This window comes from Roseburia sp. MSJ-14, from assembly GCF_018918225.1.
GTDB lineage: Bacteria > Bacillota > Clostridia > Lachnospirales > Lachnospiraceae > Petralouisia.
In genome coordinates this window covers 115343-230685 of the sequence record NZ_JAHLQD010000050.1, presented here as the reverse complement: position 1 = coordinate 230685, position 115343 = coordinate 115343, and the positions used below count along the sequence as shown (strand labels likewise).

General features: G+C 38.3%; 106 protein-coding genes, 2 tRNA genes, 1 pseudogene and 1 riboswitch (2 of these 110 running past the window's edge). Of the genes and pseudogenes, 95 read left to right on the top strand and 14 right to left on the bottom strand.

The features are described from left to right. Positions 1-930, top strand: the 3' end of a protein-coding gene (locus tag KQI83_RS14505) for a hypothetical protein (protein ID WP_216559551.1). 1209 nt of this gene lie to the left of the window's left edge; only the last 930 of its 2139 coding nucleotides appear in the window; its start codon lies beyond the left edge, outside the window; it ends in the stop codon at positions 928-930. Positions 931-953: 23 nt separating this feature from the next. Next, positions 954-1535: a manganese efflux pump MntP gene (locus KQI83_RS14500; protein WP_216559549.1), complete on the top strand. Its 582-nt coding sequence runs from the start codon at positions 954-956 to the stop codon at positions 1533-1535. Positions 1536-1620: 85 nt separating this feature from the next. Here KQI83_RS14500 and KQI83_RS14495 read toward each other — a convergent pair whose 3' ends face one another. Then, positions 1621-2991 carry an NCS2 family permease gene (locus tag KQI83_RS14495; protein ID WP_216559547.1) on the bottom strand — a complete coding sequence of 457 codons (1371 nt, stop codon included), beginning with the start codon at positions 2989-2991 and terminating at the stop codon, positions 1621-1623. A gap of 90 nt (positions 2992-3081) precedes the next feature. Then, complete coding sequence (locus KQI83_RS14490) at positions 3082-4947, bottom strand: OPT family oligopeptide transporter (protein ID WP_216559545.1); 1866 nt, start codon at positions 4945-4947, stop codon at positions 3082-3084. Between the two features lie 69 nt (positions 4948-5016). Between KQI83_RS14490 and KQI83_RS14485 the strand changes: the two genes are divergently transcribed. The 10 genes from KQI83_RS14485 (at position 5017) to KQI83_RS14440 (ending at position 14090) form a co-directional block, all read left to right on the top strand. Beyond that, on the top strand, positions 5017-6144 hold the full coding sequence (locus KQI83_RS14485; protein ID WP_216559543.1) for an SLC13 family permease: 1128 nt from the start codon (positions 5017-5019) through the stop codon (positions 6142-6144). Between the two features lie 208 nt (positions 6145-6352). Next, positions 6353-7531 carry a cation diffusion facilitator family transporter gene (locus KQI83_RS14480; RefSeq protein ID WP_216559541.1) on the top strand — a complete coding sequence of 393 codons (1179 nt, stop codon included), beginning with the start codon at positions 6353-6355 and terminating at the stop codon, positions 7529-7531. Between the two features lie 167 nt (positions 7532-7698). Then, positions 7699-7953 (top strand): HPr family phosphocarrier protein, encoded by a 255-nt coding sequence (locus KQI83_RS14475; protein WP_216559539.1) that lies wholly within the window; start codon positions 7699-7701, stop codon positions 7951-7953. 23 nt (positions 7954-7976) lie between these two features. Next, positions 7977-8414: a DUF6465 family protein gene (locus tag KQI83_RS14470; protein WP_216559537.1), complete on the top strand. Its 438-nt coding sequence runs from the start codon at positions 7977-7979 to the stop codon at positions 8412-8414. A gap of 85 nt (positions 8415-8499) precedes the next feature. Beyond that, the gene (locus tag KQI83_RS14465; RefSeq protein WP_216559535.1) at positions 8500-8847 is read left to right on the top strand and encodes a hypothetical protein; all 348 of its coding nucleotides are present in this window, start codon (positions 8500-8502) and stop codon (positions 8845-8847) included. Between the two features lie 9 nt (positions 8848-8856). After that, the gene (locus KQI83_RS14460) at positions 8857-9486 is read left to right on the top strand and encodes a hypothetical protein (protein ID WP_216559533.1); all 630 of its coding nucleotides are present in this window, start codon (positions 8857-8859) and stop codon (positions 9484-9486) included. An 87-nt stretch (positions 9487-9573) separates the two neighbouring features. Then, entirely contained in the window at positions 9574-10245 is a 672-nt protein-coding gene (locus KQI83_RS14455; protein WP_216559531.1) for a response regulator transcription factor, read from the top strand. Next, positions 10232-11212: a sensor histidine kinase gene (locus KQI83_RS14450; RefSeq protein ID WP_216559529.1), complete on the top strand. Its 981-nt coding sequence runs from the start codon at positions 10232-10234 to the stop codon at positions 11210-11212. Before KQI83_RS14455 ends, KQI83_RS14450 begins: the two co-directional genes overlap by 14 nt. Positions 11213-11326: 114 nt before the next feature. Then, positions 11327-12094, top strand: coding sequence for an ABC transporter ATP-binding protein (locus KQI83_RS14445; protein WP_216559527.1), 768 nt, complete (start codon positions 11327-11329; stop codon positions 12092-12094). Next, entirely contained in the window at positions 12087-14090 is a 2004-nt protein-coding gene (locus tag KQI83_RS14440; protein WP_216559525.1) for an ABC transporter permease, read from the top strand. The genes KQI83_RS14445 and KQI83_RS14440 overlap by 8 nt, the downstream gene beginning before the upstream one ends. A 130-nt stretch (positions 14091-14220) precedes the next feature. Here the strand turns inward: KQI83_RS14440 and KQI83_RS14435 are convergent, their stop codons facing one another. The 4 genes from KQI83_RS14435 to murC form a co-directional block, all read right to left on the bottom strand. Continuing rightward, the gene (locus KQI83_RS14435; RefSeq protein WP_216559523.1) at positions 14221-15402 is read right to left on the bottom strand and encodes a ribose-phosphate pyrophosphokinase; all 1182 of its coding nucleotides are present in this window, start codon (positions 15400-15402) and stop codon (positions 14221-14223) included. Positions 15403-15502: 100 nt separating this feature from the next. After that, positions 15503-16492 (bottom strand): ATP-binding protein, encoded by a 990-nt coding sequence (locus KQI83_RS14430; protein ID WP_216559522.1) that lies wholly within the window; start codon positions 16490-16492, stop codon positions 15503-15505. Positions 16493-16507: 15 nt separating this feature from the next. After that, complete coding sequence (locus KQI83_RS14425) at positions 16508-17602, bottom strand: DnaD domain protein (RefSeq protein WP_216559519.1); 1095 nt, start codon at positions 17600-17602, stop codon at positions 16508-16510. A gap of 298 nt (positions 17603-17900) precedes the next feature. Next, the gene (gene murC, locus KQI83_RS14420; RefSeq protein ID WP_216559517.1) at positions 17901-19280 is read right to left on the bottom strand and encodes a UDP-N-acetylmuramate--L-alanine ligase; all 1380 of its coding nucleotides are present in this window, start codon (positions 19278-19280) and stop codon (positions 17901-17903) included. Between the two features lie 256 nt (positions 19281-19536). Here murC and KQI83_RS14415 point away from each other — a divergent pair, with 256 nt between their 5' ends. The 3 genes from KQI83_RS14415 to spoVG are packed head-to-tail and all read left to right on the top strand — an operon-like array spanning position 19537 to position 22248. Further along, positions 19537-20811 (top strand): glucose-1-phosphate adenylyltransferase, encoded by a 1275-nt coding sequence (locus tag KQI83_RS14415; protein ID WP_216559515.1) that lies wholly within the window; start codon positions 19537-19539, stop codon positions 20809-20811. Continuing rightward, on the top strand, positions 20808-21923 hold the full coding sequence (gene glgD, locus KQI83_RS14410; protein ID WP_216559513.1) for a glucose-1-phosphate adenylyltransferase subunit GlgD: 1116 nt from the start codon (positions 20808-20810) through the stop codon (positions 21921-21923). The genes KQI83_RS14415 and glgD overlap by 4 nt, the downstream gene beginning before the upstream one ends. A 52-nt stretch (positions 21924-21975) precedes the next feature. Further along, the gene (gene spoVG / locus KQI83_RS14405; protein ID WP_216559511.1) at positions 21976-22248 is read left to right on the top strand and encodes a septation regulator SpoVG; all 273 of its coding nucleotides are present in this window, start codon (positions 21976-21978) and stop codon (positions 22246-22248) included. 144 nt (positions 22249-22392) lie between these two features. On the opposite strand, the gene KQI83_RS17320 is transcribed toward spoVG, so the two are convergent. Beyond that, entirely contained in the window at positions 22393-22725 is a 333-nt protein-coding gene (locus KQI83_RS17320; protein ID WP_442969786.1) for a helix-turn-helix transcriptional regulator, read from the bottom strand. A 31-nt stretch (positions 22726-22756) separates the two neighbouring features. On the opposite strand from KQI83_RS17320, the gene KQI83_RS16985 reads away from it, so the two are divergent. From KQI83_RS16985 to KQI83_RS14355, 9 genes and pseudogenes are all read left to right on the top strand, one after another. Further along, positions 22757-22879: a hypothetical protein gene (locus KQI83_RS16985; protein ID WP_256447819.1), complete on the top strand. Its 123-nt coding sequence runs from the start codon at positions 22757-22759 to the stop codon at positions 22877-22879. Beyond that, positions 22876-24024: an SGNH/GDSL hydrolase family protein gene (locus KQI83_RS14395; RefSeq protein ID WP_216559800.1), complete on the top strand. Its 1149-nt coding sequence runs from the start codon at positions 22876-22878 to the stop codon at positions 24022-24024. The genes KQI83_RS16985 and KQI83_RS14395 overlap by 4 nt, the downstream gene beginning before the upstream one ends. 142 nt (positions 24025-24166) lie before the next feature. Next, on the top strand, positions 24167-24988 hold the full coding sequence (locus tag KQI83_RS14390; RefSeq protein WP_216559507.1) for an undecaprenyl-diphosphate phosphatase: 822 nt from the start codon (positions 24167-24169) through the stop codon (positions 24986-24988). A 100-nt stretch (positions 24989-25088) separates the two neighbouring features. Further along, positions 25089-25649: an aminoacyl-tRNA hydrolase gene (gene pth / locus KQI83_RS14385; protein ID WP_216559798.1), complete on the top strand. Its 561-nt coding sequence runs from the start codon at positions 25089-25091 to the stop codon at positions 25647-25649. A gap of 28 nt (positions 25650-25677) precedes the next feature. Next, a complete protein-coding gene (gene mfd / locus KQI83_RS14380; RefSeq protein WP_216559505.1) occupies positions 25678-29208 on the top strand; it encodes a transcription-repair coupling factor in 3531 nt (1176 codons plus the stop codon). 108 nt (positions 29209-29316) lie between these two features. Next, the gene (locus KQI83_RS14375) at positions 29317-30390 is read left to right on the top strand and encodes a peptidyl-prolyl cis-trans isomerase (RefSeq protein WP_216559503.1); all 1074 of its coding nucleotides are present in this window, start codon (positions 29317-29319) and stop codon (positions 30388-30390) included. A 57-nt stretch (positions 30391-30447) separates the two neighbouring features. Further along, positions 30448-30812: pseudogene (locus KQI83_RS14370) on the top strand (methylated-DNA--[protein]-cysteine S-methyltransferase). A 450-nt stretch (positions 30813-31262) separates the two neighbouring features. Then, a complete protein-coding gene (locus KQI83_RS14360; protein WP_216559500.1) occupies positions 31263-31634 on the top strand; it encodes an acyltransferase in 372 nt (123 codons plus the stop codon). Positions 31635-31674: 40 nt separating this feature from the next. Continuing rightward, positions 31675-33021, top strand: a complete 1347-nt coding sequence (locus tag KQI83_RS14355; RefSeq protein ID WP_216559498.1) for an MATE family efflux transporter — start codon at positions 31675-31677, stop codon at positions 33019-33021. A gap of 34 nt (positions 33022-33055) precedes the next feature. Here the strand turns inward: KQI83_RS14355 and KQI83_RS14350 are convergent, their stop codons facing one another. Further along, positions 33056-34018, bottom strand: coding sequence for an RluA family pseudouridine synthase (locus tag KQI83_RS14350; RefSeq protein WP_216559496.1), 963 nt, complete (start codon positions 34016-34018; stop codon positions 33056-33058). A 129-nt stretch (positions 34019-34147) separates the two neighbouring features. Between KQI83_RS14350 and KQI83_RS14345 the strand changes: the two genes are divergently transcribed. The 11 genes from KQI83_RS14345 to KQI83_RS14300 all read left to right on the top strand — a co-directional run bounded on the left by KQI83_RS14345 (position 34148) and on the right by KQI83_RS14300 (position 45490). Further along, positions 34148-35206, top strand: a complete 1059-nt coding sequence (locus KQI83_RS14345; RefSeq protein WP_216559494.1) for an FAD:protein FMN transferase — start codon at positions 34148-34150, stop codon at positions 35204-35206. Between the two features lie 12 nt (positions 35207-35218). Further along, entirely contained in the window at positions 35219-35593 is a 375-nt protein-coding gene (locus tag KQI83_RS14340) for a NusG domain II-containing protein (RefSeq protein ID WP_216559492.1), read from the top strand. A 34-nt stretch (positions 35594-35627) separates the two neighbouring features. Continuing rightward, positions 35628-36134, top strand: a complete 507-nt coding sequence (locus KQI83_RS14335; protein ID WP_216559490.1) for a Gx transporter family protein — start codon at positions 35628-35630, stop codon at positions 36132-36134. Positions 36135-36346: 212 nt separating this feature from the next. Then, positions 36347-37981 carry a Na/Pi cotransporter family protein gene (locus tag KQI83_RS14330; protein WP_216559488.1) on the top strand — a complete coding sequence of 545 codons (1635 nt, stop codon included), beginning with the start codon at positions 36347-36349 and terminating at the stop codon, positions 37979-37981. Between the two features lie 82 nt (positions 37982-38063). Then, entirely contained in the window at positions 38064-39146 is a 1083-nt protein-coding gene (locus tag KQI83_RS14325) for a lysozyme inhibitor LprI family protein (RefSeq protein WP_216559486.1), read from the top strand. A 359-nt stretch (positions 39147-39505) separates the two neighbouring features. Continuing rightward, positions 39506-40150, top strand: coding sequence for a trimeric intracellular cation channel family protein (locus KQI83_RS14320; protein ID WP_216559484.1), 645 nt, complete (start codon positions 39506-39508; stop codon positions 40148-40150). A 119-nt stretch (positions 40151-40269) separates the two neighbouring features. Then, entirely contained in the window at positions 40270-40401 is a 132-nt protein-coding gene (locus KQI83_RS16980) for a hypothetical protein (RefSeq protein ID WP_256447818.1), read from the top strand. Between the two features lie 16 nt (positions 40402-40417). Beyond that, positions 40418-41206: a helix-turn-helix domain-containing protein gene (locus KQI83_RS14315; RefSeq protein ID WP_216559482.1), complete on the top strand. Its 789-nt coding sequence runs from the start codon at positions 40418-40420 to the stop codon at positions 41204-41206. Between the two features lie 94 nt (positions 41207-41300). Beyond that, positions 41301-41828: a hypothetical protein gene (locus KQI83_RS14310; protein WP_216559480.1), complete on the top strand. Its 528-nt coding sequence runs from the start codon at positions 41301-41303 to the stop codon at positions 41826-41828. 146 nt (positions 41829-41974) lie between these two features. Then, positions 41975-43717 (top strand): ABC transporter ATP-binding protein, encoded by a 1743-nt coding sequence (locus tag KQI83_RS14305; protein ID WP_216559478.1) that lies wholly within the window; start codon positions 41975-41977, stop codon positions 43715-43717. An 18-nt stretch (positions 43718-43735) separates the two neighbouring features. Then, positions 43736-45490 carry an ABC transporter ATP-binding protein gene (locus KQI83_RS14300; protein WP_216559476.1) on the top strand — a complete coding sequence of 585 codons (1755 nt, stop codon included), beginning with the start codon at positions 43736-43738 and terminating at the stop codon, positions 45488-45490. Between the two features lie 102 nt (positions 45491-45592). On the opposite strand, the gene KQI83_RS14295 is transcribed toward KQI83_RS14300, so the two are convergent. Beyond that, the gene (locus KQI83_RS14295) at positions 45593-46768 is read right to left on the bottom strand and encodes a DNA polymerase Y family protein (protein WP_216559474.1); all 1176 of its coding nucleotides are present in this window, start codon (positions 46766-46768) and stop codon (positions 45593-45595) included. A 235-nt stretch (positions 46769-47003) separates the two neighbouring features. On the opposite strand from KQI83_RS14295, the gene KQI83_RS14290 reads away from it, so the two are divergent. From KQI83_RS14290 to KQI83_RS14085, 42 genes are all read left to right on the top strand, one after another. Then, a complete protein-coding gene (locus KQI83_RS14290; protein ID WP_216559473.1) occupies positions 47004-47246 on the top strand; it encodes a Veg family protein in 243 nt (80 codons plus the stop codon). A 63-nt stretch (positions 47247-47309) separates the two neighbouring features. Then, entirely contained in the window at positions 47310-48869 is a 1560-nt protein-coding gene (locus KQI83_RS14285) for a DUF3794 and LysM peptidoglycan-binding domain-containing protein (protein WP_216559472.1), read from the top strand. 558 nt (positions 48870-49427) lie between these two features. Beyond that, positions 49428-50417, top strand: coding sequence for an ABC transporter substrate-binding protein (locus KQI83_RS14280; RefSeq protein ID WP_216559470.1), 990 nt, complete (start codon positions 49428-49430; stop codon positions 50415-50417). 12 nt (positions 50418-50429) lie between these two features. Continuing rightward, entirely contained in the window at positions 50430-51365 is a 936-nt protein-coding gene (locus tag KQI83_RS14275) for an ABC transporter permease (RefSeq protein ID WP_216559468.1), read from the top strand. Further along, positions 51365-52174, top strand: coding sequence for an ABC transporter ATP-binding protein (locus KQI83_RS14270; RefSeq protein WP_216559466.1), 810 nt, complete (start codon positions 51365-51367; stop codon positions 52172-52174). Before KQI83_RS14275 ends, KQI83_RS14270 begins: the two co-directional genes overlap by 1 nt. A gap of 29 nt (positions 52175-52203) precedes the next feature. Next, positions 52204-53289: an iron-containing alcohol dehydrogenase family protein gene (locus KQI83_RS14265; RefSeq protein WP_216559464.1), complete on the top strand. Its 1086-nt coding sequence runs from the start codon at positions 52204-52206 to the stop codon at positions 53287-53289. A 108-nt stretch (positions 53290-53397) separates the two neighbouring features. Next, positions 53398-54630, top strand: a complete 1233-nt coding sequence (locus KQI83_RS14260) for a C40 family peptidase (RefSeq protein WP_216559462.1) — start codon at positions 53398-53400, stop codon at positions 54628-54630. 34 nt (positions 54631-54664) lie between these two features. Further along, positions 54665-55102, top strand: coding sequence for a GatB/YqeY domain-containing protein (locus tag KQI83_RS14255; protein ID WP_216559460.1), 438 nt, complete (start codon positions 54665-54667; stop codon positions 55100-55102). A 10-nt stretch (positions 55103-55112) separates the two neighbouring features. Further along, positions 55113-56435 (top strand): CCA tRNA nucleotidyltransferase, encoded by a 1323-nt coding sequence (locus KQI83_RS14250; RefSeq protein ID WP_216559458.1) that lies wholly within the window; start codon positions 55113-55115, stop codon positions 56433-56435. A 76-nt stretch (positions 56436-56511) separates the two neighbouring features. Beyond that, the gene (locus KQI83_RS14245) at positions 56512-57498 is read left to right on the top strand and encodes a CotS family spore coat protein (RefSeq protein WP_330622441.1); all 987 of its coding nucleotides are present in this window, start codon (positions 56512-56514) and stop codon (positions 57496-57498) included. Between the two features lie 88 nt (positions 57499-57586). Beyond that, positions 57587-58792, top strand: coding sequence for a hypothetical protein (locus tag KQI83_RS14240; protein ID WP_216559456.1), 1206 nt, complete (start codon positions 57587-57589; stop codon positions 58790-58792). Between the two features lie 107 nt (positions 58793-58899). Next, entirely contained in the window at positions 58900-60633 is a 1734-nt protein-coding gene (locus KQI83_RS14235) for a phospho-sugar mutase (protein WP_216559454.1), read from the top strand. A gap of 251 nt (positions 60634-60884) precedes the next feature. Then, positions 60885-61160, top strand: coding sequence for an HU family DNA-binding protein (locus KQI83_RS14230; RefSeq protein ID WP_216559452.1), 276 nt, complete (start codon positions 60885-60887; stop codon positions 61158-61160). A 229-nt stretch (positions 61161-61389) separates the two neighbouring features. Beyond that, complete coding sequence (locus KQI83_RS14225; RefSeq protein ID WP_216559450.1) at positions 61390-61629, top strand: RNA-binding S4 domain-containing protein; 240 nt, start codon at positions 61390-61392, stop codon at positions 61627-61629. An 83-nt stretch (positions 61630-61712) separates the two neighbouring features. Continuing rightward, positions 61713-62000 carry a sporulation protein YabP gene (gene yabP / locus KQI83_RS14220; RefSeq protein WP_216559448.1) on the top strand — a complete coding sequence of 96 codons (288 nt, stop codon included), beginning with the start codon at positions 61713-61715 and terminating at the stop codon, positions 61998-62000. Next, positions 62000-62473 (top strand): spore cortex biosynthesis protein YabQ, encoded by a 474-nt coding sequence (gene yabQ / locus KQI83_RS14215; protein WP_216559446.1) that lies wholly within the window; start codon positions 62000-62002, stop codon positions 62471-62473. Before yabP ends, yabQ begins: the two co-directional genes overlap by 1 nt. A gap of 19 nt (positions 62474-62492) precedes the next feature. Beyond that, positions 62493-62843, top strand: coding sequence for a septum formation initiator family protein (locus tag KQI83_RS14210; protein WP_216559444.1), 351 nt, complete (start codon positions 62493-62495; stop codon positions 62841-62843). A 171-nt stretch (positions 62844-63014) separates the two neighbouring features. Then, on the top strand, positions 63015-64868 hold the full coding sequence (locus tag KQI83_RS14205) for a SpoIIE family protein phosphatase (RefSeq protein WP_216559442.1): 1854 nt from the start codon (positions 63015-63017) through the stop codon (positions 64866-64868). After that, positions 64869-66263 carry a tRNA lysidine(34) synthetase TilS gene (gene tilS / locus KQI83_RS14200; RefSeq protein ID WP_216559440.1) on the top strand — a complete coding sequence of 465 codons (1395 nt, stop codon included), beginning with the start codon at positions 64869-64871 and terminating at the stop codon, positions 66261-66263. Continuing rightward, positions 66256-66783, top strand: coding sequence for a hypoxanthine phosphoribosyltransferase (gene hpt / locus KQI83_RS14195; protein ID WP_216559438.1), 528 nt, complete (start codon positions 66256-66258; stop codon positions 66781-66783). The genes tilS and hpt overlap by 8 nt, the downstream gene beginning before the upstream one ends. A 29-nt stretch (positions 66784-66812) precedes the next feature. After that, the gene (ftsH, locus tag KQI83_RS14190) at positions 66813-68654 is read left to right on the top strand and encodes an ATP-dependent zinc metalloprotease FtsH (RefSeq protein WP_216559436.1); all 1842 of its coding nucleotides are present in this window, start codon (positions 66813-66815) and stop codon (positions 68652-68654) included. Between the two features lie 374 nt (positions 68655-69028). Next, entirely contained in the window at positions 69029-71128 is a 2100-nt protein-coding gene (locus tag KQI83_RS14185) for a glycoside hydrolase family 13 protein (RefSeq protein WP_216559434.1), read from the top strand. 81 nt (positions 71129-71209) lie between these two features. Further along, positions 71210-71291: transfer RNA gene (locus KQI83_RS14180), tRNA-Tyr, on the top strand. A gap of 70 nt (positions 71292-71361) precedes the next feature. Beyond that, positions 71362-71445, top strand: a tRNA-Leu gene (locus tag KQI83_RS14175). Between the two features lie 190 nt (positions 71446-71635). After that, positions 71636-71932, top strand: coding sequence for a TIGR04197 family type VII secretion effector (locus KQI83_RS14170; RefSeq protein ID WP_216559432.1), 297 nt, complete (start codon positions 71636-71638; stop codon positions 71930-71932). Positions 71933-71950: 18 nt separating this feature from the next. Continuing rightward, positions 71951-72352, top strand: a complete 402-nt coding sequence (locus KQI83_RS14165; RefSeq protein ID WP_216559430.1) for a hypothetical protein — start codon at positions 71951-71953, stop codon at positions 72350-72352. Continuing rightward, positions 72349-74181: a hypothetical protein gene (locus tag KQI83_RS14160; protein WP_216559428.1), complete on the top strand. Its 1833-nt coding sequence runs from the start codon at positions 72349-72351 to the stop codon at positions 74179-74181. Before KQI83_RS14165 ends, KQI83_RS14160 begins: the two co-directional genes overlap by 4 nt. A 10-nt stretch (positions 74182-74191) precedes the next feature. After that, a complete protein-coding gene (locus tag KQI83_RS14155; protein ID WP_216559426.1) occupies positions 74192-74980 on the top strand; it encodes a leucine-rich repeat domain-containing protein in 789 nt (262 codons plus the stop codon). Positions 74981-75123: 143 nt separating this feature from the next. After that, positions 75124-75672: a hypothetical protein gene (locus KQI83_RS14150; RefSeq protein WP_216559424.1), complete on the top strand. Its 549-nt coding sequence runs from the start codon at positions 75124-75126 to the stop codon at positions 75670-75672. After that, positions 75636-76958, top strand: coding sequence for a hypothetical protein (locus KQI83_RS14145; protein ID WP_216559422.1), 1323 nt, complete (start codon positions 75636-75638; stop codon positions 76956-76958). Before KQI83_RS14150 ends, KQI83_RS14145 begins: the two co-directional genes overlap by 37 nt. Positions 76959-76968: 10 nt before the next feature. Beyond that, positions 76969-78111 (top strand): leucine-rich repeat domain-containing protein, encoded by a 1143-nt coding sequence (locus tag KQI83_RS14140; RefSeq protein ID WP_216559420.1) that lies wholly within the window; start codon positions 76969-76971, stop codon positions 78109-78111. A gap of 144 nt (positions 78112-78255) precedes the next feature. Beyond that, on the top strand, positions 78256-78495 hold the full coding sequence (locus KQI83_RS14135; protein WP_216559418.1) for a hypothetical protein: 240 nt from the start codon (positions 78256-78258) through the stop codon (positions 78493-78495). 10 nt (positions 78496-78505) lie between these two features. After that, on the top strand, positions 78506-79645 hold the full coding sequence (locus KQI83_RS14130; RefSeq protein WP_216559416.1) for a leucine-rich repeat domain-containing protein: 1140 nt from the start codon (positions 78506-78508) through the stop codon (positions 79643-79645). A 202-nt stretch (positions 79646-79847) separates the two neighbouring features. Beyond that, positions 79848-80513, top strand: coding sequence for a heme ABC exporter ATP-binding protein CcmA (ccmA, locus tag KQI83_RS14125; protein ID WP_216559414.1), 666 nt, complete (start codon positions 79848-79850; stop codon positions 80511-80513). A 28-nt stretch (positions 80514-80541) separates the two neighbouring features. Next, positions 80542-82191 carry a hypothetical protein gene (locus KQI83_RS14120; RefSeq protein ID WP_216559412.1) on the top strand — a complete coding sequence of 550 codons (1650 nt, stop codon included), beginning with the start codon at positions 80542-80544 and terminating at the stop codon, positions 82189-82191. A 2-nt stretch (positions 82192-82193) separates the two neighbouring features. Continuing rightward, positions 82194-83399, top strand: coding sequence for an ABC transporter permease (locus tag KQI83_RS14115; RefSeq protein ID WP_216559410.1), 1206 nt, complete (start codon positions 82194-82196; stop codon positions 83397-83399). After that, a complete protein-coding gene (locus tag KQI83_RS14110) occupies positions 83384-84421 on the top strand; it encodes a hypothetical protein (RefSeq protein ID WP_216559408.1) in 1038 nt (345 codons plus the stop codon). The genes KQI83_RS14115 and KQI83_RS14110 overlap by 16 nt, the downstream gene beginning before the upstream one ends. Positions 84422-84584: 163 nt before the next feature. Continuing rightward, positions 84585-85274: a hypothetical protein gene (locus KQI83_RS14105; RefSeq protein WP_216559406.1), complete on the top strand. Its 690-nt coding sequence runs from the start codon at positions 84585-84587 to the stop codon at positions 85272-85274. A gap of 4 nt (positions 85275-85278) precedes the next feature. Beyond that, positions 85279-86025 (top strand): hypothetical protein, encoded by a 747-nt coding sequence (locus tag KQI83_RS14100; protein ID WP_216559404.1) that lies wholly within the window; start codon positions 85279-85281, stop codon positions 86023-86025. A gap of 131 nt (positions 86026-86156) precedes the next feature. Continuing rightward, on the top strand, positions 86157-86927 hold the full coding sequence (locus tag KQI83_RS14095) for a hypothetical protein (protein ID WP_216559402.1): 771 nt from the start codon (positions 86157-86159) through the stop codon (positions 86925-86927). A 9-nt stretch (positions 86928-86936) separates the two neighbouring features. Beyond that, entirely contained in the window at positions 86937-88691 is a 1755-nt protein-coding gene (locus tag KQI83_RS14090; protein ID WP_216559400.1) for an ABC transporter ATP-binding protein, read from the top strand. After that, complete coding sequence (locus tag KQI83_RS14085; protein WP_216559398.1) at positions 88688-90658, top strand: ABC transporter ATP-binding protein; 1971 nt, start codon at positions 88688-88690, stop codon at positions 90656-90658. The genes KQI83_RS14090 and KQI83_RS14085 overlap by 4 nt, the downstream gene beginning before the upstream one ends. Positions 90659-90661: 3 nt before the next feature. On the opposite strand, the gene KQI83_RS14080 is transcribed toward KQI83_RS14085, so the two are convergent. Together KQI83_RS14080 and KQI83_RS14075 are read right to left on the bottom strand one after the other, a co-directional pair. Then, positions 90662-91261 (bottom strand): dipicolinate synthase subunit B, encoded by a 600-nt coding sequence (locus KQI83_RS14080; protein ID WP_216559395.1) that lies wholly within the window; start codon positions 91259-91261, stop codon positions 90662-90664. Beyond that, positions 91251-92120, bottom strand: coding sequence for a dipicolinate synthase subunit DpsA (locus KQI83_RS14075; RefSeq protein ID WP_216559393.1), 870 nt, complete (start codon positions 92118-92120; stop codon positions 91251-91253). Before KQI83_RS14075 ends, KQI83_RS14080 begins: the two co-directional genes overlap by 11 nt. A gap of 169 nt (positions 92121-92289) precedes the next feature. Here KQI83_RS14075 and KQI83_RS14070 point away from each other — a divergent pair, with 169 nt between their 5' ends. The 4 genes from KQI83_RS14070 to KQI83_RS14055 are packed head-to-tail and all read left to right on the top strand — an operon-like array spanning position 92290 to position 95298. Further along, positions 92290-92751 (top strand): LytR/AlgR family response regulator transcription factor, encoded by a 462-nt coding sequence (locus KQI83_RS14070; RefSeq protein ID WP_216559391.1) that lies wholly within the window; start codon positions 92290-92292, stop codon positions 92749-92751. Further along, positions 92748-93458, top strand: a complete 711-nt coding sequence (locus KQI83_RS14065; protein ID WP_216559389.1) for a LiaF transmembrane domain-containing protein — start codon at positions 92748-92750, stop codon at positions 93456-93458. Before KQI83_RS14070 ends, KQI83_RS14065 begins: the two co-directional genes overlap by 4 nt. Before the next feature lie 14 nt (positions 93459-93472). Then, the gene (locus KQI83_RS14060) at positions 93473-93853 is read left to right on the top strand and encodes a DUF3783 domain-containing protein (RefSeq protein WP_216559387.1); all 381 of its coding nucleotides are present in this window, start codon (positions 93473-93475) and stop codon (positions 93851-93853) included. Between the two features lie 2 nt (positions 93854-93855). Next, entirely contained in the window at positions 93856-95298 is a 1443-nt protein-coding gene (locus tag KQI83_RS14055) for a deoxyguanosinetriphosphate triphosphohydrolase (RefSeq protein ID WP_216559385.1), read from the top strand. Here the strand turns inward: KQI83_RS14055 and KQI83_RS14050 are convergent. Beyond that, a complete protein-coding gene (locus KQI83_RS14050; protein ID WP_216559383.1) occupies positions 95295-98045 on the bottom strand; it encodes a glycoside hydrolase family 3 protein in 2751 nt (916 codons plus the stop codon). The two genes, KQI83_RS14055 and KQI83_RS14050, sit on opposite strands and share 4 nt — an antisense overlap. Positions 98046-98179: 134 nt before the next feature. On the opposite strand from KQI83_RS14050, the gene KQI83_RS14045 reads away from it, so the two are divergent. The 8 genes from KQI83_RS14045 to KQI83_RS14010 all read left to right on the top strand — a co-directional run bounded on the left by KQI83_RS14045 (position 98180) and on the right by KQI83_RS14010 (position 106943). Continuing rightward, positions 98180-99082: a helix-turn-helix transcriptional regulator gene (locus tag KQI83_RS14045; protein ID WP_216559381.1), complete on the top strand. Its 903-nt coding sequence runs from the start codon at positions 98180-98182 to the stop codon at positions 99080-99082. A 125-nt stretch (positions 99083-99207) separates the two neighbouring features. Further along, a complete protein-coding gene (locus KQI83_RS14040) occupies positions 99208-99972 on the top strand; it encodes a DeoR/GlpR family DNA-binding transcription regulator (RefSeq protein WP_216559379.1) in 765 nt (254 codons plus the stop codon). 3 nt (positions 99973-99975) lie between these two features. Continuing rightward, positions 99976-100878, top strand: coding sequence for a 1-phosphofructokinase (gene pfkB / locus KQI83_RS14035; RefSeq protein WP_216559377.1), 903 nt, complete (start codon positions 99976-99978; stop codon positions 100876-100878). A gap of 21 nt (positions 100879-100899) precedes the next feature. Further along, positions 100900-102798 carry a PTS fructose transporter subunit IIABC gene (locus KQI83_RS14030; protein ID WP_216559375.1) on the top strand — a complete coding sequence of 633 codons (1899 nt, stop codon included), beginning with the start codon at positions 100900-100902 and terminating at the stop codon, positions 102796-102798. Between the two features lie 6 nt (positions 102799-102804). Continuing rightward, a complete protein-coding gene (locus tag KQI83_RS14025) occupies positions 102805-103062 on the top strand; it encodes an HPr family phosphocarrier protein (protein ID WP_216559373.1) in 258 nt (85 codons plus the stop codon). A 25-nt stretch (positions 103063-103087) separates the two neighbouring features. Next, on the top strand, positions 103088-104716 hold the full coding sequence (gene ptsP, locus KQI83_RS14020) for a phosphoenolpyruvate--protein phosphotransferase (RefSeq protein ID WP_216559371.1): 1629 nt from the start codon (positions 103088-103090) through the stop codon (positions 104714-104716). A gap of 162 nt (positions 104717-104878) precedes the next feature. Next, a complete protein-coding gene (locus KQI83_RS14015; protein WP_216559369.1) occupies positions 104879-105382 on the top strand; it encodes a shikimate kinase in 504 nt (167 codons plus the stop codon). Positions 105383-105650: 268 nt separating this feature from the next. Next, the gene (locus tag KQI83_RS14010; RefSeq protein WP_216559367.1) at positions 105651-106943 is read left to right on the top strand and encodes a UDP-N-acetylglucosamine 1-carboxyvinyltransferase; all 1293 of its coding nucleotides are present in this window, start codon (positions 105651-105653) and stop codon (positions 106941-106943) included. Between the two features lie 132 nt (positions 106944-107075). Here the strand turns inward: KQI83_RS14010 and metK are convergent, their stop codons facing one another. Beyond that, positions 107076-108263: a methionine adenosyltransferase gene (metK, locus tag KQI83_RS14005; protein WP_216559365.1), complete on the bottom strand. Its 1188-nt coding sequence runs from the start codon at positions 108261-108263 to the stop codon at positions 107076-107078. Positions 108264-108361: 98 nt separating this feature from the next. After that, positions 108362-108458, bottom strand: a riboswitch (SAM riboswitch). A gap of 184 nt (positions 108459-108642) precedes the next feature. Here metK and KQI83_RS14000 point away from each other — a divergent pair. Beyond that, positions 108643-109731 (top strand): HD-GYP domain-containing protein, encoded by a 1089-nt coding sequence (locus KQI83_RS14000; protein ID WP_216559363.1) that lies wholly within the window; start codon positions 108643-108645, stop codon positions 109729-109731. 77 nt (positions 109732-109808) lie between these two features. On the opposite strand, the gene KQI83_RS13995 is transcribed toward KQI83_RS14000, so the two are convergent. Beyond that, positions 109809-110282, bottom strand: a complete 474-nt coding sequence (locus tag KQI83_RS13995; protein WP_216559361.1) for a hypothetical protein — start codon at positions 110280-110282, stop codon at positions 109809-109811. Positions 110283-110485: 203 nt separating this feature from the next. Here KQI83_RS13995 and KQI83_RS13990 point away from each other — a divergent pair, with 203 nt between their 5' ends. The 5 genes in view from KQI83_RS13990 to KQI83_RS17130 are tightly spaced (at most 50 nt apart) and all read left to right on the top strand, a layout consistent with a single transcriptional unit that may run on beyond the window. Next, positions 110486-111967 carry a sensor histidine kinase gene (locus KQI83_RS13990; RefSeq protein ID WP_216559359.1) on the top strand — a complete coding sequence of 494 codons (1482 nt, stop codon included), beginning with the start codon at positions 110486-110488 and terminating at the stop codon, positions 111965-111967. Then, the gene (locus KQI83_RS13985; protein WP_216559357.1) at positions 111964-112653 is read left to right on the top strand and encodes a response regulator transcription factor; all 690 of its coding nucleotides are present in this window, start codon (positions 111964-111966) and stop codon (positions 112651-112653) included. The genes KQI83_RS13990 and KQI83_RS13985 overlap by 4 nt, the downstream gene beginning before the upstream one ends. Before the next feature lie 14 nt (positions 112654-112667). After that, a complete protein-coding gene (locus KQI83_RS13980; protein ID WP_216559355.1) occupies positions 112668-113339 on the top strand; it encodes an RluA family pseudouridine synthase in 672 nt (223 codons plus the stop codon). A 30-nt stretch (positions 113340-113369) separates the two neighbouring features. Further along, positions 113370-114407, top strand: a complete 1038-nt coding sequence (ytvI, locus tag KQI83_RS13975; protein WP_216559354.1) for a sporulation integral membrane protein YtvI — start codon at positions 113370-113372, stop codon at positions 114405-114407. A gap of 50 nt (positions 114408-114457) precedes the next feature. Then, on the top strand, positions 114458-115343 hold the 5' portion of the coding sequence (locus tag KQI83_RS17130) for a GGDEF domain-containing protein (RefSeq protein WP_216559352.1). The gene runs 287 nt beyond the window's last position; 886 of the gene's 1173 nt are visible here — the first part of the coding sequence; its start codon is at positions 114458-114460; its stop codon lies beyond the right edge, outside the window.

Genomic DNA, 115343 nt, shown 5'->3' with positions numbered 1-115343 from the left:
GCAGTAGCAGCACAGGCAGATGCAGCAGTAGAAAGTAATTTTGCAGGCGGTACGTCTGATGCAATCGCAGCACAGGCAGCAAGCCGGTTTGAGCAGACCATGAAGGGAAGCAAGAGCGCAGTAGAGCAACAGATTAGCAGTCAGCTTGCAGGAAGTGAATTATATACAACCATGGTAGATGCGGTATATAATCAGAAGATTTTTGAAGCATATCAGGCACAGAAAGATACAGTAGATGCTGCAATTGCAGCATATGCAGCACAGGGTGTAAACCTTTCTATTACAGATGTAGTAGAGCAGGGATATCAGGCGCAGAAGGGACACACAATCAGAAGTGAAGTGGAAACTGGAGTCGCACAGCAGCTTTCAGGAGCAGCAGGAACAATTGCAGATGGTGTTACAAGTGGAATTGCAGAACTTGGAAAACAGCAGATGGGAGCAAGTGTGGCAGATGCGTGCAAGACAGCAGCCAAGACAGCAGCAGAAGCAGCAGCAGTAAGTGGTGCAGAAGGAGCAAAATCCCAAATCGCAGCACAACTTCAGCAGTCTGGTTTGATGGAAGGTGTTGCAAAGTTAAAGAGTGGTGCAAGCCAGCTTTCAAAGGGAACTTCAACATTAGTATCTAATAACAATGCATTAGTAGACGGTGCCAAGGCATTAGCAGAAGCAACTTCTAAGTTAGCAGAAGGGGTAGACAAGTTAGAGAGTGGTTCTAATGAGTTAACCGAAGGTATGGCAAAGTTTGATGAAGAAGGAATTCAGAAACTGGTAGATGCTTACAACGGAGATGCAAAGGAATTATTAAATAAATTGACAGCAGTAGTAGATGCCGGAAAAGAATATCAGACATTTACAAAGGTTGCAGATGGTACAAAAGGAAATGTGAAATTTATCATCCGTACAGAAGCCGTAAAAGCTGATGAGAAATAATTATCAGACTGGAGTGCAGAGATATGAGTGTCTTAGAAGAACTGATTGTTTTAGCGGGAATATCGTTGGATATATTCGCAGTTATGGAGTGTCAAGGTTCCTTGATTGCTAAGGTTCAAAAGAAACATCTTGCAATTATATGCAGTATATTAGTAATCGGTCAGGTATTGGCACTTGGAATTGGAAATTTTCTTTCTGTACTTCTGCGCCGTTATCAAACTTACGATTATGAGGTTTTTCTAGAGGAAGTGCTGGCGGTGGTTATTTTCCTTGGTATGGGAGTTAGATTATTACTGAAAGCATGGAAAAATGAGCGCATTATAGAACGAAGAGAAGAAAAACTAAATATTAAAGAGTTTGTGTATCTCTATATACGAAGTAGTGTATTTACACTATTAGTAGGAGTTGCATTCGGATTCTTAGGATGTGGCATGTTAAGAGTATTGGTTATGGCAGTAGTGATGACAGTGGCAGTAACCATACTTGGAATGTACACCGGATATCGATTAGGGTTTGAACACAAAGTGAAAGCGTATATAGCTGGAGGAATACTTCTAATAGCAGCTGGAATCGATGTAATCGTTAGATATATTTTCTATATGTAGATTAGTGTTAAAGTAAAAAATATGACAACCAAAAAGCTCCCCTGCAATTTGCAGGAGGAGCTTTTTGGTTGTCCGTATTGTAATTTTATAAGAAAATATATTTCAATATGAAAAGAACGGTCAGTACATACATAAGAGCACTGATTTTCTTTTCCTTAGCCTTTCCTGTAAGAAGGTTAATTAATGTCCAGGAGATAACTCCGATAGCGATACCTTCTGAAATGCTGTAAGCTAAAGGCATTGCAATAATGCATAAGAAAGCAGGGATTGCATCGGACATATCGTCAAAGTTAATCTTCACAACAGAACCCATCATATAGAATCCAACGATGATCAAAGCCGGAGCAATGGCAAAAGAAGGAATACTTAAGAATAATGGGGAGAAGAAAACGGATAACAGGAACAGAAGTCCGGTTACTACAGAAGTAAGTCCGGTACGTCCGCCGGCTGTTACACCAGATGCACTTTCTACATAAGTAGTAGTAGTAGAGGTACCGAAGATAGCACCAATACAGGTAGCGATTGCATCAGAAAGTAAAGCAGGTTTGATTCTTTCCAATTTTCCTTCTTCGTCAAGCATATCTGCTTTAGAAGAAACTCCGATTAAAGTTCCAATGGTATCGAACATGTCTACAAATAAGAAAGAGAACATGATGATTAAGAAGTCTCCCAGTGGAAAGTTCTTGAAGTCTAAGGTAAATACTGCACCAAAGGTTTCCTTGAAAGAGGAAAAGTCAAAGCTTACGATAGCGGCAGGAATTGTAGAAGCCATACCGGCATCAGCATCTGGAACATAGATACCGGTGAGTTCACAGACAATACCTAATACCCAGGTTACTAAAATACCAACAAGGATACCGCCCTTGACATTTTTAATTAATAAGATAGCAGTCACTAAAACACCAATCAGTGCAAGGATAGCACCAATACCAACGGAATGGAAGGTATCACCTTTAAAAGTCTGATAGGTAAGTAAAGTAGAATCGCTGTTTACGATTAACTTAGCATCCTGTAAACCGATAAATGCAATAAACAAACCGATTCCCACACTTACTGCGGACTTTAAAGTAGTAGGAATGGCATTAAAGATTGCTTCACGAACATTTGTTAATGATAAGATAATAAATACGATACCTTCAACAAATACGGCAAATAAAGCCAATTTCCAAGAATATCCCATACCAAGGACAACAGTGAAGGCAAAGTAGGCATTTAAGCCCATACCCGGAGCTAAAGCAAATGGGTAATTAGCAAGTAATGCCATTAATAAAGTACCCACAAAAGAAGCTAATGCAGTTGCAATTAATACTGCGTTAGAGTCCATGCCCGCTGCCGATAAAAGATTTGGGTTTACGGCAAGAATATATGCCATAGTCATAAAAGTAGTAAACCCTGCAACAACTTCTGTTTTTGCGGAAGTGTTGTTTTCTTTGAGTTTGAAAAACTTTTCAAGCATAAAATTACTCTCCTTTGTATAATATGTGTTTACAATACAGTGCCCTTATTATAGCACAGGATGTGGAAGGAGACAATGAAAAGCCGAAGGTTAGTGGGGCTGTTTTTTCCATAAGGAGAATTTTAATACACTTAATATAATGAGAAGAAACAGAATAAGGCTTCCAAATTCTCCACCATTGACAGGAAGTGCAAGGTCAATCCCAAAAACTGCTAAAATAGCAAGCAGAATGCCTGCAAGTCCTTCCCCTGCAATCATTCCGGAGCAGTAGAGAATTCCGCTGTTAATTTTGAAATCTCCCTTTTTATCCAAAAGAAGACGCAGCAGGCCACCTACCATAATACAAGCATTTAACTGTACCGGAAGATAAACACCAATGGCAAAAGGAAGTACCGGAATCCCAAGAATTTCCACTGCAATTGCTAAAAATACACCGATAAATACCAATGCCCAGGGAAGATTATTTTCCATAACACCTTCCACAATCATTTTCATTAGTGTTGCCTGTGGTGCTCCCAGTTGTTCGGAACCAAATCCCCAAGCAGCATTTAAAAGATAAAGTACGCCACCAATCACAAGAGAGGCAGAGGTAACTCCTATCAACTCCCCGATTTGTTGCTTTTTTGGGGTTGCTCCCAATAAAAATCCTGTTTTTAAGTCCTGGGATGTGTCTCCGGCAATGGCGGCAACGATACAAATAATAGAACCAATTGCAATGGCTGCCTGCATACTGCCAATTCCGGTATCTTTAAGGGTTTTTAGGATAATGGTAGAAAAGAGCAGAGTTGCAATTGCCATACCAGAAACAGGGTTGTTGCTGCTGCCTACCAGGCCCACCATACGGGCGGAAACGGCAGAAAAAAAGAAACCGAATATAATGACTAAAAAAGCACTGGGTAAAGAAAGAGGAATGGAGGGTACGAGCCATAAGAACAGGGCAATTAACCCAATGCAAGGGAGAATAATTCGCATATCTAAGTTTTGGTCGGTTCGTTTGGCAGTGGAGTCGTTTGTAAGGTGCATCCCCTTAACCGAGTCACGAAAAGTTTGAAAAATAAGAGGAAGGGAACGGACTAAACTGATGATACCACCTGTTGCTAATGCGCCTGCACCGATATAGCGGATATAGCTGCTCCAAATAGCACTTGCTCCGCCGACTTCATATAGTTGTCCGATAGGTTCCATTCCCGGATAGAGTGTGAGCTGGGAGCCGAATAAAACAATGGCAGGAATGAGAACCATCCAACTGATAATACCACCTGCAAACATGTAAGAAGCAATTCTGGGACCGCAGATATAACCCACACTTAAAACAGCAGGATATATCTGAGTACCAATTTCTCCTGCAAAGTGTTTAAAACGCAAAGAAATTTCTCCCGGAAATAATTTTAGACCATCTACTATAAATTTAAAAACAGCAGAGATACCCATTCCGGCAAAAACAGTAGAAGCGTTAGAAGCCCCTTCTTCTCCGGCGAGAAGTACTTCTGCACAGGCAGAGCCTTCCGGGTAAGGGAGAGTATGATGTTCCTTTACAATCAGGGAATTTCGCAGTGGAATCATAAAAAATACCCCCAGCAATCCACCAGCTAAAGTAATGAGTGTGATTTCTAAAATACTTGGTGTGGACATTTTTCCCTCACCGGCCCAGAGAAAAAGCGCGGGAAGAGTAAAAATAGCACCGGCAGCTACAGATTCACCGGCAGAGCCGATGGTCTGTACGATATTACTTTCCAAAATAGAATTTTTGCGCAACAGTACCCGAATAACGCCCATAGCAACCACTGCGGCAGGAATAGAAGCAGAAATAGTAAGTCCTACGCGCAATCCCAGATAAGCATTGGCTGCGCCGAAGATAACAGCCAGAAGAATTCCGGTAATTACAGAAGCCGGAGTAAATTCGGAAAGAGACTGTTTCGCCGAAATATAAGGTTTGAAGTCTTTTTGTTGGTTCATAGTATAAGTTCTCCTTGAATTATGATATGATAATAAAATGAGTAAAAAATTACAGAGAAGGAAAAACAAATGAAAAAAATAATAGCATTTATAAAGAAAGAGACCATATTGTGTGTTGCTGTACTCCTTGCAGTTATTTCCTCCTGTTTTGTATTGCCAGATAAAAAATATATCTCTTATATTGATGTCCGTACCATGGTGATTTTATTCTGCTTAATGGCGGTTGTTGCAGGATTTCAGAAAATCGGTGTATTTCATATCATAGCAAGAAAGCTTTTAGAAAGGGTAAACGGAGGATGTCAGCTAGTACTGATTCTGGTAATGTTGTGTTTCTTTTTCAGTATGCTCATTACCAATGATGTAGCACTAATCACCTTTGTTCCTTTAGGAATTCAGGTATTAGGCATGCTGGGAGAAGAGAGGAAGAAAAAGCTATTGATTCCTGTTGTGGTATTACAGACAATTGCAGCCAATCTGGGAAGTATGCTGACACCTATTGGAAATCCACAAAACCTCTATTTGTATGCAAGAGCCGATATGAAAGGAATGGAATTTTTTAAACTAATGATTCCTTATTCAACACTGGCACTTGTAATGTTATCAATCTGGTGCATTATAATAGGAAGAAAAGACGGAGCAAAACAGATGGCATTTGAACGAAAAGGAACACTGATTGATAGAAAAAAATTAGTAGGGTGGAGCATTTTATTTTTCTTATGTATTGCAACAGTAGCAGGAAAAATTCCTTATACATGGACATTTGGTGGAGTAGTAGCTGGGGGTTTTTTCTTGGATAAAAAGATATTTTGTAAGGTAGATTATGCGCTTCTAGGGACATTTCTTGGATTTTTTGTCTTTATTGGAAATATGGGGAGAATGGAGGTATTTCGAAATGGATTAGAAAGCGTGATAAACGGAAATGAAGTAATAACATCCATAGTCGCCAGTCAGGTTATCAGTAATGTACCAACAGCATTATTACTGTCAGGGTTTACACAAGATATAAAAAGTCTTATCATAGGAACTAATTTAGGAGGACTTGGAACCTTAATAGCATCTATGGCAAGTTTGATTTCTTTTCGCTATATAGGAGCAGACGATAAAGGGAAAAGACTTTCCTATTTAAGATATTTTACTATAGCAAACATTTTCTTTTTGGCAATATTATTTTTCTTTTATATGATGAATATAATGTGATATAATAATGCCGGCAATAGGAAAAATATGTGACTGCTTGCAGTCAAAGTATTTTTTCTATTAGCTGGTTAAACAGACATGAGCAAGTAGGGCGAATGCCCGAATTGCGAATGGGTGTTGGCAGTGTTCTGAGCTTGAAAAGCGAAGAAACTGCATTATTATAAAGTTGGAGAGGCAAAATTTTATTATATAGGTAGGAGGGAGAAGTGTGATTTCGGTATTGGCAGGCGTTTTTATTAAAAATAAGGAAGATGTGAAAAATCCACAGGTACGGCAAAAGTATGGCATGCTTTGTGGAATAGTTGGAATTTTTTTCAATATATTTTTGTTTGTGGGGAAGTTTTTGGCAGGAACCATAAGCAAATCTATTTCCATTACGGCAGATGCATTTAATAACTTATCAGATGCAGGTTCTTCCTTAATTACATTAATTGGATTTCGTATGTCAGGGGCAGAACCGGATGTGGATCATCCATTTGGACACGGACGGATTGAGTATGTTTCAGGGTTAATTGTATCCGGGGCAATTCTCATAATGGCATTTGAATTGATAAAGTCGTCAGTTGAGAAAATTATTCATCCGGAACCGGTAGAATTTAGTATACTTGCGGTTGCGATTTTGGTGGTATCCATTTGCGTAAAATTATATATGGCATACTACAATCGCAGCATCAGTAAAAAAATTGAATCCGCAGCAATGGGAGCAACGGCAATAGACAGTTTGAGCGATAGTTGCGCTACGACGGTGGTATTGATTGCAACTATTGTAGGAAAAATAACCGGACTTCAAATTGATGGATGGTGCGGTGTGTTAGTAGGTATTTTTATTTTTTATGCAGGAATCAGTGCAGCAAAAGATACTTTAAATCCATTGTTAGGGCAACCACCGGAAGAAGAATTTGTTGCGCAGATAGAAGAGTTAGTGCTAAGACATCCGGAAATTATCGGGGTGCATGACTTGCTTGTGCACGATTATGGACCTGGACGCATGATGATATCATTGCATGCAGAAGTTCCGGCGGAAGGAGACATTCTAAAATTACATGATGTGGTAGATAATATTGAACATGAATTGCGCAGAGAATTAAAATGTGAAGCAGTGATACATATGGACCCTGTTGTGACAGGAGACGAACAGGTGGATTATTTAAAGAAAGAAATGCAGAATTTGTTATCTGATATAGACGAAAAAATTTCTATGCATGATTTTCGAGTAGTTATGGGACCGTCCCATACAAATCTCATTTTTGATATTGTAATTCCTTTTGGATATAAAATGCGGGATGAAGAACTAACACAATATATTCAGGAGAAAACAAAGGAAAAATTTGGGAACAATTACTTTACGGTAATTGAGGTAGATAAGGCTTACTACAAGGAAAAGTAAGAAAAAATGTCTATTTTTTATGAGAGAAAAATAATTCTTTCGTGTGAAATTACTAGTTTTTCCAAAACAGGCTTGAAAAAGAAAATTAGTTGGTGTATATTCGAATATGATAATAAGACACTTGATAACAACTTGTATTATATTATTACATGAGAGAGAGAGATAAGATGAGTGAAAAGAAAGTAATTGTATCTAATGTAGCAAAAGAGTATAGTAATCCAATCGCTGAGTTGGTACAGGTTGCTTGTCAGTTTGACAGTGATATTCGTTTGGAGAGTGGAGATGCTAAGATTAATGCAAAGAGCATTATGGGAATTATGGCATTTAATCCATGCAAAGGAATGTCTGTTAATATTGTAGCAACAGGAACCGATGAACAAGAAGCATTGAATGCTATGGAAAGATTCTTAGCTTGCCAGTAGGCACTTATATTGGGAGGGATAACATGCAAAAGAATGGTAGTAAGGTAGTAACAGCAAAAACAGTAACAGCAAAGACAGCAGAACCTGTAAAGCAGGAGAAGATTGCGAAAGTGGTTGAAAAGCCAGTAGAAGCAAAGCAGGAAACTGTAGTAGTTGCAGATAAGAAAGAAACTGCAGAAAAGAAGACAGCAGAGAAGAAACCCGCAGCAAAAAAGACTACTGCAAAGAAAACAGGCAGAAAGCCAAAGGCTAAGCCGGTAGAAAAGGTAGAAGAAATTTATGTACAGTTTGCCGGACAGGAACTTCTTACAAAGGAAGTACTTGAGAGAGCAAAACAGGCATACATAGCAGAAGGACACAGAGAATCTTCTATTAAGTCTATTCGTTTATACATTAAGCCAGAAGAGCATATGGCATATTATGTAATTAACGAGAAGATTGCTGGTGGAGTTCCGGTATAATAGGAACGTAGTATAGAAATAAGAAATAGGAAAAGGATTCTGTTCATACGGAATCCTTTTTTTTAAAAGAGGATGGGAATGGTTAATGAGAAAAAAGGTAAGTATGAGTATTGTATTAATAATTTTTTTGAGTTTTATAGGCGTAGTTGTTATAAACGCAAATAATAATGTTGGAACAATACATAGTGAAGAAAAGATAAATGAAATAGAACCTTATAAAAAGGAGTTGAAAAAACTTAATAAAAAGTGGGGGACAAGTTATAAAATAGAATGTGAGGAAGGAGATACAGAGCAAGAGATAATAGATTATTTTACATCGATGTCAATAGAAGAATTTAGAGAATATATGCAAAATGTACATATAAGGGATATGAACACACATGAAAGTAGTAAGGGTAATAATATAAAGATTGAGGAAAATAATATACCATAGGGGGAAAAAATGAAATTAAAGAAAATTTTTGTGGCAGTAACTGTATGTATATTGTTTTTAAACAATGCAATTTGCGTTCAGGCAGAAGAAGAGAAAAGTGTAGATACATTGTTTCCGTATAAAGAAGAATTAAAGAATTTGAACAAAGCCTGGGGAACAAATTATAAAATAGGAATTGAGGAAGGAGATACAGAGCAAGAGATAATAGATTATTTTACGTCTATGTCGATGGAAGAATTTCAAGAATATATGAAAAATATCCATGCAGCAGATGTTGCAGGAATAAAAAGTGTGTCAGAGAATGGAAAGAAAAATAATTCAGATAAAGCACGCAGTTTGACATATAGTCAATATGCATACTATGACGGTAATAATGCTTTGAGAATTAGAGCGGAGATAGCTACATCTTCAAGTGGTGTTAAGACATATGAAAGTATACCATCATATGGGCGTGTTCAAGATCATTATCCGTATTACGATTCAACGATGGGAGCTTCTTTTACGTTTTCATCTAATAGAAAAATTGCTACGGGGAGATTTAATTGTGTTAAGTATGTAGGAAAGGGAATACAAAATGGTATTTGCTATACCATAACATGTAAATTTAGCGCAGCAAGCACTAGAGGTTCAATAATGTAAAAAAATAGAATAAAGATATAAAAAGGGACTACTACACCATTTTTACTAATCATGTAGTAGTCCTGTTGAGTTATTAAGGAGCAAGTAATGTATAAGTTATTAATTGTAGAAGATGATGCAGTTATTGCAAAATCTATTCAGACATATATGGAAAGCTGGGGATATCAGCCCATTTGTATTACCGATTTTGAGCATGTAACAAAGACATTTGTAGAAGAACAGCCACATTTGGTATTGATGGACATTTCCCTGCCTTTTTACAACGGATTTCATTGGTGTGATGAGATTCGAAAAATATCCAAAGTACCGGTGATTTTTATTTCCTCCGCTTCGGATAATATGAATATTGTAATGGCAATGAATATGGGAGGAGATGACTTTATTGCGAAGCCGTTTGACCTTCCGGTACTTCAGGCAAAAGTCCAGGCAATGTTGCGCCGCACTTATGATTTTGCAGGGGAAAGTAATCTAATAGAGCATAAGGGAATGATATTTAATAGCAGTGACGGAATGATTACCTATGAGGGAAAACGCATAGAATTGACTAAAAATGAAATGCGTATCTTGCAGGAATTATTAGAAAATAAAGGGAAAATCGTAACCCGTGACCGTCTGATGGAACGTTTATGGGAGTCAGATAGTTTCATTGATGATAATACATTGACAGTAAATATTGCAAGACTGCGTAAAAAGCTGGAAGAAACAGGCATCAAGGATATGATAAAAACAAGAAAGGGAATCGGATATGTGGTGGATTAAATCTTATATGCGTAGACACCGCCTGGGAATTTTATTGTTTTTATTATTTGGAGCAATTTGCGCAGCGGTATTATTTCTGTATCGCCTTCCAATGGAAGCGATTGGATATGCGTTTGCACTTTGTTTGGTAATTGGTGTAATTGCAGTACTGGTGGATGCAAGTGCATATCGGAAAAAAGTGCAGAAATTATTGGAGCAGCAAGAGGCGGTTAAAAATGGGACAGAAGAATTGCCAAGTGCCACAGATAGTCTGGAAGAAGCATATCAGGAATTGATTTATTTAGCACAAGAAGAACGAAGAGAACGTACCGCACAGTTGATGCGGGAAAAAAAAGACATTACGGATTATTTTACCCTGTGGGCGCATCAGATAAAAACACCCATTGCTGCTATGCGATTGTTGTTTCAGCAGGAGACAGAGAATATAGAGCAGTTTTATGAACAACGCAAAGAGTGTGAAGGAGAACTTTTTAAGATAGAACAATATGTAGAAATGGTTCTTCAGTATTTGCGGTTAAATAGCAGTGTGAATGACTTTGTATTACAGGAATATTCGTTAGATAGTATTATTCGTCAGGCGATACATAAATATGCGCCTATGTTTATTCGGAAAAAATTGGCACTTCACTATGAAACCATAACTACAAAAGTGGTAACAGACGAAAAGTGGATGGTATTTGTAGTAGAACAGATATTTTCCAATGCCATAAAATACACTGTAGAAGGAAGCATTTCCATTTATATGGAAGGAGGCAACCTTGTGATTGCAGATACCGGAATAGGAATATTGCCGGAGGATTTGCCAAGAGTTTTTGAAAAAGGTTATACCGGATATAATGGAAGAAATGATAAAAAAGCAAGCGGAATAGGACTGTATCTTTGCAAACAGATTTTAGAAAAGTTAGGACATAAAGTGTATGTAACATCGGAACCGGGAAAGGGTACAAAGATGAAATTGGTGTTTTAGTTCCAATGTGACAAAACTGTAAGAAATGAGCAGGAAATGTAAGCCAAAATTAAGGCAGGTTATTTCCTGTTTCTGTATACTGTCCTTAGAACGAAGAACAAGAAGGAGGACAGTATGGCAATTTTAGAAGTAAATAATGTGAAAAAAGTATATACCACTCGTTTTGGTGGAAATCAGGTGCAGGCATTATCCAATGTTACCTTTTCTGTAGAAGAGGGAGAATATGTAGCGATTATGGGAGAATCCGGTTCGGGAAAAACAACCTTATTGAATATTCTTGCAGCACTGGATAAGGTAACAGACGGACAAGTGTTATTAGGAGGGAAAAATTTATCCCAGATTCGGGAAAAAGAATTATCTGCATTCCGAAGAAAAAATTTAGGATTTGTATTTCAGGATTTTAATCTTTTAGATACATTCAGCATTCAGGATAATATTTTTCTTCCATTGGTATTGGCAGGAAAAAGATTTGATGAAATGAATGCAAGATTGCAGCCGATAGCAGAAAAATTGGGAATTAAGGCAATTTTGAATAAATATCCATATGAAGTGTCCGGTGGACAGAAACAACGTGCAGCAGTGGCAAGAGCATTGATTACAGGTCCACAGCTGATTCTTGCAGATGAACCAACCGGTGCGTTGGATTCTAAGGCAGCAGAAGGATTATTAAAAATGTTTAAAAACATTAATGAAAGCGGGCAAACAATCTTGATGGTAACGCATTCCATTAAGGCAGCAAGTTGCGCAAAAAGAGTATTATTTATTAAAGATGGTCAGGTATTCCATCAATTATATAAAGGCTCTAATACGGACGAAGAAATGTATCAGAAGATATCTGACACCCTTACGGTGATTACGACAGGTGGTGGCAGAAATGAGTAGATTTTTTTATACCAGACTGGCGAAAGAAAATTTGAAGAAAAATAAAAGTTTATATCTGCCATACATCCTTACCGCAATCGGAATGAGTGCAATGTATTATATTATGCTGGCAATTACCTGGGACAAAGGAATTGAAACCATGTATGGTGCAGATTCCCTTCGGATGATATTGCTTTTGGGATGTGGTGTAATTGCGATTTTTGCAGTGATTTTCCTGTTTTATACCAATAGTTTTTTAATGAAACGGCGAAAAAAGGAATTTGGACTTTTTAATATTTTAGGGATGGAAAAACGCCATATTGGAAAAATGATGTTTTGGGAAACACTTATAATAGGAGCTATCAGCATTGTAAGTGGTCTTATTGCGGGAATTATTCTGAATAAAGTAATTGTATTACTATTGCTTCGAATGACGCATTTGGAAGTATCCTTTGGGTTTTCTATTTCTGGAAAAGGTCTTGTAAATACAGCGGTTTTATTTGCAATGATTTTTGCATTAACATTATTGTATAACCTTCGTCAGATACAAAAGGCAAAACCGGTAGAATTATTAAAAAGCAATACACAAGGAGAGGCAGAGCCAAAGACCAGATGGGGATTAACTATAGTAGGAGTGCTTGCTTTAGCAGGCGGATATTATATTGCTATTACTACGTTAAATCCAATAAAAGCATTATTATTGTTTTTTGTGGCAGTAATCCTGGTTATGATAGGAACTTATTGTCTTTTCACATCAGGAAGTATTGCATTATTAAAAATGCTTCGTAGAAACAAAAAGTATTATTACCAGACCGCACATTTTACCTCTGTATCAGGTATGATTTACCGCATGAAGCAGAATGCAGTAGGGTTGGCAAATATTTGTATATTGAGTACGGCAGTGTTAATTATGATTTCCGGAACAGTATCGCTCTACGTAGGAATGAATCAAACATTAGCAAGGGAATATCCAAGTGATATCGCAGTAGCCGGAAGAGAATTATCACAAGAGAGCAAACAGGCACTGCAGGAAATGGTAAAACAGTCTGTACAGGAAACCGGTATTGAAATAAAGCAATTTTCAGACATTGAACAGTTTGCCTTTTCAGTAACGAAAGATGGAGAAAAGATGGTAATGAATGGAGAGGGTGGAAACTATGCTTATATAACAATGATTACATTACCGGAATATGAGAAAATAACAGGGAAAAAAGAAAAGCTAGAAGAAAATGAAATGCTGGTATATGTATATCAGGGAGATAAACACGATGTTAACTACAATATTCAGGGAAATCAGTTCAAAATTAAGAAGTATCTGAAGAGTTATCCGGAAAAGTACTTGGGAATGGGTGCAATTGTAGTAGCAGATTCATATTATGTTGTTGTAAAAGATGAAGCAGTATTGGATAAAATTTACCAAGAGCAGGAAACGGTATATGGCAGCGCAGTCAGCTTTAGAGAATACCAGATTCAGGTTGATGTAACAGGAAGTGAAAAGCAGCAAAAAGCATGTGCAAAATTACTCAAGGAAAAGATAACAGCATACAATGAAAGTACATTGCGAGATGGCACAAATGCATGGATAGAAGAACCGGATACATTGGCAGAAGGAAAAAAAGGACTTTATGTATTTTATGGTGGTTTCTTGTTCCTGGGAATTTTCCTTGGATTCGTATTCTTACTAGCTACGGTATTGATTATTTACTATAAACAGATTTCAGAAGGATATGAAGATAAAGGACGCTATGAAATTATGCAAAAAGTGGGAATGAGCCATAAGGAAATAAAGACCTCCATTCGAAGTCAGATTATAAAAGTATTTTTCCTTCCACTGGTGACAGCGTGTATACATTTAACAGTAGCATTTCCATTGATAAAGCGTTTATTGTTTTTGTTCGGAATGACAGATGTGACGCTTTTTGCAGAATGTTGCATTGCTACGGTAGCAGTATTTGCACTGATTTATGGAATTGTATATGGAGTAACGGCGAAAACATATTACAAGATTGTAGAATAATATTATTAGAGTAATAATATAGACGAAGTAATATAGATGAAGTAATATTGTTAGGGCAATAGAAAAGGGGAAGGAACACATTCCATTTGGTATTGTGTCCCTTCCCTTTTGGGTTAGAAGTAAAGAAAAATTATACTTCTTCGCCGGCTTTATATTTTTTAACTAAAGATTCAATTCTGTCATATGGATTCAGTAAATCACTAATGGAGGTATCGTGATTTAAAGTATCAATGATATAAGCGATGTATTTACTCATATCACAGTTGATGTAGTAGGATTTGCTTAACAATTCAGGTGTCTGATAAGTTAAGTTTGTAGTTACTACTTTGTAAATGATACCCTCTTCTACAGCTTTATCAAACTTCTCAAGTCCGTTTGTAAATAATCCGAAAGTAGCAATTACGAAGATACGATTTGCTTTACGTTTCTTTAATTCTGTTGCAACGTCAATCATACTGTCTCCGGAAGAAATCATATCGTCAATAATTAAAACGTCTTTTCCTTCTACGGAAGAACCAAGGAATTCGTGAGCTACGATTGGGTTACGTCCGTCTACGATTTTGCTGTAGTCACGACGTTTGTAGAACATACCCATATCCAGACCAAGTACGCTGGCAAGGTATACGGCACGGTTTGTACCACCTTCATCCGGGCTGATAACCATCATATGATCGTTGTCGATTTTTAAGTCTTTTACTTCACGACAAATTCCCTTGATGAACTGATAAGCAGGCTGTACAGTTTCAAATCCCTTTAATGGAATTGCATTCTGTACACGAGGGTCATGTGCATCGAAAGTAATGATGTTATCTACACCCATATTGGTGAGTTCCTGCAATGCAAGAGCACAGTCTAAGGATTCTCTTCCGGTACGTCTGTGCTGACGGCTTTCATAAAGGAAAGGCATTATAACAGTGATTCTTCTGGCCTTTCCACCGGCTGCTGCGATAATACGCTTCAAATCCTGGTAATGATCGTCTGGGGACATATGGTTTGTGTGTCCGGAAACGGAATAAGTAAGGCTGTAGTTTGTTACATCAATCATGATGAATAAGTCATATCCACGAACGGAAGACTTGATGGTTCCCTTTGCTTCTCCGGTACCAAAACGAGGAGTATAAGTCTCTAACATATAAGAGTCTCTCTGATATCCACGAAAAGCAATATCATTTTCATGTTCGTGTTTACGTTCTGTACGGAATTTGATAAGGTACTTGTCTACCTTCTCACCCAATTCGCGACAACTGTCCATAGCGATAAGACCAAGGGTTCCATTAGGAATCGTTTCATAATTTTTTTGATTACGCTGCATTGCAATTTCCTCCATAAAAATATATATTTAAAATTTTAATGTACATATATTTTGCGCCAAACAATCCAAATTATAGCATTACTTATTGGGAATGGCAAGTCTATCTTCGCAGTTTCTTTTGGATTCTTATGTCATCTCCAAAGAGCTGTATCATTTTATAACTGCTTGCAATCCGAGAAAAAATACGCTCGGAGTAAGTTTGGGCTAACTGATTTAAGTTTAAATTTGTTGAAATAATCGTAGAACGTTGTCTTAAAATACGTTCATTTAAGCAAAGGAATAACTGAGAGTTGGTAAAAGAATTAGATAATTCCGCACCCAGGTCATCCACGATTAGTAAATCACAGTCAAATATATTCTGATAATGTTCCGAATCTAAAGATTCTTTGGAAAAAGTATTGGATTCCAGAATCTCAAGAAGTTCAAAACAGGTAAGATAAATCACCGAATATCCCTGGTCTAGCAATTCCTTGGCAATACAATTGGATAAAAAGGTCTTACCCGTACCGGTTTCGCCGCAAAGCAAAAGATTTTGAAACGGCTTATTTGCAGAATGAAAATGCAAAATAAAATCTTTACAATCCTTTACTGCCTGTTTTGCAGTGGCAAGGCTGGTTAAACCGGTGGAAGGATTAACCTGATCAGAATAATAGTCAAAGGAGAAATGTTCAAAATTTTCCTTTTCTAAAATTCGTTTGATATTGGACTGTGTGTATACAAAATCAATTTCAGCCTGTTTAAAACAATGGCATTTTTCATTTCCGATGTACCCTGTGTCCTTGCAGTCCGGACAAGTATAAGGGGGGGTAAAATAATCTTCCGGATAGCCGTGGGAGCGCATAAGCTCCCCTTTCTCAGCCGTTAGCTGTTGAATCTGAGCCTTTAATGATTCAGAAGCAGAAGTGTCTCCGTCCAGCAGTTTTTTTGCCTGGGTTACGGAAATAGAAGCGATAGTATCGTCGATTTCCTGAAGACGGGGAATTTCTTTATAAACATATTCAATTCGTTGGGACACAATATGCTGATTTTCCAACTGTTTTGCATCGTATTGCCGAAAAATCGCATTGTATTGCGTGTTAGTAAGAGACATGAAAACCTCCTTAAATTAGCTGTTTAAAAGTTGATTCTGTAAATCGTCATAATCATAAGTTCTCTGATGGAAGTTGTTAAACTTATTCGGAGAGTTAGATTTTTGAACCTTTGCCGCATTCTTTTCACGTTGATGCTGAGTGTCAATTTTTACAATATCTGTAAGCTGACAGACTTTTTGGTCGTGCCAACTGGTAAGAATCTTATCTGCATATTCAAAATTAGGTTGATGTGTAGATAAAATGGTACGTTTGCAAGCTTCGGAAATAATATCTAATCCATAACCAAGTTCCTGTGTCCACTTATTCACAAAATCCACTTCAATAGAAACTAAATTTCGGTTCTGGATGCCAAAGGCTTTTGCAACGGCATAATGTATTTTGCTGTAAGAAGAGATATTGTTGCGGGCATCTTCTACAGTTTTTACCTGAGCATCACTCCAACTTAAGGCAATAGAGTTCATGTAGCGAAGACTCTTATGTCCTTTGGAAATAGCATGTTCAATAAGGAAAATAATCACATCCGCAGAAAAATGAAGCTCATCATACCAAAAGAGTAAAATCTGGATATCCGATTGGTTCAAGGGATGTCCAAGATAGCTTTCCGTAACAAACAATAATTCCTGAATATCTTCCTTTTCCTGAAAACGTAACATATCATCCGCAGAGTACTGTGGCATAGACGGACGCTTAGGAAGTTCAGAAACAGGGGCAGGAGTTGGAGCCGGTATTTCTGAAAATGTTTCTGTATGTAGGGAAGAAACCGTTTTTGTAACCGGCTGCTGAATGGCAGGTTGTCCCATTTGTGGAGCACCCACAGTATCGGTAAAATAAATGCTGGAAATATTTTGCTGTGCATCATACTCTAAACGCAACAGATTCATTTTCTCCCAATACTTTAAGGCTCTTTGTACATCCTTTTCAGTGTGTTCAAACTTGTCCGCAGTTTCGGAAATAGAAAAACTGCAATCCGGGGAATTCATGCAACGAAGTAAATACAGATAAATTTTCACAAATTCTCCATTAGCAGAGGTCATATATTCATCAATAAAACGATTTGGAACATTTGTTGTAGTGTTTCCGTTATCTTTATGTAAAGTTATGTTAGACATTGTGGTTCCTTCTTTCAAAAACATCTTTATGTGAACATGAGTATAGCACATAAAATGAAAAAAGAGAAGTAGAAATTTCCCCGAAAACCCAGTAAAATCAAGGGATTCAGAGATTGTGGAAAGTGTGGATAATGTGGATAAAACAAAAGAAATAATTATGGTAAACAAAAGAAAAAGACCTTAAAAACGTAGAATTACAAGAAAAATGGGAAAAAAGTGAAGATAAGGTTATGTAAACTAAAAAATCCACATTCCATGAGGAAAGTTTTCCCCAATGAAATGTGGATAATGTGGATAACTATCGTCCTAAGAGGTGTTCTCCCACTTGGACAATGTCTCCGGCACCCATAGTTATCAACAGGTCGCCGTTTATACATTTTTTTAATAAAAAGTTCTCAATTTCGTCAAAAGAAGGGAAATAATAGCATTCACAACCCAGATTCTTCAACTCATTTAACAGGTCTTTAGAGGAAATGCCAAGGGTATCCGTTTCACGTGCAGCGTAAATATCTGCAAGAACCACAATGTCTGCGTGAGAAAGTGAAGCGGCAAAATCCTTTAAAAATGCTTTTGTACGAGTATAAGTATGTGGCTGGAAGACGCATACCACTCTTTCGTGTGGATAGTTCTGGGCAGCCTTTAAGGTAGCTGCAATTTCCGTAGGATGATGTGCATAATCATCAACAATGGTGATTCCACCAAGATTTCCCTTTAATTCAAAACGTCTTGCGGTTCCGCCAAATCCTAAGAGAGCACCTTGAATGTGTTCAAAAGAGATATTCATTTCAAGGGCAACGGCGCAGGCAGCAACAGCATTAGAAACATTGTGGATGCCCGGAACACTTAAAGTAATGGTTCCTAAAGGCTTTTTGTCATGCATCAATGTAAATTCTCCACAACCTTGAGTGTTAAATGTAATGTTGTCTGCATAATATGAATCAGAAGCATCAAGTCCATAAGTGATAATCTGGCAAGGAAGTCCCTGAGTGATTTCCTGATAATTACTAATCTGTCCATTGATAATTACGGCACCATCTGCCGGAACATTTTGGGCAAATTTATGAAAGGAGCTGCGAATATCTGCCAGATCTTTAAAGAAATCCAAATGGTCTTCTTCTATATTTAATATGACAGCATACTTAGGATAAAAGTTTAAGAAACTATTGGTATATTCACAAGCTTCAGTTAAAAATACGTCGGAATTACCTACACGGATATTTCCGTCAATGGATTTTAGGATTCCACCTACAGATACTGTTGGGTCTGCACACGCATGGAGTAAAATATGTGTAATCATGGAAGTGGTAGTAGTTTTTCCGTGGGTTCCGGCTACCGCAATGGAATCTTTGTAGTTATCCATAATCTGACCTAAAAGCTCTGCACGGGTAAGTGTTGGGATTCCCATATCCACAGCGGCTTTTAATTCCGGATTGTCCGGATGGATTGCTGCCGTATAAACAACCAGGTCTAAGTCATTGGTGATGTTTGCAGCGCGTTGTCCATAATGAATGGAAGCTCCAAGCTTTGTCAGTTTATCGGTAAGTTCGGATTCCTTAGAATCAGAGCCGGATATTTGAAAATGTTCCTTTAATAATATTTCTGCGAGGCCACTCATGCTGATGCCTCCGATACCAATAAAATGGATGTGAATCGGTTTTTTAAAATCAATCTTATACATAATGTTTTACCTGTCCAATCTAAAATTCTTATGATTATCCCATTTTATAACAATCAGACAGAATTTGCAAATTGAAATACACAAAATAGGAAGAAATGAATTGACATAATGCTATATAAAAACATACAATTTTGTACAAAACGACAAAAAAATAAAAAAAATGACAAAAAATATGTGAAAAATGTGTACTAAATAATTCTTTTATGTTATAATTTTAGTACAGGCAAGCTGAATTTATCGACGAGAGGTGAGAGACATGATTAGGAAAGAAATGATTGCCATGCTTTTGGCAGGAGGACAGGGAAGCCGACTTGGAGTATTGACTACCAATGTAGCAAAACCGGCAGTGTCCTTCGGGGGGAAATATCGTATTATCGATTTCCCGTTGAGTAACTGTATTAACTCCGGAATTGATACGGTTGGTGTACTGACACAGTATCAGCCATTACGGTTAAATGGTCATATCGGAATAGGAATTCCGTGGGATCTTGACCGCAATAACGGAGGAGTAACCGTGTTACCACCATATGAAAAGAGTGGTAACAGTGAGTGGTATTCTGGTACAGCAAATGCAATATATCAGAATATGAACTACATAGATAGCTATGATCCGGAATATGTCTTGATTTTATCAGGAGATCATATTTACAAGATGGATTATGAAGTTATGCTTGATTTCCACAAGGAGAATAACGCAGATGTAACCATTGCAGCAATACCGGTTCCATGGGAGGAAGCGAGCCGTTTTGGCGTAGTGATTACAGATGAGAATAAGAGAATTCAGGAATTCGAGGAAAAACCGGAAAAGCCGAGAAGTAATCTAGCTTCAATGGGCATTTACATTTTTAACTGGAAGGTATTAAAAGAAGCTTTGATTACCATGTCAGAGCAAAGCAATTGTGATTTTGGCAAGCACATTATACCGTATTGCCATGAAAAAGGTCAGCGCCTGTTTGCATATGAGTACAATGGATATTGGAAAGATGTAGGAACTCTTGGTTCTTATTGGGAAGCCAATATGGAATTAATAGATTTAATACCAGAGTTTAATTTGTATGAAGAGTATTGGAAGATATATACCAAGGGAGATGTAATTGAACCACAGTATATCGCACAGGATGCAGTGACAGAACGATGCATCATCGGAGAAGGATGCGAGATATACGGTAAGGTATATGGTTCCGTAATCGGACCTGGTGTTACAATTGGAGAAGGTTGTGAAATAAGAGATTCTATTATCATGCAAGACTCGATAATAGGAAGAAATACCATTATCAATAAGTCCATTATCGCAGAAAACTGTGAGATTGGAAGCAATGTTGAGCTGGGAATCGGGGAAGAAGTAGAAAATAAATTAAAGAAAAGTGTATATTCTTTCGGATTAGTAGCGATAGGAGAAAATTCTGTGATACCGTCAGGAGTAAAGGTTGGAAAAAATACAGCAATCTTTGGAAAAACAGAAAAAGAAGACTATCCAAACGGAATTCTGGAAGGTGGAGAATCCATTATTAAGGCAGGTGACAGACGATGAAAGCATTAGGGATTATTTTAGCAGGAGGAAACAGCAGCAAAATGCAGGAATTGTCCAGCAAGCGCGCCATAGCGGCGATGCCGGTTGGTGGAAGTTTCCGAAGTATTGATTTTACACTTAGTAATATGAGTAATTCACATATTCAGAAGGTAGCAGTATTAACACAGTATAACGCAAGAAGTCTGAATGAACATTTAAGTTCGTCAAAATGGTGGGATTTCGGCAGAAAGCAGGGAGGGCTTTATGTATTTAATCCAACCGTTACTTCTGAAAACAGTTGGTGGTATCGTGGAACGGCAGATGCGATATACCGCAATATTGATTTCTTAAAAAGAAGTCATGAACCGTATGTTGTGATTGCAGACGGCGATTGTGTATACAAGATGGATTATAATGAACTACTGGAGTTTCATATTGCTAAAAAGGCAGATATTACAGTAGTGTGCAAGGAAATGCCAAAGGATGAAGATGTCAGCCGCTTCGGGGTGGTGCGGATGAACGAAAATTCCAGAATTGTAGAGTTTGAAGAAAAGCCTATGGTAGCACAGTCCAATACCATATCAGCAGGAATTTATGTATTGCGTAGAAGACAGCTGATAGAGATGTTGGAACGTTGTGCACAGGAAAATCGCTACAATTTTGTGACAGACATTTTGATTCGTTATAAAAATATGAAGAGAATCTACGGTTATAAGTTGGAGTCCTACTGGAGCAATATTGCAACGGTAGAATCTTACTATAAGACCAATATGGACTTCTTAAAACCGGAAGTTCGTGCATATTTTAGAGAGGAACCAAAGATTTATTCTAAGATAGAAGATCTTCCACCGGCAAAATATAATGTGGGTTCAGAAGTGCACAATAGTTTAGTTGCCAGCGGATGTATTATTAATAGTAAAGTAGAAAATTCTATCTTATTCAAGAAGGTATTTGTAGGTAAAAATTGTGTCATTAAAAATTCTATTATTTTAAATGATGTGTATATTGGAGATAACACGCACATCGAGAATTGTATCGTAGAAAGCCGCGATACGTTGCGGGCGAATACATATTTTAGTGGCGGTGATGGAATTAAGGTAGTATGTGAAAACAACGAAAGATATGTAATGTAGGTTTATTTATTAAAGCAAAAGTAGCAAAGACATATAGAAAGGGGCAGCAATTATGCAGATTACGGACGTAAGAATTAGAAAAGTAGAAAAAGAAGGTAAAATGAGAGCAGTTGTTTCAATTACATTAGATGAAGAATTTGTTGTTCATGATATTAAGGTAATTGAAGGAGAGAAGGGACTATTTATTGCAATGCCAAGCCGTAAGGCAGCGGATGGGGAATACCGTGACATTGCACATCCAATCAATTCACAGACAAGAGAGCGGATTCAGAAGATTATTTTAGAGAAGTATGAGGCAGAAATAGCCACAGGAGAAGCAGAATAGAGTTTGCAAGGTAGTTTACTATGGGTGTGAAAAACCAGTGGACGGTAGGGGTACCGTTCCACTGGTTCTTTTTATACAATAGGAAATTGCGTCCTATTGTATAAAAAACGCTCCGCTAAGGAAGCACTCCTCGCGGAGAAGAAATTAGTCGTAAACGACACCGCTCGGGCGCGAAAGAGTCCGACAAGCGGACTCTTTGTTCAATAAATTGATAAAATGATTCGTGTTTTCAATTCCAACAGCATTCCCGATCTCATAAATTCGGTTATTCGTAGAAAGTAACAGCTTTTTGGCATAATCAATGCGCCGATTATTTAAATATTGTAGCGGTGAGACATGGAAGTAAGAAGAAAAGTCTCGACAAAGCTTATATTTACTGATACGAAAAGATTCAGCAAGTTCATCCAGAGAAAACTTTTCAGAGTAATGCGTATCGCACCAGATTTTTAAATCAGCAACAATTGAAGAAGTATGCAAAGAAATCAAGGATGAAAAGGTTCATCATTTTATGTATACACAAAATGGTTGTGGAACTCCAGGACATATTCGTATTCCAGAGGCAGAACAAATGTCAACAGAATTAGTAAATTATATAGAATCACTTGGAGAAAAAATCTGGAATGAGGAATAAAAGGAGAAAAACTTACCATTGGATTTTTAGGTGGTTCCATTACACAGGGAAGTTTATCGTCTACACCGGAAACCTGTTATGCATATCATGTGTATGAATGGTGGAAGAAAACCTTTCCTCAGGCAGAATTTACTTATGTAAATGCCGGAATCGGCGGAACCACATCTCAGTTTGGGGTAGCAAGAGTGGAAAGTGATTTGCTGGCATATCATCCGGATTTTGTAATTGTAGAGTTTAGCGTAAATGATGATAGTACAGAGCATTTTTGCGAAACCTATGAAGGATTAATCAGAAAAATATATGATTCGGAAGAAAAACCGGCAATGCTATTGGTTCACAATGTACGTTATGATGATGGCGGAAATGCACAGGTACAACATGGAAAGGTAGCAAGATATTATCATCTGCCTGCGGTAAGTATGCAAAGTACCATTTATCCCCGTGTAGTGTCAGGAGAGATTCCGAATAGAGAGATTACACCAGACGATTTACATCCAAATGACAAAGGACATGAGTTGGTGGCAGTTGTGATAACCTGGTTTTTAGAAAAAATACAAAAAAACGAAGAAAAGGTTTCTGATATTCCATTTGAAATGCCAGAACCGTTTACAATGAATCAGTATCAAAATTCGGTTCGCATGCAGAACAATAACTGTGATCCTATGTGTGAAGGATTTATTGCGGATAAGGAAGTGCAAAAACATATTACACAGTGTTTCCGTAAGGGATGGACTGCTACAGAAAAAGGTGCAAGAATTACTTTTGCAGTTGCAGGAACTTGTATCGGAGTACAATATCGCAAGTCTGTAAACAAACCGGCACCTATTGCGCAAATAGTTGTAGATGGAGACAGAGAACATGCAGTTACCCTAGATGCCAATTTTGAAGAAGAATGGGGTGATTGTCTGTACTTAGAAACCGTAGCAGAACATGTGAAAAATCGCATGCATAAGGTATTTAAGTTAGAAGTAGAAAAGAAAGCAACATTTGAACAGAAATATCCATTTATGCTGGTAAGCGTATTAGAAGGTGATGGACTGTTAAATGGCGAGTTGGTAAAGAAGGGAGACCATTTGATTCTTCCAGCCGGACTTGGAACAGTTGAAGTAGAAGGAAACTTAAAAGCAATCTGCTCTACTTTGTAAGAAAAACTTAAGAAAAATTTGAAGATATTTCTATTAAAAATCCGTTATAATGTGATATACTGTACAAGGCAGTGCAGTATACATGATTATAACGGATTTATCTTTATCTTGTTAAAAGATGATGAAATAGAAAGGAAAAAAGATGTTAGAGATTTTAAAAGCAGTAATCTACGGAATCGTAGAGGGCATTACAGAGTGGCTCCCGGTCAGCAGTACGGGACATATGATTTTACTAGAAGAAATTATGCCAATGGATGTATCCAAGGATTTTTGGAATATGTTTTTGGTAGTGGTACAGTTAGGTGCAATTTTAGCAGTGGTACTTTTGTTTTGGAATAAAATTTTTCCGTTTAAGCCTAAGGAAAAAGATGTGATAGATATGAAAATCATGAACCTGTGGGGAAAAATTTTAGTTGCCTGTGTACCTGCGGGAATAGTAGGTGTATTATTTGATGACTGGCTGGATGAACACCTGTATAATTACTGGGTAGTATCTATTATGTTGATGTTAGTAGGATTAGTGTTTATTATTGTGGAAAATCACAATAAAGGACATCGTGCAACCATGCGAAATACCAATGCCATCACATATCGTGCAGCAGCTATGATTGGTGTATTTCAGCTTATTGCGGCAGTTCTTCCGGGTACTTCCCGTTCCGGTGCAACCATTATCGGTGCATTGATGATTGGGGTATCTCGTACAGCAGCAGCAGAGTTTACATTCTATCTGGCAATTCCGGTTATGTTTGGAGCAAGCCTTTTGAAGCTTGTAAAATTCGGGCTTGCATTTAGTGGAATGGAATTGGGAATACTCTTAACAGGTATGATTGTTTCATTTGTAGTATCTGTGATTGTGATTCGTTTCTTAATGGGATATATCAAAAAGCACGACTTTAAAATATTCGGATGGTATCGTATTATATTAGGAGCCATTGTATTATTGTATTTTGGTGTAATCCGTTAATGACGTATTAAGGGCATAAGGAAGCATAGAATATAAGCGGAGTGCTGAGAAAATGATACAAGAATGGCTTAGAAGAAAGAAACAGAAAGAGGAAAAGATTATGTATGTAATTGCAGGCTTGGGAAATCCTACTGCAAAATATGAGAAAACAAGACATAACGTAGGATTTGATGTCATTGACCGGCTGGCAGAGAAATATAATATAAGGGTGTCTGATAACAGACAGAAGGCACTTTGTGGAACCGGAATCATAGAAGGAGAAAAAGTATTACTGGTAAAACCACAGACTTTTATGAATTTAAGTGGTGAAAGCATTGGTGCAATTCTTAACTTTTATAAAGTAGAACCGGAGACGAATCTCATTGTAATTTATGATGATATCAGTTTAGAACCGGGAAGACTTCGGATTCGTAAGAAAGGGAGTGCCGGAGGACATAATGGAATTAAAAATATCATTGCCCATACCGGAACACAGGAATTTTTACGAATCAAAGTAGGAGTTGGAGAAAAACCACAAGGCTGGGATTTGGCAGACTATGTGCTGGGACGTTTTTCCAAGGAAGACAGAGAAAAAGTAGAAGATGCGTTTGAACGTGCGGTAGAAGCAGTAAGCTATATGGTAAAAGGAGAAACAGATAAGGCAATGAATCTGTTTAACTAATAGGAACTTGAAGCTGAGGTAGAAAGAAATGGAAAGTTTTACAAAACCTCTATCAGGGTTAAAGGAATATGAAGAATTAAAAACAACACTTTCTAAAGAGAAAGGAATCATACAGGTTTCTGGATGCATTGATGTCCAGAAGCCTCATTTGATTTACAGCTTATCTAAGGAAAAAGAGAAAAAGCTCATTGTAACCTTTAATGAACAAAAGGCAAGGGAATTATACGATAATTATCGATTTTATGACAGAGAGGCAGTGTATTACCCTGCAAAAGACGTGTTGTTTTATCAGTCAGATATTCGCGGAAATGCCTTAACGGCAGAGCGTTTGCAGGCGGTGCGGGCAATTTTAGAAAATGAGCAGGTAACGATTATTACTACCTTCGATGCATTACTGGATCGAATTGCACCTATTACCAATATCAAAGAGGGAATTTTGGACTATACCGTGGGAGACTCCATGGATATGGAGAAAATGAAGGAAAAACTGGTACAGTTAGGATATGAGCGTAATTATCAGATTGAAGGTGCAGGACAATTCGCTGTCCGTGGTGGAATCCTGGATATTTTTCCACTAACGGAGGAAGTACCATATCGTATTGAGTTATGGGGAGATGAGATTGATTCTATTCGTAGTTTTGAGGTAGAAAGCCAACGTTCCATTGAAAATCTGGAAAGTGTGGAGATTTATCCGGCATGTGAAGTTGTGTTATCTAAAGAGCAGATAGCACAGGGATTAGAGAAAATTGAAACCGAAGCGGAAGAACTTTATGAGACATTCCGAAAGGAAATGAAAACAGAGGAAGCACATCGTATTCGTAAGACGTTAGATGCCTTAAAAGAAGAACTTACAGAGCTTGGACGAGTGGATAATTTAGACAGTTATCTTAGTTACTTTTTAGAGGAAACCGTGTCCTTTTTAGATTATTTTCCAAAGGAAAATATATTGATATTTTTGGATGAGCCTGCCCGTATTGCGGAAAAAGGACGAGTCGTAGAACAGGAATTTTCCGAAAGTATGAAGCATCGTCTGGAAAAGGGATATATTTTACCGGGACAAATGAATGCACTGTATACCGGGGCAGAAATTTTTGCCACATTAGAGCATCGGAAATGTGTGGCAGTGACAACCTTGGAAATGAAGGTCAATGAGCTGGAGATTAAGTATCGATACAATATCCAGACCAAGGCGGTAAATCCATATAATCGTAGTTTTGAAATACTTATTAAGGACTTACAGAGATATAAGAAAAATAAATACCGTGTGATTTTACTGTCAGGTTCGAAAACTCGTGCTACCCATTTAGCAGAAGATTTGCAAAATGAAGGACTCAGTTGCTTTTACAGCGAGGATTTTAATCACGAAGTGCAGCCGGGAGAAGTGATGGTTGCTTATGGAAAACTCAATAAAGGATTTGAATATCCGGACATTAAGTTTGTGGTGATTTCGGAAAGTGATATTTTCGGTGGCGAAAAGAAGCGTAAGAAGAAGCGAAAGATTTATGAGGGAGAGAAAATCCAAAGCTTTACAGACTTAAATGTGGGAGACTATGTGGTACATGAGCGGTACGGTGTGGGAATTTATCGAGGCATTGAAAAAGTCGAGATTCAAAAGACGGTAAAGGATTATATTAAGATTGAATACGATAAGGGCAGTACGCTGTATATTTTGGCAACTCAGTTAGAAGCAATTCAAAAGTATGCAGGAGCAGATGCAAAGAAGCCAAAGATTAACCGCCTAGACGGTCAGGAGTGGAATAAGACAAAGAGCAGGGTAAAAGGTGCAGTCAAAGAGATTGCCAAAGAACTGGTAGAGTTGTATGCTATTCGCCAGCAGACGGAAGGATTTCAGTACGGACCGGATACGGTATGGCAACGGGAGTTTGAAGAAATGTTCCCATTTGAGGAAACAGAAGACCAGGAACTTGCCATTGAAGCCACCAAAAAGGATATGGAGAGCACCAAGATTATGGATCGCCTCATTTGCGGTGATGTGGGATATGGCAAGACGGAAGTTGCCATACGAGCAGCATTTAAAGCAGTACAAGAGGGAAAGCAGGTAGTTTACCTTGTACCAACCACCATTTTGGCACAGCAGCATTACAATAACTTCGTACAGCGAATGAAAGATTTCCCGGTTCAGGTAGACTTGATGTGCCGTTTTTGTACCAATGGACAGATAAAAAAGACCGTAGAGGGCTTGAAAAAGGGAATGGTAGACATTGTAATTGGAACACATCGAGTACTTTCTAAGGATGTAGAATTCAAGGATTTGGGATTGCTGATTATTGACGAGGAGCAACGTTTTGGAGTTGCCCATAAGGAAAAAATCAAGCAGATAAAGAAAAATGTAGATGTGTTGACTTTAACAGCAACACCGATTCCAAGAACCCTTCATATGAGCCTCATTGGAATTCGAGACATGAGCGTATTAGAAGAACCACCTATGGACAGAATGCCGATTCAGACGTATGTTATGGAGTTTAACGAAGAAATTGTGCGAGAGGCAATTAACCGGGAATTAGCAAGAAATGGACAGGTGTACTATGTTTTTAACAGAGTAAATCAAATCGCAGAAGTGGCATCGAAAATTGCAGAGTTAGTACCGGAGGCAAACGTAGCCTTTGCCCATGGACAGATGAAAGAGCGCGAGTTAGAAGATATTATGTATCAGTTTATCAATGGAGAAATTGATGTACTGGTATCTACAACTATCATTGAAACAGGACTTGATATTTCCAATGTAAATACCATGATTATCCATGATGCGGATAATATGGGACTATCCCAGCTCTATCAGTTGCGGGGAAGAGTTGGTCGTTCCAATCGTACCGCATATGCCTTTTTGATGTATAAGCAAAATAAAATGTTAAAAGAGATTGCAGAAAAGCGTTTGTCTGCCATTAAAGAATTTACCGAATTGGGAAGCGGATTTAAGATAGCTATGCGAGACCTAGAAATCCGCGGAGCAGGAAACCTCTTAGGTGCAAAACAGCATGGGCATATGGAAGCGGTAGGATATGACTTGTACTGTAAGATGCTAAATGAAGCGGTTAAGACCTTGAAAGGAATTGAGACACCGGAACAGTTTGAAACAACCATAGAGTTAGATATGGATGCTTTTATTCCGCCAACCTATATACCAAACGAGTTCCAAAAGTTAGATATTTATAAACGAATTACCGGGATTGAAAACCAAGAGGAAAGTGAGGAAATGTTAGAAGAGCTCATTGACCGCTTTGGAGAACCACCTAAGTCCGTGGAAAATCTCCTTACGATTGCGCAGTTAAAGGCAAAGGCACATAGCTGTTACTATACGGAAATTAAGGAAAACGGAGATAAAATCAGATTTACCTTTTACCAGCAGGCAAAAATCAATCCGGTAAACATTGCACCAATGGCAGAAAAATACGAAGGGGCACTTCAGTTTATCCGAGATTCGAAAGCACCGTATTTTGAGTATGTAAGAACACATAATACCAGACAGAAAGGACGAAGTGCACTTGAGATAGCACAGCAAATACTGGAAGATACGAGAAACTTACTGTTAGAAAAGTGAAAAAACTGTTAAATCCCTGAAAAATAGTTGATACACAAAAGGAAAAGAACTATAATATCATCAGTATGTAAAAAGAAAGATTACGAAAGAAATACCTAGGAGGAAACTATGAAGGCAAAAAGATTACTGTCCCTGCTTTTGGCGGCAGCTATGGGAGCATCCGTATTGACAGGATGTAATGAAATTAAGGCGGATGCAGTGGGAGCCACCTTAAATGGAGAGGAAATCTCTCTTGGATTTATGAATTTTATGGCAAAATTCCAACAGGCAGTATATGATGGATATTTGGGTTCCATGTATGGAACAAGTGATTATTGGTCACAGGATATGAACGGAAATGGTTCCGATATGGAAACAACGGTAAAGGATCAGGTGGCTGAAAATATAGAGCTGTTGTATTTATTAGAAGATCATATGTCAGATTATGGCGTAGAGATTACAGATGATGAAATGTCAGCTATTGATGAAGCAGCTGATAAGTTTATGTCTGATAATAGTAAGGTAGCTATTGAGCAGATAGGAGCAACAAAGGAATATGTAAAAGAGATGCTTCGTTTAGATACCATTCAGACAAAAATGAATAATGCCATAGGAGCGGAAGTTGATACGGAAGTTTCGGATGAAGAAGCTGCGCAGAAGACTTTTAGTTATGTTAAGATTAGTAAAACATCCACGACGGATGCAGATGGAAAGACCGTTGAATATACAGATGAACAGAAAAAAGAATTAGAAAATACTGTAAATGAATATGCAAAAAAAGCACAGGCAGACTTTGACGGTGCAGCACAGGAAGCAGGATATACAGTATCCACTTATTCCTATGGTTCAGATGAAAGTAATTTTGCAAAAGATGTGATTGCAGCAGCAGACAGCATGCAGGTGGGAGACATCAGTGATGTATTAGAGGATGACAATAATTATTACATTATTCGTATGGATAGTACATTTGATGAACAGGCTACCGCAAATAAGAAGACTGAAATTGTAAAACAGAGAAAAACAGATCACTATAAAGAAGTATGTGATGGTTATAAAAAAGATGTTAAGTATGAAGTAAATAAATCAGAATGGAAAAAAGTAAAATTTGATGACTTATTTAGCATAAAGCAGGACGCACCAAGTAGTACAAATAGTACCACTGGTACGGACAATACAAGTAGTACAGATACAACACAGAATTAGGAAAATAAGGGGCTGTCGGAAGACAGCCCTTTGTTTACACCAGTAGTGAGGAAAATTATGGAATACATACATCATTATGATTCCCCTTTTGGTGGAATTACGCTTGCCAGTAATGGTGAAGAACTCATTGGATTATGGTTTGATGGACAAAAGTATTTTGCAGATACACTGTTAAAGGAATATGAAGAAAAAAGTCTTCCCATATTTGAAGAAACAGACCAATGGCTGGATATTTATTTTAGCGGAAAAGAGCCGTTGGACATAATTCAATATCTATTATTATTCCTTGCCATAGAGTAGTGGGAACCAATGGAAGTTTGACAGGGTATGCAGGAGGAATGGAGAAGAAAGAAAAACTCCTTACTTTAGAAAAAGTAAATATGTCCAAGTTTTTTGTTCCAAACCAGAAAGGGATAGAATAGAACTTTGAAACCAGGAAAGGTATCATTTCAACTGTGAGGTGATATCTCTTTTATATCAAAGAAAATAATGAAGAAAAATATTGGAGCACAGTTAGCATTATATCAATCAGGGAATTAATATAGTAGATGAGTCATGGTTGCAGGAAGCGGATTGTATGGGGGTATCAGTGTTGTTTGAGTTCCTACCTATGAGTATTTTTTAGCAGGAGATAAAATAGGTGATGGTGCTAAGATGAATAAATAAGGAATTTTACTAACAAAAATTTTATCTTTGTGGTATGATGTACTGCGGATGGAAGAATAAGTACCATAAAGAAAGAAGGTTTTTTATGCCGGCAGGATCAGTGGAAAGAACCAATGCAAGAAAAGATTAACCTATGTGGCAGTAAAAAAGTTGCTTGAAAACGGATAGAAGAATTGGAAGCAACCTGGATTGGAGAAGGAAGCATTGTGAGACAGGGCGTACACATTATTATGGGCGACCGTGTTAAAATAGGAAACCATGTTTCCGTTATGTATAATTTTGTCTGCATGTCCAGAGGTGGCGTAATCATTGAAGATGATGTAAGTATTGCGGCAAATATACAGATACTTACAAACAACCACGATGAAAAACAACATCGAATTCTTTTATGTAAACCGGTAGTAATAAAGAAAAATGCCTGGATTGGTGCAGGTGTAACAATTTTACAGGGTGTGACAATTGGTGAGAATGCAATCGTAGGTGCGGCTGCCGTTGTAACAAAGGACGTTCCTGCAAATACTATTGTAGTAGGAAATCCGGCGAGAATTGTCCGCAAAGTAGAACTGGATAACAAGTAAAGGTTAATAATTAGTAGATAAAAGAGGCATGTGAAGTATTATGAGTACAACAAGTAAAAAAACAATGGATATGACCCAGGGTTCATTATGGAATAAAATTCTTATATTTGCGCTTCCGCTTGCGGCAAGCAGTATCTTACAACAGTTGTTTAATTCTGTAGACACAGCGGTGGTGGGGCGTTTTGCAAGCAGCCAGGCATTGGCAGCAGTAGGAAGTAACAGTTCCTTAATATCATTATTGATTAACTTATTTATCGGAATATCTCTTGGGTCAAATGTTGTAATAGCACACTATATTGGACAAAAATCAGAGGAAAATATCCATGCAGCGATTCATACAGCAATTGTTGTAGCCATGATAAGTGGTGTATTTGTCATGATATTTGGACAATTTATCGCAAGACCGGTATTGTTATTAATGGGAACACCAGAGGATGTGATTCAGCTGGCAGTATTGTATTTGCGAATTTATTTACTTGGTATGCCCTTTATCATGTTATATGATTTTGGTTCATCCATTCTTAGAAGTACCGGTGACAGCAGACGTCCGCTCTATAGCCTTATTGTTGCCGGAGTAGTTAATACGATTTTAAATCTGATACTTGTAATCGGATTTAAGCTAAGTGTTGCCGGTGTAGCAATTGCTACCGTGATATCAAATATGGTAAGTTCCGGGATTGTGATGTATATACTTCTTCATGAGTCAGAGCCAATCAGACTGGAGTTACGAAAACTTACGATTGTACCAATAGAATTAAAAAAGATTTTGAGTATTGGAATTCCGGCAGGATTACAGGGAATGATGTTTTCCATTGCCAATGTTTGCATACAAAGTACCATTAACAGTTTTGGTTCCAATGCTATTGCCGGTTCTGCGGCAGCGTTGAACTTTGAGTTTTTTGCATATTTTCTGGTAAATGCATTTGCACAGGCAGCGGTTACATTTACCAGTCAAAACTATGGGGCAGGAGAGCCGGAAAGATGTAAGAAAATTTTTAGAATATCTATGGTATTTTCTTTGGTGTCCTGTGGACTTCTCTCAGGTATTTTTGTTTTAGGCAGGGGATTTTTCCTGCGCATCTATACCACAGACCAGGCGGTGCTGGAATTTGCAACACAGCGACTTTTGATTGCGACTACACTGGAGTTACTTACTTCTGTATATGAAATCAGTGCAGGAGCAATGCGAGGATTGGGACATTCTCTGTTGCCTGCAATTATAACATTTGTAGGTTCCTGTGTGTTACGACTTGTGTGGATATCTACCGCATGCCGCATGGTTCACGAATTCTGGGTATTACTTATTATCTATCCGATTTCCTGGGTAGTAACAGGAATTGCCATGATGATTGCGTATGGCTGTATTAGAAAAAAATGTTTTCAATAGGAATTATTCCATTTAGAAAAAAGTAGTCTTATAATTACTGAAACTCTTCATAAGTAAAGGACATATTTTTAATTAAGAAATTTGTCATATCATCCGGAAGCTTTTGTGTAAAACACAAAGGCTTTTTTGTAATTGGGTGGATAAACTCCAGTTTGGCAGAGTGGAGTGCCTGACGTTTTAAAATGCGTGTGTCTTGTGAAACATCAGATAAAGTGGCAACATAAGAAGCCTCTTTGGAATTATACAGACTATCACCTACCAATGGACACTTCATATATTTCATATGAACACGAATCTGGTGTGTACGTCCGGTTTCCAGTTTAAGAGATACGAAGGCATAACCGTTTTCTCTGCCAAGTACCTGATACTGAGTGATAGCACGGTCACCATTGATAAAGTCTATGGTGCGTTCAATGGTAGAGCCTTCTTTTCGCCCAATAGGAGCATAGACAATTCCCATATCCGGCAGGTATTTGTCCTGAACAATGGCAAGATATTCGCGATGAATCTCTCGTTCTGCCACCATTTGAGATAAGATATTGGCACTTACCATATGTTTTGCAATAATGGTAAGTCCGGAGGTATTTCGGTCAAGGCGATTGATGCAACGAAATACAAAGGGAATATTTTGTTTATGATAATACCAGGCAACGGCGTTGGCGAGTGTATTTTCATAATTTCCCATAGAAGGGTGAATTGGCATATCCGCAGGCTTATTCACCACCAGTAGGTCTTCATCCTCGTAGATAATGTCCAAGGGAAGTTCCACGGGAACAATTTTCTGAGAAGATGCAGTTTCTTCCATGCAGACTTTCAGAGTATCCAATGGTTGTAAAGAATAATTTACATGTTTCCAGACACCGTTTACCAGAATACTTTCCGGCATTTTTTTTAAATCAATGATATTTTGATTGGAAAATCCCTGTTCCTTTAGAAAATATTCAATATTATGCCCTGCGTCGGCAGAAGTGATTTGATAAGTAAAGGTACGCTTCATTGGATTAAGAATTCCTTTCATGATTTGGCTAGAATATAGCATAGCAAAGGGGAAAATACAAGCACTTGTATGAAAAATGGTTTTTTAGTATAATAAAAGGTATTGGAAATAAGCATATTGGAGAAGAAAATGAAGAAAAAATATCAGGCACTTATACTGGGAATTGTAGTGATTATTTTTGCGGGAATTTTACTTTGGCACGGAAAAAATACAACAAAAACGGAACGTTTTGAGGCACAGTTTACCGATGTATTCGATACTGTGACAAATATTATTGGCTATGGCGAGAGTCAGGAGACATTTACCCAACAGGTGAGTGAATTAAAGGAGCAGTTTGATTATTATAATCAGTTATATGATATTTATAACGATTATGATGGAGTAAATAATATAAAAACCATCAATGACAATGCAGGGAAAGAACCGGTAAAAGTAGCACCGGAAATTATAGATTTACTAAAGCTGGGAAAAGAAGCATATGTAGAAACCAACGGACAGGTAAATATTGCTTATGGCAGTGTATTAAGTCTGTGGCATGATTATCGGGAAGCAGGTTTAAATAATCCAACTAAGGCAGAATTGCCGCCTATGGAAGAAATTGAAGCAAAAGCGGCACATACAGATATTAATCAGTTAATCATCGATGAAGAAGCCTCTACGGTATATCTGGCGGATGCAGAAATGTCTTTAGATGTGGGAAGCATTGGAAAAGGATATGCAGTACAAAAAGTGGCAGATTATGCAAAGGCACACAATATGAATCATCTTTTAATTAGCGCAGGGGGAAATGTTTGCGTAGTAGGAGCGAAGGAAGATGGTGAGGGCTGGAGCGTAGGAGTGCAGAATCCGGATTTGAGCAGTGATAAGGAGTATGTACAAAAGGTAAAATTGCAGGATATGTCCATTGTAACCAGCGGAAATTATCAAAGATATTATGAAGTGGCTGGAAAACGTTATTGTCATATTATTGACCCCGATACCATGATGCCGGCAGAACATATGGCATCTGTTTCTGTGATTATGAAGGATTCGGGGAAGGCAGATGCCATGTCTACTGCATTGTTTAATATGGACTATGAAGAAGGAAAGGCATTGGTAGAATCCATGGATGGAGTTGAGGCAATGTGGATACTTGAGGATGGAAGTATTCAGTATTCCAGTGGATTTTCCAAATATCTGGCAAAATAATAGGAGCATAGAATGAAAAAAAATGATGTAATCATGATTGGAATAATCGTAGTAATTGCACTGGTGGCATTGTGTTTGGTAAATCTCTACGGAAAATGGAATACCAAGGATGCGCAGGCGGTAGTAACGATTGATGGAACAGAGTATGGAAGATATCCGTTGTCAGAGGACAGAACCGTAAAAATAGAATCCGAAAATAACGGATATAATTTATTGATTATTGAAAAGGGGGATGCGAGAATTGAAGAGGCATCCTGCCCGGATAAAATTTGTATACGTCATAAACCAATTGATAAGACAGGAGAAACATTGGTGTGTCTGCCCAATAAAGTAGTGGTTGAGATTGAAAATGGTGAAGAAGCAGATGTAGATGCATCCACCAATTAGACAATAGAGAAAGACAATAGAGAAGGGAACAATTATGGCAAAAAAGACAGCATATATGGGAATGTTAGTAGCGTTAGCATTTATTTTTTCGTATATTGAATCTTTGATTCCGATTAACGTAGGAATTCCGGGAATTAAGATAGGACTGGCTAACATGGTAACCATTGTAACGTTATATACGATAGGAGTAGTTCCGGCAGTTGTGTTATCCCTTGTGCGAATTGTATTGACGGGATTTACCTTTGGAAATCTGGCAATGATGATGTATAGTCTCGGAGGTGGTATGCTAAGCCTGTTGGTAATGGTAATCGCACGAAAGACAAAGCTATTTTCCATTACAGGGGTCAGTGTACTTGGTGCAGTATTTCACAATATAGGACAGATTATAGTGGCAGCAATTGTAGTAGAAAACAGCAGTTTGTTTTATTATCTTCCGGTACTCCTTGTTTCCGGTGTGGTTTTTGGTGTGGTTATTGGCATGGTAGGAGCTGTTTTGGTGAAACGATTGTCAGGGTTCATACAAAAACAGGATATATTTTAGACGCTAAGAAAGCGTTAAGACATTGCTCAAAAAGTGTTAAGGAAAGTCTGTTTAGATTGACGGTAAATAAAATAGTTGGTATGCTCGTAGCAGTATAAGAAAAGGAGTTTCGTATGGGAAGCTCCTTTTTATAACGTAAATACGAAAAGTATAAGAAAAAATAACTGTTTTTATGACAGAATGTAAAGGTACACAGGAAGGAAGAAAAAGCAATGGAAATGACGCATATATTGGAATTATTAGGCGGATTAGCACTGTTTTTATACGGTATGCAGATGATGAGTCAGGGGTTAGAAGCGGCTGCCGGAAATAAAATGAAGCAAATTTTAGAAAAACTGACAGCGAATCGTTTTTTAGGAGTAGCCGTAGGAGCCGGAATTACAGCAATTATACAATCATCGTCGGCAACAACGGTGATGGTAGTGGGATTTGTAAATTCCGGTATGATGACGTTGCAGCAGGCAGTATGGATTATTATGGGTGCCAATATTGGTACTACCATAACCGGACAGTTGATAGCACTGGATGTAGGTGCAATTGCCCCCTTGTTTGCTTTTGCCGGTGTGGTGATGATTTTGTTTTTTAAAAAACAAAAATATACATATTTTGGACAGATTTTAGCAGGACTTGGAGTGCTGTTTATCGGAATGGGAATGATGAGTGGTTCCATGACACCATTGCAGCAGTCAGATAGCTTTATTCATTTGATGACTACATTTTCCAATCCTGTATTTGGAATACTTGCAGGTGCAGTATTTACAGCCATAATACAATCATCATCAGCATCAGTGGGAATTTTACAGGCACTTGCAGTAAGCGGATTAATAGGACTGGACGGAGCGGTATATGTATTGTTTGGACAGAATATTGGTACATGTATTACAGCGGTTTTGGCATCCATAGGAACCAATCGAAATGCGAAACGTACTACATTGATACATCTTATGTTTAATGTAATCGGAACAGTGATTTTTACCATATTGTGCATGGTAACGCCATTGGTGTCCTTTATGGAAAGTGTAACTTCTAATCCGGCAGCACAGATTGCCAATGTGCATACCTTGTTTAATATTGTAACAACACTCATACTACTTCCGGCAGGAAATGGACTGGCAGGATTAGCAAAGAAGATTTTACCAGAACGTCCGGAGGAGGGAAATCAGGAGTTACATTTGGAGTATTTGCATCCACTGGGAAAATCAGCAGAGCGTACCATTGGTGTGGCTGCAATTTATACCAATCAGTTGGCACAAGAGGTATATCGTATGCTGGAAATGGCGCAGGAAAATGTGGATAGAGCATTTTGGGCATTTCGTACCGGAGATGTAGAACAGGTGCCGGAGGTATGTAAAACAGAAGATTACATTGATTATTTGAATAAAGAAATCTCACATTACATTTCCAGAACGATTGTAAATGAAGCAAATGAAGAAGAAACTTATAATGCCAGTCAGTATTTTAAAATGGTTGGAAACATCGAACGAATTGGAGACCATGCACTTAACATTGCCGAATATACGGAAAAGTTAGAAGAAAATCATATTGTTTTTTCGGAAAAGGCACAGGTAGAAATGGAACATATGGAGCAGGTACTTCGTGTATTGTTTGAAACCTTGGGAAATGAAAAACGGGGAACCGGGGAATGGATGATGCGTATTGCACAGATGGAACAGAGCATAGATGACATGACATTTCAATACCGGGAACAGCTTATGGAACGTATGCGCTTGGGAGAATGTGCAGAAGAAGCATGTATCATCTATTCCGAGATGTTAACTGACTTTGAACGAATAGGGGATCATGCATTGAATATTGCACAGGAAATGGAAAAAATAGCAAAACAATAAAATTATTACTATTATTTCTATTTGAAAAGTGTTAATATGATTAACGTAACAATTATTTCAAAAGAGAGAGGAGCAAATAGTTATGATGAAGGCGAACAAAAAGTTACGAAAATTAATGCTTATGTTGGGATTAAGCGGAGTTCTCATAGGAACCATGACAGCATGTGGCAACAAAGAAACAACTCAGAATACTTCCGATGTAAAGAAAAAGGACAGTAAAGAGAAGAAGACACTTGATAATTCAAAAAAAGTAGTCAAAGAAGAGGAAAAAGAAGAACCGGAGGAAACAGAGTTTTCCTATGAAGATCTGGAAGATGTGGAATTTTGTTTCACCAGTGGAGCAGGTGGATGGAGTACTACATTACAAGTAGAAGCAGATGGAAGTTTTTCCGGATTATATAATGATTCAGATATGGGTGATGCAGGAGATGATTATCCGGATGGAACACGTTATGTTTCACAGTTTTCCGGACAGTTTGGAAAATTAAAAAAGGTAAATGATTATACTTATTCGGCTAAAATCGAAAGTATTGAGTTAGAACAAGAACCTGATACGGAAGAATATGCAGATGATGTTAAGTATGTGTACAGTGAGCCATATGGAATTGACGGCGCAAAGGAGATTCTTTTCTACTTAAAAGGTGCACCAATTGATGAACTGCCGGAAGGATATTTATCATGGGTGAAATATAATTATGATATAGATGCAGAAACAGAGCTTCCTTTTTATGGTTTATATAATGAGGCAGAAGAAAATGGATTTGTAGGAGAAGATGCTTCTTTATATGATGATAATGAGACACAAGATAATTTATCTGAAATTGATAAAGAGCTAGAAGAAGTAGAACAACGAGCAAAAGAAATTGAGGATAGATTAGACCAAGCATACGCACAGGTGGACTTGAACGAGGCATCAGCAGAAGAATATGAATTATGGGATGATGAACTTAACCAAATATGGGCACGTTTAAAAGAAACCTTGGATGAGGACACTATGAAAAAGTTGACCGAAGAAGAACGTCAATGGGTTGCAGAAAAGGAAGCGGCAATAAAAGAGGCTGGAGCAGAATGTGAAGGAGGCTCTATGCAACCGATGTTAGAGAACCTGAAGGGAGCAGAGTTAACCAGAGAACGTGTCTATGAATTAGCAGATATGTTGAAATAATAGAAAAAGAAAATACGAGAAGAAAAGTCTGTAAATTAAGATTTTCTGCGAAATAATTGGGTGGAAGGCTCTTGCATGAGCTTTCCACCCTTGTTTACACCATAGCGATGAAAGTGCGTTCTAAATACATAGCAGTATTGCATTGGAAATGCATTTAGAAAACGCATATAAAGAGTTTATCTATAGAGGGTAATGATACCCAAGAACCTTAGAAAAATATGCTTTTCATTTATTTTAGCATGTTTTTTGAAGATTCACAATCACGATTTTTACAAAATATAATATGTTGACGAATGGTGGGAACTTCAATATAATTCATATAACTATAATTATTAAGAAAAATCTATGAGGTAGAACAGATGACACTTTCATTTATTTTCTGGATGGATATTATTGGAACCATAGCATTTGCAATATCCGGGGCAATGGTTGCGGTAAAAAAAGGAATGGATATTTTTGGTGTAAATATTTTAGCCATTACCACAGCAGTTGGAGGGGGAATGTTGCGGGATATTCTAATTGGAGATGTACCACCGGAAATGTTTCAAAATCCCATCTATACATTGATGGCGGTAATCGTGGCAAACATTGTGTTTTTGTGCGCATATTGGAATAAGAAAAATATAAAGAGCAGTTATGTAAATATTTATGAAAAACTATTATTTCTATTTGATGCATTAGGTTTGGGAGCATTTACGGTAGATGGCGTAAATGCAGGAATGCAGTCAGAATTTCGTGAGAATATTTTCCTGGTAGTTTTTCTTGGTGTAATTACAGGAGTAGGCGGCGGAGTATTGCGAGACATGATGGCAAATGAGTTGCCATATATTTTTGTAAAACATATTTATGCCTGTGCATCTATTTTGGGGGCTATTGCAACTGCATATGTATGGGAAATTTTAGGACAAAATGGTGCAATGATTACAGGATTTGTCATCACCATTTTGATTCGTTTTTTGGCGGCGCATTATAAGTGGGATTTGCCGCGTATTGTGCGTAAATAGGGCATCTCAAGTACTGCTTTAGTTCAATTCAATTACTGCTTGCTGTTGTTTTTTTATCTATTTTGCTAGGATGAAGTTGTAGCAGAAAGGAGAAAAACACAGTGAAAAGGAGGAGAAAAATGAACAGGCAGAAACAGGAAAGAAAAAGAACTTATTGGTATCAGGAAGAAGAGAAAAAGGCAACTCAGGTTATGGAACAACAGACCATGCAGTTACAATTATTAAGTAGTCAGTTACGCAATTTGAGATAAGAAAAGAGGAATAGATATGTTTGACACAAGAAAAACAGGAAAGAAAATCGCAACATTAAGAAAAGAAAAAAATATGACACAGATGGAACTGGCAGATGAAATGGGGGTAAGCTATCAGGCAGTCAGCAACTGGGAACGTGGAAATTCTATGCCGGATATCGGAAAATTGCCACAGCTTGCATTAGTGTTAGGTTGTAGTATAGATGAGATTTTAGGAGAATCGAAGGAAACTAAATTGGTGGAACATTTGATTCAGGGAACGGAACGAGAATATATAGAAGAAACAGATACTGGTGCAGATGTAATTACGCAGGTGGCTCCATTAGTGAAACCAGAACAGACCAAAGAGATGGTACAGACAGTGATTGAAAAGGAAGAAAAAAAAGAACAAGATGAAGGAAAAGAAGAATCTGCGAAGAAATCAAAGTTTTCTATAAAAGAGTTGATTGAATTAGCACCTTACTTAGAAGAAGAATATCTGGATAAATTAGTAGAGCAGATAGATGTAGATACCAATTTAAAAGAACTAATTGGAATTGCAACGTTTCTGGCAGATTACACATTGGATAAGTTGGTAGAAAGAATTAACCTGGAAAAGGGCGGTAAGGGGATTGTAGGACTTGCACCATTTTTGTCAGATGAGGCATTAGATACCTTGATAGAAAGAGCAATGAAACAGGGAGAATTGCAGGATTATACCGGATTATATCCTTTCCTATCAGATAAAACCCTTCATAAATTAGCAGAACCCATGATGAAAAACGGAAATGCTACATCACTTAAGAAGATTCTGCCGTTTTTATAAAGATGTTGTATTGTCCGAACTACATTAGCGTGTTATAATTAAATTATGATACGCAACAATACAAACCAATGGAAGGACAAAGGAGGAGGAAACAATGTCATATTGTATAAAATGCGGAAGAAAACTTAATGATGGAGAGGTGTGTAACTGTCAGGCACAGGCTCCTAAAACAGAATTTCAGGCAACTCAGGGGAATAATTTCCAGACAGCCAATGTAACCGGTGGGGCTACTCAGACAGTAGACAGTAGAAAGAAAATTACAAAGTTACTTACAATTATAGGTTCTGCTGTTATGGCTATTGCATGTTTTATGCCATTTTACACCATTCTGTCAGAAACAATCAATTATGTAGGTGGCGGAACAGGTCAAACCGGTGATGGTGTTATCGTTGTCATCTTGGCTATTGTAGCAATTGTATTGGCAGTATTCAACTTGCAAAAGTTTGGAGTAATTCCAGCGGCAATTGCTTTGGTAATAACCATTTATGATATTTCCCAGGTAAGCAGTGCATCTATGGGATTTGGAAGCTTTGGTATCGGTGCATATCTGGCTGTTATTGGAGCAATCGTAGCAATTGTTGGCGGTATACTTGGATTTGTATGGAAATTGACAAGAAAATAGTATAACGTAAGAGTTAAAAAAGTAAAATAGGGAACATATTACATAAGAGTAATATGTTCCTTTTTTCATGTATTATGTATTGAATTACCAAGGAAAGTGGGATTATAATAGGGAAAGATAAAATAATCATATGGGGGACTTATTCCATGAAAAAATTATTGATATACTTAAAAGATTACAAAAAGGAAAGTGTGCTGGCACCACTGTTTAAAATGCTGGAGGCATCTTTTGAACTGATTGTTCCGTTAGTAGTGACACAGATTATCGATGTGGGAATTGCAAATCGGGATAGTGGATATATTTTAAGAATGTGTCTTATTATGGTGGCATTAGGTCTGATAGGACTTACCTGTTCCATAACAGCGCAATACTTTGCGGCAAAGGCAGCTGTTGGATTTGGAACACAGGTGCGTCATCAGTTATTTGCTCATATACAGACCTTTTCTTTTTCAGAAATTGACAAGGTGGGAACGGCAACATTAATAACCCGAATGACCAGCGATATTAATCAGGTGCAGTCTGGGGTAAACATGGTATTGCGTTTGTTTTTACGTTCCCCATTTATTGTATTCGGAGCTATGATTATGGCATTTACCATAGATGTAAAGGCGGCATTGGTATTTGTAGTTACGATTCCTCTTTTATCTATTGTAGTATTTGGAATCATGGCAATCAGCATTCCTCTTTACCGTAAGGTGCAGGAGCGTTTGGACAAGGTACTTGGAATTACCAGAGAAAATCTTACCGGAGTGCGTGTAATTCGTGCATTCCATAAGGAAGAAGAAGAGAAAAATCGATACGAAGAAAGCCTGGGAGCACTTACTGGTATGCAGAATCATGTAGGACGAATCAGTGCATTTATGAATCCGGTTACCTATACCATTATTAACTGCGGTATTATTGCATTGCTTTATATCGGTGCATTTCAGGTAGATATAGGAGTTTTAACACAGGGACAAGTGGTTGCATTGGTAAACTATATGTCTCAGATTTTAGTAGAATTAATAAAGCTTGCAAACTTGATTGTAACTATCACTAAGGCGGTTGCTTGCGGAAATCGTATTGAATCTGTATTGGAAATGAAGAGCAGCATGCCAATTGATGTACAAAAGGAGCAGTTAGGAAAAGTTGCAGGAAATAAGAGCGAAGCTTCTGAGTATATGGTAGAGTTTTCCCATGTAGGACTGACCTATCAGGGGGCAGGGGCAGAAAGTTTAACAGATATTGATTTTCAGGTGAAAAAGGGAGAAACTATCGGAATCATCGGCGGAACCGGAAGTGGAAAAACATCTTTGGTACATTTGATACCACGTTTTTATGATGCTACAGCAGGTGAAGTGAAAATCAACGGGAAAAATGTCAAGGATTATCCAATTGAGCAACTACGCCAAATGGTAGGAATTGTAATGCAAAAGGCAGTTTTATTCCAGGGAACCATACGGGAAAACCTGTGTTGGGGAAAAGAGAACGCTACGGAAAAGGAGCTGTATCAGGCATTAGAAACAGCGCAGGCAAGGGAAGTAGTAGATGGCAAGGATGGAAAACTGGATGCTCCGGTAGAGCAGGGTGGAAAGAATTTTTCCGGTGGACAAAGGCAGCGACTTACCATTGCCCGAGCATTGGTGCGTAAACCGCAGATTTTGATTTTGGATGATAGTGCATCAGCACTGGATTATGCTACGGATGCCGGACTTCGAAAAGCTATTCGTGAGATGGAAGGAGAGCCAACGGTATTTATCGTATCCCAGCGAACTTCTTCTATCCAGCATGCAGATAAAATTATTGTGTTGGATGATGGTGTGGTATCAGGAATCGGAACGCATGAGCAACTGTTAGAAACCTGTGAAGTATATCGGGAAATTTACGAATCCCAGTATAAGAAACACTAGGAAGGGAGGAACAGTAGCATGAAAAAAGAAAAGAAGAAAAATCAATCGGAAACATTAAAAAAAGTATTACGTTATATTAAACGTTATCGTTGGTATTTAATTTTATCACTCTTTTTTGCTGTGATAACGGTAGCAGCGACCTTGTATATTCCGGTGCTTACCGGAGATGCCATCGACTATATTATTGATGAAGGCATGGTGAATTTTTCAGCAGTTTTTGCAATTCTTATAAAAATCGGAGTTGTGATTGGCGTAACAGCACTGGCACAGTGGTTGATGAATGTATGTAACAACAAGATTACCTATGAAGTGATTCAGGATATTCGACGTGAAGCCTTTGCAAAAATGGAGATTCTTCCATTAAAATTTATTGACGGACATTCCCACGGGGAACTGGTAAGCCGTGTGATTGCAGATGTAGACCAGTTTGCAGATGGACTTTTAATGGGATTTTCTCAATTATTTACCGGAGTAATTACCATTCTTGGAACGCTTCTGTTTATGCTTGCTATCAATGTAAAAATAACATTAGTAGTAGTGTTGATTACCCCGGTTTCGCTGTTTGTAGCAAGTTTTATTGCAAAGCGGACATATAAGATGTTTTTATTACAGTCCAGCACCAGAGGAGAACAGACAGCACTGATTAACGAAATGATTGAAAACCAAAAAGTGGTACAGGCATTTTCCAAAGAGGCAGATGTGTTAGAAAACTTTGATGAGATTAACGGAAGGTTGGAAAAGGCATCCCTACAGGCAACCTTTTTCTCCTCCATTACCAATCCAAGTACCCGATTTGTAAACAGCCTTGTATATACGGGAGTTGGTTTAGTCGGTTCATTTTGTGCTATGAATGGAATGATAACGGTAGGACAGCTTTCCTGCTTTTTAAGTTATGCAAATCAGTATACCAAACCATTTAATGAGATTTCAGGCGTAGTTACAGAGCTTCAGAATGCCCTTGCCTGTGCAGAACGAATTTTTGCACTCATTGAAGAAGAACCGCAGATTCCGGAAAGTGCAGATGCGAAGGTACTGACAGATGTTTCCGGAAAGGTGGAGTTAAAAGATGTTTACTTCTCCTATACGAAAGACAAAAAGTTAATAGAGGACTTTAACTTAAAGGTAGAGCCGGGACAGCGAGTGGCAATTGTAGGACCTACGGGATGTGGAAAAACTACCATTATCAATCTCTTGATGCGTTTTTATGATGTAGATAGCGGAAGTATTCAGGTAGAAGGAAACGACATTCGTAATGTTACAAGAAAGAGTCTTCGAGGCAGTTATGGAATGGTATTGCAGGAGACCTGGTTAAAGGCAGGAACTATACGAGAAAATCTTATTATGGGAAAACCGGATGCTACGGAAGAAGAGATGATAGAAGCAGCGAAGGCCGCACATGCTCACAGTTTTATCAAGCGTTTGCCGCAAGGATATGATACAGTGATTGGAGAAGATGGGGGAAGTTTATCCGCAGGACAAAAGCAGTTGTTATGCATTGCCCGAGTAATGCTGTGTTTGCCACCGATGCTCATATTGGACGAAGCAACTTCTTCTATTGATACCAGAACCGAAATGAAGATTCAGAACGCATTTGCCAAAATGATGAAAGGGCGCACCAGTTTTATTGTAGCGCATCGTTTGTCTACGATTCAGGAAGCAGATGTGATTTTAGTAATGAAAGACGGAAAGATTATGGAGCAGGGAAATCACGAAGAACTTCTTGCAAAAAATGGATTTTATGCACAATTGTATAACAGTCAGTTTGCGGTATAAACAAAGAGTTCACATTTTATAATGTGGTATTTACTATGATATAAAAAACTTCCGAGAAGGTTGTGTTAAGTCAAACTTCTCGGAAGTTTTTTGTTGGGTATTTTATACGCCCTTTTTTATAATGCTATCTCCAAATCGTTTTCTTAATTCTTCGGCGGCTTTGTCAGCCTTTTGTTCCTTTTGGGTTTTCGGTAAATCAAAAAGACTCATTTGAACAGGCTCTGGGTCAGAAGTGAGTTTTGAGGTTCGTACCCCTAAGAGGCGAACGGGTTCTCCATTCCAAAGCTCATCAAACAAAAGACAGACGTAATGGTATAAAGTGGCTGCATCATCAGTGGCATTAGGAAGTTGCCGTTGGTGAGACACATTGGTAAAAGTGGCGTATTTAATTTCCGTACTAACCATTCCGGCAAGTTGTCCGTACTTTTTAAGACGAGAAGAGACCTGATCACACAGGGCACGAAGCACTTTTTTGGCATCGGCAGAAGTCTCAGCGTCCTTAGAAAGCGTGGTGGAATTTCCTACACCTTTTAGTTCCACTTCTTGTGTTTGAACCGGGGAATCGTCTATGCCATTGGCAAATTCCCAAATGAGTCTGCCATGGCTTTTCATATGACTTTCTAAGATGGACACATCGGTATGTGCTAAGTCACCAATGGTAAGAATCTCCAGCTTTTCCAAAGTGGCAGCAGCGGACTTACCTACCATAAAGAGGTCACGGACGGGAAGTGGCCACATTTTCTTAGGAACTTCCTCCGGAAATAAAGTGTGTACACGGTCTGGTTTTTGAAAGTCGGAGGCCATTTTAGCAAGTAATTTATTATTGGAAATACCAACATTTACAGTAAAACCAAAGGTATTACGCACGGTATCTTTAATTTTGGTGGCAGCGTCTATAGGGCTGTTATAATTCTTTATATAATCCGTAAAATCCATATAACATTCATCAATACTTACCTGTTCAATGGCAGGGGAAAAAGTCCTTAGAAGTTCCATAAGGCGGTGACTGTACTGACTGTAAAGCTTGTGGTTAGGCGGAGCCATTACCAGCTTTGGATATTTTTGCAGTGCATGAGCAACAGGTTCTCCGGTAGTTATTTTATAGGCCTTAGCAGGGATAGACTTAGCCAATACAATTCCATGACGGCTTGCCATATCGCCACCAATAATCGCAGGAATTTCCCGCAAATCTACGGAATCTCCATTTTTTAAGTTTTCCACTGCTGTCCAAGAAAGGTAAGCAGAATTCACGTCAATATGAAAAATAAGTCGTTCCATGGGAAACCTCCTGTTTTTATACAAACATTTGTACTGGATTTAGAAAAATTATACCACACATTTGTTCGGTTGTAAAACAAGCGAGCGACAGAAAATTTAAAATGCTAACCAAGTTGTAAAATTTTTAGTACATTTATGAAAATTTTAATTGACAATACTTTATTACAGTGCTATACTAAATAATGAAATTGACATAATAAGGGGCTAGAAGACCAAAAAAGAATGGGGTGGAAATATGATTGTAAAGCAGGAAGATATTCGCAGAGTAAGAGCATCTGTATTGCAGCAGTTAGGAAACAAAGTTCTGATTCAGTTAGACCGTGGAAGAAATAGGGTAGATGTTCAGGAAGGGGTCATTAAGGGCGCGTATCCTTGTGTATTTACCATTCAGGTCAATGATGAGAATGAGAATCCACAGGTATTGTCTTTTAGCTATGCCGATGTACTTACAAGGGATGTTAGAATGAAGTTGTGTTAGAATGAATAAAACGTTTCTACTTTGAATAGAATGTACAAAGTTCAGAGTAGGAGCGTTTTTAATTTGGAATTACAGAAAAAATATATACATATGAGTCGGGAAAAGGGTGAAGCGGTGACGCAGATTACCTTAGACGATGATTTTAATGTTCCCGATGTAAAGCCGGATTTGCTGCGAATTATTATGGATAGAGGAGAAATTCGGTTTGATGAGACAAATATTACACAGGATCATGTGTGGCTAAAGGGGGTGTTAAAATTTTCCATGTTGTATCGGAGCGATCAGGATACAGGGAAAATTGACAGCCTTACCGGAGAAATACCTTTTCAGGAAAGTCTTACCATGGAGGGTATCAATGAGTACGATACAGCAAAAATCACATGGGAAATGGAAGATTTATCCCTTGGTATCATCAACTCCAGAAAAGTAAGCGTGAAGGCACTTGTGATGCTGAAGGCAGTGGTAGACGAAAATTACGATGAAGAATTGGTGACAGGGGCAGAGGAAAATGAGAAGCTTCAGGTATTGGAAAATTCCATGACAGCCATGGCACTGTTATTATCTCAAAAAGATACCTATCGTTTTAAAGAAGAAATTGTACTTCCATCTAACAAGCCTAATATTCACCAGATATTATGGAAAAGTGTACAGCTTCGCGGTGTAGAAATGCGTTTAGGGGAAAATCAGTTAAATATCAAGGGCGAGGCACTGATTTTTGTATTATATGAGGGAGAAGATGAAGAAGAACGTCTGCAATGGGTAGAAAATGCTTTGCCGTTTGTAGGAATGATTGATTGTCCCGGCAGTACAGAAGATATGATAAGTGATATTTCTTATCATATTTCCGGGGTTGAGTTAGAAGCAAAGCCGGATTATGACGGGGAAGAGCGAATGCTTCATTTAGAGCTGGTATTGGATTTGGAGCTTAAGATTTTTTCTGAAGAAGAAAATCGTATGGTAGAAGATATTTATTCCATTGAATCCAAGCTAACACCTATTTATGAAGACGCTGTATTTGAAAAGTTGTTGCTTCGGAATTTTTCCAAATGCAGAATTACAGAAAAGATGAATACAGATCAAAATCAGGAGCCGATTTTACAGATATGTGCAAGCGAAGGAAAGGCAGTAGTAGAGCAGACTGAAATTGTAACAGATGGAATTCAGGTAGAAGGAACACTTCAGGTAGGAATTCTTTATGTGACTACGGATGATAAGATGCCGGTGGCTTCCATGCGGGATGTGCTGCCGTTTCATTACTTAATTGAAGTGCCGGGAATTCGCAAAAATTGCAGATATCATTTGCAGGCAGGAATTGATCAAATGACAACTGTCATGACGGATAGTACACAGGTAGAAGTAAAGGCGGTCATTAACTTAAACAGTATTGTATTTGAGCAACAGGAAGTGAAAAAAATGACCGAGGTAGAAGAAGAACCATTAGATATGGAAGCATTGCAGGAAAGTCCGGGAATCATTGGATATATTGCTAAGGATGAAGATCGTTTGTGGGATATTGCCAAGGAAAATTATACGACTATTTCAGATATTGTAAGCACCAATCAATTGTCTTCCGAGCAGATAAAAGCAGGAGATAAGATTCTCATTATAAAGACAGTAGGATAAAGATAATAAAAAAATAGTATTGACAAATGGAAATTTACAGACTATAATACCCACAAGTGAAAAAATGAAACCGCTGATACAGAGAAGGTATACAAAAGGGCCCGTACAGAGAACCGGGATGGTGGAAACCGGTAGGTAGTGTTTGGATACATGGGCTGTAGAGGGCGAAGGGAAAGGCATAGGCTGAGTATCTGAGACGTAATGTCTGCGTTAAAGACAGGTGATGTGATGGCATTACTAAGAGAGTGGATTCCATAAGAATCAAGCAAGGTGGTACCGCAGGTTTAATTGATAACTTGTCCTTATTTTTACATGATGTAGAAATAAGGACTTTTTTGCGTGATTAAGCAGACTGAACGTGGAATATTACAAAATTTCTGTTTACAGAAAATTTTGTAATGTGACATGGGCAGGAGCAACGCGAACTTAGAATTGCTTGCAATTCTAAGTCTGCTTAATCAGAGATAATCAGAGAAAAACTTACTTAATGCCAAATAAGAAAATCTATTCACCATAGTATTACATGATAAGAAAACGTATTCAGAGGAGGAAAAAGAAATGAAAAAGAAAGTGTTGAGTGTTTTATTGGCAGCTGTTTGTGCAGCTACATTAGTAGTGGGATGTGGAGATGGAAAGAGTACTGACAAATCCAGTGGGGATAAAAAGAAAATAGGAATTGTCACAATGGTAGAAAACGGTGCTTTCACAGATATGAAAGAAGGCATTTTAGATGAGATGAAGGAAAAAGGTTACACGGAGGAAAATACAGAGTTTGATTATCAGTGTGCAGCAGGAGATGCATCTGCACTTACTTCCATTGTAAATAATATGACAGACGGAACTTATGACATGGTATTTACCATTGCAACTCCATCTACACAGGCATTTGTAAACGCAGAGTCTGATACACCGGTATTTTTCTGTGCCGTATCTGCACCAGTGGCAGCAGGTGTATTAAGTGATATGGAAAACCCAGATAAAAATGCAACCGGAACATCTAATGCAATTCCGGTATCTGAGATTTTTGAACTTGCAAAAGCAACTACACCGGTAGAAAAATTCGGATTGATTTATAGCGGAAACGAAGACAATGCAACAAATACTATAGAGCAGTGTAAGAAATATTTAGATTCTGAGCAGATTGCTTATACCGTAGCAACAGCTCCAACATCTGCGGATATTGAAACAGCAGTAAATGCTTTGATTAGTGATGGCGCACAGGCAATTTTCGTACCAAACGATTCTATTATTCAGGATGGAGTAGAAAAATTAGTCGAGATTTGTAATGAAAAGAAAATCCCAACTTATTGTTCTTCCGCAACTACAGTAGCATCCGGATGTTTTGCAACCTTAGCAATTGATGACAAGGGAATCGGAAGAAAAACAGCAGATATGGCAATCGAGTATTTAGAAGGAAAGAAGTTAGAAGAGATACCTTCAAAAGTAATCGGAATTGATTATTGCTCTGTAAATAAGACAGCAATGGAAGCACTTGGATTAACTCAGGATACAATTCAAACAGCCTATGAAGTAAATGTATTAGAATAAGAGGATAAAAAGATGATTGAATTACAATATTACTTATCAAATCTGCCGGATGGATTGATTTATGGATTATTGGCAATGGGAATTTATATATCCCTTCGAATTTTAGATATTCCGGATTTGACAACGGAAGGAAGCTTTGGCTTTGGTGCAGTGGTGTCCGTATTGGTTTCCTTGCAGGGACATCCGGTATTGGCACTTTTAGCAGGAATTTTAGCAGGAGCTTTGGCAGGAGTCATTACCGGATGTTTGCAGACAAAGTTAAAAGTGCATCCGGTATTGGCAGGAATTATTACCATGAGTGGTCTGTATTCCATCAATTTGGTTTGTTATTCCTTAACAGAAAAGGGGGCAACCACAAACTTAAGTTATGATAAAAATACCGTATTTGAAAAGGTAAAAGAACTTTTGGGGATTCGTGGACAATACGAAACCAGCGTGGTAAAAGCAGTGGTAAGTCTTGGTATTGTAATTTTAGTATTATGTATTATTGTTTGGTTTTTCCGTACACATATCGGTCTTTGTGTACGGGCAACCGGGGATAATCCGGATATGGTAAGTGCTTCTTCTATAAACGTAGACAGAACAAAAATCATTGGACTTATGATTGCCAATGCATTAATTGGGCTTGCCGGAGCGATGGCATCCCAGAGCCTTGGTTACTCCGACATTAACACAGCAAACGGAACATTGATTTACGGTCTTGCAGCAGTAATCATTGGAGAAGCAATCTTAGGAAAACGTGGTCCGGCAATTGGTGTATTATCTGCGGTACTTGGTTCCGTATTATATAAGTTAATCGTGGCATTTGTTATTCGACAGAATCTTTTCGGAGAAAAGAGTGCGAACCTGATGAAATTTACCTGTGCACTGATTGTAGCCATTACACTGGCAATTCCTGCAATCAAACAAAAAGCTGCGGAAAGCAAACAAAGAAAGGCGGTAAGATAATGTTAGAAATACGGAATATTACCAAAGTATTTGAAAAAGGAACAGTCAATGAACATGTGGCAATCAAAGACATGAGTCTTTCTTTGAAAAAAGGAGAGTTTGTAACCGTAGTAGGTTCCAATGGGGCAGGAAAAAGTACGCTGTTTAACGCTATTTGCGGTAGCTTTATGGTAGATGACGGAAAAATTTTATTAGATAACGAAGATATTACTTATAAAAGTGAACATAAGAGAGCAAGAGAAATTGGTCGAGTATTCCAGGACCCTATGAAGGGAACAGCACCACACATGACAATTGAGGAAAATCTGGCACTTGCTTACACAAGATCCCAACGCCATGCCAATCCGTTTTCCTCTGCAATTACGAAAAAGAAGACGGCATTTTTCCGAGAAAACCTGGCACGATATCACATGGGAATTGAAGACCGTATGAAAACAAAAATCGGACTTTTGTCAGGTGGACAGCGTCAGGTAGTAACGCTTTTAATGTGTACCCTGTCTGTTCCGAAATTATTGCTGTTAGATGAACATACAGCAGCTTTGGACCCGGCAACAGCAGAAAAGGTCATGGAGATTACAAAGACTATCGTGGCAGAAAATAACATTACTACTATGATGATTACACATAACCTGAAACAATCATTAAGCACCGGAAGCAGAACCATTATGTTGGATTCCGGTGAGATTATTTTGGATGTAAACGGAAAAGAACGTGAAAATATGTCCATGGAAGACTTAATTCAAATGTATTCCATGAAAAAGCAAAAGGAATTTGATAACGACAGAATTTTGCTCTCCGGCGAAGAGTAATCATAGAAAAGAAGTGGAGGAAGACATAGATGAAGTTGGAAAATTATGAGATGCACCTGCCAAGTTATTCTATCGGCAGTGATATTTACAATCAAATAGAAAAAATATGTAGTCCTTTCGGGAAAAAAGTTCTTATTATCAGCGGAGTAAAATCCTATGAAGCAGTTGCAATGAAGTTGTTAAAGGCAATGAAAGAAACAGGATTTGAACCGGTAGGACATGAGTATTACGGAAATGATTGTACCTATGCAAATGTAGAGCATTTAAGAACCTTAGAAGAATACAAAAAGGCAGATATGGTGTTTGCAGTAGGAGGCGGAAAATGCTTAGATACCTGCAAATGCCTTTGCATTGATGATAATAAGCCAATCTTCACCTTTCCAACCATTGCATCCAATTGTGCTGCGTGTACGTCTGTGTCTATTATGTACAATGAGGATGGTACTTTTTTAAAGCCACATTTTTTTACAAAACCATCTAATCATGCCTTTATCGATACGGAAATTATTGCAAAAGCACCGGAAAAGTATCTTTGGGCAGGCATAGGAGATACTTATGCAAAATATTACGAAGCAACGATTTCTTCAAGAGGAGAAGAACTTCCACATTTTACAGCACTTGGAGTAGCGGTCAGTCGTATGTGCTTAGACCCATTGGTGCAATATGGCGGAAAGGCATATCAGGATAATCAAAAGGGCATCTGTTCCTATGAATTAGAGCAGGCAGTCCTCTCTATTGTGGTAACCACAGGCGTAGCGTCTATTTTCTTAACCAGAGACTTTACCCCGGATTATAACAGTGGGCTTGCCCATGCCATTTTCTATGCATTGACAGTATATCCGGTTATTGAAAAAGAGCATTTGCATGGAGAAGTAGTGGGATTCGGTGTATTATATGCATTGCTGTGTGATGGACAGGAAGAAGAATTTGAAAAAATATACCATTTGAATCAAGAATTGGGATTGCCGTTAAAATTAAAAGACATCGGAATTACTACCCAAGAGTTTGAAGAAACCATGGAACGAATTCCCAAAATGTCTGATGTGCGACACTATCCGTATCCAATTACCATAGAAATGTTGCAAAAGGCAATGGAGCGGTTAGAACGTATGTAATAAATTTTCCACAATTTTCAAAGCAGGTTCGGTTGCTATCAATAAAAGATAATGCTATAATTGTTTCGTATGAAACTTTGAAATGTAGATGTGAGAAAGGGGAAAGAAATGAAATCCAAAAGACTTGCAGCCGCTTTATTAGTGGTAGTATTGTGTTTTTCACAGTTTACGGTAGCATTTGCGAATAAGAAAACCGATGCACAGAACAAGAAGAAAGAGGCAGAGGAAAATTTAGATAAAAAGAACGAAGAGATTGATAAAATCCAAAAGGAGCAGCAGTCAATTCAAAATGAAATAGATCAATTAGATTCCCAATTGGTACAAGTTATGATTGACTTGAGTACATTGGAGGAAGAATTAGCTACCAAACAGGATGAACTTGCCCAGACGCAGGAAGAATTGGCTCAGGCACAGGCAGATGAGGCAAATCAGTATGAGGCAATGAAAAAGAGAATCCAGTTTATGTACGAAAACGGAGATTCTACTATGATTACCAGCTTTTTAGAAGCAGATAACATTTCTGATATGCTGAATCGTGTAGAATACTTTAATGAAATGTATAGCTATGATAGGCAGCTACTAGTAACTTATCAGCAGACAAAGGAACAGGTTGCAGCCTTGAAGCAACAGCAGGAGACAGAAGTTGCCCAGTTGCAGCAGACACAGGCAGATTATCAGACAGCAGCTACGAATTACCAGAACACCATTGCCAAGAAGCAAAACAGCATGGATGGATTTGGAGAAAAGTTAAAACAGGCACAAGCACTTGCCGCTCAGTATCAGGATACAATTAGTGAGCAAAATACCGTAATTGCAAAAGAAGAAGAACGAGAAGCCCAGGAAAGAGAGCAGGCAGCTCGTGCAGCAGCACAGGCGGCAGCAAATCAAAATAATAACAGTCACAGTGGGACAGGCTCCAGTAGCGGTAATTCCGGTGGAAACAGTAACACCGGAAGTTCCGGAGGACAGAACTTAAATCCGGCACATACTACCAGTGTCAGCGGAAGTGCTGTGGTACAGTATGCGCTGAACTTTGTGGGTAATCCATATGTATGGGGAGGAAAAGACCCAAATACCGGAGCAGATTGTAGCGGATTTACCAGCTATGTGTACGGTCATTTTGGAATCAGTATTCCAAGTTATTCCTATGCACAGCGTTCTGTAGGACAAGAAGTAAGTTATGAAAATGCCCAGCCGGGAGATTTAATCTGTTATGCAGGCCATGTGGCAATCTATATGGGAAATGGACAGATTGTACATGCGAAAGGAACCGCATATGGAATTGTGGCTTATGACAATGCAACATACCGACCGATTATTACCGTACGGCGTGTATTATAAGAAGATGTTTAAAATAGTTTAGGAGGAAATAGAAATGAATATTGAAACATTAAGAAAAGACATGATTGCAGCAATGAAGGCAAAGGATAAAAATAGAAAAGAAGCAATTTCTTCCCTGGTTTCAGCAGTAAAAAAGGTAGCAATTGATGAAGGATGCAGAGAAGATATTCCGGACGAATTAACAGACCGTGTTATTTTAAAGGAATTAAAAACAGCAAAAGAACAGATTGATACCTGTCCGGCAGAAAGAACAGACTTAAAGGAAGAATATGAGTTCAGATATAATGTAATCAAAGAGTATGCACCTGCTATGATGTCAGAAGAAGAAGTAAGAGCATACATTACAGAAAAGTTTGCAGATGTTGTAGCAACTAAGAATAAGGGACAGATTATGAAAGCTGTTATGGCAGAATTAAAAGGAAAGGCAGACGGAAAAGTCATCAATCAAGTGGTGGCAGCTCTGTGTCAGTAGGAGAGTATAAATGGTAATTGAATTGCCTGAAAAAGTAAAATATGTAATTGATACCCTGATGGATGCCGGCTACGAAGCTTATGCAGTAGGCGGCTGCATCAGGGATTCTATTTTAGGAAGAAAACCAGAGGATTGGGACATCACAACCTCGGCAAATCCCATGCAGGTAAAAGAGCTTTTTCGAAGAACCATAGATACCGGGATTCAGCACGGAACAGTAACCGTTATGCTGGAAAAAGAAGGATTTGAAGTCACAACTTATCGTATTGACGGAGAATATGAAGATGGACGGCATCCGAAGGAAGTGGTGTTTACTTCCAATCTAATTGAGGATTTGAAACGACGGGACTTTACCATTAATGCCATGGCGTATAATGAAAAGGACGGCTTGGTGGATGCCTTTTGCGGAATCGAGGATTTGGAGAAAAAAGTTATTCGCTGTGTGGGAAATCCCGAAGAACGTTTTGGGGAGGATGCCCTTCGCATGATGCGGGCGGTACGGTTTGCGGCACAGCTTGGATTTTCCATTGAAAAAAATACCAAAAGAGCCATTGTAGAATTAGCGGGAAACCTTTCAAAAGTCAGTGCAGAACGTATACAGGTAGAGTTAGTGAAGTTATTGGTATCTAACCATCCGGAAGAGTTTATGACGGCTTATGAAACGGGACTGACTAAGGTGTTTTTGCCGGAATTTGATGCCATGATAAAGACACCCCAGAATAACAAACATCATTGCTATAATGTAGGAGAGCATACCATAGAAACAGTGAAAAACAGTCCGCAGGATAAGATACTTCGTTTGACCATGTTATTGCATGATGTGGCAAAGCCTGTTTGCAAAAGTGTAGATGAACAGGGCATATATCATTTTTATGGACATCCGGCAAAGGGTGCAGAAATGGCAAAAGACATATTACGAAGATTAAAGTTTGACAACGATACCATTCGCAAGGTAACTGCATTGATAAAGCATCATGATGACATGCCTTCATTAGAGCCGGTAGCAATTCGCAGAGCCATCCATAAGACGGGATTAGAACAATATCCCGCATTATTTGCGGTAAAACGGGCAGATACAATGGGGAAAAATCTTTATAAGCGCGATGAGAAACTTGCTTATATTGCAGAATATCAGAGAATGTATGAAGAAATTCTGGAAAAAGGACAGTGTTTAACCTTAAAAGACCTTGCAGTAACAGGAAAAGACTTGCTTGCAGCAGGAGTTAAACCGGGAAAAGAAGTTGGTAATATCTTAGATCAGATGCTTTCCCATGTGTTAGAGTACCCGGAAGATAATCAAAAAGAAATTTTGATGAAGCGGATAAAAAATTGAATAGAATAGAACCCCTTTACATATGTATAGAAAGACGCAGGAAATAAACTGTGAATACGATGTGGAGGGGTTTTGTGTGTATAATCGAGAAAACCAGATTTTAGAACAGTATCCATTTGAAGTAAAGCAGACAATAAAAGGCAGAGGAGCTCTGATTTGTGATACCGACAAAGGGCTTAAAATTTTAAAGGAATATAAAGGTTCAGAAGGCAGAGCAGAATTTTTATATGGTTTGCTGGAATTTTTAAAGGAGCAAGGACAAGAAAGCATTGATTGTATTGTAAAAAATAAAGAAGAAAAGACAATTACAATTGATACGGACGGTACCGCATACATGGTGCGTGACTGGTACGAAGGAAGAGAATGTGATACCAAGAACCGAGAAGACATATTATGTGCGGTACAGCGTTTGGCGAAGTTACATAAAGTAATGCGTGAATTTCCACTGGAGATACCGGAGTACCTTCAGGTACAGGATAATACTCTGTTGCTTGAAAATGAAAAACACACCAGAGAATTAAAAAAAGTCCGTAACTATGTGTATTCCAGAAAAAAGAAAAACCGCTTTGAGCAAGAGTTCTTGCGTAGTTATCCTATGTTTTATGAAGAAGCCAGACAGGTAATGGAATTACAGGAAAAAGAATTGCAACAGGCGGGTACCAGTTTGCTATATGGCATCTGTCATGGAGATTATAATCAGCATAATGTGATTTTTACCCGCCAGGGACTGGTTGTACTGAATTTTGAAAGAGCCTCTTATGATGTGCAGGCAGGAGATTTGGGAAATTTTATGCGAAAAATCATGGAAAAGCATAACTGGAATATGGGACTGGGGGTAGATATGCTTGCAGCCTATGAAAAAGTAAGACCGATGACTTCGGAGGAATTAAAGCAATTATATATTCGCCTGGCATATCCGGAGAAATTCTGGAAGATTGCAAATCACTATTTTAATTCCAGTAAAGCATGGGTATGTGGGAGAAATTTAGAAAAATTAGAAAAAATCATAGGACAAAACGAAGCACGAGAAAACTTTTTACTTTTAATGAAGAAAAAGGTATAATGTAAGCATAGCTTTTTTGAACGGGTACTGCGTGCGTAGTTGCTTTTGGGGATATGTATTAACATGTGCAAGTGGAAAGAGGAGAACAATGTTGCAAAAGAAAAAAATACGAAGTTTGTTATTATTAAGTATATGTTTGATGGCAGTTGGCTGTGGAAATAAAAGTCAGGGGCTGACAGATGGCAGAGAAGTGTATGTAAAAGACCAGAAGGAAGAAAAGTCCAAAGAGGAAGAAAATACCACACAGGAAGAGCAATTATTTATTATTACGGGACTTAATACAGAACAAAGTAAGATTGTGCTAAAAGGATATAAGGAGCAGCAAGAAAAAGAATATGATTATACCAGAGCTACTTATATCAAGGATAAGTATGGAAACAGTATTGCCATGAACCAGTTAGAAGCAGGAGAAATGGTAAACGTAGCATTACAGAAAAATACGGTAAAATCCATACAGGTGTCAGACGAAATATTTACCTATGCAGATGTGCATAATTTTACCGTAGATACAGATGCAAAAACCATTACTGTAGGAAAGAACAGTTATTACTATGATGATGATGTTCAGGTGTTTTATCATAATAATCGAATCTCTATGGCAGAGATCAGTGAAAGGGATACACTTTGCTTAAAAGGAATTGATAAAAAAATTTATGCGATTCAGGTAACAAGTGGACATGGAACGGTAGTTTTACAGAATACAGAGATGTTTGAAGGTGGAAACATTACCATTGGAAACATATTGTCTGTGGATATCCAGAAAGATATGCGAATTGAAGTACCGGAAGGAACGTATTTGTTATCTGTAGCAAATGATGGGTATGGTGGAAATTGTGAAGTGACCATAGAAGCAAATCGAGAGACAACGGTAAACTTGGAAGAATTAAAAGGTGAGGGACCAAAATACTGTTCGATTACCTTTGCCGTAGAGCCTGAAAATGCAGTGCTTTATCTGAATGGACAACAAGTGGATTTGTCTCAGCCGTTAACGTTAAAGTATGGCAGGTATGCATTAACCGCTAAGGCAGATGGATATGCAGACTGGCAAAGAACATTAGTGGTAAATTCAGAAAGTGCTAATTTAAAGATACAGCTTTTGACAACAGAAGAGGAAGAAGAGGCAGAAGAAGCAGCCGCAGAGGCTACACAGTCGAGTACAGAAAACACAGATCAGTCAGGAACACAAAGTTCTACCACGGATAGTGCAAAAGCACAGGAAGAAGCAGTACAACAACTGATTCAACAAATCCGAAATGGTACATTATCCACCTCCCAGGGCAGTAGTACCAACTAACTTCCTTTAAAAATTGTGGTAACACCTATTGAGAAAATCCCGAATTTGAAGTATTATGAATCTGTATATCATAAAATAGTATATCATAAAATCAATAGGAGGAAGAAATGGGATATAAAGAGATGTATCAAGAATGGCTGAATAATCCGTATTTCGATGAAGCTACCAAAGCAGAATTACGGAATATTGCAGGCGACGAAAAAGAAATCGAAGAACGTTTTTACATGGATCTGGAGTTTGGGACTGCCGGACTTCGTGGTGTGATTGGCGCGGGAACCAATCGCATGAACGTTTATACAGTAAGAAAAGCAACACAGGGATTGGCAAACTATATTGCATCTGTGAATGGACAGAAAAAAGGTGTTGCAATTGCATATGATTCCAGAAGAATGTCTCCGGAATTTGCAGATGAAGCAGCTTTATGCTTAAATGCAAATGGAATTAAGGCATATGTGTTTGAGTCCTTACGTCCAACACCGGAATTATCTTATGCAGTACGCAAATTAGGATGTATTGCAGGTATCAACATTACCGCAAGCCATAATCCACCGGAATATAATGGTTATAAAGTATATTGGGAAGACGGTGCACAGATTACACCACCTCATGACAAGGGAATCATGGATGAAGTAAAAAAAGTAACCGATTATGCAACGGTAAAGACCATGGATAAAGAAGCTGCAAAGGCAGAAGGATTATATCAGACCATTGGAGCAGACATTGATGATCCATATATTGCAGAATTAAAGAGTCTTGTATTGCATCAGGATTCCATTGATGCAGTAGGAAAAGACTTAAAGATTGTATACACACCACTTCATGGAACCGGAAATATTCCGGTACGCCGAGTATTAAAAGAACTTGGTTTTACCAATGTTTATGTAGTACCGGAGCAGGAACTTCCGGATGGAGAATTCCCAACCGTAAGCTATCCAAATCCGGAAGCAGCAGAAGCCTTTGAATTAGGATTAAAGCTTGGCAAAAAGGTAGATGCAGACTTGATTTTAGCAACAGACCCGGATGCTGACCGTCTTGGAGTTTATGTAAAAGATGCAAAGACCGGAGAATATCACAGTTTGACAGGTAACATGTCAGGATGTTTAATCGGTGATTATGTCATCAGCCAGAGAAAAGAAAAAGAAGGATTGCCAAAGGATGGCGCATTTATCAAATCCATCGTTTCTACGAATATGGCAGATGCTATTGCAAAATATTATGGTATTCAATTAGTAGAAGTGTTGACCGGATTTAAGTTTATCGGACAGAAAATCTTAGAATTTGAAACCAAGGGAAATGGAACATACTTATTCGGTATGGAAGAAAGCTATGGCTGCCTTACCGGAACCTATGCAAGGGACAAGGATGCAGTGGTTGCTTCAATGACCTTATGTGAAGCTGCGGCTTACTATAAAACAAAAAATATGACTTTGTGGGATGCTATGATTGCAATGTATGAGCGTTATGGCTACTATAAGGACGATGTGCAGGCAATTACCTTAAAAGGTATCGAAGGTCTGGAAAAAATTCAGAAGATCATGAATACTTTAAGAGAAAATACACCATCTGAAATCGGTGGATATAAAGTGGTTTCTGCAAGAGATTATAAAAAAGATACCATTAAAAATATGGAAACAGGAGAAGTAACAGCAACCGGATTGCCAAGTTCAAATGTTTTGTATTATGATTTAACAGATGATGCATGGATGTGTGTAAGACCTTCCGGTACAGAGCCTAAAGTGAAGTTTTACTATGGTGTAAAGGGTACTTCTCTTGCAGATGCAGATGAAAAATCTGAAAAATTAGGAAAAGAAGTTCTTGCAATGATAGATAAAATGCTCTAAATTGGGCATAACTACATTAAAATATCAAAAAAAGCAAGAGAAAAAGTATACAAAGTAAAAATTCATATTTCGGCAGATTTCATAAAAACCTTTAAAAAGCCCATAAATATGGAATTTTTCTTGACAAAGCAGAGGAAAACAAGTATAAATATGTTTGTAGGTAATCAGCTAGAAGAGTATTTACTTTGATAGAGAGTATAACCTAAATATAATTTATATTAGAGAAGAGAATCCAGAGGAGGAATTTTGTCATGAACAAAGCAGAATTAGTTGCAGCAATGGCTGAAAAAACTGAATTATCTAAGAAGGATGCAGAAAAAGCATTAAAGGCTTTCACAGACGTAGTTGCAGAAGAATTAAAGAAGGGTGAAAAAATCCAGTTAGTTGGATTCGGTACTTTTGAAGTTTCCGAAAGAGCAGCTAGAACAGGAAGAAATCCTCAGACAGGAAAAGAAATGACAATCGCAGCTTCTAAAGCTCCTAAGTTCAAAGCAGGAAAAGCTTTAAAAGATATGGTAAATGCATAATACATTAATTGTTTAAAATAGCATTTAAAAGGGCCTTCCAAGTTGAGTGGAAGGTCCTTTCTTCATGTAATAGGAAATTGCGTCCTATTACATGAAAAACGCTCCGCTAAGGAAGCGAACCTCGCGGAGAAGAAATTAGTCGTAAACGACACCGCTCGGGCGCGAAAGAGTCCGACAAGCGGACTCTTTTTTATATGTAATAGGAAAAACATAGAAAGGATGAACAGATATGAGATTAGACAAGTTTTTAAAGGTATCCCGTATTATTAAACGCAGAACAGTAGCAAACGAAGCCTGTGATGCAGGAAGAGTTACTGTAAATGGCAAGGTTGCCAAGGCATCTTTGGATGTAAAAGTGGGAGATATTATTGAAATCATGTTCGGAACCAAGAATGTGAAAGTAGAAGTATTGGATTTACAGGATACCAGCAAGAAGGAAGAAGCAAAAGAGCTCTTTCGTTATGTGTAGGAAATCATAGGCATAAAAAAATACCTCTTTCATATATTTAAAAGGGACAATCCAAAGCCGAAAATATGGAAGGAGGATTTTTTATGGAAGAACGGATGTCAGCGCAAAAAGCACATAAAATTATAATATCCAATCGGAAAAGTGGAGTGCTGAATGGTGTGATAGATGTACTATCTTTTGACGTAGGCGAAATATTGTTAGAAACAGAGCTGGGAATGTTGATGATTAAGGGAACAGACCTTCATGTAAAGCGATTAACCCTGGAAAAAGGTGAGATAGATATTGAAGGGAGAATCGACAGCCTGACCTATTCAGATGTAAAAACGGCAGCAAAACAGGGAGAATCCCTTTTGGGAAGACTGTTTAAATAATGGAAATCAGTGCAACAATTATAAAAGAAGCAGATGTACTGGGAATTTCCGTAGTGATGGGAATGTTAATTTTACTGGTGTATGACCAGATACGGATTTTCAGAAGACTTATTTCCCATGGAGTTCTTTGGGTAGGAATCGAAGATATGCTATTTTGGATTGCCAGTGCATTGGCGTTGTTTGCCATGCTTTATCAGGAAAATAGCGGATATATTCGAGGATTTGTCATTGGTGGCGTTTTAGTTGGAATGGTAATATACAATAGTTTCTTAAGCCGTTTTGTAGTAAAAGGGAGTGTTTTTTTACTGAAAAAAATACTCTTCATTGTGAGCAGACCCTTTGCGTGGATAGCACATTTATTTCATAGACCATTAAGTTTCTTAAGAAAAACTAGGAAAAAAGTAGTACGTTTTTTAAAAAAGCAATTGAAAAAAGTATGGAGAACGTTTAAAATAGGGTTATGTAAACGGTAAAAGAGGGAAGGGCGATTAGATGAAAGAACGAGAACGGGCAAGAAGTTCCAGTGTGCAGAGAATGCGCATGCGCCGTCAGAGAAAACAAAATAAAGCAGGAATGGTATCCATTACCTTAATTGTAATGATTTTGCTAGGTGTGATGTCTGTTCAAATTATTTCCTTGTACGAAAAGAATGAAGGATATAAGAAGAAAGAGACACAGTTAAAGGCTCAGTTAGAATCGGAACAGCAACGTCAGGAAGAGATTCAGGAATATGAGCAATATGTAACCACCAAGGAGTACATAGAGCAGATTGCGAAGACAAAATTAGGATTGGTATATTCCAATGAGGTTATTTTCAAGGAAAGTTCAGATAAGGGGAAATAGATGAATTTCTTAAACAGCATAAGTTCCTTAGAATCGCCATAACCAGCGGTTCTAAGGATTTTTTTGTCTAAAAGTTTTTGAAAAAGCGTCTTTGGTTTGACAAAGATTTTAGAAAAGACTTTTTATAATAACTCCTGCACGTCAAAAACGGGCAGAAGGAGGATAGACAAAATGAATAAAAGAAAGTGGAAAGAAATTGGAATCTATGCATTGGCAGTGCTGGTAGGAAAAGTGGAGTTTGTAGGATGCTTTCCAATGATACCGGCATTTTTCACAGTTGCATATATGGAGGAAATCAATCGGACACTACTGTTGATTTTTTCTATATTTGGAATGGCGCTGTTTATACCGGTACAAGCTATGGCGAAGTATACCATGGCAATTTTAGTAACCGCAGTAGTCATAAAGTTGATTGAGTGGGCAGACAAAACCTGCCGTACATGGGTGGGGGCAATCTCCATGGCGGCAAGTATGTTTTTGATAACCATAGCAGGTGAAGTGCTTCAGATACGAAATCGTGCCGTGGTTTGGATGGGAGGACTGGAGTCCCTGCTGATTGCAGGCGTTGTATTGCTTGCATCACCGATAATCCATTATTTTTTAGAAGAAAGTATTCCCTGGAAAAAAAGCAGAGAAGCGAAAACGGGAACCACTACGCCGGAACATGGGGAGAAGTTGCAATCCTATGCGAAATCATTTAGCGGGTTGTCTCAGATATTTTCCAGAATGAATCAATATAAGAGCAATTTTGAGCCGGAAGAAATGGGGAAAATGCAGCAGGAGATTGCCGGAAAAATCTGCATGTCCTGTAATCAGTGTGCAATCTGCTGGCAGGAAGATACCAGCCCCATGTATGAGGTATTTTATCGTTTGATACATTCGTTGGAAAAACGAGGAGTAGCAGAAGAAGAGGTGCAACAGGATTTAAAACACTATTGCCCCTACTCCGATACCATTATTGAAGAAGCAACCGGAGTATTTGAAAAGGCAAAGCTGAATCTTTCCTGGTACAACCGTCTTTTGGAAAATCGAGGTGTGATAGCACAGCAGTTGGATGCTATGGCAGATATCATGGAGGACTGTGCCAAGGAATATATTGATGTAAGCGAATCCAAAGGCAGAGTGTTGGCTTCGGTAAAATATCGATTAAAAGAGCGAGGAATCGTTGTAAATGATATTCATCTCTATGAAAGACAAAATGGAAGATTATCCTTGCAAATGAAAGTGTGTTCCAAATGGGGAAACTGTGTTACCATAAAGGAAATTGCAAAAGGGGTAACTCAGGGAATGAAGCGGACCATGGTACCGGGCAAGTATGTGCGTTCTCTGGTGGGAAAAGAGGAGGCATATTTGACCTTTGAGGAGGATACCGTGTTTCACGGTTTGCATGGAGTAGCGCGACTTACCAAGGATAATGCCCAGGTGTCAGGGGATAGTTTTTCCGTGTTGGAACTAGATGGGGGAGATTATGTGCTGGCATTGTCCGATGGAATGGGCTCCGGAATCAGTGCTTGTAAGGAAAGCGAAATGGTGATAGAGTTAATAGAGAAGTTTGTGGAGACGGGATTTCAGAAAGAAACGGCAATTCGTATGATGAATTCAGCCATGGTAATTCAGGGAGAAGACGGAATGTTTTCCACGGTAGATATGGCAGATATCGACTTATATAGTGGGAAATGTGATTTTTATAAAATAGGAGCGGCTACCACCTTTATCAAACACGGGGAAGAAGTAGAGTGTATTTCTTCTACAACGCTGCCGGCAGGGATTTTTCAGCAAATAGAGATAGAAAAATCATCAAGGCAGTTAAAAGATGGAGATTTTGTGATATTGGTAACAGACGGAGTGCTGGATTACCTGCGGGTTCCGGCACCGGAAGAAACGCTAAGAGAGATATTAGAAACAATAGAAACCAATCATCCGGGACAATTGGCAAAGGAAGTGTTGGAACGGATTTTATTATTTACAGCAGGAAGGGTACCAGACGATATGACAGTGCTGGTAGCTGGCATATGGGAGAAATAAATGCAAAAGAAAGTACTGGAGTTTATGGAACAACATCATATGATAAAAGAAGGAGAACGCATATTAGTTGCGGTATCCGGAGGGGCAGATTCTATGTGCCTGTTATTGGTGTTGTTTCAACTGTGTATTACGCAAAAATTTGAAATCTGTGTAGTGCATGTAGAACATGGAATTCGTGGGAAAGGGAGCGAGGAAGATGCCCAATTTGTAGAAAATTTCTGTAAAATACATAAAATTCCATGTAAGGTATATCATTGTAAAGCAGAAAAATACGCAAAAGAACATAAGATGACCGTAGAAGAAGGGGCGCGAGAGCTGCGTTATGGATATTTTAAAGAAGCGGCAAAGGAATTTTCAGCAGATAAAATTGCAGTAGCACATCATCAAAATGATTCTGCCGAAACCATGCTGTTTCATTTGGCGAGAGGCACAGACCTAAAAGGCTTGTGCGGAATTCTCCCGGTGAGGGAAAACGTGATACGTCCATTGCTATGTGTGGAACGCAGAGAAATTGAGGCTTATTTGAAAGAACAGGGGCAAGCCTATTGCATGGATGAGACCAATAAGGAATTAGAGTACAGCAGGAATCGTATCCGACATCAGGTGTTGCCGGAATTGGTTCAAATTAATCAACAGGCAATAGGGCATATGAATCAGGTGGCAGAAAAGGCACAGGAGTTAGAAGAACTGGTAGAACAGCTTACCCGGGAAGCGTGGGAACGATGCGTTTGTGAAAAAGATAACGATATTCTGGTATCAGAGCGGTTACGGAAAGAAAAATATCTGATACAGAAAAAGGTGTTATATCAGGCAATTACAAGAAGGGCAGGGAGCAGCAAAGATATTTCCAATGTGCATATCTGCCAGGTCTTGGAATTACTGGAAAAACAAGTAGGAAAAAAAGTGAATTTACCCTATGAATTAGAAGCAGAGCGGACATACGAAGGCATTTTGATTCATAAGATACAGGAGGATGTTGAGAAAATTCTTCAAAATACATGGGAAGTTGTGCCGGGGGAGTTTGTGGAGATACCGGAATTGGGATATTGCATTCATACAAGAATCATAGAAGGAAATATCCAAAATCAAGAAATTCCGCAAAAAATGTATACGAAATGGTTGGATTATGATAAAATAAAAGGAAGTATGCACTTACGAACTCGTAGAGAAAAGGATTATTTTATTATTAATACTCGGGGAGAAAGAAAAAAATTGAAAAAGTATCTGATAGATGAAAAGGTACCTTGTAAACAGCGGGAAAAAATATTGCTGTTAGCGGATGAAGAACATCTTGTCTGGGTGATTGGACATCGCATTGGCGAAGATGTAAAAGTAACAGAGCATACAAAAAGAATTTTGGAAATACAGATTGACGGAGGAAATATTCATGAGTGAAAATATTCGCGTATTAATTTCAGAAGAAGAAATAGAAAAAAGAATTCTGGAGATGGCAAAGGAAATCAGTGAGTTTTATAAGGGAGAAGAAGTACACCTGGTAAGTGTGTTAAAGGGTGGGGTATTTTTCACCTGTGAATTGGCAAAACGGCTGACAGTTCCGGTTTCTATTGACTTTATGTCCGTATCCAGTTATGGAAATGATACAAAGTCCAGTGGTGTAGTAAAAGTAATCAAAGACTTGGATGAGGCAATTGAAGGAAAAAATGTTCTGGTTGTAGAAGATATTATTGATTCCGGAAGAACCCTGAGTTATTTGATGGAGAACTTAAAGAGTAGAAAGCCAAAGAGCTTGCACCTTTGTACACTTTTAGATAAGCCGGAACGAAGAGTGGTAGAAGTTCAGGTGGACTATACCGGATTCGCAATACCTGACGAATTCGTAGTAGGTTATGGATTAGACTATATGCAGCATTACAGAAACCTCCCATACATTGGAATTGTGGAATTAGAAGCTTAAATATAGATAGAAAAAGAGGAGGTGTGTACATGAATACACAGAAAAGAAATAAGGCATTTGGATTATACATCGGTGTCATCGTAATCCTTGCTTTATTGTGGCTGTTGAAAGACAGTTCTGCCGGTTTGGGTCAGACAAACAATTATACTTATGCACAGTTTGAAGAGGATTTGGATGCAGGAAATGTAAAGTCTGTCATCATTTCCCAGAATCGTGAAGTGCCTAGTGGAGAAGCCACCATTACAATAAAAAATAAGGATGATAAAACCACAGATGTATCCTTATATTTATCTGATGTAAATGCAATTCAGGATACTATGAAAGAGCATGACTTTTCACAGTATCAGGTAAAAGAAATGCCACAGGAAAATTGGTTGATATCCATTCTCCCTACATTGATTTTATTTGGAATATTATTTATCTTTTATATTATTATGTCTAATCGTATGGCGGCAGCTAGCGGTAGCGGCAATAAAATGATGAATTTCGGTAAGAGCCGTGCGAAAATGACTACGGATGAAAATAAAAAGGTAAACTTCGGAAGTGTTGCGGGCTTAAAAGAAGAAAAAGAAGAATTAGAGGAATTAGTAGACTTCTTAAGAGCTCCGAGAAAGTATACAAAGCTTGGTGCAAGAATTCCAAAGGGTGTATTATTAGTAGGACCTCCCGGAACAGGAAAGACATTACTGGCAAAGGCAGTAGCAGGAGAAGCCGGAGTTCCGTTTTTTAGTATTTCCGGTTCTGACTTTGTAGAAATGTTTGTAGGTGTAGGAGCTTCTCGTGTAAGAGATTTATTTGAAGAAGCAAAGAAAAATGCGCCATGTATTGTTTTCATCGACGAAATCGATGCGGTAGCAAGACGTAGAGGTACAGGAATGGGTGGCGGACATGATGAGCGTGAGCAGACATTGAATCAGTTATTGGTAGAAATGGACGGATTCGGTGTAAACGAAGGAATTATCGTGATGGCAGCAACTAACCGTGTAGATATTCTGGACCCGGCAATTATGCGTCCGGGACGTTTTGACCGTAAGGTGTATGTTGGAAGACCGGATGTGGGGGCAAGAGAAGAGATTTTAAAAGTACACGCCAAAAACAAGCCGTTGGGTGATGATGTGGATTTGAAACAGATTGCTCAGACAACAGCAGGATTTACAGGGGCAGACCTGGAAAATCTATTGAATGAAGCAGCAATTTATGCAGCAAAAGAAGACCGTGCCTATGTGGTGCAGGATGATATCCGTAAGTCCTTTGTAAAAGTAGGAATCGGAGCAGAGAAAAAGAGTCGTATTATTACGGAAAAGGAAAAGAAAATTACAGCCTACCATGAAGCAGGGCATGCAATTTTATTCCATTTGCTTCCGGATGTGGGACCGGTGTATTCTGTATCTATCATTCCAACCGGTGTAGGTGCAGCAGGTTATACCATGCCATTACCGGAACGTGAAGAAATGTTTAACACCAAGGGAAGAATGCTTCAAGAAATTGTTGTAGATTTAGGTGGACGTGTGGCAGAAGAATTGATTTTCGATGATATTACCACAGGTGCATCTCAGGATATTAAGCAGGCAACCGGAGTAGCTAAGGCAATGGTTACAAAGTATGGTATGTCTGAAAATATAGGTCTTATCAATTACGATAATGATGATGACGAAGTATTTATTGGCAGAGACCTTGCGCATGCCAGAGCATATGGGGAAAATATTGCAACTATTATCGATCAGGAAGTAAAACGAATTATCGATGAGTGTTATGCAAAAGCGAAGAAGATTTTGAACGAAAATGAAAATGTTCTTCACAAGTGCGCAGAGCTTCTTCTTGAGAAGGAAAAAATTGGAAGAGAAGAGTTTGAGGCACTGTTTGAAGCATAAGTTGTGCAAAATAAAGAGGGCATTTTTGAGATTAGGAAAAAGGTACTGTAGAACATGCACAAAAAATAGTGGTGGTTTTTGTGAACTTTGTGCACACTTATTTATGGATGTATGGTACTATAATTAACGTAAAAACCCCCCAATACATTATATAGTTTTTGCTACACCCCATAGTAAAAATACCTTCTCCTAAAAAGGCAGCTGTTCGATGGCTGCCTTTTTTATATCATAGGAAACACCGTGTTACATTAAAGTGTGAAAGTTATGATTTTCCTATGATATGGTAAAATCGTAGGTTTTAACTTGATTTAGAATAGAATATTCGTTAGAATGAAGAAAAGAGTGGAAATCCTGTAAGCTGAGAGGTCATGTCTATGAAACAACTTTCAATTTATGAATTAAACCAAAGACAACAATATATGATGCAGATGCGTCCATTACTGCGAAAGTATGCGCTGTTTGCAGATGGTACCAAGGACTATCGAGAGCCGGTGGAGCCAATGGAAAATGAAAAGGTAACACTGAAATTTCGTACAGCCAGGGATAATGTAGATATTGTACTGCTGTGGAGCAACGGACAGCAATTTATGATGGAAAAGACAGAAAGTGAAGGCGAATTTGATTATTATCAGGTTACCGTACAGCTTGGAACAGAAAAGTTTTCCTATTATTTTGAAGTGGTCACCGGAATGCTCCATTGTTACTATGACAGAATGGGAGTATCACAACAGGTAAGACCGGAATATAGTTTTGCCATTGTACCGGGATTCTCTACACCGGACTGGGCAAAGGGAGCGGTTATGTATCAGATATTGGTTGACCGTTTTTACAATGGAGATCCAACCAATGATGTTAAAACAAATGAGTATCATTATATCGGAATTTACAGTCAGCAGGTAGATAGTTGGAATAAGTTCCCGGCAAGTTTTGGCGTGGGAGAGTTCTATGGTGGAGATTTAGCAGGTGTTTTGCAGAAGATGGATTACCTGCAAGAACTTGGAATAGAAGTGATTTATTTCAATCCATTATTTGTATCACCCTCCAACCATAAATATGATATCCAGGATTATGATTCTATCGACCCTCATTATGGTGTGATTGTAGAAGACGGTGGTGAAGTACTGCCACAGGGTGAGACAGATAACTCTAAGGCAAGTAAATATATTAAACGTGTAACAGATCATAAGAACTTAGAAGCCAGCAATCAGTTATTTGCCAAGGTGGTAGAGGAAGCACATAAACGTGGCATGAAAGTAATACTGGATGGTGTATTTAACCACTGTGGTTCATTTAATAAATGGCTGGATAGAGAATTGATTTATGAAAAAGAATTAGGATATGCTACAGGCGCATATATTTCTGCGGATAGTCCTTATCGTAATTTTTTCCAATTCCATGATGAAGGACAGTGGCCTTATAATGCGACTTATGACGGCTGGTGGGGGCATGACACCTTACCAAAGCTAAATTATGAAGGTTCAAGAGATTTATACGATTATATTATGGAAATCGCAAGAAAGTGGGTATCTCCGCCTTATAATGCAGATGGTTGGCGTTTGGATGTTGCAGCAGACCTGGGACATTCTGTAGAATATAATCATCAGTTTTGGCGTGATTTTCGTAAAAATGTAAAAGAAGCAAATCCGAATGCAATTATTCTGGCAGAACATTATGGAGACCCGGTGGATTGGCTGGCAGGAGACCAGTGGGATACGGTTATGAACTATGATGCCTTTATGGAACCGTTGACCTGGTTTTTGACAGGAATGGAAAAACACAGTGATGGTTACCGACAGGATATGTTGGGAAATTATCAGAATTTTGAAGGAGCCATGAACTATTATATGGCGCGATTTTTAACTCCGTCGTTACAGTGTTCCATGAATGAATTGTCCAACCACGATCACTCCAGATTTTTAACCAGAACCAACCATAAGGTGGGAAGAGTGGATAACCTGGGTAGCGGTGCAGCGTCAGAAAATATCAATAAAGGGATTATGAAAGAAGCGGTAGTGGTACAGATGACGTGGCCGGGGGCACCAACGGTATACTATGGTGATGAAGTGGGTGTTTGTGGATTTACAGACCCGGATAACCGTAGAACCTACCCGTGGGGCAACGAGGATCGAGAACTGTTGGAATTTCACAAGGAAATGATTCGCATTCATAAGGAAAATCAGGCACTTCGTACAGGCTCAGTGAAGTTTATGGGCGGCGACTATCAAATGATGTGCTATGGAAGATTTAACCGAGAGCAACAGTTTGTGGTAGTGCTTAATAATGATGAAGTACAACGAACTATGAAAGTTTCCGTATGGGCAGCGGGATTGAAAAAGGAAACGAAGTTAGAACAGATTATGTATACAACAAGAGATTCCTATTCCGTAGCACCGGTAATTTATGAAGTGCATGGCGGCTATTTGAATTTGTCACTTCCGGCACATTCTTCCGTGGTATTAAAAAATATTGGATAAAAAATATAAATTATGCTTGCAAGAGAAACAGCCATATGATATAATAAGTCATTGTCAGGGCAAAACTTTTGCATGACATATGGGTGGATTCCCGAGTGGCCAAAGGGGACAGACTGTAAATCTGCTGGCAATGCCTTCGAAGGTTCGAATCCTTCTCCGCCCATTATATGCTGATGAGGGCAATTGGAACAGTGCATGCACGTATGTCCAATGTAATCGCCTATAGCATATATGCCGCAGTGGCGGAACTGGCAGACGCGCAGGACTTAAAATCCTGTGGTGGTGACATCGTACCGGTTCGATTCCGGTCTGCGGCATTTTTATTTAGAGAATTACCATGTTTGTGGTAGTTCTCTTTTTTGTAGTGAGAAAAATATAAAAGTGCAACATTTTCCGAAATCCGAAAGTGTTGCAGATTTCTTTGGAAAAATTTGACACCATATAAGAGATTTGTTAAACTGGTTAGAGAAAAAATGGGAGCATGATAAAAAAGGAGGGGATATAAGTATGTCTAATGAAGAAATCAAAGTAAATCATGCGGCAGTAGAAGCCGGTATCGCAACCATTTCAGGTGCAGTTCATTACCTTGAATCAGTAACATTGAATCCATCAGATACACAAACTACAATTACAGCCAATGCAAAAGCACAACAGGTTTACACAAAATCGCAACAAGTCTTACAACGCATGCAAAGTGCGATGGTACAGGAGACTCATAATATAGAGAGCCTGGGTGTAACCTTTCAGCAATACGATGAGCAGTTAAAAGAGATATGGAATAATAAAGTTACAACTTCAAAATAGAAAATCAGGGAGTATAGAGTGGAAAAGAAAGACGAACGAGAGATAGAAGTATTACAAGGTAGAATTAAAACATTAGAAAAAGAACAAGAAAGTTATGAATATGAAGCTAAAAGTATCCTAAGAGAGGAAGAGGAAGAAGATATGTGGATTACGCAGTCGCATCTGCTCGTGGAACAGATGCGGGCAGAATGTTCTTCTGAAGATGAAAAGATACAGCGTTTATTATATGAAAAGCAAGATATGCTCAGTGCATTTCGAAGAAAGAAAATAGAATTTGACAGTCAATTCCGTGAGGAAGTGAAACAACGAAGAAGTCGTATGGAAAACGATATAGAAGAACTCCATACCCGATTATCCAAAATACAATGCAAGCAAAAAAACGCAGAAAATGAGAAAGACACAGAGGGGAAATATGTATGAATGAAAGTTCCTATTTAAATCCGGCAAATATGAAGGCACAATGCGATGCGGCAATTACAAAATTAAAAAATGACAGTGAAGCAACGTATGCATTAGAAGAAAAGTTAAGTGCGTTTCAGGAAGATTCACAAATAAAGAGTGAAGCATTTGATGCATTAAAATTACAAATGGAGGATTATAAGACAGTCCTACAGACAATGAGGACAGCAAATGATTGTGATATCCATGATTTTCAATTTTTGAAAATAGCAGTAGGTTTCCAAGAATTAAATGGTGGAGTTATTTTGGCAAAGAAACAAATGCAGATGTCTGCCAAACAGTTCAATGAGCAAAAAGCTGCAATATATAGAGAAAAAGCACGAAAAGCAACCAGCGCAACCACCCGTTTTAATTATAATACGAAAGTGGTTCATTATGAAGGAATGGCAGAGTTAGAACAGAAATTGTATGATGTCTGGCAGGAAAAAGAAAATCAATATGATGGAATTGAGTCCCTTACCAGTGGTTTGTTTGCGGAGGGAACAACCATACGGGCAACAGTAGAAAGTGCACTGGACAATATCACCAGTTCATTTTATGATGGAGCGTATCATCCAGATATGAATGCCGGTTGGCGGTCAGAAATCTACGATATTTATTTTAATCGCGTGTTTCGCATATCAGAGAGTGGAGAACTTACCATTGACATGGAAGAAGTGGAGAAAATCTTTAGAAAAGATGCGGGAGAAATTACATCAGCAGAATATGATGTACTTGCATTGGCATATTTGCTGGCGGATGATGAAGATTTGGCTGTATTTATGCAGGGAATGATGGGAGAAAGGGTGGATTATAATACTTCATGGTATGCGTCAACGATGAACTATAAAGTTTATTCTGAATGGAGAATAGACAAAGAAAAATTAAATGAGATAAGGGTGCGAATGAAGGCGTATGCTGAGGCAGAGCTACAAGTAATTCAAGAATACCGAATTGATGAAGATAAAGAGTCTGCAAGAGCTGGAGTATTACAGAGAGGAGCTATTCTGCAACGTATGACATTATTAGATGTAATTAATCAAATTGGATTATTTGGCGGAGAATATGAGGCAAACTACCCAACAATAACCATCAAGAAACGAGAAAGTGGAGAGATGATGTTAGAGATTAATGAGGGGCGGATTGTTACAGGTGGCAAACCAACTGGCTCTACGTTAAGAAATTCGGAGGTAGTAATTAGCGCAACTGTGGTTGGAGAAAATATTGGAATAGTACAAGGCAAATATGCTAGGTATATACTTACTAATTATTTGGGTGGATATTCCCTTGAAAATGATGCGGGAAAGTTTGCAATTGGTAAAATGAAGGGAAAAGTAACTCCTAATAGTCAATCAATTAAAAACTGGGCAAATAGAATAAAACAAATACCTGGAAAAGAAAAATTGGGAGAGGCACTTGGTTATATTCCAGTTGTTGGAAGTGTAGTAAAGTTTGGGGTAGACACATGGAAAAATAAAGAAAAAGCGGAGAAAAATGTAAAGTTTGTAGAAGAGGAAATAAGTGATATTAATATAGCAATGTTATGTAGTGGTTTTGATTGTTGTGTAAGCTTTGTAGATTTTGATTTGACAGACAATAACGGTCATGAGTTTTATATATATAAAGGAGAACAAACGGATTCTAAGATAACTAGATTTAATGAAGAGGAAGCGTTGAAAGAAGCCTTTTCGAAGGAGTTGACAAGTGATATGATAATAAAAAGTCCGGAAGATGTGGTGGAATTTTGGCAGAGAATACAAAGTGACGATGATCTGAGTAGTATGTTTGATGAAATACTTGCAAATAAGTGAGGAGAATAGGATGCAAAATATAAAAAAAAGAATTGGTGTTGTAGCGGCGGGGATAGTATTAGTGATAGTTATAGCTATTGTAGTAATGGTACAGATAAACAATTCACATAAGGTTGTTTTTGAAGATAAAACAATGGCAGAGTTGATAGCAAAGAATGTAGGAGTAGAATCGGTGGATAAACTCCGTATAGAAGATTTAGAAAAAATAGAAATATTGAATATTGGGTATACAGGTTACTATGATACATTGGTTGATCTTGAAAAATGCTCAAATTTAAAAAGATTAATTATTGGTTATCCACAATATACAATGGCATACTATGCCTTTGCAGGAAGAGAAATGCCGGCACCGGAAAGTAAGGAAAGGGTAAAACAAATAGAAAAAGAATTGGAAAGTATTTTAGAAAAGTGTCCAAATTTAACCACTATATATTTATCTAATGATAAGGGGAATTGTGAGTTAGATAATATAGAATTTTTGAAAAAAGCAAAAAAACTAAAAAGTCTTAACTTGTATTATCAATCAGATATAGATTATTCAGTTATTTCAGAGTGTACAAAATTACAGTTTTTATCTTTGCATTGTTGTGATATTTCCGATTTAAGTATGATAGGTGAATTGGAAAATTTAGATAGTTTAGTTTTGACGGGAACGAATGTTTCAGAAGCCACGGATATATTAAAATTAAAAAATCTTAGCTTTTTTAGAATTGCAGATACTCCCCTTGCAGAGAATGAGGAACAGTTAGAACTTATTCAAAAACAGTTTCCGGAACTTAAAATTGAGACGGAATATTAAAATGTTAAAAAAGAAAAACTGAAATTGCCGAATAAAAACGGAAAAAAGAATTTCTTTAAATGTCCAAAATAAAACGCAGACAAGAAGAACAGGAAGACTAGAAAATAAAGAAAGAGACGAGAAGACACAGAGGGGAAATATGTATGAATGAAAGTTCCTATTTAAATCCGGCAAATATGAAGGCACAATGTGATGCGGCAATTACAAAATTAAAAAATGACAGTGAAGCAACGTATGCATTAGAAGAAAAGTTAAGTGCATTTCAGGAAGATGCACAAATAAAGAGTGAAGCATTTGATGCATTAAAATTACAAATGGAGGATTATAAGACAGTCCTACAGACAATGAGGACAGCAAATGATTGTGATATCCATGATTTTCAATTTTTAAAAATAGCAGTAGGCTTTCAAGAATTAAATGGTGGAGTTATTTTGGCAAAGAAACAGATGCAGATGTCTGCCAAACAGTTCAATGAGCAAAAAGCTGCAATATATAGAGAAAAAGCACGAAAAGCAACCAGCGCAACCACTCGTTTTAATTATAATACGAAAGTGGTTCATTATGAAGGAATGGCAGAGTTAGAACAGAAATTGTATGATGTCTGGCAGGAAAAAGAAAATCAATACGATGGAATTGAGTCTCCCTCACCAGTGGTTTGTTTGCGGAGGGAACAGCCATACGGGCAACGGTAGAAAGTGCACTGGACAATATCACCAGTTCATTTTATGATGGAGAATATCATCCGGATATGAATGCCGGTTGGCGGTCAGAAATCTACGATATTTATTTTAATCGAGTGTTTCGCATATCAGAGAGTGGAGAACTTACCATTGACATGGAAGAAGTGGAGAAAATCCTTAGAAAAGATGCAGGAAAAATCACATCAGCAGAGTATGATGTACTTGCATTGGCATATTTGATGGCGGATGATGAAGACTTGGCTGTATTTATGCAGGGGATGATGGGAGAAAGGGTGGATTATAATACTTCATGGTATGCGTCAACGATGAACTATAAAGTTTATTCTGAATGGAGAATAGACAAAGAAAAATTAAATGAGATAAGGGTGCGAATGAAGGCGTATGCTGAGGCAGAGCTACAAGTGATTCAAGGATATAGTGCAGCAGGAAATGGGGATGCGGCTTTGGAATGTGAGATAGAGCGAGGAGCTATGCTGCAACGTATGACATTATTGGATGTTATCAGTCAAATCGGAGCTTTTAGTGGAGAATATGAAGTTGATTATCCAACAATAAGTGTTAAGAAGAGTGAGGGAGGAGAACTAGTACTTGGACTTTGTGAAGGCTTGGTTGTTAGTGGTGGTAAGCCAACTGGTTCTACATTAAGAAATTCTACGGTTATAATTAGTAAGACTGTGAATGGAGAAGATATTGGATTGGTTCAGAGCAATTACGCTGGTTATGCACTTACCAATTATTTCGGTGGTTATTCACTAGGAAATGATGTGGGAAAGTTTGCAGTAAATAAAGGGAAAGGAAAGGTAAAAATAGATAAGCAAGTATTTAGAAATTGGTCTAATAGAATAAAAAGAATACCGGGAAAAGAGAAATTGGGAGAGGCAATTGGTTATATTCCTTTTGTGGGAGAAGGAGTAAAATTTGTGGTAGATACATTTGAAAATAAAAAAGATGCAGAACGGAAGGTGCAGTTTATTGCAGAAGAGATAGAGGATATTAATGTAGCAATATTATATAGTGGTTTCGATTGTTGTGTAAATTTTGTAGATTTTGATTTAGCGAATAATAATAATCATGAATTTTATCCATATGAGGGAGAAAGTACAGATTCGAAGATAGCTGATTTTAATAAGGAAGATGTATTGAAGGAAGCACTGTCAACAGAATTGACTAGGGAGATGGTGTTAGAGAATCCGGAAGATATGGTAGAATTTTGGCAAAGAGTACAAGGTGATAATAAGGTAGGGGGAAAATTTAGAAAAATACTTCAGAGTAGGTAAGGAGAATAGGATGCGAAATATAAAAGATGTGAAAAAAAATAGGGTCATTTTTATTTCAATAGCGATGGTAATAGCAATTATAGCACATATAATAGTAGTTTTGATAGATAATTTCCATAAAGTTGCATTTGAAGATGCAACAATGGCAGAAATGATATCTAAGTCTGCTGGAGTGGAAACTGTGGATGAAATTCGGGAGAACGATTTAGAAAAGATAGAAGAATTAAATATTGGTTATACAGGATATTATGATACATTGGTTGATATTGAAAAATGTACCAATTTGAGAAGAATAATTATCGGTTATCCGGATTGTGCAATGTCATATTATCCCTTTGCAGGAAGAGAAGAGCCAGAACCGGAAAGTAAGGAAAGAGTGAAACAAATAGAAAAAGAGCTGGGAAGTATTTTAGAAAAATGCCCAAATATAACAATGATATATTTGTCTAATGAAAATGGAAACTGTGAACTGGATAATATAGAATTTCTAAAAAAAGGAAAAAAACTTGCCGTTGTAAATTTGTATTATCAGGCGGATATTGATTATTCGCCGCTTTCAGAAATACCACATTTGAAGGGGTTGTCTTTTGATGGGTGTAATATATCAAAGTTGGATATGTTAGATGGTCTTACAGAACTGGAAAGTTTGTGGATAACGGAATGTGATGTTTCCAAAGCAGGGCAGATTGTAAATCTAAAATCTTTGGAAGATTTAGAACTTGAGAATACCCCGCTTGCCGGAAGCGCAGAAGAGTTAGAAATTATATTTGAAAGTTGTCCAAATATAGAAACATTGAATGTATCTGTTGATGGGGGAAACTTAAAAGATTTGAATTTCTTAAGGAATGCAGAGAATTTAAAAGGACTTATACTGGTTAATCAATCGCTTACAGATTATTCAGCGATAGCAGAGTGTTTAAAATTAAAAAATTTATCATTGAGTGGATGTAATATTTCTGATGTAGGTATGCTAACTGAATTGAATAATTTAGAGTACTTAAATTTAGATGGAACGAATGTATCAGAAGCAAAAGATATTTTGAAGTTAAAAAATCTAAAGAGTTTATCTGTTACAAATACACCATTAGCAGAGAATGAAGAACAGTTAGAACTTATTCAAAAGAAATTTCTAAAGGAAAATACTTACAAGTAAAAGAGAGAAACATAGAATGCAGGATATAAGACATATAAAAAGAGGGAAGCAAATAGTTTTTTTGATTGTAATAGCAGTGGTAAGAGTTATAGTACTTGTTGTATAGCAGATATCTATAGTGAATTTGATTGTTGTGTAAATTTTGTGGATTTTGATTTACAAGAAAATAATAGTCATGTATTTTATCCGTATGTAGGGAATACAACTGATGATAAAATATCTTTGATAAATAGGTGTTTTGGAACCGTTTTATCAACAGATTTGACACGGGAGATGTTGTTGATGCATCCGCAAGATGTATTAGAATTTAGAGAAAACGTGGGACAAGATGAAAAGCTTGACCAAATGTATAATGACCTGTTTACAGGTATGATAAAGGAATAGGTGAGAAGTAATGAACAAAAAAATCAAAAGAATTATAGTTGGTTTTGGGGTAGTGGCTGTATTGAGTGTGACGGCTATAATTACCCTGCCAATCATTCGAGACAACGCACGAAAGGTTACATTTGCAGATGAACGAATGGGCAATAGAATAGTTTCATATGCGAAGATGAGAGAAGAAGATTTTCGTGAAGAAGATTTGGATAAGGTGGAGTGGCTTAAAACTGGATATACAGGACAATATAGTACATTGGTAGATATAGAGAAGTGTAAGCAATTAGAAAAGTTGGAAATTGGTAGGGCTTTCAGTTTGTATGCAGAAGAGCATGGATATAAAGAACATGATTTAGAACCAGAAAGTGAAGAGAGAATCCAGCAGATAAAGAAAGAGTTAGCGAGTATATTAAAAAACTGCCCGAAATTAGAGAGATTGGACTTAATAGGACAGAAAAAATATTTCGAATTGGGTGACGTATCCTTTCTTAGGAATGGGAAAAGATTGAAGAGTCTTGCGTTTCGGTGTCAGCCAGAGTTGGATTATTCCACACTCTCGGAATGCTCCAATTTGCGTACCTTGATTTTTCAAGGGTGTGAGATGTGGGAATTAGATATGTTGAGTCATCTTAATAAATTGGAGCATCTGGAGGTAATACAGAGTGAAGTTTCAGAAGCAGGAGACATATTAAAATTGCAATCATTGACAGAATTAGTTTTTGCAGATACTGCCCTTGCGGGAAATGAAGAGCAGTTAAACCTTATTTTAGAAAATTGTCCAGATATAAAGAAGTTAACGTTGGCATATGGTGAAAGAAATGGTGAGTTAAGTAATTGGAACTTTTTTCAAAGAGCAGAGAAAATGGAAGAACTTACTCTTGTAGGATATCCAGAAGTTGATTGTTCGGCGATTTCAGCGTGCCATCAATTAAAGACATTAAAATTATGGAAATGTAATATCTCTGATTTTGGCGTATTAGAAGGGATGGAAAATTTAGAGAATTTAGATTTGACAGAAACTAATATTTCGCAGGCAGAGGATATATTAAAATTTAAAAATTTGAAATATTTAAATATTACAGACACACCGCTTGCAGAGAATGCGGAACAGATAGAACTTATTCAAAATAAGTTTCCCGGAATCGAGATTCAAAAATAGAGACACAATTAAAATGCAAGATATAAGCTATAGATATATTAAAATTAAAAAATTTTTAGAAAGTGCAACATTTTCCTCTCCCCCAAGGTGTTATAATTGACAACACTTAGAAAGAACGATAAAATAGAAAGGCTTAGAAAAATGTTAAATAACGGAAGAAGGGAGTCATAATAAAAAATAAAAATAAGGAATTGATGCAGTAATGGTAGAAGTTTCACATTTACAGAAAAAATACGGAAGAAAAGTAATTTTAGAAGATATTAGTTTTAAGGCAGAATGTGGAGAACGCATAGGAATCGTTGGAAAAAACGGTTGTGGCAAGTCCACATTGATGCGAATTTTATCTGGAATTATGAAGCCGGATAATGGCGAGATTCTGTATTTTGGAGAAAATGCATTAAGCAGGAAAAAAGTTTTTCGGAAGTATTGTGGTTATGTTCCTCAGGAAAATCCGCTGATTGAAGAATTATCAGTAAAGGATAATTTAAAGTTATGGGGAAATTATAACGGCGAAGTAACGGAAAAGCTAACAGAGCTTTTGAATTTGCAGGATATGATGAAGATGCCTGTTGAGAAGCTTTCAGGAGGAATGAAGCGCAGAGTAAGTATTGCATGTGCGCTGATGAATATGCCTCCGGTAATATTGATGGATGAGCCAACCACAGCATTGGACTTGTATTACAAAGAGGGAATACATAAGTGGATGGAAAGTTATCAGAAGATGAATGGTATTATTATTATGACAACCCATGATGAACAGGAAATCATGGATTGCGACAGATGCCTTATCATGAAAGAAGGAAAATTAACCGAACTGCCACAAGAAGAGGGAACCATAGACATGGTGAAAACATATCTTAGTGAGTAGTATGGAACGAAGGAAGAGGAGAGAGAAGATGAATTTTGATCCAATGACAGGAGAACCAATTAAAAAGAAATTTGATCCGATGACAGGAGAACCAATTAATAATGATGTTGCAGCAGAAACACCAGTGGAAAATGCAGCACCGGTACAGAATGCAGCACCGGTAGAAAATATAACACTGGTACAGAATGTGGCACCGGTAGAAAATACAACACCGGTACAGAATGCAGCATCGGTGGAAAATACAACACCGGAAGAAAATGCAGCACCGGTAAATCAGGCAGCAGATGCACCAACAGAAGTGTTGACAAATAATACAACACAGCAGCAGCCAACCATGGGATTTGATCCAATGACCGGTCAGCCAATCGGTGTACAACCAAAGAAGAAAAAAGGATTTTTAAAGAGTACAGCTTCTAAAGTGGTTTTAGCACTTATTATTGTAGCGGCAATTGCTTGTGGAGGCGTAGCATACGCATTCCATAGTGGTATTCTCGGAAGTGATTCCGATAAGGTTTTAAAGGCGATTCAGAACACATTAGATGACAAGAGCGAATTAACACAGGCATTTGACATCGGAGATATTGCAAAGTCAAATGAGTACACAATGGGATTTTCTGTAGAGTCTGATGGAGTTAGTGTAGATGGTTCTTGTTTGGTAGGAAAAGAAGGAAAGCAGATAAACGGAAGTGTAAATGCATATTCTACCGATATTGATTTTGCTTTAAATCTTACAGAAGACGAATTACAGTTACAGGTACCATATGTTTCTGATAAAGTTTTTACCTATAACTATACCGGAGACAACACCGGATATTTAATGGAAGAGCTTGATTCCGATGAAGTAGATGCTTTGAATAAGCTGTTAGAATACTGCTATAATAGCAAATATAATGATGGTGCAAGCGAGAAGTTAAAAGATGCTTTCGTAGATGAATATAAAACTTTAGAATTTGAAAGTGTAAAAGAAGAAAAATTTGAAGTAGATGGAAAAGAAAGATCCTGTAAAGGATATGGAACAGTTATCACAAAGAAAAATATTCAGAAGCTTGTAGATGCATACGAAGAAGCTACCAGTGAAAGCTTGGCAGACATGGAAGATTTAATGGTACAGTTAGACCCTACTTATACCGTAGGAAGCTATGCAGAATCTTTTGATGAATTAAGAGATGCCTTAGAAGAAATGCCGGATGTATCAGCAACTTTCTATGTGTATGATAACAAGTTAGCATGTATTGAATTACAGCCAAAGGGTGATGAAGCAATTCAGATTCAGTTTCTCGGAGGAGACAGAAGAGCACAGAATATGCGTGTTGTAGATGCGGATGGAAATACTGTATTTGAAATTACCGGAGAAAAAGCCGGTTCTAACGAAACAACGGAATTGTTAGTAGATGACGAAAGCGTATTAAGTCTTGAGTATGACAGCAAGAGTGGTGCATTTAGTCTCAAGAGTGATGAGTTTAGCCTTGGCGGAACAATTAAATCTGATAAGAACGGATTAGAAATTACCATTGATGAATGTAGTGATGAATATGATGACTATGACTTTGAAGGAAGTATTTCCTTGAAAAAAGGTGCAGATTTTGAAGAATTAGATGGTGATAAGTTTGATATCGGAAATGCATCAGAAGACGAAGTAATGGATTTAATGACAGAAATCAGTGATAATTTATATTAGTCATGAGAACATTTTTAATTTATTTTTTACTTGAATATAAGAAAAGCATCAAGGTACTGTTGAAATCATTCGGCAGTACCTTGATGATGTTATTGTTGGTAATTGCAGGAACAGTAGCAGTGAGCCACTTTGTATTTCAATCTCGGATTTTTGAACCGGTAAAGGTGGGAATAGTAATCGATGAAGAAGACGACAAGGTAAAGCTGATTACCAAAGTAGTATCTGCTATGGAAAGTGTAGAGAGTATCTGTGAATTTGTTTATGTAGATGAAACAAAAGCAAAAGAATTGCTGGCAGAAAACAAGCTGGTAGCAGCCATTGTGTTGCCGGAGGACTTCTATGAAGATGTGGATAGCGGATATAATACACCGGTGAAGGTTTATGTATCGAAGAATGCGACACTAAATCAAAAAGTATTTCAGGAGTTGCTTTCAGATGGAGTTTCCCTGTTACGAACGTCTGAGTCGGGAGTGTATGCTACGCTGAAGATAGGAAGAGAATATTCAGCCCAGTTGTCGCAACGGAAAATAGGAGATGTAATTTCAGAAATTTACATTGAGGAGGCATTTTATCGTGACCGAATTTTTTCATCTAATGTATGTTCTGCATTAGGGGAAATGGATTTGCACCAATACTATTTTAGTTCCGCTCTTGTGATATTTCTTCTGATGAGCGGGTTAAATTATAGCTTTTTATATCGGAAACGCACCAAAGCAGTGGAAGATAAGTTGAAAATATCCGGTGTGGGAGCATGGCGGGTTTCAGTGATAAAAGTAGGAATTATGGCGAATCTGTTATGGTTACTTGGTGTATTATTTTACGGTGTGGCATGTGTAATTTCTGATAAGTTACATTTAACATGGTTTTTCTTTGATGGATGGACGGTAGTATACATGATTCCACTGTGCATTGCCATTGCAGCATATTTTCATATGATATATGCAATTTCCGGAAAAAATGGACAAGGAGCAGTCATTGTTTTTGCAGTAAATGTTTTTATGATTTTATGTTCCGGAGCCGTAATCCCCATAGCATATTTGCCGGAGATTGCCGGGAAAATCGGAAGGTGCCTGCCCTTGAGCTTCTGGAATCAGTATTGCGCCCAGACAGTATTTGGACAGGTGAGTGGAGAATTTTTACTGGTGCAGTTAGTAATTATATTGGTTGCAACAGGGATAGGAGCGGCAGTGTCATGGAAAAATACATAACATGGTATAGGCTCTTGATAAAAAGTTGGATGAAACGGAAAAGCAGTTGGCTTCAGTTAGCAGGATTGCTGTTGGTAGTGGCTTTGGTAGGACAGGTTAAGATTCCGGATATTAACAATACGGTAATCGGTCTTTGTAATGAAGATGGAGCATTTGTACAAGAAGTCATAGAAAGCCTTCAAACAGGGGAAAGTGTATTTCAATTTCAGGTCTATTCGGATAGTGAAGAAATGCAGCAGGCAGTGATTCGCGGAGAAATGGAAGGCGGATTTATTTTTGAAAAGGGATTGGAAAAGGATTTACAAAAAGGCAAAAGGAAAAAGTTGATTACGGTCATTACAACTCCATTAACGACGAAGGGAGCAGTAGCAAAGGAAACCGTATTTGCCGCCTTTTTTGAACGGTATAGTGAAGATATTCTCTTAGAACAGGAAGAAACGGTGTTTGGAAGAGAAGATGCTGAAATTTCGGAAGCATTGCTAAAAAAGAATCAGGAATATTTAAAAAGTGATGAGATTTTTCGTCTGGACTTTGAAGAAGTTGCAGGAAAGGGAACAGAAGCTGCAACAGGAGCAGATACATTCCCGGTACGAGGAATGGCGGCATTACTTATTTTTGTAATGATATTGTTGGAACATGGAAAAAAATTTGAACAAAAGGACTGTGTATTTGAAAAAGCCCTGACGCAAAGAGAAAAGATAGCATTTGAACTTTTGCGCTATGTATCAACAGCTACAATTCCGGCACTTGCCAGTGCAGGTTTGATAATGATAACAGGAAATGGCGTATTTTTCTTAAAAGAAATCTTGGGAATGGTCATATTTATAATTGTGTGTGCAATATGGGCGTTTCTAATCGGAAAACTTTTTCGAAATGGAACCACATATGCATCTTGGATTATGACGTTGGTAATTGGCAATTTGTTACTTTGCCCGGTATTTCTCAATATTTCCCAGTATGTGCCTGCATTAGGATATATTGGATGCATTTTCCCGGTTGGAATGTATTTGAGGCTGTTTTAAAGAAAAAATTACATAGAAGAATATTGCAAATGGCTATACGTAAATCAAAAATGAGATTAGCAAGAATGGATTAACATATATTTGTTGAAAAAATGAAAAATATATGTTAATCTATTTTTGTATTTACATGAGTAGCGAATTAATGAGAATGGGATGGTTAAATATGGAAGATTTAGAACAGCTAAAACGTATTTTATCTTATGAGAAAGAAATGGTACAAAGTAGAATTACGGAGATAAATAAAGAACTTGCTGAAGTAGGTAATGTGCAAAAGACCATAATTATAAAGAAAATCAGTGGAAAATGTTATTATTATAATCAGTGGATGGAAAATAAAAAACTCCGGTGTAAATCATTAGGACCGGTAGCCCCCGGAGTAATCGCAGATTTTGAACAAAAAATTCTTAAAAAAAATGAGTTGGAAGAAGAACTCAATATCAAAAAGGGATTATTGTCCTATCTTGAAGAAACTCTAACACGAATTACTCATGAAATAAATAGTAGCAGGAAAATTATAAATAACTACACATTTGAAGTTTATTGGAAGGATGAGATTACAGCAAGAGTCTATGTAAAAGAGCATGATGTTACTGTTTCAAGATTTACAGACCATCCCCTAAAGCAGATTTTTGCACAAAAGAAAATGACAAGGTATCAGTTGAATCGTATTTTAGAATTAAGGTGTTGGGAGCGAGACAGAGCAGATATCAATGAGCTGTTAGAAAACATTGGATTGCAGGAGTACAATCCGCAGGAAATTGTCAGAAAGACCCATGGAGTATCTTTTAATGATTATATATGGATACGTTTTCCGGGTGAAAAATTGACAAGTAAAGATGTTTTAGTGAGGTAATATTATGTTTTCGGAGAAAATTTCAAAGGAATATATAGTAAAGCAACAAGGAACCAGTGAGGGAACACAGATAAAATATAAAAAGGGAGATTATTGGTACAAAAAAGATAAAAGTGGATGCGAAGGATTGGTGGAGTACTTAGTTTCAAATTTTTTAGGATACACCAATTTAAATGCAGAGGAATATGTGGTGTATGAGTATGGTACTATCAATGGGGAAAAAGGGTGTCGAAGTAAAAATTTTTTAAAGAGTAATGAAGAATTGATAACACTATATCGGTTATATTTTAATGAATATGGAAGAGACTTGTCGCAGGTGATAAATGAAATGGATGAGATGGAAGACCGCATTGATTATGTGATTCGTTTTGTGGAAAAAAGCTGTGGCATAAATATTTTTGAATATCTGAAAAAGGTACTGACAGTGGATATGATTATTTTAAATGAAGACAGGCATTTGAATAATCTGGCACTTATTTTTGATGGAAATGCTTTTAAACCTTCTCCGATTTTTGATAATGGCTTATCTTTACTCACAGGAAATCGAAGTGTTAATTGGAAATTCCCGGTTAGTGATAATGTAAAGCGCGTGGTTGCAAGACCATTTTCCGGTTCCCATGAAAAAATGGTAGAGTATTTTGGCAAAGGATTAGAAATTGATGCAGAAAGTGCTTTATCATGGTTGAATACTCAGAAATGGACGCGGGAAAGAGAAGTACTTGAGTATCAGATAAACAAATACTGCCAATAGTTTACATGGAAAAGTATCCCAGATTATGATAAAATTAGGACATGTTTTAACAAAATGAGGAATACAATAATTTTGAAACTTTATATAGAAATTTAGAAAAATAGAATAGATAGAATCTTTAGGAGGAAAATATGTTAGACAAGATTGCATTTATGGAGACACTTCATTCGGTACAGGAGGTGGCAAGAACCTCTCTGACCCCATTAACGAAAGAAGAAATACAAACTTATTTCAAGGATATGGAACTAACCAAAGAACAGGAAGATATGGTATATCAATATCTGTTACATCCACAGGAAGAACAGCCGGCAGAGGTGGAAAATGAAGCAGAAACAGAGACAACTGAGACAGAGGAAAAGAAGGAAGAAAATACAGCAGAGCCCAAGCCGGTGTCTGCCCGTTTTCAAATGTACTTAGATGAGCTTGGAGATATTCCTAATCTTACGAAAGAGCAGGAACAGAGCTTATATGACCGTTTGGCAGCAGGAGAAGAGAGCGTTATTGCAGAGCTTTCCCATCAGTGGCTGAAAAAAGTAGTAGAGATTGCATCAGCATACGAAGTAGAGGATGTACTGTTGGACGATATGGTACAAGAGGGAAATATCGGATTGCTTATGGGATTACAGTCTTTAGCAGGCAAAAAGGAAGCAGAACCGGAAAAGGTATTGGAACAAATGGTTCGAACAGCCATTGAAGGATATGTAGACGAAGAAAGTGGAGAAGGGGAACAGGAAAACTCCATTCTTGCAAAAGTAAGCTTAGTACATGAAGCAAAAGAAGCACTTGCAAAGGAACTTGGAATGGAGCCTTCCATTCGTCAACTTGCAGAGTATACCAAAATTTCAGAGGAAGAAATATCAGATATAGTATCTCTTGCAAAGGAAGTAAAACAAGGAGAATAGGATTAGAAAATGAGTTCTTTTTCATTTATTTTTCAATATATCAAACAGCATAAAAAGCAATATATTGCGGGAATTATCACGTTGTTTGTGGTGGATTTTGCCAATCTGTTTATTCCGAAAATTACAGGAATGGTGACAGATGGACTAACGGCGCATACCTTGGATATGCAAGGGGTAGCCCGGTATATTGTTGAGATTCTTCTGGTAGGCGCAGTCATTGCCATCGGAAGATTTTTGTGGAGATACTTTTTGTTCGGAGCTTCTCGAAATATCGAGCGAGAAGTACGAAATGGAATGTTTGAACATTTGGAAAAAATGAGCGTGGAATACTACAACGAACATAAAACAGGAGACTTGATGACACGTTTTACCAGTGACTTGAATGCAGTTCGTATGGCAATTGGCCCTGCTGTGATATCAGCCTTTGATGCTTCTGTAATGGCAGTTATGGTAGTCTGTCAGATGATGTTTTATGTTAGTGTAAAACTTACTTTGCTTGCGATTATTCCTATGCTCTTTATTTCGGCAGGTGAACTTTATTATGGGAAAATAATGAAAAAACGTTTTTTAGAACGTCAGGAGGCAGTGTCAGACCTGACAGATTTCGTGCAGGAAAGTTTTTCCGGTGTAAGAGTAATTAAAGCATTTGTACGGGAAAAAGCAGAATGTGCAGCGTTTCGTCGTTCCAATTATCGGGCAAAAGAAAAGAACTTAGAAGTAGTAAAACTTCAGGCGGTGGTGATGCCACTATTGGATGTGATTATAGGAGTCAGCAGTTTGATCACGTTGTTGTATGGCGGTTATCTGGCGTTGATAGGAGAAATTACCCTGGGACGTTTTGTCGCCTTTAATCAGTATATCGGTATGCTGGTATGGCCAATGCTTGCCTGTGGAGATGCGATTACCATGTTTTCACAGGGCGGTGCGTCATTAAAGCGTATACAGGAAGTATTTGAAGAAAAACCAGAGATATTTGACCGAGAAGAAGTAGAGCCGGTGGAAAGGATTCGTGGCGATATTACCTTTGACCATTTGACATTTATTCATCGCGGACACAGTGAACCAACGTTAAAGGATATTTGCCTTAAGGTGGAAGCAGGAACCACTCTTGCAATCATCGGAAGAACCGGAAATGGAAAAACTACATTAGTGAATTTGCTGTTACATCTTTATAATACAAAGCCGGGGATGATACTGATTGATGGCAGAGATATTAATACCATTCCATTAAAAACCTTGCGAGAAAATATTGCCTATGTGCCACAGGATAATTTTTTGTTTTCCAATACCTTAAAGTCTAACATTGCTTTTGGAGTAGAAGAGGAGGATATGGAACAGATTACACGGGCGACACAGGCAGCATGTATACACGAGAATATTGTTTCTTTTCCGGATGGATATGAGACAATCGTGGGAGAGCGTGGTGTTACCTTGTCAGGCGGACAAAAGCAGCGAAGTTCTATTGCAAGAGCCTTGATGAAAGATGCTCCGATTTTAATTTTAGACGATGCATTGTCGGCAGTAGATACGGATACCGAAGAACATATTTTGAAAAATCTCAAAGAGAATCGAAAGGGAAAGACAACCATTCTCATTGCGCATCGTATTTCTACCATTCAAAATGCGGACAAGATTCTGGTATTAGATGAAGGAGAAGCCAAGGAATGTGGAACGCATCGGGAATTGATGGAGCTTCATGGAATTTATCGTGATATGTTTGAAAAGCAGCAGTTAGAAGCAGCATTTGAAGGAGGCAATGTATGAAACGACTATTAAAATACTTAAAGCCTCATAAGTGGACCATGACAATAGCTACAGTACTGGTGTTATTTATTATTGGAATTGAGCTGTATCGCCCTATCATTATTGGTGATGCTATTGATGATTATATTAACGGCTACTATCAGCCTTATGTAGAAACTACGCAGGAAGCGGCAGGGGCGGTATCTTATGGAGAAATTTGGCTTACAAGAAATATTTCCGGTAGCCCTAAAGAGTACTACCAAATCATGCTCTATCAGAATCACTATTATATGGCAGAGCATTTAACAGAAAAACAATGTGAGAAGTTGAAAAACGGTAACGCTAAGGAAATCAAAGAGCAATTAGAAGCAGGAGCACAGGAGCTTGATAAGTCCCAGTTAAGGGAACTGAGAAAATACGATTTTTCCGGAATTTTAAAGGCAGCAGCCTTGTACTTGCTTGTATTATTGTTGGGATTTGTGCTCAATGTGGCGGATACATGGATGCTTCAAAAAATGGGACAGGATATTATTTTTAAAATGCGAGAAGAAGTGTTTGAGCATATCCACAGCTTGTCATTAAACTTTTTCAATACCACTCCGGTAGGAAAATTAGTTACTCGTGTGTCAAACGATACAGAGGCGGTAAATGACTTGTTTTCCACCATTTTGGTAAAGCTCTTTAAAAACACAGTGAAAATCATTGGATTTGCAGTAGTCATGCTTTCAATCAACGTGAAAATGGCACTGTTTTCCTTTGTTATGTTACCATTAGTGACGGGCTTAACCTTCTTTTTCCGCCATATGTCCAGAGTGGCATATCGCATTACCAGAAATAAAATTACAGAACTGAATACATTTTTGTCAGAGCATATTTCCGGTATGAAGTTGATACAGATATTTGCCAAAGAGAAGGAAAAATATCAGGAATTTGAACAAAAGAGCATGGAGCTGTATCAGGCAAACTGGCGGGAAGTGATGACATTTGCAGTCTTTCGACCATCTATTTACTTTTTGTCTGTGATTGCAACAGTAATTGTAATCGGTTCAGGAAGTTACTTTGTGCTTTCCGGTACACTGTCACTTGGAACCTTGTTTGTATTTATCAGTTATATCAGTTCTTTTTTTGAACCAATTCAGGAATTGGCAGAACAGTTTGGAACATTGCAGTCTTCCTTAGCTTCCGGGGAAAAAATCTTCTCTATTTTAGAAGAGAAGCCTCAGATTGTAACTCCGGTACAGCCAAGAGAAGTAAATATTCAGGGAAAAATTGAGTTTCGCCATGTGTGGTTTGCTTATGAAAAAGAGGACTATATTTTAAAAGATGTCAGCTTTGTCATTGAGCCGGGAGAGAAAGTGGCATTTGTGGGAGCAACCGGAGCGGGAAAATCTTCCATTTTGAATCTGATTGGACGGTATTTTGACATTCAGAAAGGGGAAATTCTCATTGATGGTGTGAATATTCAGGAAATAGATACGGATGTGTTGCGTCGTGCTATTGGACAGGTGCAGCAGGATGTGTTTATTTTTACGGGAGATATTAAGAGTAATATTTCTCTGCATAACCCGGCAATTTCCAAAGAAGATGTAATACAGGCTGCCAGAACGGTACATGCAGACTCTTTTATTGAAAAATTGCCACAAAAGTATGACGAGCCGGTAACAGAGCGAGGAAGTACTTTGTCTGCCGGACAAAGACAGTTACTTTCCTTTGCCAGAACACTGGCATATCAACCGGCAATTTTAGTGTTGGATGAGGCAACCGCCAATATTGATACGGAAACAGAAAGCTTGATTACCCAGGCATTAGAAACCCTGATGGAAGGAAGAACCACCATTATGGTGGCTCATCGACTTTCCACCATCCAGCATGCAGATAAAATATTGGTAATGCATAAAGGCGAGGTTATGGAGTCGGGTTCTCATCAGGAATTGCTAGCAAAGGACGGCATGTATAAAAAACTGTATGATTTGCAGTTGGTAGAGTAGAAGTTAAGACGTATGGGGACTTCGGATAACCGGTTGAATTTGCTGATAATTAAAGGCAAATGCAATCGTTTCCGGTAGAAGTTCCGTAAAAGCAGTCATAGAGTTGGGTTTTGCCTTGTAATTGTCCTGGCCAAAAGGAACAAAGTAAATGTTCTTGGTGTTCAGTAAAATACCAATATTTTTCAAGTTCATTCCCAGTGCATCATTGGTAGAAAGGGAAATAACCAGCGGGCGGTTATTGCGAAGGTGTGACTTGGCAGCCATTAGGACTGGTGTATCGGAAATGCCGTTTGCCAGTTTGGAAAGGGTGTTTCCGGTACAAGGGGCGATAACCATAATATCCATAAGACCTTTTGGACCAATGGGTTCTGCCTGTGGAATGGTAGTGATAGGAGTATTTCCGGTTAACTCCTTAGCGTGTACTAAAAACTCTTCGCTGGTGCCGAAACGGGAATTTAGTGTAGCCGCATGTTCAGAAAAAACAGGGAGCAGGTTGGCACCGGTTCGTTTTAAATCCTCTAAAGCGTGAAATATTTTTTCGTAAGTACAAAAAGAACCGGTAAATCCGATTCCAATGGATTTTCCTTTAAAATTATAAACCATGATTTATCATCCTTTCTATGGCTTTGCCGGCAATGATACCTGCGGTTTTGGGGTGGAACTTTCCCGGAAGTCCCGGCAGGCGAAAATAGGGGATAGCGAACTGGGAACTAACATCATTTGAAAAACCAAAAGGCGCAGAGGCAATGTCAAAAATATGACAATCTCCCGGAAGTAACGCTAAATCTTCGTTGGTTAATATCTGTTGTGGAATGGTATTGATGACTAAGTTACACCGGGGTAAAATAGTCTTTTTTTCTTTTTCCGAAAGGGCGAGAAGGCCATGTTCTTCTGCCTGAAGTTGTTTGGAAATTTCCCGCTCTAATACATAGATGCCGGATTCAAAGGTGGAAAATAATGTACCGATAGCAGCACCGCAATACCCATAGCCCAGTAACAGAATACGGGTATTTTCCAGAGAAAAGGGAGTGTAGCGGATGACTTCGGATAGTAACCCTTCTGCTGTCAATCTTGCATTTTCGGTGGCAAATCGGGAAGAATCCGAAAGGGCGTAGAGTTTGCAATCTGCATTTTCAAATTGTTCCTGAAAAATATTTGGCATACCATTGTGAAAAATCACCATGGGGTGAGAAAGCATGCCGGACAATTGGGATATAGGAATCGGTGGAACAGATGAACTTTTCTGAAACAGATGTGTGTTGTCCTTAGAAAAAGGAGTAGGCATAAAAAGCGCATCTGTATGTAGTGCCTGTTCCAGAGAAGCCGCAAGCTGTATATTGCTCTGATAAGGAAAATCCGGTGTCCCAAAGCAGGTGACCACATAGCCACAGGAGTTTAGATATTCAGCGGTGTAAGCGTGGCGAAGATCCCCGCCAAGAAGCGTAATCTGTGATATTGCCATAAGAGGCCTCCCAAAGGTATCGTCTTGGTATACTATGCGAAAGATTTCAAAGAGTGAGCACTTTGGGGAAGAAAAACTTACCTGTTAGTTTCAAAAACAAACCCCTTAGTCATTTTCTATTTACATCTATAGGAGGCTTGCTATAATGGTTTCATGGGAGGAACGAGTGATGAAAGTTAGAATTGAGATTGAAGAAGAATTACAGGAAGATGAAGTGGTAATCCGTTGTAGCAGGATGGATGAACAGATTATAAATATCCAGGCAGCTATTCTGGAGCAGACCAGAGGAAAACAACAGATTTCTTTGAAAAATGGTGATACAGAGTATTATCTGCCATTACAAGATATTTTGTTTTTTGAAACAGAAAATAAAACGGTATTTGCTCATACCAGAGAGAAAATGCTAGAAACAGAATATAAGCTGTATGAATTAGAAGAATTACTTCCCGGTTCTTTTATGCGAATCTCTAAATCAGCCATTGTCAATCTTGATCCTATTTATTCCATTACCCGTAATTTGACAGCCTCCAGTGTGGTGGAATTTGTGCACAGCCATAAACAAATTTATGTATCCAGAAATTATTATAAACCGCTGGTGGAAAGACTGGCAGAAAAGAGGAAAAAGTTATGAAAAGAGGAAAAAATATTTTTTGGGGGATTGCATTGATTCTTTGTGCAGTGTTTATTGTTGTAAGTAAGCTGGGATATTTTCAGGGAATCGGAATTTTTACCGTAATATTTACCATTGCAGTAGCAGCAGGTTTGATTGACAGTGTAGCACATAGAAGTTTTGGTGGAATTTTGTTTTGTTTGGCATTTTTAGGAATCCTTTATGACAAGCAGCTTGGGATTGAAGCACTTACCCCATGGCCCATTTTAGGAGTGGCATTGTTGGGAACAATCGGACTTAATATGATTTTCAAATCAAAAAAAAAGAACTGGAAATATGAAAAAAACTTTGAGTGGAACAACGAAAGTTATCAGGAAATCATCGATGAAGAAAGTGATGAATGGGTACGATGCGAAGTAAGTTTTAATTCAGCTACCAAATATATTAATAGTACCAGTTTTAAAAGGGCAGAATTAGAGTGCAGTTTTGGAAGTTTAATGGTGTATTTTGACAATGCCATTTTAGCAGGCGGAAAAGGTGTAGTAAACTTAGAGACATCTTTCGGTGAAATGAAACTTTATATTCCAAAGTCATGGAAAGTTGTTACGAATCTGGATTGTGCATTTGGTGGTTTTAAAGAACATGGAACTTGTTCCAGAAGTGATGAAAATATCCTTATGATTAGTGGAGAGGTATCTTTTGGAGGATTGGACATTTACTATATTTAAAGAAGGGAGTATCTATGAGAGAAGTCATATTGCTATTTAATTTTACCGAGAAAGAGAAGCGGAATAAAGTCACAAGGGCCTTATTCCCTTTGCGTATAAAAATAAAAGAAATAGAAAAGAAGGATTACCTTAATTCCATAGGCTATTTAGCGGGAAATAAAGAACTGTCAGCAGTGGAAGAAGTATATACCGGAGAAGAATTAGAAGGAGAAATGTTGGTAATGGCGGGACTTTCCAGTGCCAGAATAGATCAGGTATTAAAGGCATTGCGTAAGTCGGGAGCAGGAAATATTCCTTATAAAGCATCGCTAACTCCTACCAATCAACATTGGAATGTAAGAAAGCTTTTTGAAGAAATCAAGGAAGAACATGAGCGGATGCATAAGGAGGAATAAAGATGGAATGGAAACAATTGCTTTGCGATGATCGAGTTCGCAACTTTAGAAAGAACGGTTCAAATGATTTGCGTTCCGAATATGAAAAGGATTATCATCGTATTATCGGAAGTGCATCTTTTCGCCGACTTCAGGATAAAACACAGGTGTTCCCCTTGGATAAAAGTGACTTTATCAGAACCAGACTTACCCATTCGTTAGAAGTTTCTTCTTTTGGAAAGTCTTTGGGGCAGAATATTAGTCAGAGGATTTTAAAGGAAGAAAAGGATGCAGGCTTTTTACCGGAATATCAGGGGTATATCTGTGAAATTTTACAGTGTGCAGGCTTATTACATGATATTGGAAATCCACCCTTCGGACATTTTGGAGAATCCGCCATTCGAGAATGGTTTTTTATAAATCTTCCGAAAAAAACGGTGCAATTGCCTGGAATGAAACAGGCACAACCGATTAGTGAAGTGTTAAATGAACAGATGCAGCAGGATTTTTATCACTTTGAAGGTAATACTCAGGCACTTCGATTGGTGACAAAGCTTCACTATCTGGTAGATGAAAACGGAATGAATCTTACCAAGGCATTACTTGGAACCATTATCAAATATCCGGTATCTTCACTGGAAATAAAAGCTACACCACACATTAAGAATAAAAAAATGGGCTATTACTATGCGGAACGAGAGTTGTTCAAGGACTTGCAGGAAAGTCTGGGAACCAATGGAAATCGTCATCCGCTGGCATTTGTGTTAGAGGCGGCAGATGATATTGCCTATAAAACAGCAGATATTGAAGATGCGGTGAAAAAAGGCTGTATTACTTATGAACAATTAGTAGAAGAATTGGAGCTTGCCCAGGAAAAGATTCCAGAGGGAAGATGGAAGGAAAGCTTCCACAAAATGGTAGATAAACTGCAATATTATTATGGGAAAGCCAAGAAGCGTGAATTGCAAAATGCTAAGAGCAATGCAGTACAAAACTGGGTGATTTATGTACAAGGCTGGATGATAAAAGCGGCAACAGATTGCTTTATCTGGCATTATAACGAGATTATGGATGGCAGTTATGGAGCAAACGGTGAGGATTTGTTTTCCAGTACAGAAGGAGCATACATGATGGAAACATTAGGGGATATTGCATTTCGCTATGCATTCCAGATAAAACCTATTTTGAAGTTAGAGATTGCAGCCCAGTCCATATTTGACTTTTTGTTAGATAAGTTTATTGATGCTGCCATCTATTTTGACACAGAACGAAAATTAACAGATGTGCAGAAAAAAATGATGTCGTTGGTTTCAGATAATTATATTGCAATTTACCGTCACTTTGCCGCAGGAGCAGCAGAGGATGAAAAGCTGTACCTGCGACTGTTGTTAGTAACGGATCATATTTGTGGCATGACAGACAGTTATGCCAAACGTCTATATCAGGAGTTAAAGGGCATTGACTAAATCTGTTTTAAAATAAATTGGTCAATTTCAATTCCGGCTTTCATAATTTGTAGTGATAATTGATAGCAACCCTTTCCAAAAGTGGCGCGGGAGAGTTCCTGGGTAACCCAGAGGTCTTTCGTGCCATTTGTCTGTAAAGTGGCAAGTAAAGAGTCATTTAAAAGGATATTGGTAGTGCTCTGTGCCATATCAGAACCATGAGCAACAAAGTGTGCCTGTACGGAGTAGGTGCCGGCTTCTAAAAGCTGGAAGTTACAAGGGGCATCTTTGGTGCAGTGCAAGGTTACACAGCCGTTTTCCAATGGAACAGGAGCAAATTCATGGGAAGGTGCTAAGGCATCAAAGTGCATATACTGTCCTTCATTAGAATCCACGCGGGCAAAAGCAGGGGTATGAATTAAAAAGCGACAGATATTCATAGCACAGCGTTGGAGTTCGCCAATGGTTAAAGTGCCATTTTCCAAAGCCTCTAGGGTATTGTCCTCATTTCCGTTGGTTGCAGCACCATTATTTGGAACAACCATATATAAATCGTTTTGTGCACGAACCATGGCGGCAGTGTTTTTAAGAGTAGCTTTTCCGCCTGAAACCGTATCATTCATGGTTGACCACCAGTCGGTCATAACAATTCCATCATATCCCCATTCATTTCTCAAAATCGTAGTATTTAAGTCATAGTTAGAGGCTGCCCAGTGTCCGTTTACCGGATTATAGGAGGTCATGATGGAAGAAGCATGCCCTTCTTTTACCGTCATTTCAAATCCTTTTAAATAAATTTCACGAAGTGCACGTTCAGATACCACGGAATCTACAACAGAACGAGCAGTTTCCTGATTATTTCCACAGAAATGTTTTACTGTACCGGTAGAACCACCGGCTTCAATTCCCTTAGTCACAGCACATGCCATAACTCCCGTTAAGTAAGGGTCTTCTGAAAAGTATTCAAAGTTTCTGCCATTCAAAGGATTACGGTGGATGTTAATACCCGGTCCAAGAAGAGAATCTACTCGATTTTCCACCAGTTCCTTTCCTTCTAATTGGTAAAGTTCTTCCACTAATGGCACATTAAAGGTACAAGCAAGTAGTGTACCGATAGGCATTTGGGTAGCCATTTGTCCGCTTTCCATACGGATTCCGGAAGGACCGTCTGCACAGCAGGCAATTGGAAGTCCAAGGGCGAAAAGTTCATCTGTAACTCCGCCAAATGCAGAAGCGGTGCCCGGTGTTACCTTTGGGCTGCTCATACCTTCCCCGCGAACCAGGGCAGCCAATTCTTTCTTGGTAAACTGTGCAACAAAGGTTTCCATAGATGTTTTACCGGAAGCAACGTCTTTTAAAGTAAGATTCCGGTTTCCTGTTTGAGGAAGTGTCTTAGGTAAAGCATGTTCAATTCGTTCTTTTAACGAAATGCTCTGCAAAGGAACCGGTTCATATTCGGTAGAAAATACACCATTTCCATTGGCGGTACCTGGTTTTAAACGGGTAAATTCCTGTGTAGGTGCCAATGCTTCTTCTAATTCTTCCACTACCACAAGGGAGAAAAGTGTGAGAGCAGTTGGAGCTTTTGTTACATTGCGAATACTATTTCCAACATAAAACTCATAGGTACCGGCTTCTAAAACATAGCAGGATTTGTGCCCTGTAATGCCACTGTCATCATAAGAAGCCATTTGTTTCAGTGGAAAACTTATGGTAAGGGTTTGAGATTCGCCAGGCTTCAAAATGTTAGTCTTAGCAAATCCGCCAAGCACTTTTACCGCCTTTCCAAGGAGTCCCTGGGGTGCGCTGTAATATGCCTGAACAACTTCTTTTCCGTCGCAGTCTCCGGTATTTGTTACTTTTACAGTAAGCTCAACCGAACCGTCCGGGGCAGAACCGGAAAGGCTGGCAGAAAGAATTTCTGTGGAAAAGTCTGTGTAGGAAAGACCATAACCGAATTCATACATTACCTTGTCCGGTGCAAAGGTTTCAAAGTAACGATATCCAACATAAATATCTTCCTGATAAAAGTTTACCTTTTTATCGCCAAAATTAGCAGAAGACGGATAGTCGGCAAGCGTGTAAGCAATGGTATCACTTAATTTTCCACAAGGAGTTACCGCACCGGAAAGGACATCTCCCACGGCAAGTCCCCCTTCCATTCCACCATGCCAAATATACATAATAGAAGAAATGGGATGTTTGTAGGAAGAATCGTTAATCCAATTCATATCAATGATATTTGCAACATTTAATAGTACGGCAACCTTGGAAAAATGTGCGGTAACTGTCTGTAACATTTGTAATTCTTCTTGGGTAAGGCGATAACTGCCCTCTACATCTGCATTGTCATGGTCTTCTCCGGCAGTTCTTCCGATAATCACCAATGCTTTAGAAGAAACAGAAGCTGCATTTGCAGCGAGATCATGGGAAATAGGCATTTCCTGCTGATTCCAAGGCTCGGCAGCCCAACCTCCGCCACCGTCATCAAAAGGATGATTTTTCAGCCAGGCTTCATAAGTTTCTACTAAAGATTCATTGACGGAAATGTGATTTTCACGCAAACCATCTAAGATGTTGGTGCGGTAAGGAACGTGAACGGCACCACCGGAGCCTGTTCCGCTTTTATAATATTCTAACTGGCAACGGCCAAAGACGGAAACCGTATCGTCGGTAAGGAATGGAAGTACATGGTTTTCGTTTTTTAAAAGTACGGCTCCTTCAGCAGCAGCAGTACGGCAAAGCTGTGCAAATGTTGTATGATTCATGGTAAAAACCTCCTTAATAGCTGTTGTTTCTTGCGTTTTATTTCTTACTTTTAACCAAAGTATAGCCGAATCAAGTCAAAGATGATATAATTTTTTTATACAAAAATACGAAAAATTTGTCATAAGGAGAAAACATGAATTATTTAGAGGAAAAGCAGGCATATATCGATGGGGTACGATGTGAGTACTTATGCCATATGCAGGAGTGTGAAGAAGTGGGAAATGTATTTCCGGCACATTATCATTATTATATAGAATTGCTTTATGGAGTTTCCGGAGAGTTTCAGGTATTGTTAGGAGGGCAGTATCATAAATTTGGCAGTGGTGACATGGTATTGATTAATTCACGAGAAGTACATCAGATAGATGCACGTTCCAAAACAGGCGGAAAATATGTGGTAGTTCGTTTTTTACCGGAATTAATTTATAACAGTATTTCATCCAATCATTTTGAAATGAAATACATGTTGCCCTTTGTAACGGAAAACAGCTCCAATCAAAAAGTAATACCGGCAAAAGCACTTGTAGAAACAGAAATCCCTCATCTGTTTTTTGAAATTATACAAGAGGAATCAGACAAGAAATACGGGTATGAGCTGGCAATAAAAAATCATATCGGAAGAATATTCTTGTGGATACTTCGTTATTGGAATGCCAATGAAAAAGAGGTTTATGAGGAAAATGCAGGAGACCGGAATCTGCGCAATCAACTGCAATCAGTCCTACAATATGTATCGGAGCGGTATGTAGAAGATATAAAAGCAGAAGAAATGTCAAAACTTTGTCATATGAGTTACAGTTATTTTTCCAGAAGTTTTCATCGGATTATGAAAATGAACTTTCGGGAATATCTCAATCATATTCGGATTGCAGCAGCAGAGCAGATGCTGGTGTCCACTACACTTTCAATCACGGAAATTGGGGCAGAGGTGGGATTTGCAACTACCAGCTATTTTATTAAGATGTTTCAAAAATATAAGCATATCACACCGAAACAATTTCGGAAATTAATTACCCAGGAGAATAGAGTTAAGTAAAAGCGCACAAAATATGTGTGCTTTTTTTGTGAAGTATTTTGATTGAAAATGACGGGAAATGATGATATTATTTAGATACAATCAAAAGCAGTCAAAAACAATCAAAATCAGTAAGAGGTGTAAGGATGCTGTTAGAGAAAAGATTAGAACAAATACTAAAACTGGTAGAACAAAATGGAAGTGTTTCGGTCCAGGAACTGACGGAATTGTTAGGTGCTTCAGAATCAACCATAAGACGTGACTTAACATTGTTGTCAGAAGAAGGAAGAGTAAACAAGGTACATGGAGGAGCTACTGCCATCAATTCTTATTATGATAAGGATGAAGATGTGGAATCTCGAAAAAACCTAAATAAAGAAGAAAAAATAGAAATTGCCAAATATGCAGCATCTCTTATACAGCCCAATGATTTAGTGTATTTGGATGCAGGAACTACCACAGAAAGAGTCATTGACTTTATTACAGAACGTAACGCAGTTTATGTTACCAATGCAATCAGTCATGCCAAGAAGTTGGTAGAAGCAGGATGTGAAGCTCATATCCTGGGCGGCAGATTTAAACTTGCAACAGAAGCCATTGTAGGGAATGAAACGATTGCAGATTTGGAAAGATATAATTTTACCATAGGTTTTATCGGAACGAATGGGGTGAGCCGTCAATCCGGATTTTCCACACCGGATATTACCGAAGCCATGGTAAAAAGAAAAGCAATCATGCAATGCAGAAGACCTTATATTCTGTGTGATGCAGAAAAGTTTAATCAAATATCACCAATCACTTTTGCAGCATTTGAAGATGCTACCATATTAACAACAGAAGTAAGAGGTAGTGCCTTTAAAGGAGCAAAAAACATTATTGAGATTAACAAAAAAGGAAAAGAAAGGAGATAGCATATGATATACACCGTTACATTTAATCCATGTCTTGATTATATCGTAAGTGTAGATGATTTCACACTGGGAAGAGTAAATCGAACCACCAAAGAACTGGTATACCCCGGTGGAAAAGGAATCAATGTTTCCCTGGTACTAAAGAATCTCGGAATGGAAAGTACCGCCCTTGGGTTTACCGCAGGATTTACCGGAACCGAGATTGAACAGGCGTTACAGCGTTGGGGATGCTATACAGATTTTATCCGGGTGGAAGACGGAATGTCCAGAATCAACATCAAGCTTCGTTCCAATGAAGAAAGTGAGATTAACGGTCAGGGACCAAAGATTTCCAAAGAAGCACTGGAACAATTATATGAGAAACTAGATGCTATGACTTCCGAAGATGTGCTGGTACTGGCTGGAAGTATTCCGGGAAGTATGCCGGATTCCAGTTATGAACTGATTATGGAGCGGGTGGCTGCAAAGAATATGAAGGTAGCAGTAGATGCCACAGGAGATTTACTGGTAAATGTATTAAAATATCATCCGTTTTTGATTAAACCAAACAATCATGAATTAGAGGAAATTTTTCACACACCAATGGACAGTAACGATACAATTATTGTACACGCCAAGAAGTTACAGCAAATGGGGGCGAAAAATGTTTTGATTTCTATGGCGGGAGATGGAGCGATACTGGTATCCGAAGATGGAGAAGTAAGACAGAGCCCGGCACCAAAGGGTAAGGTAGTAAATTCTGTGGGAGCAGGAGATTCCATGGTAGCGGGATTTTTAACAGGATATCTCACCACAGGAAATTATGGAGAAGCATTTCGTATGGGAATAGCAACCGGAAGTGCAAGCGCATTTTCCGAACGGTTGGCAACGAAACCAGAAGTAGAAGAGATATTAAAAAAACTATAAAATGTTAAGGAGGGAACAGCCATGAAGATTACGGATTTACTCATGAGCGAAGGAATTGAGCTGAATGGAAAGGCTCAAACAAAGGCAGAAGCTATTGAAAAAATGGTAGACCTTATGGCAGCTACCGGAAAGCTTACCGACAAGGAAGCTTACAAAGCACAGGTAATGAAAAGAGAAGAAGAGGGAACCACAGGAACAGGAGAAGGGATTGCGATTCCTCATGGAAAATGTGATGCAGTGAAAGCACCGGGACTGGCAGCAATGGTACTTCCTGACGGTGTGGATTACGATTCACTGGATGGTGAGCCGGTAGATTTGATTTTCTTAATTGCAGCACCGAATACCAAAGACAATGTACATCTGGATGTGCTCAGCCGTTTATCTGTATTATTGATGGACGAGGATTTTACCGCTAAGCTTCGCAGTGCAAAAACAAAAGAAGATTTTTTGAAATATGTAGACGAGGCAGAACGGGAAAAACTGGCAGAAGAGGATGCAAAACAAAATGTAGTGGGATGCAAAATTCTTGCAGTTACAGCATGCCCTACCGGAATTGCTCATACTTATATGGCAGCAGAGTCTTTGGAGAAAAAAGCAAAGGAATTGGGGCATAGTATTAAGGTGGAAACCAGAGGTTCCGGCGGAGCCAAAAATGTGCTGACAGAGGAAGAAATAGCAGCAGCCGATTGTATCATCATATGTGCAGATACCAACGTGCCAATGGAACGTTTTGATGGAAAGAAAGTAATTATTCGTCAGGTTTCAGATGGAATCAATAAGGCAGAAGAATTACTTCGTCAGGCGCAAAGCGGAGAAGTAGAAGTGTACCATTCCGGAAGCAAAGCAGTAAAACAGGAAAGTACTTCCGGAAAAGAAAGTACTGGACATAAGATTTACAAGCACTTGATGAATGGAGTTTCACATATGCTTCCATTCGTAGTAGGCGGCGGTATTTTGATTGCCATTGCATTTTTGATTGATGGTATGAGCGTAGACTTGGCAGCACTTGCTCCGGATGAAAGAGCAAACTTTGGTACCATTACACCGATTGCAGCTATGTTTAAGAGCATTGGTGGAACCGCATTCGGATTTATGCTTCCGATTCTGGCAGGATTTATTGCAATGAGTATTGCAGACCGTCCGGGCCTGGTAGTGGGATTTGTAGGTGGTGCAATTGCAGCAAATGGAAAGAGTGGTTTCCTTGGCGCATTGGTAGCAGGATTTTTAGCAGGATATCTCATCATTGGTATGAAGAAACTGTTTGAAAAACTACCGGAAAGCTTAGATGGTATCAAAACCGTATTGCTGTATCCTTTGTTTGGTGTATTCATCATTGGAGTAGTTATGACGTATGTGGTAGAACCTCCAATTGGAGCATTAAATACCCTGTTGAACAATGGACTTTCCAGTATGAACGGTGCAAGCTCCATTGTATTGGGATTGATTTTAGGAGCAATGATGGCAGCAGACTTAGGTGGACCGATCAATAAGGCAGCCTATGTATTTGGAACAGCATCTATTGCGGCAGGAAATTACAATATCATGGCAGCAGTTATGATTGGCGGTATGGTTCCACCATGTGCCATTGCATTAGCAACCTTGTTATTTAAAAAGAAATTTACCGCAGAAGAAAGAAAATCAGGTCCGACAAACTTTATTATGGGACTGTCCTTTATTTCCGAAGGAGCCATTCCATTTGCAGCTTCCGATCCATTGCATGTATTACCGGCTTTGATTGTAGGTTCCGGAGTTGCAGGAGCAATATCCATGGCATTTAATTGTACATTGATGGCACCACACGGTGGAATTTTCGTATTCCCGGTAGTTGGAAATACTATGATGTATGTAGTATCATTAGTAGTAGGAACAATTATTAGTGCAGTATTATTAGGTATCTTAAAAAAAGACGTAAAGGAGTAGAAGAATATGAAAACATTTAATTACACAATCACAGATCCAGAAGGAATCCACGCTAGACCAGCAGGATTATTAGTAAAAGAAGTTGCAAAATTTGCAGGAAAAGTAACAATTGAAAAAGCAGGAAGAGAAGTAGATGCCAAAAGAATTATGGGTGTTATGAGTCTGGGGGCTAAGAATGGCGAAACTGTCACCATAAAAGTAGAAGGTGAAGGAGAAGAACAGGCAGCACAGGATTTAGAGGCATTCTTCAAAGAAAATCTGTAGTGAGGGATAAGAAAGGAGTTCTCTAATGTTGAAATTCAATGGAACCAGCGTATTTGGTGGAATCGCAATTGGAAGCTTGTGTATTTTTCAGAAAAAAGAAAATAAAGTTGAACGTCGGCAGATAGAGGATGCCGCGCAGGAAGTACAAAGATTTGAGAAAGCAAAGGAAACAGGAATCTCTCAGTTAAAAAAATTGTATGACAAAGCATTGAAAGATGTGGGCGAAGCAGAAGCCATGATTTTTGAAGTGCATCAGATGATGATGGATGACGGAGATTATGTAGATTCTATCTGCAATATGATTACCGAAGAACATGTAAATGCAGAATATGCGGTGTCACAGGTGCGTGATCGATTTGCAGCAATGTTTGAAGCGATGGATGATGACTACATGAGAGGACGTGCGGCGGATATTCGGGATATCTCCCAACGCCTGATAGAGATATTATCCGGAACACAACAGGCAATGGATATGTTTCAAGAACCGGTTGTTGTTGTAGCACAGGACTTAGCACCAAGTGAAACGGTGCAGTTTGAAAAGGATAAGCTGTTGGCCATTGTCACAAGAGAAGGCTCCGCAAATTCCCATACAGCAATTTTAGCAAGAACTATGGATATTCCGGCATTGATTCAGACCGATATTGAAATGAAGCCAGAGTATAACAGGAAAAAAGTAATCGTAGACGGTTTCACAGGAACCGTCTATGTAGACCCGGATGCAGAGACACTCAAGTTTATGGAAGAAAAGCTGGCAAAGTGCCAGGAAGAAAAACAACTTTTGCAGCAGTTAAAAGGCAAAGAAGATGTGACAGCAGATGGAAGAAAGATAAAACTCTACGCCAATATAGGAAATCCAAAGGATGTAGAGAGCGTATTGCAAAATGATGCAAGAGGAATCGGATTATTCCGAAGTGAATTCCTGTACTTAGAAAGCAGTGATTTTCCAACAGAAGAAGAACAGTTTCAGGCATATAAAACGGTAGCAGAGAAAATGGAAGGGAAAAAGGTTATTATCCGTACTCTGGATATTGGAGCAGATAAAACGGTAGACTATTTTGGACTGGAGCAGGAAGAAAATCCGGCTATGGGATATCGTGCAATTCGTATTTGCCTTACACAGCCGGAAATTTTCAAAACGCAGTTGCGAGCTTTGTATCGTGCTTCTGCTTACGGAGAGATTGCCATTATGTTTCCGATGATTACTTCCGTAGAAGAAGTAAGGGAAATCAAGGGCATTGTAGAAGGAGTAAAGGAAGAGTTGAAAAAACAGGAAATTCCATTTAAGGAAGTAGAGCTTGGAATAATGATTGAAACACCGGCGGCAGCCATGGTAAGCGATGATCTGGCAAAGGAAGTAGACTTCTTTAGTATCGGAACCAACGATTTAACACAATATACCCTTGCCATTGACCGTCAGAATGCAAAGCTTGGACATTTCTATCAGCCACATCATAAGGCAATTTTGCGGATGATTGAGATAGTAGTAAAAAATGCCCATGCAGCAGGTATCTGGGCAGGTATTTGTGGAGAATTAGGAGCTGATTTGGAGTTGACAGAGACCTTTGTAAAAATGGGTGTGGATGAATTGTCAGTTTCTCCTTCCATGGTGTTAAAAGTAAGAAAAAATATTCGGGAAGCAAAGACCGAAGCATAGAAAAAAGGTATAAGAAAAATGGCTGGATACCGTAAGGTGTTCAGCCATAAATTTTTGCTGAAAAAATAGTAGGCACAGAGCAGAAAATGTGGTATACTTTCAAAGAATGTAATGCGATAAAGCGTAAGCATTAAGATAGGAAGAAAGTTATCAGGAGCAATTATGAAAAATATTGTATTAATAGGGATGCCCGGTGTAGGGAAAAGTACAGCCGGAGTAGTACTAGCGAAAGTATTAGGATATCAGTTTCTGGACGCAGATCTTATCATACAGGAGGAAGAAAAACGTCTGTTACATGAGATTATCAGCGATGAGGGAACAGATGGGTTTATCGCCATAGAGAATCGTGTCAATGCAAACATCAATGTAGAACAGTCTGTCATTGCCACTGGTGGAAGCGTAGTATATGGAAAGGAAGCCATGGAGCATTTAAAGGAAATCGGCACTGTGGTATACTTAAAACTTCCGTATGAGGAGTTAGATAAGCGTCTCCACAATATACAAGGTCGCGGTGTAGTACTAAGAGACGGACAGACCTTACACGATTTATATGAAGAACGTGTGGTTTTGTATGAAAAATATGCAGATATCACCGTAGATGAAACCGGACTGGATGTGGAAGCAACCATTCAAAGAATCATGGAAGAATTAAAAAAGGCAGAATGATTTTGCAAAAAAAGTCAATACTTACTTAAGAGGGAGAAAACTTCATTCTGGAAATGCTTTCCAATGCAAAGCGGGACATACACCCAAATAAAGGCAAAGCATACAATAGAGATAGATAGAATCTCCAAAGTGCAGGAAAGCAGACATTTACAAATTAATAAAGTATGTTATAATAATACATAAAGATTTTTTTGGCAAGTCCTTGACAGAGGAAAGCCGTATTACTATAATAACTTTTTGTACGAAAAATGAAGCATAGAGGTGCAATATGGAACAATATGTTATTAAAGGAGGCAATCCGTTAGTTGGAGAAGTAGAAATCGGTGGAGCGAAGAATGCTGCACTGGCAATTCTTGCAGCCGCAATTATGACGGATGAGACCGTAACAATAGATAATTTACCCGATGTACGGGATATAAATGCTTTGCTTCAGGCAATGGGAGATATCGGAGCGAAGATTGATAGAATTGATGCACATACCGTTAAGATTAATGGTGCATTTGTAAAGGATGTGCCGGTAGATTATGAATCAATGAAGAAGATTCGTGCATCTTATTACTTATTAGGTTCTTTACTTGGAAAATATAAACGTGCAGAGGTAACTTTGCCGGGTGGATGTAATATCGGAAGCCGTCCAATGGATCTTCATATCAAGGGTTTCCGTGCATTAGGAGCGAATGTGGAGATTCGTAACGGTGCAGTTGCAGCAGAGGCAGAAAAGTTGGTAGGAAGCCATATCTATTTGGATAAGGTGTCTGTAGGAGCTACGATTAATATCATGATGGCAGCCTCCCTGGCAGAAGGAAAGACTACCATCGAAAACGCAGCAAAAGAGCCGCATGTAGTTGATGTGGCAAACTTTTTGAATAGTATGGGAGCAAATATCCGTGGTGCGGGAACAGATGTCATCCGTATTGCAGGTGTAGAGAAGCTTCATAAAACAGAATACTCCATTATTCCGGATCAGATAGAAGCAGGAACCTTTATGTTTGCAGCAGCAGCAACAAAGGGTGATGTTACCGTAAAGAATGTTATTCCAAAGCATTTAGAGGCAACAACAGCCAAGTTATTGGAAGTAGGATGTGAAGTAGAAGAGTTTGATGATGCAGTACGAGTAGTAGCGTCTAAGCCATTACGTCATACACAGGTTACAACACTTCCGTATCCGGGATTTCCAACAGATATGCAGCCACAGATGTCGGTAGTATTGGGAATTGCTCAGGGAACCAGTACGGTAACAGAGAGCATTTTTGAAAATCGTTTTAAATATGTGGATGAATTGACCCGTATGGGAGCGGATATCAAAGTAGAGAGTAATATTGCCATTATCAATGGCGTAGAAGGTTATACCGGAGCAAGAGTGAGCGCACCGGATTTAAGAGCAGGTGCAGCACTTGTAATTGCCGGACTTTCCGCAGAAGGTATTACCGTTGTGGACGATATCCACTATATTCAGAGAGGATATGAAGCTTTTGAACAAAAGTTAGCAAGCTTAGGTGCACAGATTGAACTTGCAACTTCCGAAAAAGAGATTCAGAAGTTTCAGTTTAAAGTAGGTTAAGAGAAAATAAACAGAAGAGAAGAATATAGCTGTATAACGTTATATGGCTATAATATAAAAGAGGCAAGTGCTTATGCATTTGCCTCTTTTGGTGTATAGAACTTCAAAAGTGAAATTCATTTTTTGATACTTTTACAGATATTTTTTCAATACATCTGTTTTATCAGTTGCTTCCCATGGAAGATTTAAGTCGTTACGTCCAAAGTGACCGTAAGCAGCAGTTTGCTTGTAAATTGGTCTTCTCAGGTCTAACATTTTGATGATTCCTGCCGGACGTAAATCAAAGTTTTCGCGGATAATATCTACCAATTTTTCATCAGAAAGTTTTCCGGTTCCAAAGGTATCAATCATAATGGAAGTAGGCTGTGCAACACCAATAGCGTAGGATAACTGAATTTCGCATTTATCAGCTAATCCGGCAGCAACGATGTTTTTAGCTACATAACGAGCAGCATAAGCAGCGGAACGGTCAACCTTTGTACAGTCTTTTCCGGAGAAAGCTCCACCGCCGTGACGTGCATATCCACCGTAGGTATCTACAATAATCTTACGTCCGGTAAGACCTGCGTCTCCGTGAGGTCCACCGATTACAAAACGTCCGGTTGGGTTGATAAAGAACTTGGTATCCTCATCTACCATATCTGCCGGAAGAATTGGGTCAAATACATATTTTTTGATATCAGTGTGAATCTGTTCCTGAGTCACGTCCGGGTCGTGCTGGGTGGATAATACAACAGCCTCTAAGCGAACCGGCTTATCATTTTCATCATATTCTACGGAAACCTGAGTTTTTCCGTCCGGTCTTAAATATTTCAAAGTACCGTCTTTACGAACTTTTGTAAGCTGTAAAGCAAGTTTATGGGCTAAAGAGATTGGATAAGGCATAAGCTCAGGAGTTTCGTTGGTAGCATAACCAAACATCATACCCTGGTCACCTGCACCGATTGCCTCTAATTCCGCATCAGACATTTTATTTTCTCTTGCTTCAAGTGCTTTGTCTACACCCATGGCAATATCAGAAGACTGCTCATCAATGGCAGTAAATACAGCACAAGTATTTCCGTCAAATCCGTATTCGGAACGGTCATAACCGATTTCCTTTACGGTGTCACGCACAATTTTTGGAATATCAACGTAAGCACTTGTTGTAATTTCTCCTGTTACCAATACAAATCCGGTACAAGCTGCTGTCTCACAAGCAACACGGCTCATTGGGTCCTGTTCCATTAAAGCATCCAAAATGGCATCAGATACAGCGTCACAAACTTTGTCTGGATGTCCTTCTGTTACGGATTCAGATGTAAATAATCTTTTTTCCATTTTATTCCTCCTAATTTTGTAAAATAAACTTGGTTTGTAAGATAAAAAAAATCCGCTTTTATAAGCGGACTCGATATTGCAAAAAAGATAATCAAATCCTCTTATTGTTCGATGATTCGCTCAGGTTGGCACCTTCCAATATGGGGTTGCCGTGGCTTCACAGGTCCTATGTACCTCCACCACTCTGAATAAGAGAAATTCACACAATATGGAATTTTCAAATCTTTTATAATAATAACATACTACGTTTTTTATATAAAGTCAAGTAGGTGGTGAAAGTCGTGTAAACTATTGACAAATAGTCCATTTATTTTTATACTAAAAGTTATATTAAGCAGATATTATACGGGCTTAGACATCGTATAGGGGGAATTGAAGAATGAAAGAATATGCTGTTGAAGAGTTGCGCCCTGGAATGAAGACAACAAAATCGGTGTATAGTAATCATGGACAACTTATCATTGAGGCAGGAACAGTGTTGACATCGGCACTGATATCCAGATTATTTTTTTATGGAATCTCGTCAGCAGAGGTAGAAGAGATTGAAAAAGAGACAGAAGAAGAGGAAGAACAGAGCTTTGTTCCCAAAACTTCTTATTCACAGCAAGTGAAGCGTAGACCGGAGTTTATGGATTTTCAGATTGATTATACCAAGCATCTTGGGTCGGTAAAAGATTCTTTCAATGACATTCGTAAGCCGGACGGAGAAGTGGATACAGAAAAGTTATTGTCAGAAACTTCAGAATTATTATCCAAAGCATCTACTACATTAGGATTATTGGATATGTTACATAATATGCGTCAAATAGATGACAGCATTTATGCTCATTCGGTGAATGTTGCATTGATAGCCAGAACCTTAGCAGAATGGCTTCATTTCTCAGAAGAAGATTTGAAGCTGGTTACGTTATGTGGAATACTTCATGATATCGGAAAGACAGCATTGCCACCGGAATTATTAAATAAACCGGGAAAGTATACCGAGGAAGAATATGCGAGAGTAAAGCAGCATACCCTTTTGGGATATAAGATATTAAAGGATTTGCCATTGGACGTACATGTGAAGCGCGCAGCGTTGCAACATCATGAACGTTGTGACGGAAGCGGTTACCCACAGGGACTTAAGGATGATGAAATTGATCCGTTTGCACAGATTATTGCCATTGCGGATGTGTATGATGCTATGACAGCGGCACGTTCTTATCGTGCACCGTTGTGTCCGTTTGATGTAATCGATGCATTTGAAAAAGAAGGATTGCAGAAGTATCATCCACAGTATATTCTTACCTTTTTACGTCGCATTGCAAGCTCCTATCAGCATAATCGTGTGTTGTTGAGCAATGGACAGAGTGGAACGATTGTTATGATTAATCCAAAGCATCTGACACAGCCGATGCTTCAGTTAGATGACGGTTCTATTTTGGACTTGACAGAGCATTTGGATTTATCCATTGCAAAAATTATATAGTTCATTTACAGGAAAATATTATAAGAAAAGCCCTATGACTGTCAGTGAAAAGGTCATAGGGCTTTTGTAGTAGAAACTTATTTTCTTAACTTATGTTCTTGGTCTAAAATCTGAAGAAAACGTTCGTCGGCTTCAATTAAAAGTGTTTGTTTCCCTTCGGAATTAGATACCTGCATACTGTACACGTTTTCAGGATCAAAATAAAACTTTTTAGTTGGATTTTGATTGTTAATGCCCTTGACAATGTAATCAATGTTGTCTAAATGGCAGGCAAATTTTTTCTTACGACGAATTGCATTAGAAATTTTAAAAATAGTTAAATCTTCTGAAAAATAGTCAAATTCATATTCGGTCTTACGATTGCGGAATAATACAAACCATCCGATTGCGCAGATTACTGTGATAATAAGGAATGGTATATAATACATGAAAACCATTGTTAAAATGCCGAAAATAATGCAACCCCATTGAGCAAAAATGCGTACAAATTTTTGAAGAGCAGATTCGGAGGTTTTGCATACCCATTCAAATCTTGAGTTTTTTAAATTCATAAGTTCACCTTCCTGTTGGTAAATATTTATTCACAGTATAGCATACTTGGAAAAGAAAAGGACGAGTTTTATTCATTTTTATAAAAAATTTATATTTCCACAGTTTATATATTTTTTATAAAAGTTTAGAAAAATTCCATAGGATTTTGGGAGAAACACTGATATAATAAAAATAAATATACAATGGAAAGAAAGGATTCTTTATGAAACTCAGAACCAGATTGATAATTTCTTTCTGCATCATCATATTTGTGCCGGTAGTTTTGGCGGGAGCAGCGATGTGGGGATTTGGACAGTTTCAAATGCGGACAATCAGACAGGCATATAACATGGACGGAAATGCTTACGATTATCTGACAAATTCCATTAAGGTGCTAAGTCATTTTACAAAAGCAGACTACGAAGCCTTACAGAAGGTTGCAAAGGAAGAACCGGAGAAACTGGAGAACCAGGACTACTTAGATGAGATAAATCGGGAGCTTGCAGAAAAATATTCTTATTTAATCATACGAAAAGGAGATAATCTGATATATGGCGCAGATGTGAATACAGATGTGTCCAAAAAGTTGCCGGAATATGCCAAAGAATCAGCAGAAGGTGGCTCAGGTGTTTATGTAGAGGGAGAAGATCAGGTTATCTTAAAACAAATAGATTTTACTTATCCGGACAATAGTGAGGGAACGATATTCATTGTTACCAGCATGAAGCAGCTTGTACCGGAAGTGAAAAAAATGATGATTGATATAGTGACATCAGTTGTTTTAATTTTAATATTTACAGCAGGCATGTTAACGATATGGATATATCGGGGAATCATCAACCCTATTCATAAGTTGCAGGGAGCAGCGCAGAATATTAAGGCAGGAAATTTGGACTTTACATTGGAAGTAGATGGTAAGGACGAAATCGGCGAACTGTGCCAGAATTTTGAAGAAATGCGTCTGCGTCTGAAGGAATCAGCTGAAGAAAAGATTGCCAGTGAAAAAGAAAATAAAGTGTTAATCAGTAACATTTCCCATGATTTAAAGACTCCGATTACGGCAATTAAAGGGTATGTAGAGGGAATCATGGATGGTGTGGCAGATACGCCGGAAAAACAGGACAAGTATATTCGTACCATTTACAATAAAGCCAATGAAATGGATACGTTGATTAATGAGTTGACACTTTATTCTAAGATTGATGCCAATCGAATTCCTTATAATTTTAAACGAATTAACGTTGCAGATTATTTTAATGATTGTGCAGAAGAAGTGGGAATTGAATTAGAGGCAAAAAATATTAAACTGACGTATATCAATTATGTGGATGCAGATATTCAGATTATTGCAGACCCGGAACAGTTACGAAGAGTGATTAATAATATTATCAGTAATTCTGTGAAGTATCTGGGAAAAGAACAGGGATTTATCAATATCCGTGTGCGTGATGTGGGTGATTTCATTCAAGTAGAAATAGAAGACAATGGTAAGGGAATTGCCGCAAAGGATTTGCCATATATCTTTGATCGTTTTTATCGTACCGATGCTTCTCGTAATTCGGCAACCGGAGGTAGTGGAATCGGATTATCGATTGTGCGAAAAATTATCGAAGACCATGGTGGAAAGATATGGGCAAACAGTAAAGAAGGCATAGGAACAATTATGTATTTTGTAATAAGAAAATATCAGGAGGTCATAAATTGAGTAAAGTATTGATTATTGAAGACGAAGTAGCAATTGCGGATCTGGAAAAAGATTATCTGGAATTAAGCGGATTTACCGTTGAAATTGAAAACGATGGAAATAAAGGATTGGCAAGAGCGTTAAGTGAAGAATTTGATATGTACATTTTGGACTTGATGCTGCCGGGCGTAGATGGATTTGAAATTTGCAAACGAATTCGCGAAGCAAAAAACACCCCGATTCTTATGGTATCAGCAAAAAAAGATGATATTGATAAAATTCGTGGATTGGGATTAGGAGCGGATGATTATATTACAAAGCCGTTTTCTCCAAGTGAGCTGGTAGCCAGAGTGAAAGCACATCTTTCCCGTTATGAGAGACTGATTAACAGCAATGTACAGGACAATGATATTATCGAGATTCGTGGACTGAAAATCGATAAGACTGCAAGAAGAGTCTGGGTCAATGATGAAGAAAAACAGTTTACTACAAAGGAATTTGACTTACTGGCATTTTTGGCACAACATCCAAACAGAGTATTTACCAAGGAAGAGTTGTTTAGTAAAATCTGGGCACTGGAATCCGTAGGCGATATTGCAACGGTTACGGTGCATATTAAAAAGATTCGTGAGAAAATAGAATACAATACGGCAAAGCCTCAGTACATTGAAACTATCTGGGGTGTTGGATATCGCTTTAAGGTTTAATCAGGTGTGAAAAGATGAAAGAGCAATTGCAGATTATTTATGAGGATAACGGGATTGTGGTATGCCATAAGTTACCGGGAATTGCGGTGCAATCCCCAAGGGCAGGGCAGCAGGATATGGTGAGCTTATTACGCAATTATTTTGCAAGAAAAAAGGAAAACACAGAAATATTCCTGGTGCATCGTTTGGACCAGCCGGTAGAAGGGGTTATGGTGTTTGCCAGAACCAAAGAAGCTGCCGCAAACTTGAGTAGTCAAGTACAAAAAAGACAGATGGACAAGCAGTATCTGGCAGTAGTAGAGGGAAGATTTGAGAAAAAGTCCGGAACCTTAGAAAATTTTCTGATAAGAGACGGAAAAACCAATACTTCCAGCGTTGCGGAAAAAGAAGGAAAGGGAGCAAAAAAAGCCAGACTTTCATACGAGGTATTGGAAGAGACAGAAAAAGATTCTTTGGTAAAGGTCATTTTAGAGACAGGAAGACATCATCAAATCCGTGTACAAATGGCATATGTAGGGCATCCGTTGGTGGGGGACAAGAAGTATAACCCACAGTGTGAGGCGGGATATCAGCCTGTTGGGCTGTGTTCGGTAAAAACTGCATTTGTGCATCCTCTGACAGGAAAACAGATGGAATTTGAAGTAGAACCACAAGGAACACTTTTTAAAAAGTATAAAAATTTCTAGATAGTACATACTAATCACATGAAACGTGAAATGAAAGAAAGTATGTGCAGGATAGGCAAAATAGTAGGAATTGCCATTGTAGTATATGCGTGTATTCGCTGGTTACTGCCGTTGGTGATTCCCTTTTTTATTGCTTTTTTGCTGGCAAAATGGCTAAGTCCATTGGTGAGAAAATTAAATAAAAGAATAAAAATAAAGCGAAGTATCATTGCCACCGCAGTGGTAGGTATTTTTTCTGTTCTGTTAGTGGGAATCATGGCGTTTTTTTTCAGAAGCCTTTTCGGGCAAGTGCAACGAGTGATTTCGAATATGGGGGATTGTCAAAAACAAATGGGGAGTATTTGGAAGCAGTGTTGCAGACAGGTGGAAAACTTTACCGGTATTCAGGCAAATGAAGTGAAAACAGGGATTGCAGCATGCATTCCTAAATTTCAAAGTCAAATAGAGGAGAAATTTTTGCCTTCACTGCTAAACGGCACCGTAATCTATGCCAGAAATCTACTGATACTATGCGGTGTTTGTTTTGTGATAGTAATCAGTACCATTCTCATATTGCGAGACTATGAAAAAATAAAGGAAGGATTAAATAGTACCCCCATTGGAAAAGGGATTCTTCAAGTGGGACGGCGCACTTACCGGGCAGGGGGAGCTTATATAAAAGCTCAGCTTATTATTATGATATTTGTTACAATTATATGTGTAATCGGATTGTATCTATCCGGAAATCAATATGCATTACTGGTGGGATGTGGCATTGGTGTGTGCGATGCCATGCCATTTCTGGGAACAGGAACCATTTTTGTCCCTTGGGCATTGGTTGAAATTGTACAGGGAAAGTACACGCTTGCTGCCATATATGCTACAATCTATACCCTTTGCAGTTTTTTGCGGGAGATATTAGAACCCAAAATTATAGGGGACAAGTTAGGAATGCCACCTCTTGTTGTTATTATAAGCATTTATGTGGGGCTAAATGTATATGGAATTTGGGGATTTTTACTAGGACCATTTTCCTATGTGTTAATAAGAGAAATTTATGATTGTAACTTTGACGGAAAGTTGCTATAATGAGATTAAATTTGTAGTAATATTTGCTATATAGGGGCATAGGTGAAGACGTGAAAGAACAAAAGCGGAAAAAAACAACGCGTTCTATGTATTGGAAACGTGTACAAAGGGAAAATGTGCGACGGATGTTGTTGACATCGGTCTGCTTTTGTATACTGTTTTTGCTTTGTGCCATTGTTTTGAGAATAAACAGTGAACAAATCATAAATGCAAAAATTTTATGGGTTTTATTGGTGTTAGAAGAGGCATATGCCATGACTTTCGGGTGGCGGGCATATCGGTGGCTGTCTGGAGAAAGAAGGGGAAATATACAGTTAGAGGTTTCCGGTTTTTGGATCATATTTGAAACCGTACTGATTGTAGGAGCTTTGGTGGCAGGTGATACCTTTTTCAAATTAGTTGTATACTGGATTATGACAGCAGTACTTGCCATTGGGCCCTTGTATAATAACAGAGAATTTTTAACAAGTCTTGCCGTACAGATTGTGGCATTGGTGGTTTTGATAATATGCCAGAAGTTAGGAATGCAGACAATCATTTATCTGGCAGCAAACCAGTTAATGTGTGGAATTATATCCAGACAGGGATATTATAATTTCCTGCGTCGCGCAGAGGATGCAGAAGCAATTGACACAGCTAAGACTTTATCGGAAACAGATCCGATGACCAAGTTATTGAATCGGCGTGGTTTAGAACGCAGAATTGAACGCATGTGGAATATTTGTCTGCGCTCCAATAAAAAAGTGGCTGTTATCATGATTGATATTGATAATTTTAAGAAGTACAATGATTCCTTCGGACATTTAGAGGGAGATAATTGTATTCGCAAAGTATCAGAACAGATTCACAACATGATAAGAAAAAAATCGGAACTTGCGGCTAGAGTAGGTGGAGAGGAATTTGTTATTTTTCTTCCGGATATGGATAAGGCACAGG

Coding starts and splice junctions, on each gene's coding strand:
- KQI83_RS14500 (WP_216559549.1), top strand. CDS start 954: ATGAGTGTCTTAGAAGAACTGATTGTTTTAGCGGGAATATCGTTGGAT.
- KQI83_RS14495 (WP_216559547.1), bottom strand. CDS start 2,991: ATGCTTGAAAAGTTTTTCAAACTCAAAGAAAACAACACTTCCGCAAAA.
- KQI83_RS14490 (WP_216559545.1), bottom strand. CDS start 4,947: ATGAACCAACAAAAAGACTTCAAACCTTATATTTCGGCGAAACAGTCT.
- KQI83_RS14485 (WP_216559543.1), top strand. CDS start 5,017: ATGAAAAAAATAATAGCATTTATAAAGAAAGAGACCATATTGTGTGTT.
- KQI83_RS14475 (WP_216559539.1), top strand. CDS start 7,699: ATGAGTGAAAAGAAAGTAATTGTATCTAATGTAGCAAAAGAGTATAGT.
- KQI83_RS14470 (WP_216559537.1), top strand. CDS start 7,977: ATGCAAAAGAATGGTAGTAAGGTAGTAACAGCAAAAACAGTAACAGCA.
- KQI83_RS14465 (WP_216559535.1), top strand. CDS start 8,500: ATGAGAAAAAAGGTAAGTATGAGTATTGTATTAATAATTTTTTTGAGT.
- KQI83_RS14460 (WP_216559533.1), top strand. CDS start 8,857: ATGAAATTAAAGAAAATTTTTGTGGCAGTAACTGTATGTATATTGTTT.
- KQI83_RS14455 (WP_216559531.1), top strand. CDS start 9,574: ATGTATAAGTTATTAATTGTAGAAGATGATGCAGTTATTGCAAAATCT.
- KQI83_RS14450 (WP_216559529.1), top strand. CDS start 10,232: ATGTGGTGGATTAAATCTTATATGCGTAGACACCGCCTGGGAATTTTA.
- KQI83_RS14445 (WP_216559527.1), top strand. CDS start 11,327: ATGGCAATTTTAGAAGTAAATAATGTGAAAAAAGTATATACCACTCGT.
- KQI83_RS14440 (WP_216559525.1), top strand. CDS start 12,087: ATGAGTAGATTTTTTTATACCAGACTGGCGAAAGAAAATTTGAAGAAA.
- KQI83_RS14435 (WP_216559523.1), bottom strand. CDS start 15,402: ATGCAGCGTAATCAAAAAAATTATGAAACGATTCCTAATGGAACCCTT.
- KQI83_RS14430 (WP_216559522.1), bottom strand. CDS start 16,492: ATGTCTCTTACTAACACGCAATACAATGCGATTTTTCGGCAATACGAT.
- KQI83_RS14425 (WP_216559519.1), bottom strand. CDS start 17,602: ATGTCTAACATAACTTTACATAAAGATAACGGAAACACTACAACAAAT.
- murC (WP_216559517.1), bottom strand. CDS start 19,280: ATGTATAAGATTGATTTTAAAAAACCGATTCACATCCATTTTATTGGT.
- KQI83_RS14415 (WP_216559515.1), top strand. CDS start 19,537: ATGATTAGGAAAGAAATGATTGCCATGCTTTTGGCAGGAGGACAGGGA.
- glgD (WP_216559513.1), top strand. CDS start 20,808: ATGAAAGCATTAGGGATTATTTTAGCAGGAGGAAACAGCAGCAAAATG.
- spoVG (WP_216559511.1), top strand. CDS start 21,976: ATGCAGATTACGGACGTAAGAATTAGAAAAGTAGAAAAAGAAGGTAAA.
- KQI83_RS16985 (WP_256447819.1), top strand. CDS start 22,757: ATGTATACACAAAATGGTTGTGGAACTCCAGGACATATTCGTATTCCA.
- KQI83_RS14390 (WP_216559507.1), top strand. CDS start 24,167: ATGTTAGAGATTTTAAAAGCAGTAATCTACGGAATCGTAGAGGGCATT.
- pth (WP_216559798.1), top strand. CDS start 25,089: ATGTATGTAATTGCAGGCTTGGGAAATCCTACTGCAAAATATGAGAAA.
- mfd (WP_216559505.1), top strand. CDS start 25,678: ATGGAAAGTTTTACAAAACCTCTATCAGGGTTAAAGGAATATGAAGAA.
- KQI83_RS14375 (WP_216559503.1), top strand. CDS start 29,317: ATGAAGGCAAAAAGATTACTGTCCCTGCTTTTGGCGGCAGCTATGGGA.
- KQI83_RS14355 (WP_216559498.1), top strand. CDS start 31,675: ATGAGTACAACAAGTAAAAAAACAATGGATATGACCCAGGGTTCATTA.
- KQI83_RS14350 (WP_216559496.1), bottom strand. CDS start 34,018: ATGAAGCGTACCTTTACTTATCAAATCACTTCTGCCGACGCAGGGCAT.
- KQI83_RS14345 (WP_216559494.1), top strand. CDS start 34,148: ATGAAGAAAAAATATCAGGCACTTATACTGGGAATTGTAGTGATTATT.
- KQI83_RS14340 (WP_216559492.1), top strand. CDS start 35,219: ATGAAAAAAAATGATGTAATCATGATTGGAATAATCGTAGTAATTGCA.
- KQI83_RS14335 (WP_216559490.1), top strand. CDS start 35,628: ATGGCAAAAAAGACAGCATATATGGGAATGTTAGTAGCGTTAGCATTT.
- KQI83_RS14330 (WP_216559488.1), top strand. CDS start 36,347: ATGGAAATGACGCATATATTGGAATTATTAGGCGGATTAGCACTGTTT.
- KQI83_RS14325 (WP_216559486.1), top strand. CDS start 38,064: ATGATGAAGGCGAACAAAAAGTTACGAAAATTAATGCTTATGTTGGGA.
- KQI83_RS14320 (WP_216559484.1), top strand. CDS start 39,506: ATGACACTTTCATTTATTTTCTGGATGGATATTATTGGAACCATAGCA.
- KQI83_RS16980 (WP_256447818.1), top strand. CDS start 40,270: ATGAACAGGCAGAAACAGGAAAGAAAAAGAACTTATTGGTATCAGGAA.
- KQI83_RS14315 (WP_216559482.1), top strand. CDS start 40,418: ATGTTTGACACAAGAAAAACAGGAAAGAAAATCGCAACATTAAGAAAA.
- KQI83_RS14310 (WP_216559480.1), top strand. CDS start 41,301: ATGTCATATTGTATAAAATGCGGAAGAAAACTTAATGATGGAGAGGTG.
- KQI83_RS14305 (WP_216559478.1), top strand. CDS start 41,975: ATGAAAAAATTATTGATATACTTAAAAGATTACAAAAAGGAAAGTGTG.
- KQI83_RS14300 (WP_216559476.1), top strand. CDS start 43,736: ATGAAAAAAGAAAAGAAGAAAAATCAATCGGAAACATTAAAAAAAGTA.
- KQI83_RS14295 (WP_216559474.1), bottom strand. CDS start 46,768: ATGGAACGACTTATTTTTCATATTGACGTGAATTCTGCTTACCTTTCT.
- KQI83_RS14290 (WP_216559473.1), top strand. CDS start 47,004: ATGATTGTAAAGCAGGAAGATATTCGCAGAGTAAGAGCATCTGTATTG.
- KQI83_RS14280 (WP_216559470.1), top strand. CDS start 49,428: ATGAAAAAGAAAGTGTTGAGTGTTTTATTGGCAGCTGTTTGTGCAGCT.
- KQI83_RS14275 (WP_216559468.1), top strand. CDS start 50,430: ATGATTGAATTACAATATTACTTATCAAATCTGCCGGATGGATTGATT.
- KQI83_RS14270 (WP_216559466.1), top strand. CDS start 51,365: ATGTTAGAAATACGGAATATTACCAAAGTATTTGAAAAAGGAACAGTC.
- KQI83_RS14265 (WP_216559464.1), top strand. CDS start 52,204: ATGAAGTTGGAAAATTATGAGATGCACCTGCCAAGTTATTCTATCGGC.
- KQI83_RS14260 (WP_216559462.1), top strand. CDS start 53,398: ATGAAATCCAAAAGACTTGCAGCCGCTTTATTAGTGGTAGTATTGTGT.
- KQI83_RS14255 (WP_216559460.1), top strand. CDS start 54,665: ATGAATATTGAAACATTAAGAAAAGACATGATTGCAGCAATGAAGGCA.
- KQI83_RS14250 (WP_216559458.1), top strand. CDS start 55,113: ATGGTAATTGAATTGCCTGAAAAAGTAAAATATGTAATTGATACCCTG.
- KQI83_RS14240 (WP_216559456.1), top strand. CDS start 57,587: ATGTTGCAAAAGAAAAAAATACGAAGTTTGTTATTATTAAGTATATGT.
- KQI83_RS14235 (WP_216559454.1), top strand. CDS start 58,900: ATGGGATATAAAGAGATGTATCAAGAATGGCTGAATAATCCGTATTTC.
- KQI83_RS14230 (WP_216559452.1), top strand. CDS start 60,885: ATGAACAAAGCAGAATTAGTTGCAGCAATGGCTGAAAAAACTGAATTA.
- KQI83_RS14225 (WP_216559450.1), top strand. CDS start 61,390: ATGAGATTAGACAAGTTTTTAAAGGTATCCCGTATTATTAAACGCAGA.
- yabP (WP_216559448.1), top strand. CDS start 61,713: ATGGAAGAACGGATGTCAGCGCAAAAAGCACATAAAATTATAATATCC.
- yabQ (WP_216559446.1), top strand. CDS start 62,000: ATGGAAATCAGTGCAACAATTATAAAAGAAGCAGATGTACTGGGAATT.
- KQI83_RS14210 (WP_216559444.1), top strand. CDS start 62,493: ATGAAAGAACGAGAACGGGCAAGAAGTTCCAGTGTGCAGAGAATGCGC.
- KQI83_RS14205 (WP_216559442.1), top strand. CDS start 63,015: ATGAATAAAAGAAAGTGGAAAGAAATTGGAATCTATGCATTGGCAGTG.
- tilS (WP_216559440.1), top strand. CDS start 64,869: ATGCAAAAGAAAGTACTGGAGTTTATGGAACAACATCATATGATAAAA.
- hpt (WP_216559438.1), top strand. CDS start 66,256: ATGAGTGAAAATATTCGCGTATTAATTTCAGAAGAAGAAATAGAAAAA.
- ftsH (WP_216559436.1), top strand. CDS start 66,813: ATGAATACACAGAAAAGAAATAAGGCATTTGGATTATACATCGGTGTC.
- KQI83_RS14185 (WP_216559434.1), top strand. CDS start 69,029: ATGAAACAACTTTCAATTTATGAATTAAACCAAAGACAACAATATATG.
- KQI83_RS14170 (WP_216559432.1), top strand. CDS start 71,636: ATGTCTAATGAAGAAATCAAAGTAAATCATGCGGCAGTAGAAGCCGGT.
- KQI83_RS14160 (WP_216559428.1), top strand. CDS start 72,349: ATGAATGAAAGTTCCTATTTAAATCCGGCAAATATGAAGGCACAATGC.
- KQI83_RS14155 (WP_216559426.1), top strand. CDS start 74,192: ATGCAAAATATAAAAAAAAGAATTGGTGTTGTAGCGGCGGGGATAGTA.
- KQI83_RS14150 (WP_216559424.1), top strand. CDS start 75,124: ATGAATGAAAGTTCCTATTTAAATCCGGCAAATATGAAGGCACAATGT.
- KQI83_RS14140 (WP_216559420.1), top strand. CDS start 76,969: ATGCGAAATATAAAAGATGTGAAAAAAAATAGGGTCATTTTTATTTCA.
- KQI83_RS14130 (WP_216559416.1), top strand. CDS start 78,506: ATGAACAAAAAAATCAAAAGAATTATAGTTGGTTTTGGGGTAGTGGCT.
- ccmA (WP_216559414.1), top strand. CDS start 79,848: ATGGTAGAAGTTTCACATTTACAGAAAAAATACGGAAGAAAAGTAATT.
- KQI83_RS14120 (WP_216559412.1), top strand. CDS start 80,542: ATGAATTTTGATCCAATGACAGGAGAACCAATTAAAAAGAAATTTGAT.
- KQI83_RS14115 (WP_216559410.1), top strand. CDS start 82,194: ATGAGAACATTTTTAATTTATTTTTTACTTGAATATAAGAAAAGCATC.
- KQI83_RS14110 (WP_216559408.1), top strand. CDS start 83,384: ATGGAAAAATACATAACATGGTATAGGCTCTTGATAAAAAGTTGGATG.
- KQI83_RS14105 (WP_216559406.1), top strand. CDS start 84,585: ATGGAAGATTTAGAACAGCTAAAACGTATTTTATCTTATGAGAAAGAA.
- KQI83_RS14100 (WP_216559404.1), top strand. CDS start 85,279: ATGTTTTCGGAGAAAATTTCAAAGGAATATATAGTAAAGCAACAAGGA.
- KQI83_RS14095 (WP_216559402.1), top strand. CDS start 86,157: ATGTTAGACAAGATTGCATTTATGGAGACACTTCATTCGGTACAGGAG.
- KQI83_RS14090 (WP_216559400.1), top strand. CDS start 86,937: ATGAGTTCTTTTTCATTTATTTTTCAATATATCAAACAGCATAAAAAG.
- KQI83_RS14085 (WP_216559398.1), top strand. CDS start 88,688: ATGAAACGACTATTAAAATACTTAAAGCCTCATAAGTGGACCATGACA.
- KQI83_RS14080 (WP_216559395.1), bottom strand. CDS start 91,261: ATGGTTTATAATTTTAAAGGAAAATCCATTGGAATCGGATTTACCGGT.
- KQI83_RS14075 (WP_216559393.1), bottom strand. CDS start 92,120: ATGGCAATATCACAGATTACGCTTCTTGGCGGGGATCTTCGCCACGCT.
- KQI83_RS14070 (WP_216559391.1), top strand. CDS start 92,290: ATGAAAGTTAGAATTGAGATTGAAGAAGAATTACAGGAAGATGAAGTG.
- KQI83_RS14065 (WP_216559389.1), top strand. CDS start 92,748: ATGAAAAGAGGAAAAAATATTTTTTGGGGGATTGCATTGATTCTTTGT.
- KQI83_RS14060 (WP_216559387.1), top strand. CDS start 93,473: ATGAGAGAAGTCATATTGCTATTTAATTTTACCGAGAAAGAGAAGCGG.
- KQI83_RS14055 (WP_216559385.1), top strand. CDS start 93,856: ATGGAATGGAAACAATTGCTTTGCGATGATCGAGTTCGCAACTTTAGA.
- KQI83_RS14050 (WP_216559383.1), bottom strand. CDS start 98,045: ATGAATCATACAACATTTGCACAGCTTTGCCGTACTGCTGCTGCTGAA.
- KQI83_RS14045 (WP_216559381.1), top strand. CDS start 98,180: ATGAATTATTTAGAGGAAAAGCAGGCATATATCGATGGGGTACGATGT.
- KQI83_RS14040 (WP_216559379.1), top strand. CDS start 99,208: ATGCTGTTAGAGAAAAGATTAGAACAAATACTAAAACTGGTAGAACAA.
- pfkB (WP_216559377.1), top strand. CDS start 99,976: ATGATATACACCGTTACATTTAATCCATGTCTTGATTATATCGTAAGT.
- KQI83_RS14030 (WP_216559375.1), top strand. CDS start 100,900: ATGAAGATTACGGATTTACTCATGAGCGAAGGAATTGAGCTGAATGGA.
- KQI83_RS14025 (WP_216559373.1), top strand. CDS start 102,805: ATGAAAACATTTAATTACACAATCACAGATCCAGAAGGAATCCACGCT.
- ptsP (WP_216559371.1), top strand. CDS start 103,088: ATGTTGAAATTCAATGGAACCAGCGTATTTGGTGGAATCGCAATTGGA.
- KQI83_RS14015 (WP_216559369.1), top strand. CDS start 104,879: ATGAAAAATATTGTATTAATAGGGATGCCCGGTGTAGGGAAAAGTACA.
- KQI83_RS14010 (WP_216559367.1), top strand. CDS start 105,651: ATGGAACAATATGTTATTAAAGGAGGCAATCCGTTAGTTGGAGAAGTA.
- metK (WP_216559365.1), bottom strand. CDS start 108,263: ATGGAAAAAAGATTATTTACATCTGAATCCGTAACAGAAGGACATCCA.
- KQI83_RS14000 (WP_216559363.1), top strand. CDS start 108,643: ATGAAAGAATATGCTGTTGAAGAGTTGCGCCCTGGAATGAAGACAACA.
- KQI83_RS13995 (WP_216559361.1), bottom strand. CDS start 110,282: ATGAATTTAAAAAACTCAAGATTTGAATGGGTATGCAAAACCTCCGAA.
- KQI83_RS13990 (WP_216559359.1), top strand. CDS start 110,486: ATGAAACTCAGAACCAGATTGATAATTTCTTTCTGCATCATCATATTT.
- KQI83_RS13980 (WP_216559355.1), top strand. CDS start 112,668: ATGAAAGAGCAATTGCAGATTATTTATGAGGATAACGGGATTGTGGTA.
- ytvI (WP_216559354.1), top strand. CDS start 113,370: ATGAAAGAAAGTATGTGCAGGATAGGCAAAATAGTAGGAATTGCCATT.